We start from the raw sequence: 115,343 nt of genomic DNA, 5'->3' as shown, positions 1-115,343 counted from the left end.
TTCCTTAGTTCGACCGCATAAAGAGGGTACCGGTGGACCGGGGGTCAGCGCGATCCAGAGATCGTCTACAGTGATGTGCTACAGGCGCCTTCCGTCCGGTAACCTGTCTCTCCGCACACGGAGTGATGACGCTTGCCGGAAGATCTCACCAAGCCCCGGAAGCACCTGTGAGCGTCGCGGCACTGGCCCTCGTAGCCCAATTGGCAGAGGCAACGGATTCAAAACCCGTCCAGTGTGGGTTCGAGTCCCACCGAGGGCACCAGGTCTGCCGCGAGTCACGCATTCGCAATCAACAATATCGATCTTGTACTGACCTGGGCGTACACCTTAGGCGAACAGAGTTTTTCTGTGATACTTGTCACATAATTTGCTCCGGCGGCACCTGCGCCACATCCGGCGTGATGCGACGGACGCCGCAGTCACGGGTATTCGAGGCCGATATTGTGGAGGGATGACCACCGATCCCGACCGTAAGAACCTGAGGGCCTCTGATGCCGATCGGGAATCAGTCGCTGCGCTACTGCATCAGGCGTCGGGCGAGGGCCGGATTTCGTTTGCGGAACTCGACGACCGCCTGGCAAAGGTGTACGCAGCAACGACCTACGGAGAACTCGAGCCCCTGATTGATGATCTTCCCATGGGTCTCCCAACGCTGGGACGCCAGGAGCCGGACACAGTACGCCTGACGGCGACCGTCAACGATGTGCGCCGTGAGGGCCGCTGGAAGGTGCCTCGCCACATCATCGCGAAGACGGAGATGGGCAACATCCACCTGGATTTCACAGAGGCCGTCCTGCCCGTCGGCGAGGTTTTGGTAGAAGTTGAATCTAAGTCGGGCGGCGTTGTCGTGATCGTGCCTGACGGTGTTCCGGTCAACGCTGAGGGAGTAGGACAGGACACCGGAGCCGTGACGAACGATGTTGCGGATGACACATTAGGGCTGTCCCGAATCCGCGTCATCGGCCATTCAGGAATGGGCGATGTCACCATCCGCCGCCCCCGGCGACGCTGGCGCCTGTTTGGGCGCCGCTGACGCTTGCCGCGCGTCGGCTAGTTCCCGAGTCAGCTCGCCGATGAGGTTTTTGAGTTCACCAATACGGGCGTCAACATGATCCACCTGCGCGCGGGTTGCGTTCTCGTTGGCTTCGTCTTCTTCGCTCACGCGTTTGACGATTGTCGACGCGAGCAGTCCGGTAATGACACCGATCAGACTGATACCGCCGAACATCAGCAGCACGGCGATCAGGCGGCCCCCTGCTGTCACAGGGACTGTGTCGCCGTACCCCACCGTCGTTACGGTCACGATCGACCACCACACGGCGTCCCCGTAAGACGTAATTTCGGCATCGGCCGCCCCGCGTTCGGCGTCAAGAACTGCCAGCGACGCCATGAAGATCAGCAGTGTCGCGGAGGCCACTGCGTACGCGGCTAGCCGCCCGTGCAATGTGCGCCCAACTGATGCTTGGAGGCGGTGGAAGATAATCAAGAGCCGCAGCAGTCTGAGCGGCCGCAACATAGGCAGCAGCACGATAGCGAGCTCAGGTAAGTTGCGCACGAACCACCGGCCGCGCCGCTCGGCACCTGCCAGTCGCATCAGATAGTCGACGACGAAAACCACCCACACCGCGATCATCGTCAACTGTGCTGGTAGATGTAGGGCGCTGTCGGGCATCAGCACAATCAGCGCGTAGGCGCCGATATATACGAACGCTGACGCGATCAGCACCCATTCAGACGCGTGGATGCGCTCCGCGGAGTTGGGCGCGGAAGAACTAGTCTGACTCACAGGGAAATGGTGTCATGGCCGCGAGCCTGCGCCAGTGCCGGTTTCCCACTGCTTCGTGCCAGATCCAGATGTCTAAACTCGGCGGTCACACGTCTGACAGCTTGAGCACCACCTTGCTCGACACCGACGCGTCTGCGGCAATGTCCAACGCCACGCCCGCTTCAGCCAGCTCATAGGTGTGCGTGACAACCGGGTCGAGCACACTCGTTGCGGCAAGCAGCGCGATGGACTCGTCGAGCTCTGTGCTGAAGCGAAAAGCACCCAGGAGATCAATTTCTTTCGCAATGAGTGCTGAGAGTTCCATCGGGCGCGGTCCCGGCGCAAACATGCCCAGTTGCACGACGACACCTCGTCGGCGGACCGCAGCAAGAGCGGGCCCGATCGCAGACGGCGCGCCCGATGCCTCGATTGCGACGTCGAAGTACTGATCCGGCAAGGTATCCGAGCCGATTCGCACCGTGTGGTCGACACCGACCGCCCTTGCAATCTGCAATGGGTGATCAAGGAGATCCGTCGTCCACACCTCAGCCGCCCCCGCAGCCTTCGCCGCGCCCGCTGCGAGAATGCCGATAGGGCCCGAGCCTCCGATGAGCACCTTCTTGCCTGCGACACCGCCAGCGCGATTGAGCGCGTGCAGTCCCACCGCCAGCGGCTCCGCCAGCACTGCGCGTTCCAGCGGGAGTTCCTCTGGAAGCACACGCAATTGGTCTAGTCGGACGACCATATACTCCGAGAACCCGCCCTGCGTATGCGGAAACGTGGCGGCAGAGCCGAGGTACCGGCCATTACGGCACACGTTCGGCACTTTTGTGCCGCACTCCGCACACTGACCGCACGGCGACGCCGGATGAATTGCAACATTCGTGCCAGCTGGAATTGTTTTCGACGGATCGTCGGCGACCTTCCCAACAACCTCATGCCCCAGAACTAGTGGCTCCCGCAATGCGAATGCACCAACTGCCCCATGCCGGTAGTAATGGATATCTGACCCACAAATGCCGCCATGGGTGTTGCGAACGAGGACACTGTCAGCTGGAGGAGATTCGAGTTCGATATCGTCGAGCCGAAGATCTCCGGCCCCGTGGGCCACAAGTGCTTTCACTATTCTGCCTTTTCGCTCTCGTCATTTACCCGGAGATTCGCTCGTCATAGCACCGAAAGCATGCCGCCATCGACGTAGATGACCTGGCCGTTGACGAACTCTGACGCGTCCGAGGACAGATAGATCAGGGTGCCTACCAAGTCCTCGACCTTGCCCCACCGCCCGGCGGGAGTGCGGCCACGCACCCAGGCGGAGAACTTTTCGTCGTCGACGAGTGCACGCGTTAGTTCGGTTTCGAAATAACCCGGACCGATAGCGTTCACACAAATCCCGGACCCCGCAAGGTCCGCGCACAAGCCACGAGTGAGCATCTTTATTGCACCCTTCGTTGCTGTATACGGCGCAATCCCCGGTCGTGCTAGCTCAGACTGCACAGACGCGATATTGATGATCTTCCCTCGCCCGCGCGGCACCATTTTTATGGCGACCGCGCGGCTGACAAAGAAAGCGCTCGTCACATTAGCCGAAAGGAGGGCGTGCCAATCTTCATCGGTGAATTCGGTGATTGGAGCACGCCGTTGCATACCAGCGTTGTTAACACAGATATCCAGCGGCCCGATCGTCTCTTCAATATGCTCCACACCTGCGGAGACCGCGGCGGAGTCCGTGACATCAAATGCCACGGCATGGACATCTGCGCCGTACTTCTGCCTGATCTCTTCCGCGGCGCCTTCCAGTGCAGCCCCGTTGCGAGAATTCAGCACAACCGTCACACCGGCCTGAGCGAGCCCCTCAGCCAGAGCTCGTCCAATGCCACGCGAGGAGCCCGTGATCAGAGCCCGTCGCCCCGAGATATCGAATAGTGAGTTGATCATTTGTATGCCTTTCCGCGAATCACGGGCGCACTCACGCGATGGCGAACATCGCAGCCGCGATCCCAAAGCCCATCAGCGAAATCAGTGTTTGCAGAACGGTCCAGGTCTTGAGCGTTGTCTTCACGTCCATCCCCAGGAATCGTCCGACAAGCCAGAAACCTGAGTCATTGACGTGGCTCGCGAAAACGGATCCGGCAGCAAGCGCGAGGACAATCGCAGCAAGCTCAACCGCGTTGAAGTCCGCAAGCATCACCGCTGGCTGCACCAAACCGGCAGCAGTAATCAGCGCCACCGTTGCGGAGCCCTGAGCGACGCGCAACGCCGTGGAAATGAGATACGCCGCGACGATCACCGGGAGTCCCAGGTCGCCGAGCGCGTCCGAGAGGGCGTCACCGATACCGCTCGCACGCAGAACTCCACCGAACATGCCACCAGCGCCGGTGATCAGGATGATCGCACAGACCGGCCCCAGTGCGGAGTCGATCAGTTTTTCGACAACGTCCGGGCCGCGTCCACGACGCACCCCGAGTACATAGATCGCCACGAAAACTGTGATCAAGAGTGCAACAGGAGTCGAACCAATGGCGCGCGCGAACGCAAACCACTCTGCCTCACCGTCGACCCAGCCCGCTGCACGAGCAGTGTCAAGACCGGTATTCATGAAGATCAGGACGAGCGGCAGGAGGAGCAGCAGAATAACTGTCCGCGCGGCGGGCGGGTTTTCGTCATGCTCAGCCTGGGGCCCGCCTGCCAGGATGTCACGGACCGGCAGAACAATCTTCTTACCTACCCAGATACCGAACAAGTAGCTGGTGACGTACCACGTGGGGATCGCGATAACCAGACCGAGCAGCACAACGAGGCCGACGTCGGCGCCTAGCAGTTCCGTTGCGGCGACAGGACCAGGATGCGGCGGCACGAAGATGTGCATCACCGAGAACGCACCGGCGACGGGGAGGCCGTAGCGCAGGATGCCGCCGCCTAGCCGCCGCGCCACGGTGAAGAGGATCGGAAGCATCACGACGAAGCCCGCATCGAAGAAGATCGGGAAACCGAAGATCAATGACGCAACGCCCAGCGCAAACGGAGCGCGATGCTCACCGAACTTTCGGATCAAAGCGTCAGTGAGCGCCTGTGCGCCGCCACTGACCTCAACGAGGCGACCGAGCATTGCGCCCAGACCGACGAGCAGCGCCACTGCGCCGAGCGTACTGCCGAAACCTTCTGTGAGCGTCGGGATTACGTGAGCCGATGGAATTCCTGTCGCAAAGGCTGTCAGCAGGCTGACAAGAACAAGCGCAAGGAATGCATGGACACGCAGCTTGATGATCAAGAACAGCAGGACAGCGACAGCACCTGCAGCTATCGCGAGCAACGAACCAGCACTGAGCGTCTGCACCCAGTCGTTCATGACTGCCCTCCTGAGTGAGGTGTAGATGTAGGCACGGAATTTAACCCCTCTGCGAAAAGGTACTATCTTTGGTTGTGAAAGATATCACCTTATAGCGGGGGTTGTGAAGACGCCCTCACGCGCGGGTTCGTTCCGTCCGCGGCGACACGCCACGGGACATGCTCAGGGATGGGTGATGTCGTGATCCGCAAGCCGCGGCGGTGCGGGTGGCCGTTCGGCCGCCGCTAACCGGCTCATGTCGTGGAACCACAACTCAGTTTCGTAGTCAGACAACTTGCGCGCGACGCACGCGCCAGTAGCGATCCACCAGAACGGAATGTGCTGACCGGTCAAATCTGACCGGTCAGCGAGGCGCTTGACCACGTCACGCAGGAGCCCCAGCGCTCCCACGTAATCATCAATCCGAATTAAGGCCTCAACTTCGCAGACGTAATCCGTGAAGTGCATTCCATCGAGGTATTCGGCCGTATATCCGGCCGTCCATCGATCATCGAATGAATTCCACGCATCCATTACCTGTGGGCGGACCGGTTGATTTCGCTCCGAAGCTAGGTGTCCGCTTGACCTCCTGAACACAGTTTCGCGGAAGAATCCTCGCGCCGTGGCGGAATTGCGCCGCTTGCTTGGTGCAAGCTTTAGTTACCAGGACAGAATTGTCTTTACTCGACAACTCCTGCGCACGTATCGGCGTGCCATAATCCGCGGTCGCTGGCCGCAGACTCGTGTTGCGCTTGGGTGAAGAGGTCGCGGTATCGGTAGGGCGCACTGTAGGTATATTCGTGGCCAAAACCGTCCCGGATCATTTCGTAATTCAGCATCCGGTCGCCGTCGAACCACACGTACGCGAGTTCTCGCCCAAATCTGTCCTGGCGCCCCTGTGAGGGATCGTATTCGAGATAGACATCTTTTCCGCCGACGAGATCACGGGCGTGTTGTGTGGCTTCATACCCGAAGCACTGAACAGGCAACCGGGGATGATTAGTTTCGGGCGCATCGATCCCGATGAGCCGCACGCGGGCTGACTCTCCGTCCACGACGACGCGCACAGTGTCGCCGTCGACTACCCGGTCCACGGCGTAGGGCCCTTCTGCCGTCGCAGGGCGGGTCAGTCCTGGCCCGTCGACCGTACGCACTGAACCCGGCTGGCTGCCGGGGTTGCCCGCACCGCATGACGCGATCATCAGCACGGCGAGCACTATCCCGGCGGCAGCCCCAAAATGTTTAAGCACTAGCAGCGGCTTTTTAGTGGTCGTCTTCGCCAATCCGGTGCACGTGGATCAGGTTGGTGGAGCCGCTAGTTCCCGGCGGCGCTCCAGCGACGATCACCACACGGCCGCCACGACTGTAGCCACCGATATTGAGAAGAGCCTCATCGACTTGCCGGATCATCGCATCGGTAGTTTCCACATAATCGACGGTGAACGTTTCGGTGCCCCACGTCAGGGCCAGTTGGCTCCGCACGTCAGCCACCGGCGTCAGTGCGACCAGTGGGAGGTGAGTGTGGAGGCGGGCGAGCCTGCGCACTGTGTCACCCGACTGTGTGAACGCGACAAGGGCTTTAGCCTCGAGCCGCTCCCCAATCTCACGCGCTGCGTAGGAAATCACACCCCGCTTGGTGCGCGGTACGTGAGTCAGTGGCGGCGCTTCCGTGGACTCAGCCTCCACAGCGACGACAATCCGTGACATCGTCCGCACCGCTTCCAATACGTATTGGCCCACAGATGTCTCGCCGGACAACATCACCGCATCCGCACCGTCGAGGATCGCGTTCGCGACATCCGACGCTTCAGCGCGGGTAGGGCGCGCATTGGTGATCATCGAGTCGAGCATCTGGGTCGCGACGATGACTGGTTTCGCGTTTTCACGGGCCACCTGGATGGCACGCTTTTGCACCAGCGGCACCTGCTCGAGGGGCATCTCGACGCCGAGATCACCACGGGCAACCATGATCGCATCGAATGCGAGGACAATCGCCTCGAGGTTTTCGATAGCTTCCGGTTTTTCCAGTTTCGCGATCACCGGCACGCGGCGACCGACACGGTCCATCACGTCATGGACAAGTTCGATATCGGACGGGGAACGAACAAAGGAAAGCGCAATAAGGTCTACGCCCAGTTTCAGGGCAAATTCAAGATCTTCGACATCCTTGTCCGACAACGCCGGGACAGAGACGTTCATACCGGGCAGTGACAGGCCCTTGTTGTTGCTGACAGGACCGCCCTCGACGACCCGGCACACAACGTCCGGCCCTTCGACCGCGGTGACAACAAGACCAACCTTCCCGTCGTCTACGAGCAGCCTGTCGCCTGCACGAGCGTCAGCAGCGAGCCCCTTGTACGTGGTGGAGACACGTTCATGTGTGCCTTCGCAGTCGTCCACACTAATGCGGATCTCCTCACCACTTGCCCAGGTAGTACCACCTTCGGTGAACCTGCCCAGGCGGATCTTAGGGCCCTGGAGGTCGGCAAGAATACCGATATTGTGACCGGTTTGTTCGGCTGCCGCACGAACCATTTTGTAGTTGGCTTCATGGGTGGCGTGGTCGCCGTGGCTCATATTGAGCCGAGCAACATTCATGCCGCTTTCGACAAGTTGACGGACCTTTTCCGGGGTTCCCGTTGCGGGTCCGAGGGTACAGACAATTTTTGCACGACGTTTCACCCCCCAAACCTTAGTCCGGGAGAGACCGACGTTCTACGTGTATCCACAGTATGGACAGTGAACACCCGTCGCATACTCGTCAAGGCGCGGTTACAGGGCGAGTGGGAGTGCTGTGGGATGGACAGGGGCCGGCAAATCTGAGTGCCCGGTCAGGTACGCATCTACCGCGTGTGCCACCGACCGGCCTTCCGCGATCGCCCAGACAACAAGAGAAGCGCCCCGGTGTGCATCGCCGCAAACGAAGACGCCGGGCGTGCGTGTCTGCCAGCCCGGGCCACAAGATAGGGTGCCGCGCCGGTTGAGTTCCAGCCCAAGACCGCTCACCACAGGCAAATCACCAACACCCTCGAACCCGATCGCAAGCAGTGCCAAATCGCAGGGAATGGTGAAGGGGTCAGAAACCGGTGTGATGCTGCGGTTCCCGTCACGGTCCTTGTGGGCGCGTACCTTCACCAATTCCATCGCGGTGATGCTACCGCTCGCGTCACCGGCGAATCGATGCGCCGCCACCGCAAAACGGCGCTCCCCGCCTTCTTCATGCACGGGATAATTCCGCAGCAACAACGGCCACATCGGCCATGGCGTTCGCTCACTGTCACGTCGTGGCGGTGGTTCTGGATACCGGTCAAGTTGCGTCACCGAGGCCGCGCCCTGCCGCAGTGCTGTGCCGTAACAGTCCGCTGCGGTGTCACCACCGCCGATGATGACGACATGTTTTCCGGCCGCACTGATGGGCGCGGGACCGTCCCCGGCGCACTCACGATTCGCGGCCACCAGGTGTTCCATCGCGAGATGTACCCCGTTGAGGTGTCGGCCCGGCACGTCGGCATCCCGGCTCTGCAGCGCTCCAACCGCGAGCACGATCGCGTCGTATTGCTGCTGGAGTTGACGCGCAGGCAACTGGACACCCACATCGCACTCCGTGATGAAGCGCGTACCTTCCGCTCGCATCTGCATGAGCCGCTGGTCGAGCACACACTTTTCGAGCTTGTATTCGGGGATTCCGTACCTCAACAATCCACCGACGCGATCGTCCCGTTCATACACTGTGACGTCGTGGCCCGCCCGGGTCAGCTGTTGTGCTGCCGCGAGCCCCGCGGGACCAGAACCAACGACCGCTACGGAACGCCCACTGGAAACCGTCGGCGGCTGTGGCACCACACTGCCGGTCGCCCAGGCGGTGTCGATGATCGCGAGTTCAACCCGTTTAATCGTGACAGCGCCGCCCGTGTGATCTTCCGCGATCGACAACACACACGCGGGTTCGCACGGCGCGGGACACAAATGCCCAGTGAACTCGGGAAAATTATTGGTCGCGTGCAGACGTTCCGCCGCCGCATCCCACCGGCCGCGGCGGACAAGGTCGTTCCACTCGGGTATCAGGTTGCCAAGCGGGCAGCCAGCCGAACCGGAGTGGCAGAATGGGATGCCACAGTCCATACAACGGCGGGCCTGCTGCGCCACATCGTCATGCCAGGTTTCCCATGGCTGCTCAGCATAGACGTCACGCCAGTCCCCTATTCGTTCGCTGGTTGCGCGTTTCGGGGCGTCCGCACGCGCAACGTTCAGAAAACCTCGCGGATCAGCCACCGGCCGCCTCCATAACAGCCGCATCAATGTCGCGGCCCTCCGCCTGTGCCCGGCGGGTCGCTTCAAGCACGCGTTCGTAATCGCGTGGCATAACTTTCGTGAAGCGGTCACCCGCGCTCGGCCAGTTGTCGAGCAGCGCGGCGGCGACCGGGGAGAAGGTCCACGTGTGGTGCGCGCGCAGCGCCTCGTGCAGCGTGTCGATATCTGTGGCTTCCGGCTCCTGCAGTGTCACCATCCCAAGGTTCACGCGGGCTTCGTCGAGATCCAGGACGTACGCGACCCCGCCAGACATGCCCGCCGCGAAATTGCGGCCGGTGCGGCCCAGCACGATGACAAGTCCACCGGTCATGTACTCACAGCCGTGGTCACCGACAGCCTCCACTATCGCGGTTGCGCCTGAATTGCGCACGGCGAAACGCTCGCCGACACAGCCGCGGAAGTACGCTTCCCCGGAGGTTGCCCCATAGAGCAGCGTGTTCCCTGCAATCACGTGCTCTTCCGCGCGGAACTTCGCCGCAGGTGACGGGCGGACGATGAGCCGGCCACCACACATGCCCTTGCCCGCATAGTCGTTTGCGTCACCTACCAAGTCCAGCGTCACCCCGGGGACAAGAAAAGCACCCACCGATTGCCCCGCGCTTCCGGTGAGCGTTACGTGGATCGTGTCGTCCGGCAAACCCTCCGCGCCATAGCGGCGTGTCACTTCCGACGAGAGCAATGTGCCGACAGTCCGGTTGACGTTGCGGATCGGCACGTCGAGGCGTACCGGGTGCGCGTCCTCCAGCGCCCCTTCCGCCAGCTGGATGAGCGTGTGGTCAAGCGCACGTTCCAGTCCGTGATCCTGCGCTCGTGTACGGCGGCGCTGCCGGGGCACATCCAGCGCCGGCGTACAGCTCGCGGGTTTCAGAATCGGGGACAGGTCCAGTCCAGCCGCTTTCCAATGGTCGATGCCCTCGTCAAAGTTGAGCATCTCGGTGTGGCCGATGGCCTCGTCTACGCTGCGCATGCCCATCTCAGCAAGGTATTCCCGCACTTCCTCCGCGATGAAGAGAAAGAAGTTCTCGATGAACTCAGGCTTGCCGGTGTAGCGCTTGCGAAGCTCCGGATTCTGGGTAGCAATTCCGACTGGGCACGTATCGAGGTGACAGACCCGCATCATAATGCAACCAGCCACGACCAGCGGGGCCGTGGAGAAACCAAACTCTTCCGCACCGAGCAGCGCAGCCACGACAACGTCCCGCCCGGTGCGCATACCACCGTCCACTTGCACCGTAATCCGGTCTCGCAGCCCATTGAGCACCAGCGTCTGCTGTGTCTCGGCAAGCCCAATCTCCCACGGCGTGCCCGCGTGTTTGAGTGAAGTGAGCGGCGCAGCGCCGGTTCCGCCGTCGTGCCCCGATATCAGAACAACATCGGCGTGCGCTTTCGACACCCCCGCCGCGACGGTGCCCACCCCAACCGAGCTGACAAGCTTGACGTTAATGCGCGCGAGCGGGTTGGCGTTCTTCAGGTCGTGGATGAGCTGGGCGAGATCCTCGATCGAGTAGATGTCGTGGTGTGGCGGCGGCGAAATGAGCGCGACGCCCGGCGTGGAATGGCGCGTCCGGGCGATCGCCGGATAGACCTTAAACCCTGGCAGTTGCCCGCCTTCCCCCGGCTTCGCGCCTTGCGCAATCTTGATCTGAATATCGGTCGCATTCACCAGGTAGTCACTGGTCACACCAAACCGTCCGGATGCGACTTGCTTGACAGCACTCCGACGCTGCGGATCATACAGCCGGGCGCGGTCTTCCCCACCTTCTCCCGAGTTTGAACGGCCACCGAGGCTATTCATTGCGATCGCGAGAGTTTCGTGAGCTTCTGCGGAAATCGATCCGTAACTCATGGCGCCCGTATTGAACCTCTTTACAATGCTTTCCGCAGCTTCGACTTCCTCGATCGGTACGGCTGGGCGCAGCCCAGTTCGGAGCGAGAACAGGCCACGCAGGGTGCCACCTTCAGCCGCGAGCCGGTTCACTTCCGCGGTGTACTTGCGGAAATATTCGAACTGGCCGCTGCGAGTCGCGTGCTGCAGCAAAAAGACTGATTCGGGTGTGTAAAGGTGCAGTTCGCCCTCGCGCCGATATAGGTAATCGCCGCCGACATCGAGCCTGCGATGCACTCGGTCTGTCGGGTTGTCGGGATAGGCGCGCCGATGCCGCAGCCGAACATCGTGCGCGAGAACATCGAGCCCGGCACCGCCGATAGTGGACGAGGTTCCGGTGAAGTATTCGTCAACAAGCGCCCGGTCCAGTCCGACGGCCTCGAAAACCTGCGCCGCGGTGTAGGACCCCACGGTCGATATCCCCATCTTGGACATGACTTTGAGGACACCTTTGCTGAGCGCCTGAAGATAGTTGCGAACGGCTGTCCGCCGGTCGATTTCCGTGATCTCCCGTTCTCGCACCAGGTCGGCGACGGTCTCCATCGCGATATATGGGTTCACGGCGGCGGCACCGAAACCGATCAGCAGCGCGACATGGTGGACTTCGCGAGCGTCACCTGACTCGACCACGAGTGCCACCCTGGTGCGTTCTTTTTGCCGGATCAGGTGGTGATGAACCGCGGACACTGCGAGCAGGGACGGGATCGGCGCGCGCTGATGATCAGAATCCCGGTCCGAGATCACGATGATGCTCGCACCCTTCGCCACCGCACGGCTGGCCCGCATGCGGAGGTCTGCGAGCGCATCGGCGAGACCTTCGCCGCTTCGTTCAACGTCGAATAGCGCCTTCAGGACACGCGTCGTGAACTGCGGGCGGTACTCATCAATGCGGACCAGTGTGTCGAGTTCGTCGTTGTCCAGCACCGGCGCGCTCAGGCACATCTGCTGACACGAGTGCGGGCCTGGTTCAAGCAGGTTTCCTTCGGGACCCATCACGCGATTCAGCGAGGTGACGATCTCCTCGCGGATCGCGTCCAGCGGCGGGTTGGTGACCTGGGCGAACAGTTGCGCGAAATAGTCGTAAAGCATTCTCGGCCGCGTCGACAACACTGCTACTGGCGTGTCGGTTCCCATCGAGCCAAGTGGTTCTGCGCCCGTGCGAGCCATCGGTGTGAGAATCACCCGCAGGTCTTCTTCTGTGTACCCGAAGGCTATTTGCCGACCCACAACCGCTGGATGGTCGTCAAGTTTTCGGCGCATCTTCGGGAGCTCATCGAGTTCCGTGAGTCCCTCATCGAGCCACTTCTTGTAGGGGTGCTCAGCGGCGAGCTCTGCCTTCAATTCCGCGTCTGGCACTATTCGTCCCGCAGCGGTGTCGACGACAAACACCGTTCCTGGCTCAAGCCGGCCTTTTGCAGCGATGTCAGCATCATCAATCGGGAGAACACCTGATTCGCTCGCCAGAATGATTCGTCCACTGAATGTGCGCCACCAGCGGCCGGGACGCAGGCCGTTGCGGTCGAGGCATGCGGCGACAACCGAGCCGTCGGTCGCCACGACACACGCCGGGCCGTCCCATGGCTCAGTCAGAGAAGCGTGAAACCGATAGAAGGCACGCACCGCGGGATCCATCGTCTCGTCGTTCTCCCACGCCTGCGGAATCATCATCAGCAGCACATGGGGGATGGGACGGCCAGCGAGGTGAAGCAACTCCAGCACCTCGTCCAGTGACGCCGAATCAGACGCGCCGGGCGTGCAAATCGGGTACGCGCGTGAAAGGTCGCCGGGAATCAGCGGGCTAGCGAGCATGGATTCTCGTGCGCGCATGCGGTTCCGGTTCCCTCGAATCGTGTTGATCTCACCGTTGTGCGCGGTAAACCGGAACGGCTGGGCGAGCGGCCAGCTGGGAAAAGTATTCGTCGAGAACCTGCTGTGTACCACGGCGAGCGCACTGCGACACCGAATATCAGCGAGATCGGGATAGAAAACAGGTAGCTGGCTGGTGAGTAGCATGCCTTTGAATACGATGGTGCGGGCGGACAGCGATGCGAAGTACACGCCCGAGTCACGCTCCGCACGCTTGCGCAGGCAGTACACCGCCCGATCCAGTTCGAGGCCGCACCGCCGGACGTTCTGCCCCTCAGGATCAGCGACGAAGAGGTACGACATATGGGGCATACAGCTGCTGGCTGCGGCACCCAGGTCCGACCCCTCCGCATTCACCCGCACGTCGCGCCAGCCGAGAACACGCAGCCCTTCGTCCGCGGTGATGGTTTCGATCAGTCCGCGGGCGTACTGCCGCGAGTTCGGATCAGCCGGCAGAAAGCAAATGCCCGCAGCATACGAACCTGATTCCGGAAGATCTACCTCGTCGGGGACTGATCGGAATAGCTCATCAGGTATCTGCAATAAGATGCCCGCGCCGTCCCCCGTGTTAGGTTCCGCACCACGCGCGCCACGGTGATCAAGGTCGGCGAGCGCCTGCAGCGCATCCCGTACGACGGCGTGGGATCGGCGGCCAGCGATGTCCGCGATCATGGCTACCCCGCACGAGTCCGATTCGTGCGCAGGGTCGTACAACTGGTGGCGTTCGGGCGTGAGCGAGAAGTGCAACGCCTCACCTCCACAGGATTGCTGCGGGGTGTCCGTGCGGCAGGGTGCGCGGGCAATTCACCGCGACGGGCACGTACTGGAGCCAGCTCGCAGGCCAGCTGCTTTTCGGTTCTATCCACGCGGACTTCGCTGGCCCGTGAACGCCATTTCAGCCGTCCCGCGACAGTCACACAGGATCCGGCACTCCGGACTCGCGCCCAGATTGGACAATTTTAGCAAGTGACCCGTATACGTCAGCTGCTCGTTGCTGAGACTAGCCCAAGAATCGGCGGGCTGCAGTGCGCGCCGAACGATGTCATGACCCCGTCAGCTCGGCGTGAGCGGAAAACCTGGCAGGTTGCGCACCACTCCCCACGCGAGCGCCGCTACGAACAGGAGCACGCCCGCGCGGACCGGCACCCCCGGACGCTGTCCGCGACGGTATTGCCACCAGAACCAGCCGCCCCAGATTGCCACGACCGGAGTGAGAACGAGCAGAAACACATTGTCGTGCGCAGCCGCGAGAAGGTCACCGCGCAGCAGGTCATGACCCATGCGCAGTGCCCCGCAGCCTGGACAATCGAAGCCTGTCAGCAACTTCGTCGGGCACGGCGGATAAACAGACGCGGGATCATGGGGACTGAACGCCCACAGATAAAGGCAGGCGGCTCCAAGCAGGCCAGCTAGCGCGAGACTGACGACTGCGCGCTGCCGGTGTGCACGGCGGACGCCCGCTTGGTGGCGGGGCTCGCGAACTGACTCAGCACACACCGTGGCGCTTCCGGCTAGTTCTTGTCGCTGCCAGGGTTCGCGTGGGAACGGTCCGTCCCGTCTCCGGGGGCAGCGGGCGGTTCCTCGGCATTCGCGGCGCCAGCGGCGACGTCGGCCTTCTGTGACTCGCTGGGCGCTGTCTCCGCCTGCGCCGCGGCTCTGGCTTCTTTTGACAGAAGCTGTTCCGGTTCTTCACGACCCCTGCGCGCCAGCAGGATGTACACCACCGCACCGACGAAGACGATCGCGGACGTGTAGGAGTTGATCCGGATACCTGCGAGTTCATTCGCCGGGTCCGCACGCAGCAATTCGATCCAGAATCGGCCGAAGCAGTACCCCGCCACGTACAGCGCGAACAGTCGGCCATGACCGATTCGGAACCGGCGGTCAATAGCCACGAGGACGAGAACGAAGAACACATTCCACAGCAGCTCATAAAGGAACGTTGGGTGCACGACGTCGACGAGCTGACCTGTGGACACGCCGTTGAGATTGTCGATACGGCCCTCAGCATCGAGGCGAGTGTAGATCTCCAGCCCCCACGGCACGTCCGTCGAGCGGCCGTAAAGCTCCTGGTTGAAGTAGTTTCCCAGGCGGCCAATGCCCTGCGCGAGCAGAATTCCGGGTGCGATGGCGTCACCAAAAGCCGGGAGCGGAATGCCTCGCAGCCGACAGCCAATCCACGCGCCGAGCGCACCGAACGCCACCGCGCCCCAGATGCCGAGGCCCCCTTGCCAGACCTTCAAAGCATCAGCAGGATTTGCGCCTTCACCGAAATACTTCTGCCAGTCGGTTGCGACGTGGTAGAGCCGGCCGCCAATAAAGCCGAAGGGAATCGCCCAAATGGCGATATCGAGGACAGTGCCTTTTTCACCGCCGCGCGCCTGCCAGCGACGGTCGCCCCAGATGATCGCAACAATGATGCCGACGATGATGAACAAGGCATACGCACGGATCGCGAGCGGTCCTACCTGCCACACACCCTGCGGCGGACTTGGAATTTGCGCGAGCAGATCGACCGCATCCGCGGCCAGATAGCCCTGGGTCACTACACTCCCCCTGATCCTTCACCGGTACATTGGTGCAAAGCCGCCTGCGGAAGGCGCTTTCACACGGTAGCTGACTGCGCTGCGCCGCGTACTCCGGCGGCAAGTTCGCGCGTCAGTTCCGCCATCGCGGCGGGACCGTTCTGTGCCGCGGCAACTAGTGCCGACCCGACAATAACGCCGTCCGCGTACCGTGCGATTTCCGCTGCCTGGGCGCCACTGCGCACACCGAGCCCAATACCGATCGGAATGTCACTGTGTGCCCGGACACGCGCAACGAGGTCCGGCGCTGAGGTCGACACAGCGTCACGCGCTCCGGTAACCCCCATGGTGGACGCCGCATACAGAAAACCACGGCTCACATCTGCGGTCAGCGCGATCCGCTCCTCCGTCGACGAGGGCGCAACCAGGAAAATGCGATCCAGATCGTGCGTGCGCGACGCCTCGATCCATTCGCCGGCTTCCTCGGGGATCAGATCCGGAGTAATCAAGCCCAAACCGCCCGCTGAAGCGAGATCGCGGGCGAACGCGTCGACACCATATTTGAGAACGGGGTTCCAGTACGTCATCACCACGGCGCTGCCACCTGAGTTGCTGATGTGCTCGACCGTGCCGAGTACATCGCGGACCCGGAAACCAGCCTTAAGTGCCGCATCGGCGGCCGCCTGGATCGTAGGGCCATCCATCACCGGATCCGAGTAAGGGATCCCGACCTCGATGATGTCGCAACCGCCTTCTACGAGCGCTGCGAAAAGCTCCTTCGAACCGTCTTTGTCGGGATATCCGGAAGGGAGGTATCCAACCAGGGCTGCTCGTGCCTCCGCGTGACACGTGTCGAACACTGGTTGCAGTCGGGCCTGTTCCCGCTGCGGACTCGGTGAATGAACCGTCACGACCCGTCTCCTTCCCCATCGCTGTGGCCACCAGTTTCTCCGGAGACGCCGAACCACTTCGCCGCAGTTTCGACGTCTTTGTCCCCGCGCCCGGAAAGGTTGACGAGAACGATCGAACCCGCGCCTAGATCCTTGCCGACCCGCAGCGCTCCGGCGACCGCGTGCGCGGACTCGATGGCTGGAATGATTCCTTCAGTCCGGCAGAGCAGCGCAAATGCGTCCATCGCTTCGGCGTCCGTCACCGCCTGATACTCAGCCCTTCCGGCGTCACTGAGATACGAGTGCTCCGGGCCGACACCTGGGTAGTCGAGTCCGGCCGAAATCGAGTGCGACTCGATGGTTTGTCCATCGTCGTCCTGCAGCAGATACGAAAAGGCACCGTGCAGCGCACCGGGTGAACCGCCTGAGATGGTAGCGGCGTGGCGGCCGGTGTCGACACCTTCACCACCAGCTTCGAACCCGACGAGCCGTACGCCGGGATCACCGATGAACGCATGGAAAATACCAATAGCGTTGGAGCCGCCGCCGACACAGGCAGCAACGACATCGGGCAGCCGCCCCGTCACCGCACGAATCTGAGTCCGCGCCTCCAAGCCGATGATGCGCTGGAAATCTCGCACCATCAGCGGGAATGGGTGCGGTCCCGCGACCGTCCCGAAACAGTAGTACGTGTTGTGAGCGTTGGTGACCCAATCACGCAGCGCCTCGTTGATCGCGTCCTTGAGCGTCTTCGATCCGGTCTCCACCGCCACGACCTCGGCGCCGAGCAGACGCATCCGCGCCACGTTGAGCGCCTGCCGATCGGTATCAACTTTGCCCATGTACACGACACAATCGAGTCCGAGCAGGGCACATGCGGTGGCCGTCGCCACACCATGCTGACCGGCGCCAGTTTCTGCAATAACGCGTGTCTTGCCCATGCGCTTCGCCAGCAGAGCCTGGCCCAGCACATTATTGATCTTGTGGGACCCCGTGTGGTTCAGATCTTCGCGCTTAAGGAAGATCCGGGCACCGCCCGCATGCTCGCTCAGCCGCGCTGCCTCATACAGCGGGGACGGACGTCCCGAGTAGTCCCGCTGCAAGCGGTCCAGTTCACCCAAAAAGGAGTCGTCTGACCGAGCCTTCTCGTACTCGGCCGTAACCTCTTCGATGACGGCCATGAGCGCCTCGGGCACAAAGCGGCCACCGTAATCCCCGAAATGGCCGCGCCGATCGGGATCTGTAGAGCTACGTTCCGTTAGTCCGGCACTTGCCCGCGGCATATGCTCACCGCCAGGCTGGGCTGCCGCCTTGTAATCCACCGATGTCACTCTGCCAGTCTGCCCTACATTGCCCGTGCGGTGCGTGCCGGACCCCGCTGCACCCGGTGCGGTCACGCGTTTCGCGCCGGCTTCGGGCAGGAGGGGTGCGCTCCGGCCGTCACCAGATCGGCCACCGCGTTGCGCGGGTCACCGCTGGTCACAAGTCCCTCACCCACAAGCACAGCGTCAGCGCCGGCACCCGCATATGCGAGCAGATCTGCCGGCCCCCGGATCCCGGACTCGGCGATCTTGACGACATCGCTGGGAAGCCCCGGAGCGATCCGCGCGAAGCAATTGCGGTCAACCTCGAGTGTCTTCAGATTGCGCGCGTTCACCCCGATAACTCGCGCCCCCGCCTCGAGCGCGCGGTCCGCTTCCTCTTCCGTGTGCACTTCGACCAAAGCGGTCATACCCAGCGACTCTGTGCGGTCGAGCAGGGACACAAGCACGTCCTGTTCGAGCGCCGCGACGATCAGCAGGATAACGTCCGCGCCGTGTGCCCGGGCTTCATGGATCTGGTACGGACCGACAATAAAGTCCTTGCGCAGAACCGGGATTCGCACCGCGGCGCGCACTGCGTCAAGGTCCGCGAGCGATCCGTGAAAGCGCCGTTCCTCAGTGAGAACACTGATGACGCGTGCACCACCGAGTTCATATTCACGAGCGAGTTCGGCCGGGTCAGCGATATTGGCCAGCTCACCGCGTGACGGGCTCGCGCGCTTCACCTCCGCGATGACCGCGATGCCGGGCTCGCGCAAAGCGGCGTACGCGTCGATCGGATCTGAGGCCCGCTGGGCCAGCTTCTTCACTTCTCCGATATCGAGGCGCGCTTGTCTGGCAGCGACATCCGCCCGCACACCGTCGAGTATGGAGTCGAGAACCGTCATGCTGCCCCCACGCGTCCTTTCCCGCCAACTGACACCCACGGCGGTAACCTCTAGCCTAGACCTCACCGGCTGCCCGGTTTCTCCGGACCCTCATCTGCGCTTGCAGTGGGATCTTCACCCGCGTCTAACGCGTCCCACAGCAACCGTTCATCCAATGGTATGCCCGCAGCGGCTCCACCCGAAATCGCCCCTTCGCGACCGTCGCTGCGCAGCACTGCACGCGCGTCGTCACGCCGGGCCGAGGGCGTCTGGTACCGGCCCGACGCCGCCTTGCCCTGCAACGGCACTACGACAGCCAGCACCGCGCCCGCGAGGGCGGCCAGCGCACCTGCTAATGCGAGTGCGGGCGCCCACCACACCACGGCCAGTTCAGCTATCTCCGCGCGTGCTGGCAGAGCTTCGAGCTGGCGAACCCGGTCCATCTCCACACCGGCCACCAGTGACCGCGTGGCCGCAACTCCCACCGCCAATGCCAGCGCACCAATAACGACACCCACCAACCGGTAGAAGCTGCCCCGCACAACCAGCAGAGCGACAACCGCGGCACCCATCGCCAGCGCAATGGGTGCGAGCTCAGCAGCCCACGTCGCACCAATCACTGATTCCGGGCGCGGCGGCTGCAGACCATCCGCCACCTGCATCGTGATCCAGCCTGCGCGTGACGACGCCCAGGTCAGCCCAGCACCAAGCAGCACGAGCGCGATGGCGAGCAGTCGCGTCCGCGGCCCGCGCCCACTACCCGCCGACTGATCAGCTGGCCCGGTCATCGGCCCCTCTCTGCCTGGTTCACCGGGGTCATCGGTTCGATCGTCTCCGCTGCCGCCACAGCTTTGAGCACTGCCATTGCCTTGTTGCGGGCTTCGATGTCTTCGTATTCGGGTAACGAATCAGCGACAACACCAGCACCAGCCTGCACGAATGCGACTCCGTCTTTCAGCAGCGCGGTGCGGATCGCGATTGCGGTATCCGCGTTCCCCGTGAAGTCGAGGTACCCGACGATTCCCCCGTACAGGCCCCGCCGTGTCGACTCGAGTTCATCGATGATCTCCATCGCACGCACCTTCGGCGCTCCGGACAGCGTGCCTGCCGGGAAACACGCCGTCACCGCGTCCAATGCAGATTTTCCTTCGCGCAGCCTGCCGGACACGGTCGAAACAAGGTGCATGACGTGGCTGTACCGTTCGACGTGACGATAGTCGGTCACTTTCACTGTGCCCGGCTCGCACACCCGGCCCAGGTCGTTGCGCCCGAGGTCGACCAGCATGAGATGCTCGGCGTTTTCCTTCTCGTCTGCAAGCAGGTCCTTCTCCAGCAGCAAATCGTCTTCTTCCGACTCCCCGCGCCAGCGTGTTCCGGCAATCGGGTGGGTCAGCGCCATGCCGTCCTTTACCGTGACGAGAGCTTCCGGGCTCGAACCGACAATGGTGAAGGCCGTTTCACCAGCGTCGTTCGGAACCCGAAGGTGATACATGTACGGGCTCGGATTGGAAGCTCGCAGCATCCGGTACACGTCAAGGCCGTCGGCCGACGTCGCCATCTCGAATCGTTGCGACAGCACGACCTGGAAAGCCTCACCAGCCTCTATCTCGTGCACAACGCGAGTTACCGCCTTTTCGAACTCCTCGCTCGTGCGCTGCCGCACATACTCCGGCTCGGGACGACTGAAGACGGACACTGTCGATGCAGCCGGGGCGCCGAGCGCCCGTGCCATATCGTCAAGACGCTGCACCGCGGCGTCATAGGCTTCGTTTGCACGCTCGGCCGTACCGTCCCAGTTCACTGCATTCGCTATCAGCGTGATGCTGCCTTCATGGTGGTCGAACGCGGCGAAATCGGTGGCAAGCAGCATCACCATTTCGGGGATGCGGAGATCGTCGACCGTGTGCTCGGGCAGCCGCTCGATCCGTCGCACCATGTCGTAGCCCATGTAGCCGACTAGTCCGCCCGTCAGCGGCGGCATCCCGTCAATATGCTCGCTGTGCAGCAGCGACAGCGTATCCCGCAGCGCCGCAAGGGGATCACCCCCGGAGGGAGCACCTGCCGGGGCCGAGCCAATCCATGCCGCTTCCCCGTCGCGCACTGTCAGTGCGCACGGGCTGCCGGCTCCAATAAACGACCATCGCGACCATGAACGCCCGTTCTCCGCAGATTCAAGGAGGAACGTTCCCGGGCGGTTGCCTGCCAGTTTCCGGTAGGCCGAAAGCGGTGTTTCAGAGTCCGCGAGCACCTTGCGCGTCACCGGCACGACGCGATGCATCGCGGCTAAGTGGTGGAATTGTTCCCGCGTGGTCGTCGAATCGAGCATGCCGACCATCCTTGCAGGTTCAGCCCGCTGCCGTCACATCCCTGCACGGCGCACGGCCTCGATGATCTCTGGGCCGTAGTTGAGGATCGCGTCGTTGTGGTCCGCGTCCGCCACCTCAATGAGAGTCGTACCGGCAGCGTCCGCGACCTGCTGACTCTGCTCCAGCGGAACAATCGAGTCACGCGTCCCTGCGATCACAGTCACCGGAACGCCGTCCAGTGCTTCGACGTCGCTGACTATCGGGTATCGGTCTTTCAGCAGCAGCCGCACCGGCAAGAACGGGTAGTGCCGCGCTCCGACATCAGCGAGGCTGGTGAACGGCGAGCGCAGGACCATGGCCGCCGGTGGGTGGCGCTGGGCGAGAGACGTCGCCACACCCGCCCCGATGCTCTCCCCGAAATACACCAAGCGATCAGGGCCGATTTCTTCTTCGTCAGTCAGGAAACGGTACGCCGCGTCAGCATCGAGGGCGAGGCCTTCCTCAGACGGCGATCCTGGATTGCCGCCGTAGCCGCGGTACTCGAGCAGGAGAACGCCCAGCCCAGCATCGGCGAATCCACGCGCGAGCGGCACGCGGTAGTACCGGGTACCCGCATTTCCAGGTGTCACCAATACGACCGGAGCATCATTGGCTGGCGGCGGCACGTACCAGGCGGACAGCGCGAGGTCATCGGCGGTGCGCAGCGTGACGTCAGTGGCATCATCGAGCGCCTCAGCCGCGGGCGGCACATCGCCGCCCATCGGCAAGTAGATCAGCTGCCGCTGAAAAAGCCATGCCGCACCGACGAACAGTGCAGCGACCGCGATGAGCACCCCCGCGACGGTGATCAACCGCCGGGGGATGCTGCGTCGCGATTTACGCTCCTGGCGGCCGATAAGAAACGTCCTTCGCAACCGCCGCGTCGAGTTGCTCCGCGGTGAGAAGCGGAACTGTCCTGGACGTCGCACCGCCGGATGCTGCCGTTCGCACACTCAGCGCAGCCGCAGCGACTTCGTCGGGGACGTCGCCGATCACATACAGATCGTCCGTACCGAAGGCGAAGTAGAAGGCTTCAACGGTGCCGCCGACGCTTTCAACCATTTCGGTGATCGCGGCTTTGCGGGTGCTTCCGCCCTGTTCGAGTAATCCCTGCGCCCCGGCAGGCGAATAGTTTACTTGCCATAGGTATTTCGGCATTTTCGGTTAGCCTCCTCCATGGATGGATGACGTCTCCGCCGTAACCGACCCTACGCGTTACGGGATCACCGAGGAGGCTGAACCAGAAGAAGAAATCCGGCTCGGGCTGCCGGTGTCGGTCTCACCCGAGCGGTGTGCCGCCCACTCCCCATTGCTCGCGCGGTACCTCGTTGATCACCACCCACACGGCACTCTGATTCTTGCCTGTCGCTTCGCAGTACGCTCTGGTAACGGCTTCGATGGTGGCACGTTTCTGATCGGCGGAGAGGCCTGGAGTCTGGGAAATCTGAATCAATGGCATGCACTCAGTGTGCCGTGGCGGCGCTGAGACGTTCGATGAAGGGCCGCATAGCACGCCAGTCGGCACGGACACGCTCAACTGCATGGTGCGACTCGAGCCAGTCCGGCGACACGTAGGCACGGCTGGCGGTAAGCGATTTGTGCCGCATCAGCCCGAGCCGGGGGTGGTCCTCCGCGATGCCGCGGGGCCGGGTCTTCAGCTTCTCGCCGCCGATCTCATAGCCGCTGTTCGCCATCTTCTGGACGGCTCTACCGAGTGCCGGTCCGCGCTCGTCATGGTCGATTGTTGCCCGCAGCGCGGCTATTTGAGCGGGTGTGCCACCATAGAATCCGCCGGCCACGAACAGTCCCGATGCATCGATCTGCACATACCAGCCCACGCTTAGTGACGCGGCAACGTAGGCGCCCTGGTGTGTTTTGTACGGTGACTTGTCCTTAGCGAACCTGACGTCGCGATAGGGGCGGAACACCTTTGCGGTGCCGAATTCCGCCTCGAGTTCGGCGAGCATCGCAATCATGGGCGCCCGCACGCACGTCTCATACGTCGCCTTGTGTTCGTTCCAGAACTGTTTGGAGTTGTCGGCCTCAAGATCTTCATAGAAGTCGAGCGCCGCAACCGGAAAGCCGCTGAACTTCGCCTTCTCGCCGGTCACTGCACCTCCGTGTGGTTCGCTATTACTCTGCGCGCAGGAGTAACCGGTCATCAGTGTCGAAACACGTGTGCGTACCGGTATGGCAGGCTGCGCCGGTCTGGTCAACGCTGAGCAGCACGGTGTCGCCGTCGCAGTCGATGCGGACCTCGTGCACATACTGGTAGTGACCTGATGTTTCGCCTTTGACCCAGTACTGCTTGCGGCTGCGTGAGTAGTACGTTGCCTTGCGCGTCGCAAGTGTTTGAGCGAGCGCATGATCATCCATCCAGGCGACCATGAGTACATCGCCAGTGCCACGTTCCTGCACGACGGCGGAGAACAACCCGTCGGGATTGCGCTTCAAGCGGGCCGCGACGCCCTCGGGGAGATCGGAATCGCTCAACGTACCTCGACTCCCTCAGCGCTCATCGCCGCTTTGACCTCAGGAATGGTGAGTTCTTTGAAGTGGAAGACACTGGCTGCCAATACCGCGTCAGCTCCGGCTTTGATGGCGGGTGCGAAGTGGTCGGCTGCGCCCGCACCCCCGCTTGCAATCACAGGGATGCCTACAGCGGCCCGCACTGCGCGAATCATTGGTAAGTCAAAGCCAGCTTTGGTGCCGTCGGCGTCCATTGAGTTAAGCAGAATTTCGCCTACGCCGAGTTCAGCACCACGGATCGCCCATTCGACCGCATCGATTCCGGTGCCTCGTTTACCGCCGTGCGTCGTCACCTCCCAGCCCGACGGGGTGTCAGGCTGGCCATCAGGAACCGTTCGGGCGTCGACGGACAAGACGATGCATTGTGAACCGAATCGGGTGGAGAGTTCACGCAGCAGATCCGGCCGCGCGATCGCTGCGGTGTTGACGCTCACCTTGTCGGCTCCGGCCCTGAGCAGCCGGTCTACGTCCTCCACCGACCGCACGCCACCGCCGACGGTCAGCGGGATGAAGACCTGTTCAGCGGTCCGCCGAACGACATCGATCATGGTTGCCCGGTCACCGGTCGATGCGGTGACGTCGAGGAAAGTCAGTTCGTCGGCGCCCTGTTCGTCGTAGAGCGCGGCGAGTTCGACTGGGTCGCCGGCGTCGCGGAGATTCTCGAAGTTGACGCCCTTGACGACGCGGCCTGCGTCAACGTCCAGACACGGGATAACACGCACCGCGAGTGTCACTCATTACTCCCCTCGTAACCTGACGCCGCGTTGACCTTCTGAAAAATCCCCAGCAACTGTTCGTGGACGCCAGGTGACGCAGCCAGCAAGGACGGCGACCCCGCTTGCCAGTCGTTGCCGTGCAGATCGGTCACGATACCCCCTGCGGCACGCACCAGCGCGGCGCCCGCTGCATGATCCCAGACGTGGTGGCCGAAACTAATCGCGGCACCGAGAGCGCCAGCCGCGGTGTAAGCGAGGTCGGCGCCCGTCGAGCCCTGCAACCGCAGCCGTGAACTGACACGGCTGATCTCTCCGATCACCTGTTGCCGGTACTCACCGGGATAGTGGCCGGTGCTATCCAGGTTGAATGAACCGAACGCAACGATCGCCTCACGAAGGTCAGCTCGCGCCAACGGTTGCTGAGGCTCTCCGTTGCGGAGCAACGGACCGCCAGTAACCGCGCTGAATCTTTCACCGAGCATCGGGAGCCACGTCAGGCCAGCAACCGGTTCGCTGTCGTGCAGCAGTCCGAGCAGAATACCCGCCATGGGAAGCCCCGCGGAGTAGTTCATCGTGCCATCGATGGGATCAAGTACCCACAGCAACTCGGGCCTGTCGCCGCCACTGGGCGCGTCAGCGCGACCGAACTCTTCACCCAAGACGGGGATGCCAGTCTGCTCGCGCAGCGCTCCGCCGATGGTCTCCTCGAGTTCGAGGTCAAGGGCGGTCGCAAAATCCCGGCGGCCCTTACTGACCGCGCTCGGTGCACCGAGGCCCTCCCGGAACCGTGCCGAGGCGTCGTCAAGGATGCCGCCGGCGATGCGGATCAGTTCGCCGAGCTGCGACAGCGATGGTGTCGATTCCGTGGGGCGCACGGCGCCTACTTCGAAACCGCGCGAAGCGCTTCCGGCAGGGTGAACCGGCCCGCATACAGTGCCTTGCCCACGATTGCGCCTTCCACTCCCTCACCGGTGAGCGTCGCGATCGCTTCCAGGTCCTGCAGTGCCGATACACCGCCCGACGCGATCACCGGCGCGTCAGTCGCAGCACAAACCTGGCGCAGTAGATCGAGGTTAGGACCGGTCAGCGTGCCGTCTTTTGTCACGTCGGTGACCACGTAGCGCGTGCACCCATCGCGGTTGAGGCGTTCAAGTACGTCCCACAGGTCACCACCGTCACTCACCCAGCCCCGGCCGCGGAGGCGGTGCTGGCCGTCGATGATGCGTACGTCAAGTCCCACCGCAACTTGGTCGCCGTACTCAGCGACCACTTTCCGGCACCAGTCCGGGTCCTCGAGCGCGGCCGTCCCCAGATTCACCCGTGCACAGCCAGTGGCCAGTGCTGCCGCGAGCGAATCGTCGTCGCGGATTCCGCCGGATAGCTCGACCTTCACGTCAAGCTCACCGACCACCTCAGCGAGGAGGTCACGATTCGAGCCGCGGCCGAATGCAGCGTCGAGATCGACGAGGTGGATCCACTCCGCTCCGTCGTTCTGCCATTGGAGTGCCGCCTCACGTGGCGACCCATAGCTTGTTTCGCTGCCCGCTTCCCCTTGTACGAGGCGTACAGCCTGACCATCCGCAACGTCAACGGCGGGCAATAGAACGAGACTCACGTGCGCTAACCCTAGTCGTTTCCTTCGCGTTCCCGCGAACTGGTAGTTTCCATTTCTTGTACGGCGCGCCGTGTCATCCGGGTCGACACCACGCCCATCGCCGCAACAGCCCCGGCGAGCCCTGCAAGTGCAATAACGAGCCCCAGTACCGGTTCCGGCTGCAGCGCAAGGATGATCAGCGTAGTTAGCAAGATCATCAACGTGCCTGCGCCGAGTGAGAACAGCGCCAGACGGCCGTAGGAAATCGGCCTGGCTTCGCGCCGGCGGTTCACAGCGAAGTCACCCAGTTCTCAAGCAACTGAGCGCCCGTATCACCAGACTTTTCCGGGTGGAACTGGGTGGCGGAAAGCGGCCCGTTTTCCACGGCTGCCAGGAACTTTCCACCGTAGTCAGCCCACGTCAACTTCGGAGGCGCAATGATATCGGACGCTTCCATTTCCCACTTCTGCGCAGCGTAGGTGTGCACGAAGTAGAACCGGGACCCCGGGGCGATACCCCGGAACAAGGCGCTGTCCTCAGGCGGTTCCAGTGTGTTCCACCCCATATGCGGCAGGACGCTGGCCTGCAGACGTTCGACCGTACCCGGCCATTCTCCGCAACCCTGCGCCTCGACACCGAACTCGACACCGCGATCAAAAAGGATTTGCATGCCCACGCAGATGCCGAGCACAGGCCGACCCCCGGCGAGGCGGCGGCCGATGATCCAGTCACCCTTCACCGCGCGCAATCCCTCCATGCACGCGGCGAACGCTCCCACTCCAGGCACCACGAGGCCGTCCGCGTCGAGCGCAACCTGCGGATCAGATGTCACGACGGTATCGGCACCGACGCGGTCCACTGCACGCTGCGCGGACCGCAAATTTCCCGATCCGTAATCGAGAATCGCGACCTTCGGCGTCTTCATCGTCACACAACCTCCATCAGCCGCAGCACTGCCCCAGTTGCGGACAACACTGCGAGCGCGGCAAGTACTCCCGACAGGAACCGATTGATGCGCCACAGCGCATAGGCCCCACCGGCCAAGAATCCCGCTGCCATAAACAGCAGGTACATCACCGCCGAACTCACAGAGCACCCTTCGTCGAGGGAATTCCACCGACGCGCGGGTCCGGCTCCACCGCGGCGCGCAGTGCGCGCGCCACTGCTTTGAATTCGGCTTCAGTGATGTGGTGCGGATCCCGCCCGTACAGCACCCGCACGTGCAGGGCGATCCGGGCGTTCATGGCGAAGGACTCGAAAACATGCTTGTTGATCACGGTCGCGTAGGGCGTCCCCGGGTATCCCCCAATGATCGTGGTGAGCATGTGTTCAGGTTCGCCAGAATGCACGCAGTAGGGCCGGCCGGAAACGTCAACGATTGCGTGCGCGAGCGTCTCATCCATCGGAATATACGCATCCGCGAACCGGCGGATGCCCTTTTTGTCCCCGAGCGCCTCGCCGAAAGCCTGCCCCAGCACGATCGCGGTGTCCTCGACCGTGTGGTGCGCCTCGATCTCGATATCGCCCTGCGCCTGAACGTTCAGGTCGAAGCTCCCATGGACCCCCAGCGCCGTGAGCATGTGGTCGAAGAACGGGACACCCGTCGAAATTTCGACCTGCCCTGTCCCGTCCAGATTGATTTCAACGGCAATGCTGGACTCACGTGTCGTTCGTTCGGCACGCGCGATCCGCGGAGTCATTTCTCTCCCTCCAGTTCCGACACAGCGAGCCGCTCGCTCACGTCGAGGAACACCTCATTTTCAGCCGCCAGCCCGATGGTTGCACGCAAAAAACTCGGGATGCCAACATCGCGAATCAACACACCATGATCGAGATACCGTTGCCACGTCGCGGCTTGATCCACGAAACGACCGAACAACACAAAGTTCGCATCGCTGGGAATCACTGTAAACCCGAACTCTGACAGTTTCTGCTCAACCCGATCACGCTGACGCGCTAACTCGGCCACACTTTCGAGCGTCTCATCGGCGTGCCGAAGCGCGGCACGCGCAGCCGCCTGCGTGACGACCGACAGGTGGTACGGAAGCCGCACCAGGAGCATCGCATCGACCACGGCCGGTGCGGCAACCAGATAACCGAGCCGCCCGCCAGCGAACGCGAACGCTTTGCTCATCGTCCGGCTCACGATGAGCTTGGCTGGATATTCGGCGATCAGGCGGACCGCGCTCGGCGCCGCCGAGAACTCCCCGTACGCCTCATCAACAACGACGATGCCCGGCGCGGCGGCGAGCAGCACCCGAAGGTCGTCAATCGGAATGCTGTGCCCCGTTGGATTGTTCGGACTGGTCACAAAGGTGACATCAGGGCGGTGCGCCTTAATCTCCGCAACGGCGGCCTCCACATCGAGTGAAAAGTCGGCGCGGCGCGGCGATTCCACCCACATTGTTTGAGTTCCGGTGGAGATGATCGGATGCATCGAGTATGAGGGCGTGAACCCTATCGCCTGTCGTCCCGGGCCTCCGAAGGCCTGGAGCACCTGCTGCAGAATCTCGTTCGAGCCGTTCGCCGCCCACACGTTCTCCACCGTCACGTGCGTGCCGGTCTGACGCGAAACGTACGCCGCCAGGTCCGTGCGCAGCCCCACCGCGTCACGATCCGGATACCGGTGCAGCGAGGCGGCCGCCGCACGCACCGCCTCAGCAACATCCGCGACGAGCGCCGCCGAAGGCGGATGCGGGTTCTCATTCGTATTGAGTTGCACAGGTACCGTCAGCTGCGGAGCACCATACGGCTTCTTTCCCCGAAGGTTCTCCCGCAGCGGCAGGGCATCGAGCCCGATGTGAGCACCGGGCGATTCCGTTGTCGTCACCGTTTCTCTCTCAGTCTTCGTTCCGGACGAGCGAATCACGCGTCAGCGAACCGCAACCGCACCGCTTCGCCGTGCGCCGGGAGATCTTCCGCATCGGCGAGCGCGACCACGTGCGGCGCGACCTCGCGCAGTGCATCCTCTTCGTATTCGATCACGTGTACGCCCTTCAGGAACGTCTGGACCGAGAGGCCTGACGAATGCCGCGCACACCCAGCAGTCGGCAGCACGTGGTTCGAGCCAGCACAGTAGTCGCCTAAGCTCACTGGAGAATACGGGCCCACGAAAATCGCACCCGCAGACCGCACCCTGCGCGCAACAGCGGCAGCCTCCCGGGTCTGAATTTCGAGGTGCTCTGCGGCGTATGCGTTCACCACGCGCAGTCCGTCTTCGAGGCTCGAGACCAGGACAATGCCGGACTGCGAGCCGCTCAGCGCAGTCGCGACACGTTCCTGATGCTTGGTGGCTGCCACCTGCGAGGCAACCGCGTCTTGCACTGCGTCTGCCAGGTCTGCACTGGTGGTGACGAGGACGCTCGCAGCGAGAACATCGTGTTCAGCCTGGCTGATCAGATCAGCAGCGATGTGCTTCGGGTCAGCTGTCTCATCAGCGAGGATCGCGATCTCGGTGGGACCGGCTTCCGCGTCGATACCGACGAGGCTGCGGCAGAGCCGCTTCGCGGCGGTCACGTAGATGTTTCCGGGGCCGGTGATCATATCGACCGGCTCCAGTTCAGCACCGTCAAGATCCGAACCACCGTAGGTGAGCAGCGCGACCGCTTGCGCACCGCCGACAGCCCACACCTCTTCCACACCGAGCATCGCGGCAGCCGCGAGGATCGTCGGGTGCGGTGCGCCATCGAATTCAGCCTGCGGCGGCGAGGTGACGACGAGCGATCCGACACCAGCCTCCTGCGCCGGCACAACGTTCATCACAACGCTGGACGGATAGACGGCGTTGCCGCCCGGCACGTAAAGCCCCACCCGCTCGACCGGTATCCACCGTTCGGTGACCGTCCCCCCCGGGACGACCTCCGTTGCGGTATCGGCGCGGCGCTGGTCCCGGTGCACCTTGCGGGCCCGCGCGATGGCGACCTCGAGCGCTGCGCGCACCTTAGGCTCAAGATCTGCCAATGCCTTCTGGAGCTCATCGCCGCTCACGCGCACCCGTGCGGGGCGGACGCGGTCGAACTTCTCCCCGTATTCGAGCGCGGCTGCCACGCCACGGTCCCGAACTGCCTCGACGACGGGACGCACATGGTGCAGCACCGAATCCACGTCGACACCGCCGCGCGGCAACGAAGCGCGCAGCTCGGCAGTTGACGGTGTCCGGCCGCGCAAATCAAGGCGACCGAGATCGGCACGGGGAGACATGCAGGTCCTTCCTCACGGAAACGTTCACCCCTAAGGATACGGGGTCGCGAGGCCACCCTCGCACCGCGCTAGCTGGGGCTCTGCAGGCTTCCTGTACCGCCGCCGCCTGAATCGTCGCGTCGCAAAGTCGTACGCATCAGCATCACGTTGTACTCGGACCACAGTGACACGGTGAAGTAGAGCTGATCGCCGGAGGACCATGGGTGAATGTAAGGAGCGTAAAGCCCGCCGGGCCAGGCGATGGCCGTCATGATTGCCTGCGCGCTGCTCCACGGTCCCTGCGGCTGGTCCGCGGTGCGCAAAACCACACTGCCGAGGCTGTTGGTGTACATCGCGATGTACTTGCCGAGGAAGTCATTCCACTGCACGGACATTTCGCTTACGGGCGCGCTGATGACGTTGCGCGCTGCACCTGGGTTGCCCGTCACCCACGACGAGCCGTTCCAGTATTCGTACTCCGACAAGCTCAAAATATCGTCCTCCAGAACCCGTGCGACCCGAGCCGCACCGCTGCGGCCTGAAGGAGTTCCGAAGGTGTAGACGTATCCCCCGCGCTTAACGTAGGCCGTCATCTGGAAGTTATCGTTGCCCGCGATGAAAGTCGCGCCGGAGATTCCGCTGTTCTGGTTGTAGCGAATCGTCCCTGGATCGACCTCCCAGTTCTCGCCGTTGTCCTCCGACACGGCAATCGCCGAGAAGTTCGTGGTCCACTGCCCCGGCGCACCCCATTGCCGGACGGACATGAAGTTGATGTACTGCGTCGTCCCGACCGCGATACCCGCTGTGGGGATCACCGTAATTTCTGTGGGAGCCAGGTGGAGGCTGTCAATGATTTGTTTCGAGAAGTTCGGCCGGTCCACCGAAACGGGTGATCCGCCGTACAGATAGTCCGGTTCCGCCTCAGTGCGAGGATCGGGGATCGACAGTCCGTTAGACAGGGACGTGTCCGACGATCGCATCAGGGTGTTGAATCGCCACTCCTGTCCCGGGAGGAGGCAGTTCCCGAATGTGTCGCCGTACGCAATCAGCACTTGCTGTTCGTCACCGGTTTCGCCGTTGTCCCACATGATGCCCAGGTCGGTGCCCGACATTCCAAACCGCTGATAGGTGTCATTGCTGCTGCGCGGACCCGTCAGCCAGTCGACAAGTGATGCGGCTGAGGCTGATTGCGCACCGAACATGTTCTGTTGCGGCTCAACGCCGACGGGGCCGTCCGCCGTAATTGGCTTGCGCCCGTGCGGTGTTCCTTCGACCTCCATCTGCGGGTCGGTCTCGGTGACAGACGGACTGAAAATTGAGCATGGGGCAGCTGCTGCTGTCATTGGCAGGACCGTCGGTGTGACGAGGCCAACCGCCATTGCGATGCCCAGAGACGGGCCGAGAGATCTTCTGGCTGGTGATCGCATGCGCACTCCTGGGTCGATGTTGCGGCTCGTCAGCAGGTTCCGAAACTGCCGGTCGGACGACAGGGTTCAGGTTCAGGGTCGGGCGGTGGCGGGTTAACCGGGCCTGGTGTGACGTGCGGATGCACGAGATACCCGTAGTAGTTGGTGCCTGGCGAGTTTCTGGGATCGCCGGTGAAGCCGTAGCTCGCGGGCTGCGCCGCAGCATGCTCACGCATTTTCTGGATAATCTGCGCCGGTGTAAGGCCCGTGCACGCGCCGTTCTGGCCGCCCGCGCCGAGACAGAGTGCGACCGCACCGGTCACATGCGGCGCTGCCATCGAAGTTCCGGAGAGCACGGCGGTACCTCCGCCAATTTTCGCGGACCGAATGCACATCCCCGGCGCCGCGATCGTGTGGGCGATGGCGGCTGCGTTTCGGGCATAGTTCGAGAAAGTCACTGCGGCGTCGTCCTTCTCACCCACTCTGCAGGATGGTGCGCCGCCGCCTCCGCCAGGCTGGCCGTCACTGTCTGCCATCGCGGTAACCGTGAGAACCTCTGGGTAGGCCGCCGGGATCGCACCGGCAATTGACACGGCGTCATTCCCGGCCGAGGCGACGTAGGTTATGCCGCGTTCAGTCGATCGGCAGATGGCGAGATGCAATGCGTCGCTATTGGACCTGCCACAGTTGTTGTCGTTGCTGCCCGTGGTTCCGAGACTGATGTTGGCCACCTTGATTCCCAGTGCTTCAGCATTCGCCGTCATCCAATCGATCCCGCAGATGAGCTGCGAGAGTGTTCCGAAACCCTGGCTGTCGAGAACCTTGACGGAGTACATGCGTGTGCCTGGCGCCACGCCCACGGTATCCGTGCCGCTGTTACGTGCACCGATGATGCCAGCGACGTGGGTGCCATGACCGTTGACATCTTGCGTGGTGCCGCCCTGCGTCGTGCAGTCCGTTCCCGCTACCGCGTTCAGGTCTGGATTTTGCAGATCGACACCCGAATCAATCACTGCCACAGCCACATCGCTTGGGTGGCTCACTGCAGTAGACGACGCGGCCTGTATTCGCTCAACGCCGGTGGGAACCAACTCGCCGGTGGCGAGCGGAGGCCCGTCGACGTGCGCGGTGACAGACCGGTCGGGCGTGACGAACAGAACGTCCGGATCGTTGAGGAGTCTGGCACGGACAGCTTCTGGTACCCGTGCCGAGAAGCCGCGTATCGCGTGCGTGAAGTTTCTGGAACTGCTGATGCCGTACTGCCGTTCGACGGCAACGGTTTTGGCGTGCGCGTTCACCTGGTCACGGAAGACGACGATATACGCATCATTGGGTTCCGCGCCCGCGGCCGAAACTCCCGCCAGCACCCCTCCGCTCGCAATCATTGTCGCTGCAACGACTCCCAGCAGAGTTCGGCGCATGTGAGAACCCCTTCATCGACGCACGGCGATGCGCGCGCCGGCTTTTCCGGCTGGGCACGCGAGAAGCAGCCTATGGATGCGTGCGCCAGCGCGAGGGGCGAACTCCGCGGCATGGAGATAGTTGTAACCGTTCTGCCTACGGAGTTTGACCGCGGCGTGACTCAATCTGAAGCGAAGCCTGCGCGATGCCCTTCAGCGCCGAAAACGACAATTCGGCGATATCTAGACGCTCACGCCACAGGGTGATCCGGCCGTCGACGACTTCGAACGTGCCCCATGTCCAGAATTCGATGGGCACCGGGCCCACGTCGAAGGAATGCGTGCGCTCGGTGAGTACGACGTGCCCATTCGATGCAATGTTGTGCGTACCAATCGAGATGTTTTTCACGAGCAGCGCAATGAGCGCCAGCTGACGGGCGACTGCCGGTTTTCCGCGCATCTGGGGCAAGGGATATGGGTGGAAGACGACATCGTCATGCACGAGATCCAGTGCGGCTTCGACGTCAGCGCGTTGCAGCGCAGTGATCAGGGCACGAACCACGTCCGCTTCCCCACGGGTCGCCAGCTGCGCCACCGCACACCTCTCCTTCGTTGCCAGCGTAGTTAAACGGGGATATCGAGCCCGAGATCGAGAACCGAAACGGAATGCGTGAGCGCACCTACCGCAAGGTAGTCGACTCCCGTCGCCGCGTAGTCGTGTGCCACATCGAGAGTGAGCCCTCCGGACGACTCGAGCTTCGTCGCGGGCGAGACCCGATCCCGTCGCTGGACCGCAATCTGGGTCTGCCAGACCGGAAAGTTATCGAGCAGAATGAGTTCCGCACCAGCGGAAAGCACATCATCGAGTTGGTCGAGTGAGTCCACTTCGACCTCGCACGGCAGGCCAGGGAACTGGGCGCGCACCGCCTCGAGCGCGGCGAGCACTGACCCCGCTGCGGCGACATGATTGTCCTTGATGAGAGCCGCATCGCCGAGTGCCATACGATGGTTCACGCCACCCCCAACGCGGACCGCGTACTTTTGCAGCGCGCGCAGACCGGGGAGGGTCTTTCGGGTGTCGCGAATCTGCGCTGATGTGCCCGCCACCGCTTCGGTCCAGCGAGCGGCCTCCGTCGCAATGCCCGACAGATGGCACATCACGTTGAGCAGTGTGCGCTCCGCGGTGAGCAGGCCTCTTGCTGGCGCTTTCACGGAGAGCACGCTGTCGCCCGCTTTCACGCGTGCGCCATCACCAACCGCCGAGAAGATCTCATACCCGCCGGTGCCGATGACCTCATCTAGCACAAGCCGCGCGATATCGACGCCGGCGATGACACCGTCAGCTCGCGTCACCACCTGCGCCGCGGTCGTCGCATCCGCGGGCACCGTCGCAACGGTAGTGACGTCGGGGCCACATCGGAGGTCTTCATCCAGTGCGGTGCGCACGACGCGCAGCGCTTCGCTCTGCTCCGCTTCGGTCAGGGCTTTAGACACGAGCTGTGGCCTCCAGAGTGTCAAGAACGATCGCGCCATCGCGCAGCGTAACGTGGGCGCTCCGTGCATACGCGGGATCTAGGCATGTGAAATCACGGCGAGTGTGGCTGCCGCGCGTTTCGCGCCGCCACCTGGCAGCGGCCATGATCGCTGATGCAGCGAGATACATATTCTGCTGCTCGACGTTCGTGCTCAGCTGCGCACCCCGCCCGAGCACTTCGGCAGCGGCAGCAAGCCCGTCCTCGTCACGGACGACGCCCGCGTGCTGACTCATCGTTGTCTGCAACAGATCTCGATCGAGTGCAGCCCCGACGGCAGGCGCGTTCCATTCTGTCTCGGTACGGGGCCGCGACAGCAACCGGTCCGCGACCGCTGCTGCGGCTCGCTCACCCATCACCACACCTTCGAGCAGGCTGTTGGAAGCGAGCCGGTTCGCACCATGCAGACCCGTTCGCGCGGTTTCACCCACGGCGAAGAGGCCTTGCACGCTGGTCCGCCCATCGATGTCGGTAACTACACCACCGCAGTGATAATGCGCTCCCGGCGCGACGGGAATCAGGTCGTGCTGCGGGTCGATTCCTTCGCCCCGGCAGGCAGCCGCAATTGTGGGGAAACGCTTCGCGAACCGATCGATGTGCCGGGCATCGAGGTAAACATGGGCGGTTCCGGTTTCGCGCATGCGGGCCGCGATGGCCCGGGCAACCACATCGCGGGGCGCGAGATCACCGCGCGGATCACCGCCAGTAACGGGGCTGCCGTCGGCGTCAACGAGTCTTCCCCCTTCACCGCGCACTGCTTCGCTCACAAGGGGGCGACGGCCGAACGCGGACGCAGAGTACAGCATCGTTGGATGGAACTGGATGAACTCCATGTCTGCGACGGCTGCACCGGCACGCAGTGCAAGCGCGATGCCGTCCGCCGTCGCGGTCTCCGGGTTGGTGGTGACCGAGTAGAGCTGCCCGATCCCGCCTGTCGCCAGCACGACAGCAGGCGCATGGATGATTGCGCGCGAACCGCTCTCGTCGACGACGGACACGCCAGTGACCTGGCCGTTCGCGACGCCGATACCAACGACCGTATGAGACGCGAGCGTCGGTATGCCTCCAGCTCGGCGATCGAGAGCGCGTTGTATTTCCGCACCGGTCGCGTCCCCGCCAGCGTGGATGATACGCCGTTCCGAATGTCCGCCTTCCCGGGTTCGCAACAGCCCGTGCGGGCCGTGGTCGAACCGTGCGCCGCGGTCCTGCAAGCACCGGATAGCGTCAGCGCCCTCGGTAAGAATGACCGTAGCTGCACGACCATCGACCAGCCCGCCGCCAGCCGCAACCGTGTCACCGAAGTGCTGAGGGACGCTGTCTGTCGAGACACCGCCGTCAACGACGGCCACCCCGCCTTGAGCGAGGGCGGTGGCGGTGTCACCAGCTCGTGTTTTCCGGATGACGACGACGCGCAACCCGCGGGCCTGCGCGCTGAGCGCGGTGGTAAGCCCAGCGATGCCGCCGCCGACAACCACCACATCGGCGTGGCGCTCCCACTCCCTGTATTCACCCCCAGGCAGGGGGGCCATCACTCACCGCCGCCAGGTGTGCCGATTTCGATCATGCGCTGCACTGACTGGCGGGCTTTCGCCGCCGTCTCGCGGTCTACGTGCACTTCGTCCCGGTTTTCGACGAGGCTGCGGAGCAGCGCGGCCGGGGTGATCATTTTCATGTACTTACAGGACGCGCGATCGTTCACTGCCTGGAAGTCGACGCCCGGGGCTGCGCGGCGCAACTGGTGCAGCATCCCCACCTCGGTGGCGACGAGCACCTGCCGCGCTCCCGTCGCGCGCGCGGCGTCGAGCATGCCACCGGTCGACAGGATCTTGACGCGCTCTTCGGGGACTGCCCCTTCACCGGCGAGGTACAGCGCAGAGGTGGCGCAGCCGCACTCGGGGTGCACGAAAAGGTCCGCGTCCGGGTGTGACCGTGCCTGCTCAGCGAGTTCATCGCCGTTGATGCCAGCGTGCACGTGGCACTCGCCCGCCCAGATGTGCAGATTCTTCCGTCCGGTAACGCGCTTGACGTGCGCACCGAGGAACTGATCAGGAAGGAAGAGAATCTCGCGATCCGGGTCGATCGAGGCGACGACGTCCACAGCGTTTGATGAGGTGCAGCAGATGTCGGTCAGCGCTTTGACGTCAGCGGTGGTATTGACGTAGGACACCACAACCGCGCCTGGGTGCTCAGCTTTCCATTCGCGCAGCTCGGCAGCGGTAATGGAGTCCGCAAGTGAACAGCCTGCACGCTGATCTGGGATCAGCACCGTCTTCTCTGGCGAGAGGATCTTTGCCGTCTCAGCCATGAAGTGAACACCGCAGAAGACGATCGTGCTTTCCGGTGCTTCAGCAGCGATCCTCGACAGCGCGAGCGAGTCACCCACGTGGTCAGCCACATCTTGAATCTCAGGCAGCTGATAGTTGTGGGCGAGGATCGTAGCGTTGCGCTCACGAGCAAGCCTGCGCACCTCCTGGGCCCACTCAGGGCCTGCGGCCACGCCGCCGAAGCCGCCCGGGCCCTCGTGAAGCTGGCCGAGCAGCTCAAGAGTCTTCTCCGTCAGAAACGGCGCTACTGTCGTTGCGGTCGTCATGACCGGTGTCTCCTCACATCAGACATCACCGGTGGGTCCCGGTACTTGCCGCGGGCCTGGCCGGTGTGGTGATTCGACCAGTCCCTGGTTTTCGTCTTAGAATCGAAAACGTGATTGCCCATGGTAGCACCCTTCATGAAGTCCTGGTAGCCGTGTTCCAAGTCCGACGGCCCACGCTGCCCTGTCTTCACGAGGACGAGCCTCACCAAGACGGCAACGCTAGCGGCAGCCGTTCTCTTCCCGAGTTGTGCGTCCTCCTGTGGCAGCGCGCCATGGAACCCATGGCGGGCCACTGGTCGCTGCCCGGCGGCAAGCTGGAACCCGACGAAGACCTGCCGACGTCAGCACGGCGTCAGCTCGCCGAAAAAGTCGACGTTCGTGAACTCAGCCACCTCGAGCAACTCTCCGTGTTCAGCGATCCGCGCCGCGTGCCCGGCACCCGGACAATCGCGTCGACGTTTATCGGACTCGTCCCCTCCCCCGCGGAACCTGAACTGCCGGAGGACACGAGCTGGCACCCCGTCGCACGTCTGCCCACCATGGCGTTCGACCACCGGACCGTCGTCGATTACGCACGCAACAGGCTCGCCGCGAAACTGTCTTACACCAACATCGGCTTCGCGCTCGCACCGAGCGAATTCACGATCTCCACACTCAGATCGATTTACAGTGCTGCGCTGGGGTACCCGGTCGATGCGACAAATCTGCAGCGCGTCCTGGGCCGCCGCGGCGTCATCACGCCGACGGGAACAACCGCGCCGTCAGGACGAGCCGGCGGGCGACCCGCCGCGCTCTACCGGTTCACCGACGCCCGCTACCGAGTCACCGACGAATTCGCCGCCCTCCGGCCGCCCACCTGACTCCGGCCTGCCAGTACCCAGGTCGGCATCGGGGCTGATTCCCGCCGCGAAGAAATACACGAGCGCAGCCACCAAAGGCTGGAAGATCAAGGCCTGCCATACCGTCATCTCGGCTGGTATTGCGACGATCATGGCGGCGCCGTCATGCGTTGGATCAGGCACGCGCCACTCCGCTATCAGCCCGCCGCCAATCGCGGCGAGAGCTGATCCCAACCCTGATGCACCAACAAGCATGACGACCGTCAGCGGGCCGCGCCGGCTGCGCATCGACCACACCAGCGCGCCGCACACCAGCCCTGCGATCGAGGTGATGCCGATGAAGATCGCTAGCGAATCGAACAGGTGCAGGTTAGCGCCGGGCAGCAAGGCCTGCCCCTCCTGGGTGACCACATATCGCGCCGACGGCGCGAGAAAACCCCAGGTGACGGCCCCGGTCAAACCGGCGACGACGCAAACCGCGAGTATCACTAGCACAGCCTCACGGTACGTGAAGCCGCGCACGATGCGGCAATCAGGGAAACCGCCGTGCGCCCGCTCCCTCCTGACCGAGGACATCATTCGGATTCGACACCGGGCACGACGTCAGCGAGAGACACCCGCAGCCAATGCAGTTCGAGAAGCGGTCACGCAGTGCTGTGAGTTCATCGATACGAGCGGTCAGGTCGTCCCGCCATCGCCGTGATATCCGCGCCCAGTCGCGTTTATTCGGGACGCGATTGTCGGGCAACTCCTCGAGTGCAGCCTTAATGCGTTCCAGGGACACCCCAACATGCTGGGCGGCCCGGATGAACGCGATGATCCGCAGCGTGTCACGCCGGTACTCTCGCCGGTTCCCACTCGTGCGGCGGCTGTGAATCAACCCGAGGCTCTCGTAGTAGTGCAGCGCGGAGACTGCCACGCCAGCGCGTTCGGCGATCTGGCCTGGCTTGAGCCACACATGATTCCGTTCGAGCTGCGGCATCCCACGCCTCCGAGGATCTGCCTTGACATCAAGTGCACTTGATGAAGTGAACTTTACGTCAGTCACTGCAGCGAGCCAAGGGAGCAGCCATGACAGAACGAATCATTGTGTGGGCCGACATCAAGTGCCCGTGGTGCTGGATCAGCCACCGGCGGCTTGGCGCCGCTTTGGCGGCATCAGCCCGCACCATCACTGCGGAGTACCGAAGTTACTTGCTCGAACCAGGCGGGCCGCTGCATACCGGGCTCACGGTGCGGCAAGCCGCACTCACCGTGTGGGGCATGAGCAACACTGAGTGGGCCCAGAAGCGAGAGCGGATCGAATGCGCCGCACAGCGCCAGAAGCTTCCGATCCAGATCGATACGGCCCTGGTCATCGACTCGCAACCCGCGCATCGACTCCTGAAACTCGCCGTCGAACATGGCGCCGACGCTTACACCGTCTGGGACCTCGCGTACCGCGCGCACTTCGCGGACAACGCCAACCTGGAAGATCCAGCGGACCTGCACCACTTGGGGCAGCGACTGGGCCTGGCTGCAGACGCAGTCCAGCGCATGCTCGAGGACAACGAGTACGCCAGCGCGGTTGTCACCGACCACCGCGCGGCACGTGCGCTCGGCATTCGCAGCGTTCCGGCCGTTGCTCACGGTACGGACATTCTTGACGGTGCCGGGGTGCTGGGCAAGATCGGAATACAGGCCGGGACGGGCGGGCCAGGAGTGGCCGCGTGACCGCGACCATCACCGCTTCCGATCGGCTGTGGATTCCCGAACGCCGCCCCATCATCGCAGGCGTGCTCGGGCTGATCACATTCGTGGCGTTCGAGTCATTCGCGATTACAACTGCGCTCCCCGTAGTCGCGCGCAGCCTCGCCGCTGAGGAATGGTATTCGTTCGCGTTCGCCGGGACGGTGGTCACGGGCCTCATCGGCATGACTGTCGGCGGAAGCTGGGCTGACGCCCGCGGGCCCGTGGTGCCGCTCAAGGTGGGTGGCGCCCTATTGCTCACTGGCATCGCACTCTGTGCTGCCGCTCCCGGAATGCCGACGTTCATCGCGGGGCGACTGCTGCAAGGCTTGGGGGCCGGCATCACGTCAGTGGTGTTGTACGTCGTGGTGGCCGTGCTGATTCCAGAACATCTGCGCGCCCGCATGTTTGGCCTTTTCACGACTGCGTGGTTGCTGCCCTCGCTCGCGGGCCCACTGCTGACCGGGGTGATCGTCGAAACCATCCACTGGCGGGCCGTATTCGTGCTTGCTTTTGTCGGATCACTGGTTGCCTTGGCGTCACTGCTGGTACTCGTCGCACACAGGATCCCCGCCAATCGCGGCGGCGGGAGGATCGTGTCCCAGCGCCTGCTGTGGGCCGCGCTTGCTGCCGCTGCCGTCTTCACACTGCACATTGGAGGCCAGCAGCCGGCGCTGTCACGGACCATCCTCTCCAGCTGTGGAACCGCGCTTGTTCTTTTGGCAGTGACGCGCTTGCTACCACCTGGGACCCTGATTGGCCGGACCGGAATCCCCCGGTTCGTCGCGCTGCGCGGCCTGCTCGGCGGCGCTGCAGCCGCAACAGACATCTACCTGACGCTTTACCTGCAGAACCGGCTCGGCTATTCACCGATCGCAGCGGGAGCAGTGATCGCACTCGGTGCACTGGGATGGGCAGCGGGCGCCTGGATCCAGGGCCGTTCCACGGATAAGGGGCGCACCGCGTCACTCATCCGAATCGCCTGTGCCCTAGTGCTGTTGGGCCCGGTTACGGCACTCGCTGTCGTAACCGGCGTCTTACCTGTCGGTGTTGCTGTGGCCGGCTGCATCATCAGCGGAATCGGGATGGGCATCGCGTTTCCGCAGCTCACCAGTACCGTGCTCGCACGTACGCCAACGCGCCACCAGGGCGAGAACAGTGCGGCGCTTCAACTGTCCGAATCCCTCGGGATCTCGGTGTTGCTTGCATTGACTGGCGGAATCCTGGCTGCCGCGGCGATCGGCGGTTTCAGCGCGGTCTACATCGCTGTCAGCGCCGCGGCAGCACTCGCCTTGGCGTTAGCGCTCGCGCCGGTGCGATAGCCCGTCGTGTCCCTGCCTCCGACACGACGAAATGGTCGGTACCGTCACCGGTGTCACCGATCACTGTTGATCTGGAGGTTTCCGCGTGAATCTGGGCACCCTGCTGACGCTGGCGGCGTCAGTTCGGCGGAACATGGCCGTTGCTGTCGGCGCGGCACCGGACGTCGCGCGCGCGGCGGTAGCGTCGTTCCGCATCACATCGAAGCAGGAAACCGCGCACGTACCCGTCGCGCTCTCCGGCGAGTACGCGCACACGTACACGGAGTCAGCCTCCATCGCGGCGGCTTTGGACGATGTGCTGACACTGATGTTCGACTTCAGCCGCTATCCCGAGTGGTTTTCGGTACACGCCGGGTGGCCGGATGGACCGCCCGCCTCACCGGCCACGGGTGATCGGTTCACCCAGAATGCGCGCGTGATGGGAACGCCCGTCCGGGTGACGTGGATCGTCACCGCCCGCACGCGAAACGGCATGGTCCTCGAAGGGTCCGGCCCGCTGGGAACCCGCGCCGGGCTCGCATTTTCTGCCGTTGAGCGCGCGGGCAGCACCGATCTCGGTGTCGTGGGCGGTTTCGAAAGCGATGCCCTGAAAGGCCCGATGGGTGCCATGGTCGCGCGCGCACTGCACGCGGCCACAGCCGAGTCACTGCAGCGCCTCGCCGCACTCGTCGCCGGCGCGACGCCGGCGGCGGCGGAAAGCGCACCGGATCGCGATGACGCACCGCCTCGCCCCAAGCCCGGCCCTGTCCCACATCCGGTGACGGGTGAACTGCTCGACCCGTGGGCACCGGTGATCGTCGGTGTGGGCCAGAGCGTCCACCACCCCACCGCTTCGGGCACTGTCGATCCAATAACTCTTGCTGCACAAGCAGTTACGGCTGCCATCAGGGATATGGACGCAGCACTGCCGGCGTCCGGGGCGCTTGGTCTTTTTGCAGTGCCGACGACGTCGTGGGCATACGGCGATACTCAGGCTGCCATCCTCGCTGACGTACTCGGTGTCGAACCAGTCGAGCTCACGCAGTCAGCACCGCTGGGCGGCGATGGACCGCTGCGGTTGCTCAACGATGCCGCCGCCCGGATCGCTGCCGGCAGGCTCGATGTGGCGGTGCTTGCCGGCGCAGAAGCGTTCGCCTCGCTCGCTACTCTCGATGGGGCGCCCGACTGGGAGCGAGTTCCGCGGCAGAAGGCGCGGCCGCGCGCCGTCGGGTCAGATAAACCTGGCACCAATGCGGCCGAAGAGGCCGTTGGCCTGCTCACCCCACCGGTGATGTACGCGCTGATGGAAACCGCGATGCGCGGTCGGCTCGCACGCGATCCTGGCGATCATGTCACAGCGATTTCGCAGCTGTGGTCACGGTTCGCGGCTGCCGCCAAGGACAACCCCTACGCCTGGGTGCGCAAGGGCTACACCGCACCGGAGATCGCACAGCCTTCCGACACGAATCGGCCGATCGCCGCGCCGTACACAAAGCTCATGTCCGCGAACCTGACGGTTGATCAAGGCGCTGCCGTCGTCCTGTGCAGCGCCGCCGCAGCGGTGGAAGCGGGCATTACACCGGAAAAGTGGGTGTTCCTCCATGCTGGTGCGCACGCAGATGAGGAATGGTACGTTTCCGAGCGGCACGACCTGGCTGCGGTACCGGCGATCGGCGCAGTCGGCGACGCGTTGCTCACCCACGCCGGTGTCACGGTCAATGACATCGAACATGTTGACCTGTACTCGTGTTTCCCGTTCGCGGTGCAGGCTGCAGCACTGGAACTGGGGCTGCCGCTCGACGATCCGGCGCGTCCCCTCACCTGCACGGGCGGGCTGACCTTCGCGGGCGGACCGTTGAACAACTACAGCACGCATGGGGTCGCGGCCCTTGTGCAGTCGCTGCGGGCCGCGCCGGGTTCGATGGGACTTGTGACCGCACTCGGCTGGTTCGCAACGAAACACGCTGGCACCGTGCTGTCGACTGCTCCCCCGCAACGGCCATTCCGGGATATCGATGCTGGAATCCGGCTGCACCGCACGCCCTCCCGCACGGTCACCACCGAGTACGTCGGCCCATGTGTAGTTGAAAGCTACACGATGCCTTTCACGGCAAGTGGTCAGCCCGAGGCAGTGATCCTTAGCTTGCTCACGGCCGATGGCACGCGGTTCCTGCACCGCTCAGTCGCTCCCGGCGTGCTCGCCGCAGCTCGCGAGCGCGACCTTCTCGGTGTCAGCGCGGAGGTACGAGGAGCAGACATCACACTCGCGCCGGGAGGTCCAGATGCGGCTCGCGTACGCACACTGATCGCGCACACACAGAGAGCGCCACGGCTGCATATCGAGTGGGAAGGCCCGCTGTGCGTCATCACACTGAACCGCCCGGAGGTGCGCAACGCCATAGACCTGACCATGGCCCTCGACATCGAACGCGCCCTCGACGCGTTCGACGCTGACCCGGAAGCACGCGTGGCCGTCCTGACCGGCTCCGGCGGCGAGTTCTGCACGGGCATGGACCTCAAAGCTGCCGCTCGCGGTGAGTTCCCGGTGGCACCGCAGCGCGGACTACTGGGGATGACGCGCAAGCCTCCAGCCAAACCGATAATTGCGGCCGTTGAGGGGCACGCTCTTGCTGGCGGTTTCGAATTGGCGCTCGCGTGTGATCTGATCGTGGCTGCCCGTGATGCGGTGTTTGGATTACCCGAACCCAGGCGCGGTCTCGTCGCGGCAGCTGGCGGCGTCCTGCGGCTGGCGCGGCAACTGCCACGCCCGATGGCGCTCGAAATCGCCCTGACCGGTAATCCGGTGCCCGCAAGCCGCTTGTACGAGCTTGGCTTGATCAACTTCCTGAGCGAGCCCGGCGAGGCGCTGTCGCGTGCGAGTGAACTCGCTGCGGCGATTGCCGCGAACGCGCCCCTCTCTGTCGCTGTCAGCAAGCAAATCGTCGATGCAACGCCAGACTGGCCCGTTGCGGATGCGTTCGACCGGCAGAGTGAACTGGCTTCTCCAGTGACATTCACGGACGACGCTGCCGAGGGCATCCGGGCATTCGAAGAGAAACGCGCCCCGCAGTGGCGCGGCCGCTAGTCGCGGCGCGCGAACCCGTACAGCAGATGATCGACGATGCGTTCCACGAGGCCATCGGTGTGCAGGTCAGGGTAGTTTTGATAGACGATTATGGTGAGTAGTGGGCTGACGAACATCGCGACCGCGAGATCGAGGTCGATGTCGCCGCGCAGTTCCCCCCGCTCAACGCCGAGCCAAAAGACTTCCCGCACGACGGCGCGCCGGCGTTCGATGAAGCGGTCGTGGTGACGCTTGAAGTCCGGGTTCGACGAGGACTCGAGGACCATGGATTTCAGGACTCTGCGTTCCTTCTCCGTAAATCCGCTGCGTATGTTCCGCCCGAGGCGAATCAGGTCCTCACGGACCGATGTATGCGAAAGCTCCACCTCCGGAGTTGATTTGATGCTGTCGACGGCGGTCGCGACGAGTTCTTCCTTGGAGGACCAGCGCCGGTAGATCGTCGCCTTCGATACGCCGGAAAGCTCAGCCACCGCGTCGACGCTCACATCGCCGAGAGAGCCACGTTCAGCGATCAGGTCGAGCACCGCGCTGAGAATGGCCTGGCTCGCGGCTTCACTGCGCGGGCGCCCGCGCGCTGCAGGACTCGAACAGTCCGGGGATAACCCCGCGGTTTCGCCGGTTTCTTGCGTCACCAACCCATCTTCCCTCAGGTCCGCGACATCGCGGGTGCGGGTTCGGCCTGAGGTTGCCGCACCTCGCTCATCTGCCGCTTTGTTGGGAAGAAGAATGACACGACGACAAGGCCTGCGATCGCGGCGCCGACCGCGCTAAAAGCGGTGGAATGCATGGCGCCGATGAAGGCTTCGCTGGCGGAATCCATGACGGCTGCAGGCGCGCCGCCACGCTCGACAAGCCCGAACGTGGCAGCGATTGATTCCCGTGCTGATTCGGGAAGGGTCGGAGCGGTTTCACCGATTCGCGAACGGTATCCCTGGGCCATGATCGTGCCAAGTACAGCTACACCGAACGAGCCACCAACTTGGCGGAGGGTGTTGCCAAGGGCAGAGCCCACACCTGCTTTTTCCCGCGGAACCGACGACATGAGCGTGTTCATCGCAGGTGGCATGAGGTGCGCCATCCCGACGCCTTGCACGAAGAACAGTGCGACGAGCACTCCGATCGGAGTGTTCGCGTCGAGCGTCGTGACGACGAGGAACGACGCAATAATCAGCAGTAGCGCAGCGGCCCCGACCGCGCGGGGCCCGAATCGGACGACCACCGCGTTGGAGAGAGGCGAGAAGATCAGCATGGCGACACCCGTGGGGAGGAAGAGAAGCCCGGCTTGCAGGGGCGTGAAACCCTTCACGATCTGCAGGTAGAAGGTCATGAAGAAGAACAGACCCATCATGCCGAAGAAGACGAGCGCGATGATCGCTGCTGACGCAGAGAAGCGCGGGTTCTTGAACAGCGACATATCCAGCGACGCATGCGGAATACGGCGCTCCCACAGAACGAACGCTACAAGTACGAGGACGCCCACGACGATCGGGCCGATGACCGCGGGGCCCGACCAGGATCCGGAATTGCCAGCGCTGATGATGCCGTAGGTGAGGGCGACGAGACCAACGACAGAGAGTCCCATGCCAATGAGATCTGGCTTTCCTTGCGTTCCCCTGGATTCGGGGGCGATGAGGAGAATCATCACGAAGCCCGCTACGACGATCGGTACGTTGATGAGGAAGACTGAGCCCCACCAGAATCGCTCGAGCAAGGCCCCTCCGACGATCGGTCCGAGGGCGCTGCCGATTCCCACCGCGCCGGTCCAAATACCGAGTGCCTTCGGAAACTCCTTGTGGGAGAACACCGCGCGCACGAGGGAGAGCGTGGCGGGCATCATCGCGGCTGCGCCGACCCCTTTGATCGCACGATAGATCAGCAGTTGCTCGGGTGACACTGCATACGCGGACAGCAATGAGGAGATACCGAAGATCACGAGTCCGATCAGCAGCATGCGTTTGCGGCCGATGCGGTCACCGATGACACCGAATGCGAAGAGCAGTCCCGCGAAAACAAGGGTGTACGAGTTGATCAGCCAGGCGAGCTGACTCTGTGTTGCGCCGATGCCGGCATTCGGGTCGGCCAGCGTCTTCATTGCGACGTTGAGCACGGTGTTGTCGAGCACGACGACGATCAGGCTGAGAACCAGTACACCCAGTATCAGCCAGCGCCGAGGGTGTCCCGTATCGGATTCGTCGCAGTTGTCCGTGCTGTGCGCGGGTGTCGGGAGGGTGGTAGCCACGCGGTCCGCCTTTGCTTGTAGCAGAGGTATGGTTCCCGGCTATCATACTCCTTTACGAAACGAAACGGTATCGTATCTTTTCGAACACTCAATCTGGCCAGGCTCACGCCTCCTTAACATCCGACCCGTGGCGCGTGAGCGGCAGGATCTCGATGTCCATGTACGGAAATAGCGGCAGATTCCAGAGGATCTCGTGCAGCTCATCGGCGGACTCCACGTCGAAGATGCTGATGTTGCTGTACCGGCCGACGATCCGCCAGATGTGCGGCCACTTCCCTGAGCGCTGGAGTTTTTGACTGTAGTCCTTTTCGCGCGCAAGTGTCTCCGCGCGTAACGCGGGGTCTAGGTCGTTTGGAATCCGCACGTCCATGCGTACGTGAAACAGCGCCATCTTCTTCCTTAGTTTCGGGTCCACGTTTTGACGGCATCCATGTTCAGTTCGACACCGAGCCCTGGGCCCTGCGGTAAGGCAACCTTGCCGTCGCCATAGCGCAAGGGTTCGGCGAGCAGTTCCTCGGCGAAGAGGAGGGGACCGAAGAGCTCCGAGCCGAAGTTGATACCAGGCTGCGAACAAGCGAAGTGGATCGATGCCGCTGTTCCGATCGGGCCTTCGATGGACGTCGCGCCGTGGCATGCCACACCTGCCGCCCGGGCGATGGCGACCACATCTCGGCTGCGCTGGAGGCCCCCACATTTTGTGGTTTTCACGGCGATCACCGCTGCGGCCTGCTGGCGCACCACCTCAAGCGCATCATGGGGCGTCAGCACGCTTTCGTCGGCCATGATCGGCACCGGCAAAATACGGCTGAGTTCGGCGAGCACCTCGATTTGATCGCCGGGTGTTGGCTGCTCGATGAGTTCAACACCGCCGTCAGCAAGCTGGGGCAGGTAGCGAAGCGCGGTGAAGCGGTCCCAGCGTGCATTGATGTCTACGCGCACACCGGCTTTACCCTCTAGAGCTGCAACCACCGCGAGCACCCGCTGGGTGTCCGCCGCGGGATGCAGGGCACCCATCTTGAGCTTGAAGCTGAAGTTCATTCGCTGCTCGAGTTTCGCAAGCGCTTCGTCAATGATCTCCGCAATCGGCGCTGAGCCGAGCGCCCAGGTAACGTCCACACTGTCGCGGTACGCGCCGCCGAGCAGCGTGTGTACCGGGACACCCAGACTGCGTGCCCACGCGTCGTGCAGCGCCACTTCGACACCCGCTTTGGCGAATGTCGCTTTCGCAACCACACGCTCGATATCGAGCATGATCCCCGTGATGTCCTCAGCGCTGCGACCTAAAACCACCGGCGCCATGTGGCCATCAATGAGCGCCTTCATGGTTTCGACGGATTCGCCGCCCCACCATGGGCCGCCCGGGACGACCGCTTCGCCGAAGCCTATTACACCGCCGGACGTTCTCACCTCGACGAGCAACAGTGGCTGCTTGTCCATCACCGTTGTCGCGAACTTATGCGGGCGCACCAACGGCACGTCCAGGATGGTGGTCTGGATCGAATCGATAGTCAGTTCAGACACTGCTGCAAGCTTCCTCGTCAGGCGGGGCGAATATTCAGGACGCGGGGTCGAGATCGAAGTTGTAGGTAACGCGCTCGATACCGTCGGCGTCAGCCTCGGGACGCAGGATAAGCTCCGGTTTCACCGCCGAAGCCACGTCGTTGCTCACCCACTCGCCGCCGTCGAAATACAGCTGCGTCGTAATTGGCCGCTTGCCAGGTGCCTTCACCATGAGGTGCAAGTGCGCTGGACGCCATGGGTGCCAGCCAGCCTTCTCGATGAACCAGCCAGTCGGACCGTCGGTGGGGATCTGATATGGCGCCGGCCTTACCGTGGTGATGTCAAAGCGCCCGTCATCATCGACCTCAACGGTGCCGCGAAGGATGCCATCTGGCGTGTTGGTGGCGAAATGTGAGTAATAGCCCTGACTGTCGGCGTGCCAGATCTCCACGGTGGCGCCCCGGAGCGGTTTGCCCTCGAGGTCACGGACTTGGCCGCTGAAGACCAGCCTGGTGCCTTCTTCGTCCGCACGCATCGGCAGAGTGCACGTGGCGGGAAGCCGCTTGGTATCCGCCACGTAGTAGGGGCCTTCGATGGTGCCCTTACTTCCCCGATGGCCGCGGTATGCCACTTCTTCGACGTTGTGCTCAACGAAGACGTCGAGCCAGAGGGGCCATTCACCGTACTCGCCGACGTCGATGAGCCACTGCTTCAGTACGCGGTACTCGGGATAAGTGACGCCGTGCTTTTCGATGATTTTTGCGAATGCGCCCAAAACGTCGGTTGCTATGGCCGCCAGGCGTTCGGGCGAGGTGTCTGCGCTGACGCGGTTACTCGTGAACTTGGCAGTGGCCGCATTGCCGGAGCTTGCAGCGGTGGGTGCAATATCGGCACTGACTGAGTTGGTCTCGACTGTAGTCATTTGAAATCTCCTGAGGGGCTGAAGGAGGTGTCACGCGGAGAGAATCCGTGTACGCTGTGCGTACATAGTCGCCGCACTGCGTACATGCCATAGTGTGCGCGCTGTCACAAACATTTGTCAACGCAAATATTTCCGGGGATTGCCTAGTCCCCACCTAGAGAGGCCAACTCGCATGGACATCAGCGAGCGCGATTACATTCAGAGCATCGAACGCGGCTTCGCCGTGCTCCGCGCGTTCAGCGAGACGCTGACCAGCCCGACACTTGCTGAGGTGGCAACCGCGACGGGGCTCTCCCGGCCCGCGGTTCGCCGCATCCTCCTCACGCTGCAACACCTCGGATATGTCACCGGAAACGGGGGACGATGGTCACTCACTGCGCGCGTTCTGACCCTCGGTGAGCACTATTCCGCCGCTAACACGCTCGTTAATCTCGCCATGCCTCATCTTGAACGCATCGCGGAACGCACCCGGGAGTCTGCGTCCCTCGGAGTCCTCGACGGGCCGGACGTCATTTACGCAGCACGCGTGCCCGTGCGGCGCATCATGAGTATCAACGTCGCCGTTGGCACACGGGTACCGGCTTTCGCCACATCCATGGGCCGTGCCCTCCTCGCGTGGGAGGACAGCGAAACCGTCGCCGCAGTCCTCGATGCAACCACGTTTACGCCATACACCGCCCGGACGCTGACCTCCCGCGACGCACTGATCGGCGAACTTGAACATGTTCGTGCGCAGGGTTATTCGCATACGTACGGAGAACTCGAAGACGGGTTGATCTCGCTCGCGGCACCGGTTCGCAACTCGTCTGGCGCGGTCGCTGGCGTGCTCGCATCGTCCACCTCAGCGGGACGCTCGACGCCACAGCGCTTCCGCACCGAAGTCGCCCCTATTCTCGTCGCCCACGCCGAACGACTCAGCGCGGAACTGGGGTACACGTAGGCAAATTTCGCATGCCCTGGCCAGCACTAGGGTTTACCCCAGTGTGACCCGAGACACAAGCTGTCAGAGTGGATTTCTGTCGGACCCAGCCCGTCCGAGAGACGTTGGAGGATCTACATGACAGAAATACTGCGAGCCAAACTGAACAGCGCCCTCGTCGAAGACCCGACGACCGGCCGCTACCAAGTTCGCCGCGACGTGTTTACGGACGAAGAGCTCTTCGAACTCGAGATGAAGGTGATTTTTGAGGGCAACTGGATTTACCTTGCCCACGAGTCGCAGCTACCGAATGTTGGCGATTACTTCACGACCTACATGGGCAGACAGCCCGTCGTCATCTCGCGTGACAAGCACGGCGAACTGAACGCACTGATCAACGCCTGCAGTCACCGGGGTGCGATGCTCTGCCGCCGTAAGACAGATAACCGCACCACGTTCACCTGTCCGTTCCACGGCTGGACTTTCAGCAACAACGGCAAACTGCTGAAGGTTAAAGATCCGCGCGACGCTGGCTATCCCGAGCAGTTCAACACGAACGGTTCCCACGATCTCACCAAGGTCGCGCGCTTCGAGAACTACCGCGGCTTCCTGTTCGGCAGCCTCAACCCAGACGTGCCGCCGCTGACCGAACACCTCGGTGACACCACGAAGATCATCGACATGATCGTGGATCAGTCGCCCGAGGGTCTCGAAGTGCTGCGCGGCTCATCCACTTACACCTACGACGGCAACTGGAAGCTGCAGGCCGAGAACGGTGCCGACGGCTATCACGTCTCCGCTACGCACTGGAATTACGCGGCGACGACCGCACGCCGGCAAACCGGTGAGTCAACGAACGCTACCAAGGCGATGGATGCCGGTAAATGGTCGAAGCAGAAGGGCGGCTATTACTCGTTTGATAACGGCCATCTCCTGCTGTGGACGAAGTGGGCCGACCCTGCCAACCGCCCGCTGTTCGAGCAGCGCGACCGGCTGGTTAGCGAGTTCGGAGAAGACCAGGCCGACTGGATGATCGGGGTCTCACGCAACCTTTGTCTGTACCCGAACGTGTACCTCATGGACCAGTTCGGCTCGCAGATCCGCCACTTCCGCCCGGTCTCCGTCGACAAAACCGAGGTCACCATCTACTGCATCGCGCCGAAGGGCGAAAGCCCGGCGGCACGTGCCCACCGAATCCGTCAGTACGAGGACTTCTTCAATGCCACTGGCATGGCCACTCCCGACGATCTCGAGGAGTTCCGCTCGTGCCAAAAGACCTATCTCGCCACGAGAGCCCCGTGGAACGACCTCAGCCGCGGCGTCACCCACCAGATCCCCGGGCCCGACGAAGACGCGAAGAAGATCGGCATCGAACCGCTATCGAGCGGCGTCAAGGTCGAAGACGAGGGCCTGTACCCCATTCAGCACGGCTATTGGGCGGAAGCGCTGCTCAATGGTCTCAAGAACGGAGCACACGCATGACTGCTGTCCTCGAGAATCAGATAACCCGGGAAGCTGTCGAAGCCTTCCTTTACTTGGAGGCGCGGTATCTCGACGATCGGGACTTCGACAGGTGGGTCGAGTTGTACCACCCAGACGCCGAATTCTGGATGCCCGCCTGGGCGGACGATGGCGAGCTCACACGTGATCCGATGACCGAGATTTCGCTCATCTACTACGCCAACCGAGGTGGAATCGAAGACCGGGTGTTCCGGATCAAGACTGACCGTTCGAGCGCAACCAGCTTGCCGGAGCCACGCACCGGCCACAACATCACCAACATCGAGGTCACCGCGCAGCGTGGCCAAGAAGTCGATGTGCGGTTCAACTGGTTCACGCTGTACTTCCGCTACAACACCCTCGACACGTACTTCGGCTACTCGGAGTACACCATCGACTTCTCCGGCGGAACTCCGCAGATCCTGAAGAAGAAGGTGGTCCTGAAGAACGACTACATCCACCACGTGGTGGACATCTACCACGTCTGACCGCCACGCGAGCGAAAGAGATTCATTTCCATGAGCTTTCAGGTTGCACTGGCATTTGAGGACGGCGTCACTCGCTTCATCAAATGCGGCCCTTACGAAACGGTTGCTGACGCGTCTTACAAGGCGCGCATCAACATCCCGCTCGACTGCCGTGACGGTGCTTGCGGAACATGCAAGTCGTTATGCGAGTCGGGATCCTATGACGGGGGTGACTACATCGACGAGGCCCTCACCGACGAGGAGGCCGAAGCAGGTTACTGCCTGCCGTGCCAGATGACACCCGAGAGTGACCTAGTGCTGCAAATCCCCACGACGTCCGATGTCGCAAAGACCGCAGCCGCAACATATTCCGGCACGATCACCGCCATCGCGCGTTTCTCAGAGAACACGATCGGGTTCACGCTAGAGATCCCGAACCGGAACGAGCTGGTTTTCCTGCCCGGACAGTACGTCAACATTCAGGTGCCGGGAACGACGCAGACCCGGTCGTACTCCTTCAGCACCGGCCCGTACACGCGTGAGCTCTCCTTCCTCGTAAAAATCACCGCGGGCGGTCTTATGTCGGAATACCTGCGCGGGCGTGCTGCAGTTGGGGACACACTCGAGTTCACGGGGCCATTCGGGAGTTTCTTCCTTCGGGAGCGCAAACGTCCCGCGGTGTTGCTCGCTGGGGGAACCGGCCTCGCGCCGCTGCTGTCGATTCTCGCGAAGATGGAAACTGAGGACAGCGACCTTCCCGTTCACCTCATCTATGGTGTCACTTTCGATCATGACCTCGTCGAACTCGACAAGCTCGCGGCTTTCCGCGACTCGCTGCAGAACTTTTCCTACCAGTACTGCGTTTCCGACGCCGCATCGAATGCGCCGAACAAGGGGTACGTGATGAGTTTGTTCACACCCGAAATGTTTAACGGCGGTGACGTCGATATTTATCTGTGCGGCCCGCCGCCAATGGTGGAAGCTGTTCGGCAGCAGTTCCTTTCAGATGGCCTTGAGCCGACCAATTTCTTCTTCGAGAAGTTCAGCAGCGCAGCCGCTGGCGCCGCTAGCGGGGCGGCGGCGTGACCATCATGATCAGCCCTGATCGCTTCGCTGGCCGCAGCGTCGCTATTACTGGAGCCGCACAGGGAATCGGGCTGGCGGTCGCAACCAGGATCGCCGCGGAAGGCGGATCAATGGTGCTGGTCGATCGGGCTGAACTCGTTCACGACGTCGCGAAGGAACTCCGCGAGCAGGGTGCGGTGGCACATTCTGTAACCGCGGACCTCGAGTCGTTCGACGGCGCGCGCGAGGCGATCGAGGAGGCGCGCCAGCAGCACGGACGGCTCGATGTGCTCATCAACAACGTTGGCGGCACCATTTGGGCGAAACCCTACGAGCAGTACACGCCCGACCAGATCACAGCAGAAGTGCAGCGTTCGCTCTACCCCACCCTCTGGACGTGCCGCGCCGTTCTGCCCTACATGATCGAGCAACGCTCTGGCACCATCGTCAATGTCTCTTCGGTCGCCACCCGCGGCATCAACCGTATCCCGTACTCGGCAGCGAAGGGTGGCGTCAACGCGATCACGGCATCGCTTGCGATGGAGGTCGCGCGGTACGGAATTCGTGTGGTCGCAACGGCTCCCGGTGGTACGGAAGCACCACCGCGGCGCATCGCCCGCGGGCCGGGCGCCCGAAACCAGCAAGAGTCCCGCTGGTATCAGCAGATCGTCGACCAGACCGTCGAATCGTCGCTGCTGAAACGCTACGGAACACTGGCAGAGCAGACCGCACCCATCGCGTTCCTCGCTTCCGACGAAGCCTCCTACATCACCGGCAACGTCGTCCCCATTGCCGGTGGCGACCTCGGCTGATCCCTCCCCATCCTTCCGTCCAGGAGTGACTCATGAACAGTTCCAGCACCACATGGCAGAGCACCAAACACCGGGCAACGGTGTTGTGGGTAGTTGCCATATCGGCTACCGCACTGCTCTTCGACGGCTACGACCTCGTCGTCTACGGCACCGTCCTGCCTGTTCTTATGAACGAGCCGAGCCACCTCGGCGAGATCTCCGCGGCGCAAGCGGGTGCCCTCGGCTCATACGCACTGATCGGCGTGCTCGTTGGCGCGTTGCTGTGCGGAGCTATTGGTGACATCATCGGCCGCCGCCGCATCATGCTGATCAATATTGTGTGGTTCTCGGTGGGCATGGGGTTAACCGCGATGACCACGTCGATCGCCATGTTCGGCTTTCTCCGATTCATCACCGGCATCGGGGTCGGCGCACTTGTCGCCACAGCTGGTGCCGTTGTTGCCGAATTTGCACCGCCCGGGAAACGTAACCTGTTCAACGCGATCGTCTACAGCGGCGTTCCCGCGGGCGGTGTGATGGCGTCGCTGCTTGCGATCCTCCTGCGTGACACGATCGGCTGGCGCGGAATGTTCTGGATCGGCGCGCTGCCTCTCGTGATTCTGCTGCCCCTTGCGATTGCGAAGCTCCCGGAATCACCGAAATGGCTTGCGACACGGGGCCGCGCCGATGAAGCCCTCGCGATAACTCAGAAGTTCGATCTGCCTGCACCAGCCGTTGCCGCACCGGTCGTGACGGAAGGCCCCCGCGCCAAAGTCGGGTATGCCGCACTCGTGTCCCGGCGGTACGCAGTCGCGACGCTGCTACTCGGTTCTATGAGTTTCGCCGGCCTGCTCCTCACATACGGACTGAACACGTGGCTGCCGGTGATCATGGAGGACGCCGGCTTTAACGCCCGCAACTCGCTCGCCTTCCTGCTAGTGCTCAACGGCGGTGCCATCGCAGGAGGCGTGATCGCTTCACGTTTCGCCGACCGCAAAGGGCCGCAGCGAGTCGTCGCAACCACATTCACACTGGCGACCTTCTCGCTCATTCTGCTGACCTTCGGGCTTCCCCTGCCTCTTCTCTTCGCCCTGGTTGCGGCTGCTGGCACCGGAACAATCGGCACACAGGTGCTCATCTACGGGTTCGTATCAAACTACTATGAAACGTCGGCTCGCGCGGCCGGGGTAGCGTGGTGCGCAGGGTTCGGCCGCCTCGGCGGCATCGGCGGCCCGCTCGCAGGAGGGTTCCTCATCAGCATGGGTGTGAGCCCGGCAGCCGCATTCTACGTCTTCGCGGCGATCGCGCTCGCAGGAGCGGCAGCCACAATGGTCGTTCCGAAGAAGCCCGTCGACGAATCGATGGTTATCACCCAGCCGGAAACAGACACCGTGAAGGCGTGACGCCGGGTGACTGAAACTGCGCCACCACGGCCACTCCCGACGCTGGGCCGCGTCGTGCGCGAAACCAGCCTCCGCAGCGCGTCGAACGGATTGATCGGCGTTGTCTTTTCCAGTACCGGCCCCGTTGCCGTCATTCTTGCGGCCGGCGCCCAGGGCGGGCTGACCGCGGCTGAACTCGCGTCCTGGATCTTCGGGGTGTTTTTCCTGAATGGCATCCTGACGATCCTGGCGTCGTGGGTGTACCAGCGTCCACTCGGGTTCTTTTGGACGATTCCGGGCACTGTCCTCGTGGGCAATTCGCTGACCCACATGCCGTTCAGCCAGGTGGTGGGCGTTTACTTTGTCACAGGCGCACTGATCCTGGTGCTCGGTGCGACGGGACTCGTCAGCCGAGTGATGTCCGCACTGCCAACTCCGATCGTGATGGCGATGGTTGCGGGGGTGTTCCTGCAGTTCGGCGTGGGGCTGGTCGAATCCGTGTCGGTGAGTGCTGCGATCGCCTTTCCGATGATCGTCGTGTTTGTGTTGCTGTCATACTCGCGGCGTGCCGGAACAGTACTTCCGCCCGTGCTGGGCGCATTGCTCACTGGGGTGATCGCGGTCGCTGCAACCGGCCAGTACAGTCCGGCCGACGAGACGCCCGGGCTCGTCGCTGTTCCGGTTTTCACGGTGCCGGAGTTCGCCTGGCCCGCGATCGTCGAACTTGTTGTTCCACTGGCCATCACCGTACTGGTAGTTCAGAACGGTCAGGGCGTCGCGGTGCTGAGGATGGCAGGACATCCCGTACCTGTCACTCCGATGACGCTCGCCTGCGGTCTCTGGTCTCTGTTGTCGGCGTGCGTGGGCGCTGTCTCGTCGTGTTTGACTGGCCCCACCAACGCGATCCTGACGTCTTCTGGAGCACGGGAGCGCCAATACACAGCAGCGATAATCTGCGGACTCTTGGCGATGCTGATTGGCCTGTTCGCCCCGCTTTTCGTCGCGCTGATGCTCGGTATGCCTGCAGCCTTCATCGCCGCACTGGCAGGCCTGGCGATGCTCGCTGCGCTTAAAGGCTCGTTCGTTTCTTCGTTTACTCAGGCACACACGCACGGGGCGCTCGCCGCCTTCCTAGTCACAGTGGCTGGCATCGACTTCTTGGGCGTGAGTGCCGCATTCTGGGGACTGGTCACCGGCGTTGTGGTCTCGCGGTTCATGGACCGCGCTACCGTTGAGAAATGACGCAGCTGCGTGGCCGTGCGCACGAGTTCTCTGAACTCGATCGCTTTCTGGCCGCCGCCCGGGGTGGAAACATTGTCAGGGTTGCACTCGAAGGAGCTCGCGGTCAGGGGAAATCTGAGCTTCTGAACGCGTTTCTGGCTCGCCACCGTACACTTCCCGCGCTGCGCGCGGCAGCTGCGAAATGGGAGCGCGCCACGGCGTTTGCGCTGGTAAATCAGCTCGGAGTCGCTGGTGCGGATCACGAGTCTGTTGTCCGGGCGCTACTCAGCGTCCTCTCGGACGCAGCTGTCTCCGGGGGTCCGGTCGTCGTCGCCATCGACGATGCGCATTGGGCAGATGTTCCGTCACTGCAGGCGCTGGCATCCGCTGCACAGCGGGCGACGGAAGGCCTTCTGCTGATCCTCACCGTGGATCCGGTTTCTGCTGCGTCGGAGCCGGCCGCAGTGTTCGATCTCCTCGAGCAGTACCGGCGCCACGTGATCACCCTGCATCCACTAGGCCCTTCGGACGTGAACGCGCTCGCCGAAGACATAATCGGAACGCCGCTGTCCGCGCCGATCGCGCGCCGACTCGCAGACCACACTGCTGGCAACCCCAGCTTCATCGTGCGCATACTGCGTGAAGCGGACCCGGCAACATGGGCTCGGTGGTCAGCGCAGTTGCCCGTTCCGAATGCCGAGCGAGCCCACGTCACAGCCATTCTTGGAGAGACGGACGCGGACGCGCGAGAGCTCATCGAGGCAGCCGCGATTCTGGGGGACGTGAGTCCCCTCGGAGCGGCCGCGAGTCTCGCTGGAACCACCAACCCGCTCACCGCGCTCGACTTGGCGTGTGCGACGAAGCTGGTGACGACAGATGTCACTCGTCCCGCAATGGTTGTGCAGTTCGCATCGCCGCTGACCAGAACGTCGGTCCTCGCCACTATCTCGCCATTGCGCTGGCATGAACTACACACCAAGGCAGCTGCTTTGGCGACTAGCGAGGGCGAGCGCCTCAACCATCTCGCAGCTGCGCAACCGACCACCGATGCTGCGCTGTCCGATCGCCTCGACGAATACGCCAAGACGCGGGCGGCGAATGGTGAGTGGGCCGCGTGTGCTGACGCGCTGATCAAAGCGAGTCACCTGTCACCGTCGACCACGCTGCGTCAGGATCGCCTTATTCGCGGCGTTGATGCCCTCGTCGGTGCTGGTGCGATTCCGCACGCGGAGATGCTCGTCCCGGAGATCGAGAGCTTTGACGACTCTGCGTTGCGGGACGCCGTGCTTGGGTATCTAGCGATGATGCGGGGCCGTCCCGCCGAAGCTGAGTTGCTTCTGAGACGGGCCTGGCAGAACGCGGACACAGGTAGTTCGGTCGCCGCGTCGGTTGGACAACGGTATGTCCTCGACTCCCTCGCACGGTGGGATGGCCGCCGGTTGCTTGAATGGTCCGATCGCGTCGCACAGATCACCACGCCGACCGCGCCCGAAGCGATCGAGGCTGCGGCGATCAATGGGCTCGGTTTGGCCATCACTGGCGAGCTTGCTGCGGCGATGCGCATGTACTCGAACGAGGTGGCCGAGACGATCGTGGGCGCCCAGTCGCAGCGGTTCCGAATGGGTAAGGGATGGCTAGCGTCAGCGCTCGATCACTATGACGATGCGCGTCTGCTGCTCGAGTCGGCCGTCCCGACGGAGTACCGCTTCGGGTCGATCAGGATTTCGCTGTGGGCTCAGGGCTGGCTGGCGCGCGTACAGTTCGCGCTCGGCGAGTGGGACGACGCGCTGCGGACTGTTGAATCCGCGGCCGCCGACGCATCAGATTCCGGTATCGATTTGATTCGGCCGCTCATCCATTGGACTGGGGCGCAGATCAATGTCCTCCGCGGGGACGACGCGGCAGCCCAGCGCCACCTGCGGCTTGCGCGGACAACCACGCACGGTTACCTAGCCATGTACATTCCTTCGTGTCTGGCTCAGGCACATTACGCCGAGGCCCACGCCGACTATGATGGCGTGCTGCGTGCACTTTCTCCTCTGACGCGGGTCGCGCCGTCCAGTGATTTCGCGGGTTTCTGGCCGTGGGCGGATATCTATGCCAATGCGCTCGTGATGTCGGGGCGCGTGGAGGAGGCTGCTCGCTTCCTTACTCCTTACGAGAACGCCGCGCACCGAATCAGTCACAAATCGAGTCTCGCGAGGTTCGGTTCCGTGCGGGGACGCATTCTCGGCGCGACGGCGGGCATCGACGAGGCGCGCGGTGAGTTCGAGCGAGCGCTGCGGGCGATCGGCGAGCTCCCGCAACCCTACGGCCGCGCACGTGTCGCTTTCGCTTACGGGCAGACTTTGCGGCGTGCGGGCAAACGCCGGGACGCCGACACAATCATGCGTGCAGCCCGGGATACGTTCGCGGGCCTCCGTGCCACGGCATATACCGAACGATGCGACCGGGAGCTCAAAGCCGCGGGCGTCAACATCAAGCGTAGCCGGGACTCGATTTCTGACCTTACCGAGCAGGAACGCGCGGTCGTCGCCCTCGTCGCTGCGGGCAAAACGAACAAACAAGCCGCCGATGAGCTGTTCCTGTCGGTCAAGACGATTCAGTACCACTTGACGCGAATCTACGCGAAGCTGCAACTCCGCTCCCGCACTGAGCTGGTTGCTTATGTGCGGGATAGCCGATGACTGGTGTGAAACTCTGGGTGCGCGCGTCATGGCGCGCTGGGCTGAGCGGCTTGCGCCCGAGCGGGTTTGGGGCGCTTTCGCGTGTCGCGGATCCTGAGCTGGGCGGGCGCGCGGCATCTCTGGTGGTATGTGTTGCGCCGTGGACGTCGCTCCGGATCGAGCCATGCAGGCGGGATGACGTCGGGAAGTCCGTCATCACCCATGCGGATCGACCAGTCGCTGTGGTGGATGAGCCGGTGATGGTAACTGCACAATAGGCACAGGTTTGCGATGTCGGTGGGGCCGGACTGCGCACACCATTCTTTGATGTGGTGGACCTGTGTCCACTCTGGAGGGCGGTCGCATCCAGGAAACACGCATCCTCTGTCGCGCAAATACAGTGCACACCGCTGGCCGATACTCGCGCTGCGGACAGCGCGGCCGAGGTCGAGTACCTCGCTTGGGCCGCCGAGGACTGCGGGGATGATTTTCGCGTCACAGGCGATCAGCCTGGCTTCGGCCGCGCTGATGGCTCGACCGTTGTTCAGGCTCGCTGGCGGATCGGCGCTGTCGTCGTGTCCGAGCAATTGGGCGAGCGTCATCGTGACAGTGCAGTGGGGTGGTTCGCCACCCTGGCTGGGCAGTTTTACTGAACGCTCCGCGTACTCCAGAAGCTCCGCGAGCCCGTCACCGTTGCGCTCGCTCACGTTGCGGAGATCACGGCTGCCATCCTCCGAGGGCCGTGGCTTCACCAGTGGCGCGAGGAGCGATTCGAGCCGTACGCCCGACTCTTTGTCGACATAGCCGGACAAACGTAAACGGTCACCCTTGGCACTCCAGCCTAGGTGCAGCTCTCGCCGAGGGTGGGTGAGTTTGGCCTCGTCTGGTTCCTTGCCGTCCGTGTCTACCCGGTCAAGGATTTCTCGCCCGGCCTTGCGCACGACCGTGGGACAGTTGGTTCGGGCCAAGTCGGTGAGGATCCTCTCACCTTCGTCCCGGAGCGCCTGCTCAATCGCGGGCGGAAACGAGCTGAGCACCTGGTCGATCACGTCTACGTGCGCAGCTGAAACGTCCCCATCGTTCAATGCAGCCCCAGCGAGCGGCAGCGTCGCAGGAACCGCGGCGCCGTCAATTCCCGCGCTCTCGCAGATTACTGTGGCGCGCCGGGCGCGCTTGCGCGCCTCGCCCGCGTCAAGGTTCAGGACGTCCCGCAGCAGACCGGCGACGTCTGCGTAGCCGTAAGTTCCCATGACACCGCGGGCAGTCACTTCGGCCGTCAGCCTCGCCTGCGCTGCCTGCGCACGACGCTGAGTTACCTCCGTCTCACGCAGCTGCGCAACCAGTTCCGCATCAGTCAGGCGGAACAGATCTTCCCCCATGTCTCCCCCGAGCACACCCCATTATCGAACACCCGTTCGACTCGTGTCAAGGGGTGCGCAGACGACAGGCGCTGTCCAGCCAGTCCGCCTGAACAGCGCCCGTCTTTGGGTGGCCGTCAACGGCCGAGTCGTGCGGCAAGCAGTTGCTTGCCCTGCTCCGCGCCCTTCTTGCTCTCTTGCTGTGCCCGGCGGAAAAAGTCCGCGAGTTCGTCGTCCCCCGCGCGTTCTGCGTCGTTGACGTACTCTTCCAGCCGCAGCGCATTGCTCAGGCAGGCTTCGGTGAACCAAATGATGTTGTAGTCCTTATCCGCCGTGCCACTGACACCGCCGGTCTCGGTATTTCGAACGGCTTCAGTCATAGTGGATGCGCTCCTTTCCTTGCGTACGATCCTCGTACCGTCATTGCCTTCCACTCAGCGGAGGGGGTTAAACACGTTCCTCTCCGCCGTTTTTTGCGAGTCACCGCGGTGTCCGCAACGGAACGCTGCCGAGGATGACCATGCCTAACCCGAGACCCAGGTGCAGCCAGTTGGCGGCCCAATTGACGGGGAGGAAATTCGCGTCGCTCGCATGGTCAATCGCCAGCCCATAAAAGGTGAGCGCGATGTACCCGAGTCCGCCTGCAAGCAGGTAGATACGCGCCGCGGCTGCACGCATGGCCATTACGATGCCGAGCACACCGAAGCCCGCGTGCACGATGTTGTGCAGGATCGATACCGCGAACACCCCGAACAGATACGTCTCGGTGTGGGGTCCCGCCCAGGTCAACTCGTCGGTTCCCGTAGTGACACCAGGAATAAAGCCAAGGATGCCCACCGCAAGAAAGGCCAGGCCGATTGATAGCGCGAAGAGTCTGCGCATGCGCTGCGCCGACAAGTCGGATTGGTACTGCTTGCGTGCATTCATGACGTTCAACTCACGAGTTCTCGCGCGCACGGCGCGACTTACGATCGTTCGCCTTCTCGATCGCATCGACGAGTTCTGACTTCCGCATCTTCGAGCGGCCAGAAATGTCGAGTTTGCGAGCGACGTCGAGCAGTTCGTCCTTCGTCGCATTTGCATTGACGCCACCGCGGGTTTTCGCGCTGGAGTCGCTGCTATCCTCAGCCCGCTTGTCGGACGGGCCTTTCTTGTTCTTGGCCTCCCAGTGATCCCCGACCTTCTCATACGAGTGCTTTAAAGCGGAGTACGCGACGCGGTGCGCCCGCTCCTCACTGCCGTACTCATCGATAGCGGAGTCGTATGCCTTCGAGAACGTCCGCTGGGCTTTCGCTGGCGAGCGCTGCAAAGTCTCGGGCAGTTCGCTTTTCTTAGCGTCGCCACTCTTTTTCGTTTTCGGCATCGGTGCCAGCCTCCTTTGAGAGAGCAAACGGTGCGACTCATCCCGGTAGCGTCTCGCCGCCGATCGGCGCGAGGACCTCCCCGGAGTAGTACGACGACATCTGATTCGCCGCAAAAAAGACAAAGGATGGCGCGATTTCGTCTGGCTGGGCAGCACGCTCGTAGGGTGCCTGCTCGCCGAACGATTCGACCGCATCTTTGGGGAAAGTAGCGGGAATCAGCGGGGTCCATACCGGCCCCGGCGCTACACAGTTGACGCGTATCCCCCGGTCCATCAGGGACTGCGCGAGCGAGTAGGTTAGCGCGAGAATCGCCCCTTTAGTCGCCGAATAGTCGATCAGCTGCTTGTTTCCGCGTAACCCGTTGATTGAAGAGGTGTTTATGATCGCGCCGCCCTTAGGAATGTGCTGCAACGCCGCCTTGGTGACGTAGAAAAACGAGTCGATATTCAGCGCGAAGGTATGGCGCCACTGCTCATCGGTGATTTCCTCGAACTGCTGCACCGGTGCTTGGTACGCAGCATTGTTGACGAGCAAGGTGATGCCGCCGAGGTCCTTCGCGGCATCGGCCACGAGCTTTCGGCACGCATCCGCTTGCGAGAGATCCGAAGCATACCGATAGGCCTGACGCCCCTCTTTCTCGATCAACTCGACGGTGCGGGCCGCGTCGTCGTGCTCCGAGAGGTAACCGATCGCTACGTCCGCGCCCTCTTTCGCGAAGGCGACAGCGACTGCCCGGCCGATACCAGAGTCTCCGCCCGTGATCAGTGCCTTCTGGCCCTGCAGCAGATCACGGCCGACGTAGTTGCGCATTTCATCTTGCGGACGCTCGGGCATTTCCGAGGTGCGTCCGGGGTATTCGATCATCGATTCTTCCATGAAGCCCCCTACTCGTAAGCCGGCTGCGCAGCGGTCACGTTATGCGCGGTCGTCGAGACCGCTGTGGCCCGCTCTTCGGGCGCAGTGGGCACAGCAATACATTTCTCCGTCACTCTCGACACCGTGGCCGATGATGCGACAACCGCAGTGCAGGCATGACGGTGCCATGGCCTGAATGGCGCATTCGAAGCTGTCGAACGCCGCGGAGCGGTCCTCGCGCGTGACGATAAGAGGTTTGTCGTACTCGTTCCCACACGTTTCACAGGTCTGCATCACTGCCTCCTCATCAGGTGGTCACTGCGTTGGTGTTCCCCTGCTCCGGCGCGGCAAACCTACCGTTTATCGGCCTTGTGGCCGGGTATGCGCAGACGGGACTACTTGGAGGGAGGCGCGATGGAGCGGCGCGACGACAAAGATGGCAGAGACGCCAAGGACCGCAGCCTCGACGCGGCACGCGTGAGCGAGGACAACGGGTGGCTGACCACCCAACAAGGCGTGCGTGTGGAGCACACTGACGACTCGCTGAGGGCAGGCTCGCGCGGACCGACACTGCTCGACGATTTTCACGCACGGGAAAAGCTCACCCACTTCGACCACGAGCGGATCCCAGAACGCGTGGTTCATGCCCGCGGTGCAGGCGCGTACGGGTATTTCAAGGCGTATGACACCCGGTTGCGGGACTACACCGCCGCGGAGTTTCTCACCGAGCCAAAACTGACTACGCCAGTCTTCGTCCGGTTCTCGACAGTCGCAGGTTCGCGGGGTTCCGCGGACACCGTCCGAGACGTGCGCGGCTTCGCGACGAAATTCTATACACGCCAAGGCAACTACGACCTTGTCGCGAACAACATGCCAGTCTTCTTCATCCAGGACGGCATCAAATTCCCCGATTTCGTTCACGCCGTCAAACCTGAACCCGCAAGCGAAATTCCGCAGGCACAGTCCGCGCACGACACGTTCTGGGACTTCGTATGGATGCACCCAGAATCTCTGCACATGGTCATGTGGCTAATGTCTGACCGTGCCCTGCCGCGCAGCTACCGCATGATGCAGGGCTTCGGTGTGCACACATTCCGCCTCGTCGACCTGGAGGGTAATGGGACATTCGTCAAGTTCCATTGGCGACCGATACTCGGTTCGCATTCTCTGGAGTGGGACGAATGTCAGCGCATCGCAGGGGCTGATCCGGATTTCAATCGGCGGGACCTGTGGGACGCAATCGAGGCTGGGCAGTTCCCGGAGTTTGAACTCGGTGTGCAGTTAGTCAGCGAACTCCGGGAGCACGACTTCGATTTCGATCTGCTCGATCCAACGAAAATTATCCCCGAAGAGCAAGTTCCGGTGCAGCCTGTCGGGCGCATGGTGCTGAACCGGAATCCCCAGAACTTTTTCGCTGAAACCGAGCAGGTTGCGTTCCATACTGCGAACGTGGTGCCTGGTATCGACTTCACCAACGATCCACTCCTGCAGGCGCGCAATTTCAGTTATCTCGATACTCAACTGATTCGGCTGGGCGGTCCCAACTTCTCCCAACTGCCTGTCAACCGGCCAATCACCGGTGTGCACACAAATCAGCGGGATGGCTACGGTCAGCAGACGATTCACACCCATCCCACCAGCTACACCAAGAACAGCCTGGGCAACGGCTGCCCAATGACAATGTCACAGCAAGAGCCGCCACTAGACGTGTATCGCCACTACACCCGCAGGGTCGAAGGAGACGTTGTCAGACGGCGCTCCGAAAGCTTTAACGACCATTACAGTCAGGCACGGCTCTTCTGGAACAGCATGAAGGATGTTGAACAGAAGCACATCCAGGAGGCGTTTAGTTTCGAGCTATCGAAGGTGAAGTCGAAGTATATTCGCGAACGTGTCGTCGAACAGCTGGTGAAAGTCGACCCCGGCCTTTCTGCTTCCATTGCCAAAGAGATGGGTCTTTCCGCCCCTGCCCCGAGCGACAGCGAACTGCACGACATCTCGTCAGCTGCGTTGAGCCAGATTTACCCGACCGCAGGGTTCGACGACCCCCCGGCCTCGATCGCCACGCGTAGAATCGCCGCGCTCGTGTGCGATGGTGCCGACGACACTGGCCTGCGGACGATCGCGAGCGCCATTGCGAGTGAAGGCGCCATGCTAGACCTCATCGGGCCTGCTGAGGGCACTATCGAAGGCCAAAGCGGGCACGCGGTCGACGTGACGACTGCGCTCTCCGCTACGGACTCGGTGCTGTATGACGCGGTGATCGTCCCTGGCGGAGACATTGGCGCCTTCTTCCGCACAAACGGGGAAGCGAAGCATTTCCTGCTCGAAGCGTATAAGCACCACAAGCCAATCGGTGCATTCGGGACAGGCGCGGAACTCCTCCGTGCTGAAGGGCTGACAAACGCCGAAACCAATCCTGTGCAGGTCACTGACGAGGAAGGAGTGGTTGTCACTGGGCACAGCGGGCACGACCTGCCCGACGAATTCATTCGCAGTTTCATCGACGCAGTCGCACAACACCGCGCGTGGGACCGCGAAACCAGCCACATTTCCGCATGACTAGGGAAAGGAGTGCTCACATATGGGCACCGTAACGAAATCCGTCGACGTCAACGTTCCCGTTACCACCGCATACAACCAGTGGACCCAGTTCGAGGAATACCCACAGTTTATGAACCATGTGGAGCGCATCGAGCAGGTTGACGAGACGCATCTGCGCTGGCACGTGAAGTTCGGACCGGTCGAGCGCGAATTCTCCGCGGTGATCGACGAACAGCACCCTGACGAGCGAGTCGCGTGGCATTCCACTGAGGGGCCGAACCACGCTGGTGTGATCACGTTCCACCGACTTGACAACGATCAGACACGCGTCACCGCACAGATCGATATCGATCCGGAAGGTGTCGCCGAAAGCGTCGGTGACGCCCTCAACATCATCGACACCCAAGTAAAGGGCGACATGGATCGATTCAAGAAGTTCATCGAAGAGCGCGGTGCCGAAACGGGTGCGTGGCGCGGCAACGTCGAACCGCCCAAGCCCTAATCAGAGGTTGTAAAGGCGGTGAGCCTCAGCCCCCGGCTGGGGCTCACCGCATCAGGGCAGCGATTGGACTGTTTTCCAAGTCCGCACTGAGTTCGCCGACGCTCTCATAGACAGCCACCGCTCCCGCCGCTTCGAGTTCGGCGCGACTTATCCCTCCGGTGAGCACCGCTATGCAGTCGACGTTCGCGCGTCGGCAGGCTTCGATGTCCCACACGGTGTCACCAACGAAGATGGCCTCGTTCGGGCGCACCCCGGCACGCTCAAGTGCGATGTTGATGATGTGTGGCTCCGGCTTGGCCGTTTCCACGTCCTCCCCCGACGTAATCGCAGAGACGACATCGTCCCGCTTCAGCGTCCGTCGCAGAAGAGCGAGTTCGTCCTCCGGAGCGGAGGTGGCAAGGACAACAGAAAGCCCTCGCCGCTCGATCTTCTCGAGAATGTCACGCGCACCCGGGAATGGGAGCAGCATGTCACCACATTCTTTGTAGTAATCCGCATGCAAACTTTTTGCGGTTTTTGCGGCTGCGTCATCAGAATGGCCGGTCAGCGACGCTACAAGCGAGGCGCCATCCATCCCAATGGATCTGTGAATACGCCACGCATCGACTTTGACCCCGGCTTGCAGAAAGGCCCGGTACCACGCGTGTGCGTGAAGATAATTGGAATCCACCAGCGTTCCGTCAATATCGAACAAGACTGCGGCCATACCCGACCCCATACCCAAATGCTTCCGAATCAAACAGGTAATTCGCTCACGTGTGTGGGTAGAGCTAATTAGACAATCTTCGCGAACAGGAGGGTGGTGGCTATGAATGCCCAGCGTGACGGTCGCATTATGGACCCGGGCCGCCTGCTGGAAAGTTTCTTTCCTCGCAAACTGCACGACGTTGCACTGACCCATTCCGACGCGGTATTGCGCCTGAATATCACTGGGTACGGCTCGTGGGGTGTCACCATTTCTGACGGGTCAGCAGCAGTTACACGCGAGGCGCCACGCAAGCCTACGAGCACGCTCACTATGGGTGCCAATACGTTGGAGGATGTGCTCTTGGGACGCCGCAGTGGAGTGGAGGCTTTCCTCGAAGGTGATCTTGCTACGCGGGGCAGTTTGGCCACCGTACTTCAAGTGGGTGGTTCGCTAGCCCCGCAAGCGGAGCTGCCCACGCGGCCGAAAGCGTGGGAGGTCCAGGCGTCCGGCGCCCGCACCGCGTACCTCGAAGCGGGCCCCGAGAATGCACCCCCTGTCGTGCTGCTGCACGGGCTGGGAGGGACCAACGCGACGATGCTTCCCGCGCTCGCCGCGCTCGCCCGCGAGTACCGCGTGCTTGCGCCCGACATTCCGGGTTTTGGCGCGTCCGAAGCACCGCTGTGGAACTACACCGCAGCGCGCTTGTACCGCTGGCTCGATGGTTTTCTCAGGGTGACAGGCACCCGCGGCGCGACGGTGGTTGGCAACTCGATGGGCGGCAGGCTGGCGCTCGAACTCGCCATGCACGATCCGGTCGCGGCGCGGGCTTTGGTACTGCTGTGCCCGGCACCCGCGTTTCGCCGGTTCCGGCAGCTCGTTCCCCTTGTGAGGTATCTTCCGGTATCGCTCGGCGCAGCCGCGCGGCTGAGTGTGCCGCGCTCGCTTATCGTGCGTTCAGCGAAGATGATGGTCGCTCACCCCGAGCGTATGCCCGAGAGTTGGTTCGAGGCTGCCGCGGACGAGTTTGCGCTCACCATGACGCACTGGCGCCACCGGCGCGCTGCCCTGTCTGCACTCGCGAATATCTACATCGAAGAGGCCTTCGGGGCAGACGGCTTTTGGGACCGGTTGCGCAATGTCGCGACGCCCGCGCTTTTTGTCTGGGGCCAGGATGATCGACTCGTGCCCGCGAAATTCGCCCGGCACGTGGAGCAGGCCCTCCCGCGCTCAGAATCCGTCGTACTCAGCGACTGCGGACACGCCCCACAGTTAGAGCTGCCGGGCAAGTCGATGGCAATTACTAGGGATTTTCTTGCGTCCACGGCGGGGCTCTCGGCGCGACGCTGTGCGGTTTGCTAAGTCTGCACTGCGGGTAGCCACGCCTGCATGGCGATAACCAATGCGTCCTTATCCGCAGCGCGTTTCGGGTTCCGGGCCGCGACGCGTATCCGTGGCGGCCCGGACAAACGAATATTTCACCCCCGCGGCGAGGGCTTCACTGGCAGGGCCACGCTCTTCGCACCTGCCAGGCTGCACCGCGCGGGTGAGGCGAACGAGTTTCGATGCATCGCAAGGCTTTCTCGAGCTGTTGGACTTCCCGATGGCATTCCCGACGCGCTGGGCCTGGCCATTCGAATTGCTTCGGGCCGGGACGTCTGGCGCGCCTAGCGATTCGTCCAGCTGCCTCGTGGACGAGTTGCTTGTACAGCTCTCTCATGCCATATCGCACTGGCGGAGGGCTGGAGTGGGTGTTTGCCCGCGCTGCCGGCGGCAGAACGGTCCGCTGCCGTGACGGGGCTGCAACCGCAGCAGTAGCTGCAGCGCCGTTGCGGATCCAGATTTTCTCGTCACGGCGACCGGAAACGGTCGGCGTTCTCCGGGGCGAGATCACGCTGGACACGCCTAGCCATAGCTCGTGGTCATTCGACCCCGGCCTGAACCAGCCTCATGCGTTCCAGTTGGCACCTAAGTGGCTTGCCCGGTTGCGAACCGCTGCGTACGAGGGCAGCCGGGAAAACCGCGATGGTCCTTACGCTACGCCGCCGACTCGCCGGGCTTGAGCAGAATCTTCACCGCGCCGTCCCGCTTCTCCTGGAAGATTCGGTAGGCATGCGGCGCGTCATCGATGGGTAGCGTGTGAGTCGCGAACCCCTCGACGCCGAGGACATCGTCGTCACGCAACAACGGGAGAATTTCGGGCGCCCAGCGTTTCACGTTGGCCTGCCCCATCCGCAGCTGGATTTGCTTGTCAAACAAGGTGAACATCGGTATCGGGTCCATCGCGCCACCGTAGACCCCGGCGAGTGAAATTGTTCCGCCCCGACGCACTGCGTCGATGGCGTCGTACAGTGCCGCGAGCCGGTCTATGCCGGTGCGCAAGAGGGCCTGCTTAGCAACCGGTTTCGGAAGCATGCCCATCGCTCGGTGCATTTGCGTGACGACCGGCGAGCCATGTGCCTCCATGCCGACCGCATCGATCACCGCGTCGGCTCCACGTCCGGTGGTCAGCTCGCGGACCGCGTCGCCAACGTCGTCAACGCGTGCGGAATCGATCGTCTCTGCCCCGCGGTCCTTCGTGCGCTGCAATCGTTCGGGCACCCTGTCGATCCCGATAACGCGCAGGCCCCGATGCATCGCTATACGTGCTGCCATATCACCGATAGGCCCGAGACCAAGTATCGCGACCGTACTCCCCGGCTCGGGACCGGCATACTCCACGGCCTGCCACGCGGTCGGCAGCACATCCGACAAGTAGAGGTACCGCTGGTCATCAGGACCGTCGTCTATCTTGATCGTGGTGCCGTCGGCGTGCGGCACTCGCAGGTATTGAGCCTGGCCGCCGGGTACCCTGCCGTAGAGTTCGGAGTATCCGAAAAGTGCTGCACCCGTGCCATATTCACGGACCTGGGTGGTTTCGCACTGGGTCTGCCAGCCATGTTCACACATGAAGCAGCGCCCGCACGAGATTTGGAATGGTACGACAACCCTGTCGCCCACCGCGAGCGTCGTCACTCCCGAGCCTACGTCGACCACCTTGCCCATTGGCTCGTGCCCGAGTATGTCGCCGGCGTGCATAAACGGTACGAGCACCTCGTAAAGATGCAGATCAGAACCGCATATCGCGGTGGTGGTCACTTCGATTATCGCGTCGGTGCTTTCTTCGATTACCGGATCGGGCACCGTTTCCACGGTCACGTTGCGGCGCCCTTGCCATGTCACTGCTTTCATTCTTCGCTCCTTCCCGCCCCTGGAACGGATTCTTGTTGATCATTCGTTGCGCCCTTCGGCGATTAGCGCGAGCCGGCGGAGGCATTCCTTGTTGCGAGGTGCTGCGAGCTTTTCCTGCAGCCGCTTCGGTATGGCCTTGAACGGCGCGGTTACCACGCATTCCTCCAGGGTTATCTCGCAGCCTTCAGGTATTTTCGTTAGCGTTAGTCGCACCCGCGCCTTGCCCATCGGCCAGGTGTGCGCCTCCAGTTCGAGCATGCGGCCAGGATCCGCGGTCACCACTTCGGTGAAATCGTCATTGAGAAATGGCCATAGGCCAACGGAATGATGAAAGCGGCTGCCTTCGCTAGGCCAATGCTCATCCACCGCTCTAATCCGCGACGATCCTACGACCCAGCCGGCGAAAAGCCAGCCATCGCACAGTATGTGCCACACCGCATCTGGAGACGCATGCGTGCGAAATTGTGATGCCATTGTGTATCACCTCACGTTATTCCCCCTCCCGGTTCTGCTACCCATTCCCGCGTACGCCAAACGACGAGGACTAAGAGGTTTATCGCCGATGCCCGATGCGTAGTCCTATGTGAGATGCCGCAAAATGCGCATCTTTGACAGTTCTGATCAGGAGGCATCCCAAATGACACAACGTAGCGGTACACGAAACTCATTGACCTCCACACCGGTGCAAATCGGCGCACTGGTTGTCGGTGTTGTGTTCCTGCTCGCCGGCATCATGGGGTTCATCCCTGGGATCACGACGAACTACGATGCGATGACCTTCGCGGGTCACGAGTCTGAGGCTATGCTCCTCGGCATCTTCCAGGTCTCCGTGCTCCACAACATTGTTCACTTGCTCTTCGGTGTCGCAGGTGTCGCCATGGCACGGCTTGCAAGCAGCGCAAGACTTTTCCTGATCGGCGGCGGGATCATCTACCTGGTGCTGTGGATCTACGGGCTCGCAATCGATCACCAGTCGGAGGCGAACTTCATTCCCGTGAACACGGCCGCTGACTGGCTGCACTTCTGGCTCGGCATCGGGATGGTCGCACTGGGCATCCTGCTTCCTATGCTGAATCGCGGGCGCGCAGGCACCCGTCCGACGCACCAGTTCGAATGACACGCCGACACACAAGCACGAGGCGCCTTTCGAGAGAAAGGCGCCTCGTGTGGTACTCGACCGGTTCCGCGGGCTAGGTGAATGCCCCAGCGAGCGCACTGCTCGACAGCGCCGCATACGCGAAGAAGAGCGCGAGCAAGAACCACCCTGCACCCTGCCAGAGCGGCCATGTACCCCCACGGCGCCATACCCGGTAGGTCTGCACAAAGGCGCCTATTCCGCCTAGGAGCAACACCCCAGCGGGAACGAACGTGAGTATGGCCGCATCGGCGCCGCCGTCCTCTGGCGACGTCCACACTGCGAGTGCACCCATGGTGATCAATGCAACTGCAGTCACCGTAAGGGCGTACGCGGCTGCGCCGCGGAACGTCTGCGGGTCCCAGAATCGTTTCTCGACGTCTCGTGTCATCGCGGATCACCTACCATGCCCCGAATAGACTGCCTCCAAGGTAAACGGCGACAACGAGAAATGCGATTGCGATCACCGCGGCGATCACGACTACCGCACCCCCAGCAGCCTTCGGTTGCGGGCCAGTATCGGGGTCGTGCTCCTCATGCACGAGATGCGTCTGATCCTCAGCCGGTGGTGTCGGTTCAGGTGTACGGTTCGTCGGTTGGTCTCCCTTGTTTTCCATTTTCATACCACTCCAATCATTGTCGACTGCGCGCGTCAGGGCAGTGCTGCCGTCGCGCAGTCCTTCAGCCGTGCAGCTCGCCGTTGTCAACAGGCTGAGCACGGCTTTGGGACCCGAACTCCCGGCCGTTCGCTGCAGTTGCGACCCGGTTCCGCGCCGCTTCACGCCGCTGAGCAACGTACGAACGTTGTAATAGTCCCCGGCTTCACACAGCGCGTCGGTCGTCTTCTCGAGCAGGATGGCCAGCATCGCGGTCGCAGGGAGCTGTTCGCGACGCACGGGGTCGATCAGCGGACCGTTGAGCCCAAAGCGGGCCGCCGCCCACACGGCAGCGTCAGCCCACTGCTGGTCAATGTCGGGCGGCGCCATCCCGCTTTCCGCATCGCGCAGCGCGCTTAACACGATCGCCCGGCTGAGCACGGCCTGCAGTGCTGAATCATCCGCTGTCAGCCCGACGTCTGAGGCCCGAATCTCGATCGTGGGGTATTTGTCCGACAAACGAGCGAGCCAGAAGCAGGTGTGCTGGTCCTCAAGAGCGCCCGCCTCTACGAGCCCTGTGACCGTGGCATCGTATTCAGCGGCGCTGCGCAGCAGCGGCGGCAAACCCGCGAGCGGATACCTGCGCTGCATCGCGATCCGCCAGCTCGAAAAATGCGTGTCGGTGTCCAGGCAGTAGGGTGAGTTGCCCCCAATCGCGACGAGAAGCGGCAGCCAGGGCCGAATGTGACCGAGAACCGCCACAGCCACATCGCGATCCGGAACTTCAACGTGTACGTGCGTCCCGCAGCCTTGATAGTGCTGAGCTGCAGCGCCGTAGCGTTCGAACATTTTGCGGTACCGCGGGTCGTCGACCGGCGTGTGCAGCGGGGACGCGCCCGGCGGCAAACCTGCGGGCACCACGGCCAAATCCAACTCGTGCGAAGCCGCGGTGAGCCGCTTCCGGTTCTGCAGCAAGCCACTCGTGATCGATTTCAGCGAGCGAGACGGTTCGGTCGCCACCTCGACCTGAGTGCTCTGCAGCTCGGAACGCGCGCTGGAGCCTGAACGCTCAAGCATTTCAATGAGCGCTGGTGCTCGTGCAGCCAGCTCACCGGTACGTACGTCGTAGAGAAGGAACTCCTCTTCGACTCCGACCCGTAGCGCGTTTTTTGCCGTGTCGCCGGGATCTTCGAGAGGGTCCACCTTCAGCACGTTCTTTCCACCTGCCCTCCGCCCTCAAAGGGTGTGCGCAGCGGGCTTTTCCCGGGAGCGCGTGGGTTGGCGATACCCCTCCGGACCGGTGCCGAAACCCCGGAAGCCGTTACCGCAGACAACGAAAGAGCGAGGTGCGCACACCTCGCTCTTGCTGTTTCGATGAGTCAGCTCGCTTGCAGCGTGCGCACGCGCCGTTGTTCCTGGATTGGCTCCGCTGGCAGCCCAGCATCATCGAGCGTGACGACATTCGGTGCGGGCTCGTACAGCTGCAGGCATTTCGCCACCACGCGCGGGGCGAAAATCGAGAGCGAAATTGATCTTTTATTCGCGAGTGCTGCACATTCGGCGATTGCCTCAATACATGCCACGCTACAGAATCGGACTTGCGAAAGGTCGAGCACCGATGGTGTGCGCAATTCCAGCAGCGCGAGCAGTTCTTGCTTGAACTCACCGCACCGGGCAGCATCTAACTCGCCTTGGATGACAAGTGAGACACGCCGGCCACTCGCCGGTGTTCGCGTTTCGGTGACAGTCATCATCCACGTGGGGTCGGACTGATGGACGTTGGTCATTCCAGCTCCTCGCATAGCAGTCCGGAAGACTGGAGACACCGGAGGAGGGCTGGGCACACCCGAGCCGCTCCTGAAGGTGCACCGTCCAGGCTTACCGCTTGTGTCGGCTGCTGGCTCAACCTCCTTAAGCATCCCTCGCAAACGGGCCCTAACGCAAGCAAATCGCGAAGTCTTTTTCGGTATTTTACTAGCGCATTACCATAATCGTTGAGCCTTCAGTTAAAAGCGAGTAACTGACAGTCTGATGCCATTGCGCCCGCAAGCGGGTGTAAAAGCTCCAAATTGGGGTAGCGCATTGAGCATGGAATTACTGGTCATTCTCGCACTCGTGATCTTCGTCGCGGTCTGGGCACTACGCAGGCGCGGGCGAAGTTCGTCCGCAGACACGCAGCCACCGCACGGCAACCCACCATCGTGAGGAACGTATGCGCGAACACGGCGAATCTGTCATCAGCATCACTGAGCTGCCACCGCGTGATTCCACTGGCTACGTCGATTTACGTTCCTACGCTGCCGTCGGTGACGGCCGCACGGTGGCACTGATTGCGCATGACGGCTCGGTGGACTGGTACCCGCTCCCGAACATCGATTCACCGCCGGTCTTCGCCCGGCTCCTCGACAGCGCGAACGGCGGAGCGTTTGAGCTGCGGCCTGAGGGCGAATACGACGTCACACGCAGCTACCTTCCTGGAACGAACGTCCTCCGTACCACGTACACCACACCCACGGGCAAAGCGACAGTCACCGACTCGCTGAACACTGGCAAAAGCGGCCGGCTGCCATGGGGGGAGTTCGCTCGCCGCATTGACGGCGTCGAGGGCGAAGTTACGTTTACCTGGCGGGTAGCACCCGGCACCAGACTCAACCGCGTGTCGCCCTGGGCTGACCTAGCGCCACAATGCCCTTTGTTGCGAGTAGGCGATGTCACGCTCGGCGTCATCGGGTGCGCGGACGACGAAGTCACCACCGACACTCGTTCGGTCAGCGGCCGTCTCACCGTCGAACCTAACGAGCACCGGCTTGTTGCCCTCGTCTCTACCCGTCACGAGCCTCTCCCCTGCCCCGACCCGAAATACATCACGGATGGCATTGAGCGCACCATAAAGTACTGGGAATCGTGGTCGCAGGAGCTGCACTACGACGGCCCCTGGTCTGGTGAGGTGCTGCGGAGCGCGTTGGCCCTCAAGTTCCTGACCCACAGTCACGCGGGTTCCATCGCCGCCGCGGCGACAACGTCACTGCCCGAAAACCCCCAGGGCGGAAAGAACTGGGACTACCGCTACGCGTGGGTCCGCGACGCCGCCTACACGCTCCACGCCCTCATCCGCTTCGGCGAGCGCGAAGAGGTCCACAACGCGGTGAGCTGGCTACTCCGAGTGATCCGTAAGCAGGGACCGAATCCCGAGGTGTTTTCGACCCTCGAGGGCGACACACCGACGGATGAGAAAGAGGTCGACGCTCCCGGATGGCGGAATATCGGGCCGGTCGTTGAAGGCAACCGCGTCGGCGGTCAATTGCAACTCGGTGTCTACGGCGATCTCTTCGAGATGGTCGAACTCTATCTCGAAGGCGGAAACGTCATCGATGAACCCACCGCCCGGTTGCTTGGCGATGTTGCCGACCGCACGTGCGATGTGTGGCATCGGCGCGACGCGGGCATCTGGGAACTCACGGAAGACCGCCACTACACCAGTTCGAAGATGGGGTGCTGGCATGCGCTCGACTGTGCGGTCAACCTTGCTGAAGCGGGGCAACTCGAGGGGCAGGTAAAGCGCTGGCGCAGTGAACGGGACGAAATCAAAAAGTGGGTCAATAAGCACTGCTGGTCGGACGACCGGCAGAGTTACGTATGGTACGCGGGTTCTGACGAACTCGACGCATCTGTTCTGCTCCACGCAATGACAGGTTTCGACACGGGCGACCGGATGTCGCGCACCATCGATGCGGTACGGGAAGACCTCGGCGATGGCCCCCTTCTTTACCGCTACGCCGGAATGGACAAGGAGGAAGGCGCGTTCGTCGCGTGCAGTTACTGGCTGGTCGCGGCGCTCGCCGAAGTGGGCCGCAAAGATGAAGCAGAACGGCTGATGGCGCAACTCGTCCCACTGGCTAACGACGTGGGGCTGTACGCCGAGATGATTCAGCCCGGCGACCTCGCTTTTCTCGGAAATCTCCCGCAGGGCCTCAGCCATCTCGCACTGATGACAGCGGCGCTCACACTCGTCGAACGGTACTGAAGGGAGAAGCTTTGAGCCTCATAGGATTCCACGCATCCCACGAACAGATCAGCCCTCAGCAGCTTCTCGAGGATACGCAGCGCGCCGAAGCGGCAGGCTTCGAAGCGGCAATGTGCTCGGATCATATCGAGCCATGGTCGCACGCTCAGGGACATTCGGGGTTCGCCTGGTCATGGCTCGGCGCCGCGCTCGCGACCACGGGTCTCTCGTTCGGCACCGTAACCGCGCCCGGATACCGCTATCACCCAGTTGTGGTCGCCCACGCTGCCGCGACACTGGGTGTGATGTTCCCCGGGAGGTTCTGGTTCGCGCCCGGCAGCGGTGAGCACCTCAACGAACGTGTCTCTGGACATCCCTGGCCTCCCAAGGAAGTTCGCCAAGTCATTCTCGAAGAATCGATCGACGTAATTCAGCGCATGCATCGCGGAGAAACAGTGACGCATCATCGTCATATCTCAACGGACTCCGCGCGGATCTGGGACGTCCCCGAAACACCCGTACCGATCATCGTTCCAGCGCTCACTCCCAAAACGGTTCAGCGTTTCGCTGCGCGCGTGGACGGGTTCATCACGGTGAACCAGCCGCTCGATGACCTCAAGCGGATGCTGGGCGAGTTTCAAGAGCGCAATCCGTCCGGGCGCTCAGTGCTCCAAGTCCATCTGAGCTGGGCGGAGACGGAGGATATCGCGTGGCAACTTGCTAGCGAACAATGGCGCACGAATGTCCTGGAGCCGCCGCAAATGGCCGAGCTTTCCACACCCGCTGAGTTCGAGGCACTGTCGCGCGAGGTGGACGACGACACTCTTGCGACCGGAGTGAATATTACTGCCGACCTGGGACGGCACGCGGAACTCATCAACGAATACGCCGCCCTCGGCTTCGATGAAATCTATCTCCACCACGTCGGACAGGACCAAACGCCATTCATCGACGCATTCGGTGAACATGTCCTGCCGCAGCTAGGAAGCTGAGGTTCACAAGCACAGCTGATCACTGCGGCCCGCACGAGCCTCAAGTTCTGCGATGGCTCGAGTCCGTGACCAGCCGGTCGCGGCGAGAATATCCACCACAGCTGACCTGATCTGCATGACCAGTACGGTGCGTGTGTGCGAGGCGCTGCGATGCCGTTTGCTGGTGTCGTCTCTGGTAGCGGACACGTCTTCTGCGACGTCCAGCACGGCAGCACGCAACCGTGCCACGTCGGCGGTACCTGCCGCCCACTCGGGTACCCGGGATGCCGTCCGCGCCACCCGCTGCAGCGCTTCGGCAAGCCTGCGGTCAGCTCCCCCATGCGGGTGCCGCACCAGGTTGCCTGCTGCACGGCAGAGCGCGCGCGCTGTCGCGGTCATCAGTTCGGCTGATTCCGACAGCGCGGTTGCGCGAGAGAGCGCGGTGCGGGCGCGCACCCGCTCTTTCCGCGGCAGGAGGAGCATTCCGCTGCTCATGCGCTCCCGCGCGTTCGAGAGAGCCTCGGAAAGACCTCCTGCGGACCGCTGGAGTTGTGGCACTCGTTCAAGCGCCTCGTTCGATGCGGCAATCGACTCGGTTTCGACCGCGTCAGCGACCTGATTCAGAATCGCGGCGTAATCGTCAACGAATCGGCGCGCCGAGGTCGCGAGGATTCGGTCCGGATGACCCGGATACAACGACGTCAGCGTAAGGGCCACCGCGCCGCCAATGACAGCGTCCGCTAACCGGATCCATGACGGCACCTCCAGGATGGGGCCGACCGCCATCACGACAACCGCGGCGACTGCCGCTTGGTTCACCAGCAGTGTGCTTGGGCGTATGGACGCCGCGATCACCACCGCACCGAACACCGCGCAAGCGAGTTGCCACACCCCTGGCCCGGCGAGCCAGACGAGGACTTGCGCGACAGCACCACCCAGGAAGACTCCAAGCGCGATCTCGATAGCCCGACGCCGCCGCTGGCCGACTGTCAGTCCTGTACAGATGACGGCCGCGATCGGCGCGAAGAACGCGCCTTCAGGCCCGAACGCGACGCTCGCGACTCCGTATGCCAGCCCGGCAGAAAGCGCGGCGAGCACTAGCAAAACAGCATGCTCGCGCACGTTGCGCGCCGCGGTGCGAATCATCCAAGCGGTAACCCCGAGTCGACGGACAGCGCCAGCGCCGTCTGCCTGGTATCAAGGCGCTTGACCTGAACCACAATAGGTGCGCCACACGTGACGATCATGGCGTATGGAGCGTCGAGCGGCACTGCTTCCGGTTCGATGAGATCGTTGACCCGAACATGCCGGACCCGCTTAGCGGGCACGGCGATGTGATAGGGGCCAACCGGCTCGCGATCCTCGTGGTAAACCGTCACCGCAGCGCACACGTCGGTGCCGCCCGCGTTCAAGATGCACAGTTCATCCCGGCTGGTGAATTCAGGTTCTGGCCCGGTCGCTTGCGGAGGTATGTTTCCGGCCGTGAACACCCAGCGGCGGTGACCTATCGGTGGGCATGTCATGCGCCGCTCCTCAGTCCAAGCAGTTCGGCGAGATAGTCGTTCAAGAAGACTCCGGCTGGGTCACATTCCTGCCGGAGTCTGAGAAAGTCATCCCACTCGGGGTACATTTCACGCAGGTCGGCGGCGCTGCGGTAATGCTTCTTCCCCCAGTGTGGTCTCCCGCCCCCGGCAAGGAATATCGGTTCGACATCGCGGAAGTACTCTTCATACTCCAGGCTCGCGTTTTGCAGCAGCGCAATCGTCATAGTGGGCTGGGGCGCGTTCGTCAGCATCGCTGAGTCTTGCGCGATGGTACGTACGAGGACACGCCAACCTACGCGATGCCTGTGCCGCGCTTTGACGCGCTCCCGGACTGCCCGAAATACGTCGAGACCCTCCTCCAGAGGGACCATGTACTCCATCTCGTCGAACTTGAGATCGCGGAAGTTAGGGATGATCTGGTAGGACGGGCCCGACTCGTCCTTCTTCAGGGTCCCGGGCGGCACCACATCCGGCTCTTCCCCCGGGGGCGTCAAGATGCGCACCTGCGCGAGATCACTTCGCGGATACCAGTAAAAATCGACGTGGCGGCATGCACGAGACAGTTCACTGAAATGGTCGAGCACCCAGTCGATGTGGGTCATCCAATTCTGTCTGTGCAGATGGAAGGCGGACCGTACTCTCAACCGTAGCGCGGTGAGGATGCCCAATGACCCAAGTGCCAGCTGCGCGGCCCGCAACACGTCGCCGTTCCCGTCGATAGCATCTCCCTCACCGAATTCGACAACACGTCCGGTACCGGTGACGAGACGTCCGCCGACGAGGGTCGACGACAAGTTACCCAGGTTGCGACCGGTGCCGTGCGTTCCGGTGCCAATCGCTCCGGCGATCGTCTGATAGTCGACATCGCCCAGGTTTTCCATCGCCAAATCATGCCCGGCCAAGGCGGAGCCCAGATCCGACAGACCTGTGCCGGGCAGGACGGTAGCCGTTCCGGCCCCGGCATCAGCGGCCTCCAGTCCGGACATGGCGTCGAGAGACACTAACGTGTCAGGCGTTTCGGCAAGTGGGGTCGACGAGTGACCAGAACCCACCGGACGGAGTTTGCCACCGCGCTCGGCTGTTTCCCGCACGAGCGCGGCGACCCCGTCCTCCGAACTTGGCTGACGCAGCTGCGCTGCGTCGAACCTCACACTTCCGGACCAGTTCACGAACCTTTCCATTACCGAACAGCGAACTCGATCCCGAAATTGTTGTACGTTTCGGGGAGATCCTCGTTCGGGGTGAGCACCGGCTTCGACGTTAGTTCGAAATCGGCGCTGAGTATGAGCTGCGCCAACAGCGTGCTCGTGACGAGCAGCACCACGTTTTGTCCCGGGCATTCACCTGGCCCGGCGCTGAACGGAACCAGTGCGGGTTCCCGCTGCGCGCGGCCGTCGAGCCAGATTTCGGGTTCGAACCGGTCGGCATATGTGAGACGCTCAGCATCGCGGTGAAACGCTGCAGCCAAGATGAGCACGGCTGTCCCTGCAGGGATGGTGACTTCTTTGCCACCGTCATGCTGCCAGTGAGTGTCCTCAGTGCTGTCCCTGATGATCACTGGCGTTGTTGGCCATAGCCGCACGGATTCTTGCACGCACGCACGCAGGTACGGCAGCACCTGCGGCAATCCCCCGCTAAGTGCTTCGGCATCACCGCGCGCTGCCGCCATTTTTTCTGGATGGGTTGCGAGCAGCGCCAGGGCCCGTATGCTCGCCATCCCAGCGGCGTCGAAGGCGAAGAGCCAGTGCGGAATCTGCCCGATCTCCTCTTCGCGATCGCCTACACCTGGCAGCGACCCTGCGAGCGAATCGGGGGGAGCGTTCTCGACATACTTGTGCAGGCGCTCGGTGAACTCGTCTCGCAGGCGCTTCCGGCCTGGCCGGAAATACGCCCAGTTGCCGGTGGCGCGCAGGTGCCACAGCATATCGGTGAGTTCGGAATCATCTCGGGCCGCGGGTCCGAGGACGACCGTGCGCACAATCCGCCACCACGCCCGTGTGAATTCATCCGCATCCAGCGTGCCTACGACGCGGGCGTGCTCGCACAGGTTTTGCGCTTCCTGCACGACCCGGTACACGATGCCCTCCGCGGCCGCGTGGATCTCATCGGTGAAGCCCAGCGCGCGTTCGTTCGTCTCACGACGGACTTCGCGCTCTTCCCCTTCTGAGATCAGCGACCCGTGCGGCTGGAACACGCCGAGCGCGGCCTTTTTCTCCTGGTTTGCGGGGTGGAATGGCTCCGGGGCGCCACTGAGCACCGCGCCGACGTCAGCGTGATCGAGGATGATCGCGAAGTTGCGTCCAAGCAGCGAAATTTCCAACGGCTCCGCGCCATGCTCCGCACGGAGCTTTCGCACTTTTTCGACGCCCGGCGCATCGGCCTGTACCTTCTCGAGGAAGGACATCACCAGCCGACGCCGGGCGATGACGCCCGACGCCAGCGAGGGGGCGCCGAGCTGCGCCATGAGCGCAGCTCCTTTCACCCCACCGATTCGGTGCTCGTCGTTTCGCTTATCGACCTCCTGATCGCCACTGGAAGATGGTTTCAGCGAGGTCATATTCACATGCCCCCGGTGTCTGCGTCACGGATTTCGGTGTCTGCTTCGGCTGGGTCTCCACAGACCTCCAGCAGCCTCATCGTTGTCTCTTCGACCTCAGGATCAGTGGACTCGAAGGTCCGGTCCTGCTCTTCCTCCAGGTAGCTCGCGACTGTGTCGAACTGGTCGGCCTCATCCTGTTCGATGAAGTCCCCGCAACGCGTGTCACCACCAGTGGCGAAGAAATCCTCGACCTCCTGCTGGGTGTCGTCCCAGGTATCACCGAGGTCGTCACCAATGCCATTGCCGTTGGTGTCGTTCACACCCGGCTGGTCTGGCTGCTCAGGTGGCTGGTCTTCGGTCCCTACGTCGTTGCAGCCGACCGCCAGAGCGAGAGGCAGCGTGCATGCTGCTGCGAGTAGTCCTTTTTTCGTCGTCGTCCGTCGCATGTCAGCCTTTCTGGTCTGCGCCATGTGGCCGTCAGTTACCGGTGATGGCGTCTTTCGCTTTGTGTGCCGCGTCTGCGGCCTTATCCTTGGCCTGCTTGGCCTTACCGGCGATCTTGTCGCCGGTACCTTCGTCCTTTAACTCGTCGTCACCGCTGGCTTCGCCCGCCGCTTTTTTGGTGCGGCCCTTAAGTTCCTCGCCCTTGTGCTTCATTTCGTCTGCAAAGTCAGACACCAGTTGCCTCCTGTGTTGTTGCGACTTACTGTTCTTCGGTTGTGTTGATTGCTCACCAGGCCCCGGTAAGGGCCCCAATGGCGATTGCGATGACCACGATGGCAGCCACGACAAGTAGTGCCACCCAGATGTAGCGCCGATTAACCGGCGGTGTCTTCGTGAGGACGGGCTTTTTCTCGCGTACGACTCGGCTGCCCGGAATATCTGCCCCGGGAGCCTCCTCACCGCGGGGATCGTGCCGGTTCGGGTCTCCGGCTTCGAAGTCGATCTCTTCGTTCACTCGGCCCGAAACATCCGCCTCTTCGGCAGGCGGCAGCCTGATTCCTTCGGCCGGACCGCGGACTTCGCCGCGGTCACCGCGGTTTTTCTCGGTCGGCATAGCTGTCATCCTTTCGGCAGAGTCGATTCGATGACATGTGCTGCATACCCATGATCACGTCGCCCAAACCGGCAAACAGGAGAAATTCCCTAGGACGTACTCTGCGTCAGCACACGCGACGGCGCCGGTACGACGTGCAGGTAATCCCGTTCCGTCTCCATTGCCACTTGGTCCCACGAGTACCGCGCGACTGCGCGGTCGCGGCCAGCGACACCCCATCCTTCGGCAACTGAGGGATGCGCGAATATTTCGCGCAGGCTGTTCAGCAGCAGTCTGGGGCGCTGCGGCGGAACCAGCAAGCCGGTCACACCATCCACGATGGTGTCGAGGAATCCGCCGACAGCGTGCGCTACGACAGGTACGCCGCAGGCCATCGCTTCCAGAGGAACAATTCCAAACGGCTCATACCAGGGTGTACACAGTACGACATCGGCGGACCGGAGCAGGCCCGGCATATCCTCGCGCGGGACCTGCCCGATGAGGTGGACGCGATCACTGATGCCGAAAGTGGCAGCGAGCCCCTCAAGGCGCTGCGCCTCCGGATCATCCTTGACCTTCCCCTCCGCGGGTCCTCCCGCAATGATCAATTCAGTGTCGGGAAGTGCGGACACTGTCCGAATCGCAGTCTCAAATCCCTTTCGCGGTACGAGCCGTCCGACGCACACGATCCTCTTGCGGGTACCTTCAGTGCGGCGGCCCTCCGCGGGGGTGAACATCTCTAGGTCGACGCCGCACGGCACGACCGAGATGTGGTTGCGCGGCGTACCCATACGGGCGAGTTCAAACGCTTCTTCAGAGCTTGTCGCGACGACGCGCGACGCAGACTTCGCAACCACACGCTCAGTGCGGATGCGGTCGTCTGGGCTGGTGTCCGCGTTTCCCTGGAATTTTCGCTTGACGATGCCGAGGGCGTGAAATGTCTGCAGCGTCGGTATGCCAAGTGCCCGCGCAGCGAGCTGGGTCGCGATCCCCGACATCCAGAAATGCGCATGCGCGGCGTCAGGACGGACTACCTCCCAGTCACGACGCAAGAAGCGTGCGAAATCTGTCATATGCGGCAGGATGTCATCTTTCGCAATTATCTCTGGCGGCCCGGCCGGCACGTGGACGACAGTGTAGCCGTCGTCGCTTGTCACGCGTTCCGGCAGCTCCGGGTCATCTCTCCTCGTGTAGACAGTAACGTCGTGGCCGCGCCGCACGAGAGCTGCGGACAGCGCCGCGACATGGACATTCTGCCCTCCCGAGTCAACAGTGCCCGGAGTCGCTAGCGGACTCGCGTGCTCCGATACCATTGCGATGCGCATCTCATACCTTTCTTGCAGGGGCCTCACTGTCTGGCCACGACTTCCGCGAATACCACGTCCCAGTCGGCGAGGTAACGATCCAGACCGAACCGTGCCTGGGCATACTGCCGTGCGGTTTTCCCCGCCACACCGCTCATTTCACGGTCATGCATGAACCCTTCAGCGGCCGCCGTGAGAGTGCCGACGTCCGACGAGACACACCCCGCTTCCGGCGGAATGACACTCGCCGCCTCCGTGGCGGCGAACACAACAACGGGCATACCCATGTACATGGCTTCGACGAGCGACAGTCCCAGTGATGTCCAGCGCGCGGTATGGACATATACGCGCCTTCGCGCCACCGCCTGATGCAGCGCTGGCGGAGCCAGGTCACCCTTACCGGTAATCCCCCCACCGACCGCACCAGCGAACTCTTGGCTTCCCATTCCGAAGAGATCTACTGGCCCGACGGCACCGAAATCACGGAGCATGTCACTGCCCGTCACTCGAGCACGCCGGCCTGGTTCATTAATCATCGCGGCCATTCGCGGCAGATCTCCGCGGTAGCGAACACCCGGGTCCGCGATGCCATGTTCGACCACGAATGTCTGACACGGCCCGTTATCCCACATCACGCGGTTGAAGTGCGTGACATGCACGAGCGGTATATCCCGCGCATACTCAGATTGCGCCAATGGGTGCACCGCATCCGCGCTGCCGGGGCGTGGCGCATTGTGCTCGACGTACACGGCCGGGACGTCGAGACCGGGCCGTCTGCCGAGAAAGACCTCCGTTAACGCCAGTTCTTCGGGACGCTGCACAACGACGAGGTCAATCTGCTCGCTAGCTAGTGCAGCGGGACTGGACTCGATGGCCGTCGCGGGCCATGCACGCCCAGCGCGGCCGCGCAGCCATTGCCCGCCGCCCGGGCCCGCCGGAATCACGTACCGGTGCGATCCGCTCACGAATGCGGTCATCCACGAACCGTGCACGTGCCACACGAGTATCGAGAGTCCGCTGAACCCTTGAGCCATACGCTGACGCCTACCCCACTGCGAGCGCTGTGAAACCCCTATGTGTGATTCGGCAGTCCTGAGAAATAGGGACAATCCAAATCGCAAATAGAGGATTAGAGATCGCCTGGTGCGGTACCCCGCCGGTATGACGTCGCTCTGGCTTGAATCACGGACGGAGACTGAACCAGCGCCGCTGCACTCCGTCGACTTCAGCGCCAGCCCCGACGTAGTGATAGTCGGGGCTGGCCTCACTGGTTTGGTGTGCGGCCTGGAATGCGCACGTGCCGGTGTGAGTGTCACCCTGCTCGATGCCTTCGGCGTCGCTGAACTCACCACCGGGCTTACCACTGCGAAAGCATCGTGCCTCCAGGGAAAGAAGCTCACGGAGATAAGCAAAACGCATGATATGGACACGGTCCGCGAGTATGCCGCGGTGAACCAGTCCGCCCTGGCCTGGTTGCGCGAGTTCTGCGCCGAGAGTGGTGTAGACGTACAGACGCGCGCCGCATATTCGATCGCGCAGGACGCGTCGACACTCCCCGCGGTCGAGCAGGAGGCTGAAGTCGCGCGGGCAGCGGGACTCGCTGTGGAATCAGCGCGCGGGGCACCATTCGATTTCGCGCCGTTCCCGATCGCCGGTTTCGTGTCGCTGAACGAGCAAGCCCAGTTCGATCCGGTGAGTGTAGCGCTCGCGCTCGCGGAGGAGATCCGCGCGCGCGGCGGTCAGATTTACGAAGGCATTCGCGTATTGGGGGTGAGCACGTCCGGCTCCGCGGTCGTACACACCACAGGTGGTGATATCACGACTGATCGAGTGGTGCTCGCAACCGGGACACCAATCCTCGACAGAGGCGGGTTCTTCGCGAAGCTCGAACCCGAACGGTCCTACCTCACCGCGTACGCGGTGCCCAGCGAGGCACTGCAGCCGGAAGGCATGTACATCTCCATCGATGAACCCGATATCGCACCCACCCGGTCGCTGCGGTCCGCTCCGGGTCACTTGCTTGTCGGCGGCAACGGCCACGTCGTTGGGCGATCAAGCAATACCCGGGCCAACGTGCGCGACCTCATCACATGGACGGGCCACTACTTCCCCGAGGTCGCCCCGACCCACCAGTGGTCTGCCCAGGATTACAGCAGCGTTGATGGACTGCCCGTCGCGGGCGCCCTTACGCCGACAAACTCGACAGTGCTTTTCGCGAGCGGTTACGCCAAGTGGGGCATGACGAACGGGGTGGCGGCGGCCCGCATTCTCGCCGCGCGCCTGACCGGGCGCAGTGCGCCAGGCGAAGATCTCTTCGACAGTCAGCGTTCGATGGCGGTACGGCACTTCCCGAGCTTTGCGGCGCTCAACGCCAAAGTCGGCCTCAACGTGGGCAAGAGCTGGGCTAAGATTGCCCGCTCACTTCCCCAGCCGCCCGCTGAGGGGGACGGCGAGGTACATCATGACGGTCTCCGGCCCGTAGCCACAAGCACCGTAGATGGCCAGACACGAACAGTCTCCGCGGTATGCCCGCACCTTAAGGGCGTGTTGTGCTGGAACTCCGCGGAGCGCAGCTGGGACTGTCCGCTACATGGCTCACGGTTCGCCCCCGACGGAACTCTCCTCGAAGGGCCTGCCACTCAGGATCTCGCTCAGAGCTCAACGCCGAACTGGAAGGGAGCTGTTAATCGATGAATAACGCTGATCTGAAGAAGCGCCTCGACGCGACCCACGGCCCTTTTGTATCGATTTACATCGATGATTCCAACAACACAGAAGATGCGATCAAAAGCCGCGAGCTTCAGTGGCGAGCAGTACAGGACGCGCTGCGGGACCAGGGGACGCCCGACGAGCTGATCAGCAAAGTGCCGGAACTCGCCGCCCGGCGTGAACCACCGATCGGCCGGCGCGGGCGAGCGCTTATCTTCACCAAGGATGTCACCGTTGTCGATGAAGAACTACCGGTGGCACCCCCTCAACCCGACGTACGTTTCGCGATCATGCCGCACCTGCTCCCCCTGTTCGAGTTCGGCGCGCCGCAGCAACACATCCTCCTCGCGGAGGCCGACCGCAACGGTGTCGACGTCAGCTACATAGATGAGTACGGGCACGCCATCGATTTCGACAGCGAAGACCAGGACCGCCATCCGATCCACAAGGCCGCGGTCGGCGACCGCTTCAGCTGGGCGAAAGTACAGGAGCGCACCGAGGAGATGATCGAGCGCAACTACCGCGACACGGCGACATACCTGGCGGAAGTGGTCCGCGAAGTGAAACCGTCGATGCTCGTGCTCAGCGGCGAAGTGCAAGCCCGCACCGGGATCGAGCGTCACTTGCCGGAGGACGCGAAGAAACTCACACACTCCGTAACGGAGGGCGGCCGAGCGGAAGGCACCGACGATGCCCGCCTGGCAGACGCGATCACAGATCTCGTGCAACAACGTCGCGCTGAACGCGTCGCTGAGGCGCTCGAGCGGTTCCGCATCGAATCGGGACGCAGCTCCGGGTATGCGGTCGACGGAATGCGTATCGTCGCCGCGAATCTGCAGCAAGGCAACGTCGACACTCTCCTCGTGGCGAGGCCGTTGACGGAAACACAGCCATCACCTGCCCAAACTGACACACGCGAGGAGGACGCTGTCATTGCGGCGACCATCCACCAGGGTGGCGAAGTGGTGGTCTGTTCGCAAGACGATGTGAAGTTCAACAACGGCTTCGGTGCGATTCTGCGCGCCCCCGCCATGGCAGTAGGTGACGGTTAACGCCGCTACCCCACGTAACGGCGGGCCTTCGAACGCCGTTGACTCTCTTCGAGGAGCACGAGCCCGTTCTCCACGTCCGGCGGCACGACGGCGCGTTCGCGCCAGACCCACCCGGCGCCGCGCAATGCTTCGGCAAGCGCGGCGACGGTGGCGCGGTCACGAGGCGCGCTCGACAGAATCGCCGCGCTGCGCCGCAGGGCTGAGCGCACCGGGCGCCGCAGCCACAGCGTCCATAGCGTATTGCGAATCCCGAGTTGCCGGCGCCGCCGCGCGTCGCGGCTCCGTGACGGGTAGTGGCGAATGGTCACGTCCGGATTCCACACCATCCACCATCCGGCGCGCGCGAAGTCCAGCGCCAGGAGTTCCTCTTCACCGCCGAGCCAGAACCGCGGGTGAAACCCGCCCGCCCCGCGGAACGCCTCGACGCGAACCGCGGTGAGACCAGCCATGATCCCTAACAGCGCGGGGCCCGGAAGCCACGCGGGCGCTGGTACCGGGGAGTCACGCATCTCCGGGGTTATCGGGTCTTCCGTCGCGGCTTCGCCCACCAGGCAGCGCCCGGTAACCGAACTCAAACCCGGATATGCATCGAGCAGATCCGCCGCCCGGGTCAAAGAACCAGGATCCCAGCATGTGTCGTCATCGCAGAACGCGACGTACGGGGTGCGCACCTCGTTGACCGCGATGTTGCGGGCGACCGCACCACGATTGTCAGGAAGCGCTATCAATTGTGCCTCCGGGTATGCACGTGCCACGAACTCCGGGGTCCCGTCGCTTGAGCCGTTATCGACGACAAATATCGGCGCTTCACCCAGGCCTATCATGTGCCGCAGCGTCCGATCGAGCTCGTCCTTACGGTTGTGCGTCATGATCACGACGCTGATCCGCGGCCTAGCCATCCTCGGCGATCCTTTCCACCATCCTGATGCGCTGCTCAACGTGATGCGGTACGGGGCGCCGTCTCGCAATAGCACGCGGGAGACGCATGAGTGTGCCCCCGAGCGCGGGCGCGAGCCTCCGGTCACTGAACACAGCCTGGGTCAGCCGCGCTAGTGCTTTGCGTACTTGCCCGGCTGGCCGGCGCATGATGGCCGTCAGCACTTCGTTCCGCCGCTCCAGCACGATGCGGGCTTGCGGGTCCGCACGCGTTGGCGACGGATAATGATGCGCCACAATGTCCGGAACGTAGCACTGCTGCCACCCGCTAGCCGCTAGCTCATACGCGAGCAACCGCTCCTCCCCGACGAACTCGAGAACGTCGCTGAAGCCGCCGCACTGGCGCAACGCGAACGCGCGTGCCACACAGCCGCACGCAAGGAACCCGAGAACCTCTGGCCCCGGTGCATCAGGGGACCTCGGTAACGGGCTGTCTTCCAGAAGTGCGTTCACGGGGTCATCCAGTCCGCGGGGGCCGACAAGCACGCGTCCCGCGATGAGTCCGACGCGCGGGTGCTCCGCGAACATGTCTTCCGCACGGCGAAGCGCATCTGGCGCCCACCACGAATCATCGTCACAGAAGGCAACGTAGGTCGTTCGAGCTCGCCAGATTCCGAAGTTTCGCGCCACCGCGCCTTTGTTCCGGAGCAGGCGGATGTATGTGAGGTAGCCGGGCGGATAGTCCCCCACATGGTCTGCCACCACATTGGGCGTATCGTCCGCTGAGGCGTTGTCAACCACAATGACCGGACAGAGCGGAGTGAGCAGGGTGAGCTGCCGCAGTGTGCGCGCCAGCTCCGGCGCCCGGTTGTGTGTCGCGATCACCACCGTGGTGTCAGCCATGCTGACGCTCGAGGGTTCACTCACGCCAGGTCTCTACCCAACACGGCCCGCGCCCAAACTGTCCGATGTTTATACAGAAGGTGGCAGGGTATCAGCCGACCCATGCACCAATTGGACGTTCCTGTTGTGGTTGCGGGCGGAGCCGGTTTCATAGGTTCACATCTGTGCGAAGCTCTGCATGGGTCAGGCGCCGCTGTCGTGTGCATCGACAATATGGTCACCGGCTCTCCTGAGAACATTGCTCACCTTGTTGGTGATCCGCGCTTCGCGCTGATCGAACACGATATTTCGCAGCCTCTCCCGGCCACATTGCCAGCAGCAAGTGTCGTGTTTCACCTTGCGTCTCCGGCTTCTCCATTGGCGTACGGGGAACATCCCGTCGAGACGCTCGAAGCCGGTTCACTTGGCACGTTCAACCTCATGCGGTACGCGCAGGAGTGCGGCGCGCGCTTCGTCCTCGCGTCGACAAGCGAGGTATACGGCGACCCGCTCGAGCACCCGCAACGGGAAACCTACCGCGGCAATGTCAGCCCGGTTGGTCCCCGGTGCGCCTACGACGAAAGCAAACGGTTTTCGGAAGCGGTCGCGGCGACTTTCGCCCGCTATTTTGGTGCGGATGTGGGCATTGCCCGAATATTCAACACGTTCGGCTCCCGCATGCAACGAAACGACGGCCGGCTCGTTCCGGCAGCAATGTGCCAGGCTCTCACCGATGCACCCATTTCGGTGTACGGCAGTGGCGAACAAACGCGGTCGCTCTGCCATGTTTCGGATACTGTGGCTGGGCTGCTGGCCCTTGCACGGTCGGCCCAGTTCGGCCCGTTCAACATCGGAAATCCGGACGAGATGCCAGTCCTGGAGATCGCGCAGACGATCCGCGACCTCTGCGGTTCGTCCTCGCCGATCATCCACACCGATCCGGTTGACGACGATCCGCGTGTGAGGTGCCCCGATATCAGCCGCGCGACGGAGCAACTCGATTGGCAGCCGGAGGTTGCTACACGCGATGGCCTGCTCCGCACAATCCCGTACTTCCGCGCGGTTGTCACCGCGGCGGCGTGAGCAGGCTGCTGCTCTTCACATCAGGAGGTTTCCAAGGTGCGCGTCCTCGGTATCAACGCGGTTTTCCACGATCCCTCAGCGGCGCTCGTTGTCGACGGCCGAATCGTCGCTGCTGCGGAAGAGGAACGCTTCAGCCGCCGTAAACACGGTAAGCGGCCAGTTCCTTTCGCTGCGTGGGAGTTACCGGAGCAGGCCGCCGCATGGTGTCTGCAGCAAGCGGGACTTTCGATCACTGACATCGATGCTGTCGCCTACTCGTACGATCCGGCGCGCGCCGACGATGACGGCCCGGCGACCGACCCCGTGTGGGAACATTTGCGAACCCACTTTGCGCAGCGTGCCCCCTATTTTCTGCGCTCTGTTTTCCCGGACTTCGACGTCTCCGCTTTTCAGCATGTTCGGCACCACGTCGCACACGCGGCATCGGCCGGACTGGCTGCCCCATTCGGTGACTGCGCGGTACTCGTCACCGATGGGCGCGGAGAAAGCACCTCGGCGCTGGCTGGCGAGTATCGGGACGGCAAGCTCGATGTCCTCTCCGAGGTGGCGCTGCCGCACTCGCTGGGCTTGTTCTACGAAGACGCGACCGAGCACCTTGGCTTCACCCGGTCGAGCGACGAGTACAAGGTCATGGCCCTCGCGTCATACGGCAGCCCCCGCTTCGCTCCTGAACTTCGCCTCCGCGTCCAGTATCTCGCCGATGGCACGTTCCAGACAGAACATGTCGATTTCGGCCATTTCCTGCCACGCCGCGCACGCGGCGACGAGTTCACAGCGAAACACGCGGACTTCGCAGCAAGCGTGCAACTGGTGACCGAAGAAGTGTTGTTGCGCATGTGTAAGTGGCTGCACCACCGCACCGGTGCCCGCAATCTCGCAATGGCGGGCGGTGTAGCACTCAACTGTGTTGCCAATACCCGTGTGCTCGATGAAAGCCCGTTCGACAACATCTGGGTTCAGCCTGCGGCCGGGGACGCGGGCACTGCCCTCGGCGCTGCCCTCGCGGTCGCGGCTGAGGGAGGCGACGCGATAGAGCCGATGCGGACTGCCGCTCTTGGGCGCGGGTTTACTGACGCCGAGATAGAAGCGGTGCTGCAACGCGCGAAAATCAGGTACGAGCGGCCTGATGACCTCGCTCATGCCGTCGCTGAATGCCTCGCCGACAACGCGATCGTCGGCTGGTTCCAGGGGCAGGCCGAGTTTGGCCCTCGCGCGCTCGGGCAGCGCTCGCTGCTCGCACATCCCGGCTACTCCGACAACCTCGAGCGTCTCAATGACGTGAAGGGCCGCGAACAGTTCCGGCCTATCGCGCCGATGGTGCTGGCTGACCGTGCCAGCAGAATCTTCTCCCGCGGCCCACTGCCGAGCCCGTACATGCTGTTCGTTCACGACGTAGATCCAGATTGGCGCCATCGTATTCCCGCGGTGACACACGTCGATGGGACCGCCCGAATCCAGACGGTGTCCGCGGCTGAGCACCCGGTGCTTGCGCGCACGCTCGAACAGTTCGAAGCCCTTACTGGACTGCCCACGGTGGTGAACACGAGTTTCAACACGGCAGGCCGACCGATCGTTGACAGCCCGAGAGACGCACTCGAGTGCTTCGGCGCGTCGCCAATCGACGTACTCGCGATCGGCCCGTTCTTGGTGCGGCGCCCATGAGCGCGTCGTACAGCATCGTGATCCCCACGATCGGCCGTGAAAGCCTGCTCACGTTGCTGCGCAGCATCAACGGCGCGGCGGGGCCACGTCCTTCACGCATAGTGGTGGTGTTTGATCGCGCCGATCCTGCGATGGAGCAGTCGGCGGCGCGGTTCGGTTGTGAAATCCGGCGAAGCGGCGGCCGTGGACCCGCAGCGGCCCGGAATGTGGGCTGGCAGGCGGTGCGCGGTACCTGCGACTGGGTGGTCTTCCTCGATGACGATGTTTCGGTGTCGCCCGAATGGTGCTTACACCTGAGCAAAGATCTCGCGGCGGCTCCGGCTCACTGCGGCGGGATTCAGGCGCGGCTTACGGTTCCGTTCCCTGCAGATCGCAAACCCACCGACAACGAGCGCCGCACGCTGGGCCTAGAGAACGCCAGGTGGATCACCGCTGACATGGCCTACCGCAGTGCGGTGCTCGAAGCCGTCCGCGGCTTCGACGAGGCGTTCCCACGCGCTTATCGTGAAGACGCCGATCTCGCGCTGCGGGTGGTCAGCGCTGGCTACAGCATCATTCGCGGTGACCGGCTGAGCGTGCACCCGGTTGCGCAGGCGGGCTTTTTCGCAAGCGTGCGAGCGCAGCGCGGTAACCGTGACGATGCGCTCATGCGGACCAAATTCGGTGACGCCTGGCGCCGCCGGTCAGGGGAACGTCCCTCCAGATTGCCGTACTACACCGCAATCACTGGGGCGCTCGTCACCGCGGTCGGCGGCGCTCTCGCGGGCAGACGCCGCGCGTTGACCACAGCATCCGCGCTCTGGCTCGCGCTGACCGCGCGGTTCACCCTTGAACGTGTGACGGCGGGGCCCCGCACGCTCCGAGAGTGGTGGCAGATGGTCGTCACCAGCGGGCTAATCCCGCCGGTTGCATGCATGCAGCGGTTGCGCGGCGAATGGGATGTGCGCACTGGGCGGGTGCGTTCCAGTGCTCTCGCGCCGCGGCCGCTCATCCAGGCGATCCTGTTCGATCGGGATGACACGCTGATCCGCGACGTGCCCTATCTCAATGACCCGGACGGCGTGACCCCGATGCCGGCGGCGCTTGAAGCAGTCGAGCGCGCCCGCCAGGCGGGGTTACGGGTTGGTGTCGTCTCTAATCAGTCCGGCGTCGCGCGCGGCCTGATCACCATCAGGCAACTCCTGGCCGTCAACGAGCGCGTCAATGCCGAATTTGGCCGCTTCGATACCTGGCAGATATGTGTGCATGGCGAGGACGACGGTTGCGGGTGCCGTAAGCCGTGCCCTGCGATGATCCGGAACGCGGCACGCGAGCTCGGGGTGCCGGTGGAAAGCTGCGTCATGATCGGGGACACCGGGGCGGACGTCGACGCTGCGCTGCGGGCCGGTGCCAGAGCGATCCTCGTACCAACACGACGGACGTTGCAACCCGAGATCGAGGCCGCGCAAGAACAGGCGCTCGTGGCGGAAGACCTCGGAATGGCCGTGTCCATGGCGATCCAGAGTGGTGCGCGATGAGTGGGAAGACGCTGATCTGCCGCCTCGACAACATGGGTGATGTCCTCCTTACCGGCCCCGCCGTTCGTGCGGTGGCCGCGAAAACGGGCCCAGTGACGTTCCTCGCTGGTCCCCAGGGAGCTGGTGCAGCCCGGTTACTTCCCGGCGTTGATCAGGTGCTAACGTGGGATGCGCCCTGGGTTGGTTTCCACCCGCCGCCCGTAGCGGCCAGTGATATCACCGCGATTGTTGGTGAGCTTGCTGCCGGTGCGTTCAGCCGGGCGCTGATTTTCACGTCGTTTCATCAATCGTCACTGCCGCTGGCGCTGCTCTTGCGGATGGCGGCGGTGCCGTGGATCGGCGCGCACAGCGACGACTACCCCGGGTCGCTGCTCGATTTGCGTCACCACAGTCCGCCCGCGATTCCCGAAGTGCAGCGCGCACTTTCGCTGGCCGCCGCAGCGGGATTCACGCTGCCCAGCAGTGATGCGGGAGAGCTTCGGATAACGAGGCCCGCCAGTCAGCAGGCGTTCACCGAATCCGGCGACTATCTCGTCGTGCATCCGGGAGCATCGGTGTCTGCGCGACGGCCTTCCGCCCAGTGGTACCGCACCGTCCTCGCAGCGCTGCGGGAGAGCGGCTACTCCGTGGTAGTTACGGGCGGACCTGGGGAGGCGGAGTTCGCTGCCGACGCAATAGGCAGCACGTTGGGCGTCCGGAACCTTGCTGGTAAGACATCGCTCGAATCACTCGCCGCGGTGCTCAGCCGGGCAGCAGCGGTCATCGTCCCAAACACCGGGCCCGCGCATCTTGCAGCGGCGGTAGGAGCGCCCGTCATCAGCTTGTTTGCACCGGTAGTGCCGGCCAGCCAATGGGCGCCGCCGGCTCACAAACTGGTCATCCTCGGTGATCAGTCGGCACCTTGCCGAAACAGTCGCGCACGGGTCTGCCCCATTCCTGGGCATCCCTGTCTGGATTCCATCCCTCCGGAGGACGTCTTGTCGGCCGTTGCGCGGCTGTACCGCACGACTCAGATTGGAGAACTCGTGCCATGACCGCACTCCCGAACAGCGTGCACGCTCATTTCGCTGATTTACAGAAGGCCCTCGACGCTACCGCCGCCCATGCGGACACGGTGGCCCGCTGGGCGGCCGAACTCGCGGCCATGTACGCCGCGGGCGGACGCTTGCTGACGTGCGGTAATGGCGGCAGTGCGGCGGAAGCGCAGCATCTCAGCGGCGAACTTGTGGGCCGGTTTCATTCCGAACGCGCACCGCTGTCCGCTATAGCGCTGCACGCCGACACGTCCGCCGGCACGGCGATTGTCAACGACTACGGCGAAGAGCAACTGTTTTCCCGGCAAGTGCGAGCGCACGCCCGCGAGGGTGACACTCTGATCGCACTCTCCACGAGCGGTACGAGCCGCAACGTACTCGCCGCTGCTAAGACAGCGCAGGAGGCTGGCGTCAAAGTCTGGGCGCTGACGGGACCGGCGCCGAATCCGCTGGCCACCATGGCCGATGATGCGATTCCCGTTGACGCCACATCCGTAGCAACCATCCAGGAGGTGCACTTAGCGCTGGTACACGTGCTGTGTGCGGCGCTGGACGAGCAATTGGGAGTGCCCGGATGAGCCAAGCACCGCTTGTAGTGCTCGGCGACGTGTTGCTCGACCGTGACATCAACGGTGTGAGCACCCGGCGTTGCCCCGACTCACCCTCCGCGCCCGCCATCGACGTGACGCAGCGGTCGGAACGTCCCGGTGGCGCGGGCCTGGCCGCGCTGATCGCCGCGCGTGCGGAGCACCGCGTCATCTTGGTTACCGCGATGAGTGACGATGATGAGGCACAACGGCTCCAGCAGCTGCTCGCCCCGCATGTGACACTGTGCCCACTGCCAGCGACCGGACGTACGACTACGAAAACCCGGGTGCAGGTCGAAGGCCGAACCGTCGCGAGAATGGACGACGGTGACTGTCGCGCTGATATCGCAGCGCCGTTTGGTCGCACAGTACTAGACGCTCTTGCGGGCGCCAGCGCGATTCTGGTTGCAGACTATGGCCGCGACGTGACGCGGCATCCCGCCCTGCGTGATGCCCTCACTGCCCTCGCCAGCTCGATCCCGATCGTATGGGATCCCCATCCCCGCGGTGCAACACCAATCCCGGGCTGCGCACTTGTCACCCCGAACCTCGCGGAAGCACGCACGTTCAGCGGCAGTGCCAGTGGCGCTGCTGAACACGCCACGGTCCTGCGACGGACATGGTGCGCCGCTGCGGTTGCGGTCACCGCATCCGATGAGGGCGCTTACGTCAATGACGGGCACCGCACCACGCATGTCAAAGCACCCCGCTGCGCCACGTTTACGGAAGGACTCGACGTGTGCGGAGCGGGAGATTGTTTTTCTGCCACCGCTGCCGCCCATCTGGCAGCAGGCGCTGACAGCGCGGGAGCAGTGACCGAAGCGGTGCACGCGGCGACGCAGTATGTTCTCCGGGGCGGCGCAAGCCGACTATCGGTGGACGTCACCGCGCGCAACCGGCCTTCGCGGGCTGGCCTCGATAGCGACCCATACGCGATTGTCCAAACATTGCGGGCGAACGGACGGCGAATCGTCGCCACCGGGGGCTGCTTCGATCTCCTCCACCGCGGACATCTCAGTTTGCTGCGTGCAGCCCGTGCACTCGGCGACGCGCTCGTTGTGTGTCTGAATTCCGACGCGTCGGTCCGGCGGCTAAAAGGCGCCACCCGCCCCGTCCTCAGCGAGGCTGATCGGGCACAAACACTGCGCGAACTCGCAACTGTCGACGCTGTGGTGATCTTCGACGAGGACGATCCCCGCGAGGTTCTGCAACAGCTCCGCCCCGACGTCTGGGTGAAGGGCGGAGATTATGAACCCATTGATCTCCCGGAGGCTGATGTGATTCGCCGCTATGGCGGCGACATCGTCATCGTTCCCACTGTCGGGGGCTACTCGACGACGTCGCTGCTTCGCCGCCTGCAGGCGGACGGCGCGCGACATTCGTCCTGAACGCAACGGAAGGAAGCGGTTGTGACCGAATCCATTACTCAACAGGGTCCAGAAGCAACGCAAGAAACGCTAGGTAATGTGCTCATCACCGGTGGGGCATCCGGCCTTGGGGCTGCTGTTGCCGAAGCGGTACGCGCGGCTGGCGGTACTCCGCTGGTGATCGACCAGGTCGCGCCCCATCCGGACATAGTCCATTTCATTCAGGCAGATATTGGGGACAGCGAAGCCGCGGAGTCCGCTGTGGACGCGCTCGCCGAACGCGCGGGTGGTATCGATGCGGTGTTCACCGCAGCGGGGGTGGATTCGTGTGGGCCACTGCACAAGGTTCCCCGCAAAGAATGGGAGCGGGTGATCCACGTCAACCTGCTGGGGACTGTGTCGGTGGTACGGGCGGCACTTCCGTATCTGGAACGGAACGCCGGCCGGGTGGTTACGTGCGCGTCCACACTGGGCTTGCGTGCGGTGAGCGACGCGACCGCCTACTGCGCCTCGAAGTTCGCTGTCGTGGGATTCACCCGCGCGCTCGCTGCGGAAACCGCCGGGCGGGTCGGTGTGACCCTGCTGGTCCCCGGTGGCATGGAGACCGCTTTCTTCGACGGCCGGGACGAGCAGTACAAGCCGCCGCCGGACGCGATGCTGAACAAACCTGCCGATGTTGCGAAGGCGGTGCTTTTCGCACTGCGCCAGCCGCCCGGCTGCGAGGTTCGGGAACTGCTGGTATGTAGTTCCACTGAGGGCTCATGGCCGTGACCGGTACCGCCGGCATTGCGGATGCCCGGCCTGTCGTGCTGGTGCTGCGCGCCCTCGGCCTCGGTGACCTCCTCACCGCGGTTCCCGCGCTGCGCGCGCTGCGGCGACAATACCGTTCGCACAAGATCATTTTGGCCTGCCCCGCACCGCTGCGGCCGCTGGCGTTACGCACTGGCGCGGTGGACGCTGTTATGCCGACTCCTGGGCTTGGCGGTCTCCGCTGGGCTGCGGAGCCTGTCGACGTCGCCGTCAATCTCCACGGCTCCGGTCCAGAAAGCCACCGCGACCTGTTACTTGCGGCACCACGCAAGGTCATCACGCATCACCACCCGGCCTTCCCCGAACTAGGTGGCGTGCCGTGGTGTGCGGGCCAGCATGAGGTGGTCCGGTGGTGCGGACTGCTGGCCGGATACGGCATTGATACTGACCCGCAGGATTTGTGCCTGCGGGCCCCGGCTCAGCGTTCACCGGCAGCGGACTGCGTACTCATCCACCCTGGCGCGGCAGCGGAAGCTCGGCGGTGGCCGGCGGGCCGCTTCGCTGAGGTTGTCCGCTGGCTCCATGGGCGCGGTGAACACGTCATCCTGACTGGCTCCGTGGCGGAGCGGTCGCGCGCACTGACGGTTGCGCACGCGGCAGGATTGCCCGAGAGCCGGGTCCTCGCTGGACGGACGCAGATGACGGGGCTCTGCACACTCGTAGCGGGCGCACGACTAGTCGTCTGTGGAGACACCGGAGTCTCGCATCTGGCGACCGCCTTCACGACACCGTCAGTCACGCTTTTTGGCCCAACCTCGCCCGCAGAGTGGGGCCCGCCCCGATTGCCCCGCCACCGCGTCCTCTGGGCCGGACGCCGCGGCGATCCCCACGGCGCGACCACTGACCCTGGGCTGCTCGCGATCTCAGTGACCGCCGTGATCGAGGCCGTCGAGAACCAGCTCGGACAGCGCCACACGATTGCCCGAGGTTTGGATATCGCCCTGACTGGGAACCCTTAAGCAGTCCGACGTTGTGGAGGAAGACCATGAAGGAACCCGAATACGCCGGCCGTGAGGAAGCATTCCACACCTCGGTGGGCCGTGGCATGGCCCGCCTGGCCTATTTACTCATCGGCTTCGCAGTCGTGGCGCTGCCACTTGGGCTTATCGCCGCTGCATCCGGCGAAACGACGCTGGCTGTGATCGCTGGTGTTTGTGTCGTTGTTTTCCTCGTCGCTGGTGGCATTTTGTGGCGCTGGCAGGCGAATCGCAAGCTTGCCACACATCCAGAAAAGACAAGTGACCGCCAAGTCTCAGCTGAAGGCAAAGGCCCGCTGGACATCTGAGCCCGCTGATTAGGCGTGGAAGCCCCTTTCGCAGCGGGGCTTCCACCGGTTAAGGCTGGCTTGCTTCCGCGTTAATCGCCTGGATACCCGGCGCTTCGCAACAGGCGTGCGAGATGCACCGCATTTCGCGTCATGTTGCCCAGCGTCCCGGCGACAGACTCCGGAATGGAACTGAGTTCCAGATAATCCGTGCCGCCCCGAGCCTCACCCACCCAGTAGACGCCGCCATACGCGGGAGTCGTGAAACCAAGGTCGTTCATCCCCTGGAACAGGTCGGATATCACTTTGTGTGCCCCGTCCTCGTTACCCACTACTCCCGCCAGGCCAATCTTGTCCCACATGATTGGACGACCATCGGTTTGAGTCTCAGACAGGTCAGCGTTCAGGCGTTCCAATACCCGTTGCGCCAGGCTCGAGGGGTGGCCGAGCCAGATTGGGGTGCAGATGGCAACAATGTCGGACTCCAGCACCTCCGCGCGGATCTCGGGCCATTCATCGCTGTCGTTGACCCTGTGTTCCACGCCAGGCGGAATTGAACGATCCGCAACTCTGATGCACTGGCCTGCTACGTCGTGTTCCTCCAACGCTTGCAGAATCTGCTCCGCGAGCAGCTGACTGCTCGACTCAGCTGGGCTGGGCTTCAGGGTGCATACGAGCGCGACGGCTTTCAACTGTGACACTGCGGCGGACCTCCTGAATCGGCTCTGATGGGCCAGGTACCCTCATCAGCTCTGAGTAATCCCGGTACCGCGTTCGGTGTGCGCGTTAGTCAAGTTCGACGGCCGCGACACTGGAGGGCTGCGCAACATTACTGGCGACGAATTCCTCAGCGACCGCCGAAACCTGCGTGTTCGTCTCTTGCGACAGTTTCACGAGCAGATTAAACGCTTCCGTGGCACTGATCTTGTACCGCTCCATGAGGATGCCTTTGGCCTGGCCGATGACGTCACGCGTGGCAAGCGCACTGCGAAACTGTTTGTCTCGTCGGGCGGTCCCGAGCGCAATCGCCGCGTGCGTCGCCAGGATGAGCCCGATTTCCTCCGAGTCATCGCTGAATACATCTGGCTCGTCCGAGTGCACGTTGAGCGCGCCAAGCAGCTGATTCTGCGTGAACAGCTGAAAGCACAGGGACGAGCGAACGGGTGTCTCCCTCATGGCCGTAGCGGTGAATATAGGCCAGCGCTCCTCAACCGAATAGTCATCACAGCGAATCATGTGTTGCTTCCAGGCAGAAGACAGGCACGGGCCCTCGCCGTGGCGCCGCTGTATCGCATCGAGCAGACTAGCGTCGCCGTCGGTGGGGGCCATCGATTGGATTTCACGACGGCCGGTGATCAGGGTGATTCCGACGTGGTCTGCGCCCGGCACCAATCGCAGCGCAGCCTCCGTTGTTTGTGCGAGCACCGCATCCAAATCGGCGCTTGACCCCCCGTGCATATCGCGCGCCAGATCAGCAAGCCGCAAATGTATATCGCGCGAATCAGACATGTCCTGGTCCACGTCTCCACCATACCCGCCCCACTGCACGACAATATCGCGTCGCGAGCTTGCGGTGCTCAGTCTCCTGTCGGCCGACGCAGCTCCAGATACTGGGAGATGTTCTCCGGCGCGACAATCACTAGCTCGATCTCGCGGGCTCGTGCGTCGGCGGCAATGCTCGCGATCTCTTCGATCGCCGCCACTCCGCAGAAGTCCAGTGACGACAGGTCAAGAGTCATGGCCACACCGAAATCGAGTAAGCGGCGCAACTGCACACCCAGCTCTTGTCTGGACGCCGCATCGAGGTCGCCACGCAGCTCGATCACATACAGAGATGTGCCGCGCGCAGTCTTAGCGGGCTGCACCCCGTCCGTTGGGTAAATCGTCAAACTCCACGCTGAACCCCAGCGACGCGCGGGCGAGACCATGTCGAGCTCCTAAACAGCTAGCAGAGAAGCCCACGATGCGCACCGGAACCTGTCGCATACTGCTGTCAGGTTAGGTCTCTCCGCCGCGCGCTGGCGCTTCTACTCCATACGGGCTGCTGGCTCAACCCCCAGCAAGAAATTATGCCAGCGGCGCCCATCCTGGCAAACCGGCTGCTCGGCACGGTTTAATCTTGCGGCCAGCGGGGAATGTTCTCTCCCATGAATGACCGCACTGCCGCCCTGCGTGGCATCGTCGAGGATGGTGCTCCTGATCGATTCAACGTCGCCCCCGCGCGCCTGCCCAGGGCCCGCGGACCCGTGACCAGCGGTCTGCTCGACGTGTTCGCGCGCGGCAACATCCACCGCAGCGACAATGACTTGCGGTCGCTCGCTGACCAGGCAATGTCGTCCGACCCCTTCGGCGACGATGTACAGCTAGCGCTGACTATCTGCTACGAACTCCATTATCGCGGCTTCGCTGAGCTTGATCAGCGCTGGGAGTGGTATCCGGAACTGCTATGGCTCCGCGCCGCGCTCGAAGAGCGGTTCGTCACCTCACTGCGTACGCGCATCCCGCAGCGCGACCCCGTCGATACGCTTGAGGATCTGTGCACGACTCCTGACACCGACGCCGAAGGCGTGCCACAGCATCTGCGTGACCAGGGAACCTGGGACCAGCTGCGCGAGTTCTTCATCCACCGCTCGATTTACCACCTCAAGGAAGCGGACCCCCACGCCTTTGTGATTCCGCGACTGACCGGGCAAGTGAAGGCAGCGCTTGTCGCTGTCGAGTTCGACGAGTATGGCGGGGGCAGAGCCGCGCGTATGCACTCGCAGCTGTACCGTGACCTGATGGATGCAGCGGGGCTCAATCCCCGTTACCTCGCCTACCTCGACGCAGTACCTGCGGAGACGCTCGCCACCGTGAACCTTATGTCGCTGTGCGGCCTGCATCGAGCGCACCGCGGTGCCCTGGTGGGAATGTTCGCGGCAGCTGAGATCACTACCGGCCCGTCCGCGAAAGTGATGGTCGATGCGCTCTCTAGGCTAGAAGCCCCTGAGGCATGCGTTGAGTTTTATCGCGAGCACATCGAGGCTGACGCCGTGCACGAACAACTCATGCGCAAGGACGTCGTCGGCGCGCTGCTTCGTTTCGAGCCGGAACTCACCGAGGACGTGAGCTTCGGGATCCACGCCAGCGAATACCTCGAAGACCGCTTCGCATCCAGATTGCTGCAGCACTGGCACCGTGGCTCGTCGAGCCTGCTGTCGGTGGCCTCCTGACGAGGCGCACACCGCTCAGTCTGCGTTATCCGCGCTGTTGCTCCGCCTGGCCCGGGCTTTGCGCCGGTGGCTGGTGTCGCACAGCGGATAAATCCGGCTGCGTTTACAGAGACACAGCGCCACCAGTACGCGATCTGATTCCACGATCCGTCCGTCTGGGAGCTCGATTCGCACTGGCCCTGGCACGAGCAGCGGTCCATCGTCGGTGTAGCGAAGGTGGCATACGGCGTCAGAGTTTGTCGGCACGGATCACCACTAACTCTTCGAGGTCCTGGCCGGGCTCGATGTAACCGGCCGCGGCGAGTTGCTGCGCGCGGCTCCGCATGACCGGACCGAACGGGATGTGCTCTCGCGCAACGACACGCGGAGCGAAGCCGGACCCACTCAGCGCGAGGAGTGACTGTGCCGTGTCGCTGATGGCCGAATGCACCATGAGCAGTGATCCACCAGAGGCCACCAATCGCGGTGCCGCCGCGCACAACTCGTCGATCACTGCGCGCCCGTCTGCCCCCGCGTCCCATTTCGCGCACGGTCGCGACCCATCGCTGCCGAACCACGGCACGTAAGGCGGGTTCGCGAGCACGACGCTTGCCGGGCTGATGCCGTCCATGCGTGCGAAGTCTCCTCGCCGGACGCGCACGGGCGCCCGCAACATGCCAGCATTCACGCGAGCGGATACCACTGCACGCCAGGAGAGATCGACGGCAGTCACCGCATGCACCCCGCTGCGGGCGGCAATTAGCGATAGATACCCAGTCCCGCAGCATAATTCGAGGACGGATCCCCGACCTGCGAGACCACTGCGCAGGTACTCGCGGGCGAGCATCACACTGTCCTCCTGCGGCCGGTAAACACCCGGCAGCCGGAATACTCGCGGCCGCACCGGCAGGCCGGGCGGCTCCGGTACGGCAGCAGCGTTCTCACGCGCAATATCTAGGGTCACGCTGGCACCTCCGCATAGTCGCCCGAGCTGGGACGGTGGACTGTGCGCGGAGTACCCCTCGCGGTCTCGGGGAAACCCCCTACACAAGATCACGTGGAATTCGCGAATCCCAATTCTTCGAAAACACCCGCCGGTCACCCTGCGTGCTATCGAATTCCCAGGCGTCTAGCTGGGCCGTCAGCCAGAAGTCTGCTGCGGTCGATGTCATCACGGTCCGAGTGTTGACCTCGATTTTCCACGTGCCCCGGGAGATCCGCCGGACAGTTTGCGTCTCGCCCCGCACCGACTCCACGTCGTTGTGCGTGAAGCTGAACCACTCGGTAGTCGCGCGCCGAACCACGGTGTCAGTTTCATCGATGCGGAACTCGCCCTGATCGTTGACGATTTCGAGAGTAGATTGACCGGAGGCGAGGTCGCGGATGAGTTTCCAGTGATGCTCGGGGGGTTCGAGCCGTGTGATCTCAAGTTCCGGCGCTGCCGCCGGTGGCCCAAACTGGCGCAGCGTCTCATCACGCGGCGATGGCGGCCGTACTGGCAAAGTGAGTTCACTTGTCGCTGGCTCGATCGACAGCGTCGCGGACTCAGGTGATGGCCAGGCGAGCGGCCAATACGAACTCGAGATCGCCAGCCGAATCTTATGTCCGGCAGGAAAGGTCTGGGCCACACCATTCAACGGCACTTCGACGTGGTACAAGCGTCCCGGTTCCAGCGGCTGCGGGGCGGCACTACCGTCTCGGTGCGTGAGATTGAGCAGACCGTAGGTTACCCGCGTGGCCTCCCCACTCGGCGCCACATCCGACAAGCGCACCGCCACCATTGCGACGGGCTTGTCTGAGCACACGGAGAGGCGCAGCTTCGGCAGCCCGAGGATTTCCACCTGTTCTGTGAGCACTCCCGTTTCGTAGACCAGCGCTCCGCCGTCTTCCTCACGCTGGTCGGACGGCAAATCGGGGGGTGCCGAGTATGAGGCCCATTTGCCGGCGAACATACCCACGCTGAGCGGAGACTTCACGTGGTGGCGCGCAACATGGGCGCGGCGGCCAGCCGATTCGGTGCAGCCGTCCATACCGAGTAGTGCGCCGTCGCTCAGTTCGAACCGTGCCGTGGTGATGCGATCAGCGGGCCATGCGTCCTCAGCCACCCAGCGACCGGGGCGTTCCTCGTACGCGGAGCGCGGGGGAACAGCTTCTTGCATCCACACTCGCATCGCGGGCTCTTTGTCGAGGCCGTTGTCGATGCCTTTCAGCCAAAAATCCCACCAGCGGACGACCTCATCGAGAAAACCGATCGCCGGTCCGGGCACGCCCGTGTGGGGATACTTATGTCCCCACGGTCCGATCAGCGCCTTACAGGGCACCTCGAGGTGCTCCAGAAGACGAAAAATAGCGTTGGTGTATCCATCAGCCCAGCCACCAACCGCGAATACCGGACAGGTGATGGCACCGTAGTCTTCGTTGACGGACGCGCGGCGCCAGTAGTCGTCGCGGTGCTGATGGCGCAACCACGTGTCGATCCATAAACCGCTGTCTTCCAAACGTTCCCGCCACATGTCACGCCAACGGTCCCCAACTATCGCCGGGTCGGGGGGCAGGCTGTTGAACGCGAACATCACCGTCGCTTCGGACAGGTTGTCGGAAAGGAGGCAGCCGCCCATATAGTGCATGTTGTCGACGTACAGATCTTCCGTGGCGGATGCGCTGATGATGGCTTTCAGTTCGGGAGGCTGTTTCGACGCGACCTGAAGGCTGTTGAAACCGCCCCATGAGATGCCCATCATCCCCACATTGCCGTCGCACCAGGGCTGTTTCGCGATCCACGCGATCGCGTCGATCGCGTCGTTGTGCTCGGTCTCCAGGTACTCGTCCTGGAGAACACCGTCAGAGTCACCGCCGCCGCGCAAGTCAACCCGAACGCATGCGTACCCATGTCCAGCGATGTAAGGGTGATTCAGCGCGTCACGCGCGCGGGTCACATCGCGCTTACGGTACGGGATGTACTCGAGGACAGCGGGGACCGGGTTGTCCCCGGCGTCGATGGGTTTCCAGATCCGCGCCGCGAGATGCGCGCCATCGCGCACCGGAATGAACTCATTCTCCGTCGATTCGATCGCGTACGGGAAATTCGTGATGGTCTCCATCCGTCTTCTCCTCCGCGTCTGGGCGCTTGATTTCGAAGAGCAACTGTGACCGGCACGCCTCATAGACGCGTTTGAGTTGCTCCGGACCGTCCGCGGCGATGTTCAACTTCGCCAGCCTCGACCGATACGCATCCTGGTGGGCTATTGCGGACAATTCCTGGCCTTGCTCCACTTCCAGATCCACCGATGTCCCGGGAAGCGTCTCAGCGACCGCGTAGATCTCCCCGGACGTCGGAACTTTGGTGACAACTCCCTTCGCAGTCGTTGTCAGGTAGCAATGCGCCGCAACACCAAACTTGCCCTGCCTGTACGGGAACTCAGGGACACGGCCTTGCGCGACATCGAGAGCAACAAGGTGATTGGGCGCGCCATCAACGTTGATGAACATTTCGGTGTGCGACTGGGAAATGCGCGTGTTGAACTCGACAACGCGCAGCAAGTCACGCTCCTCATCCCAGATGAACTCCGCATTGAAGCAGCCGTCCATGTACTCGATGTGCAAAAGGAACTTCTTCGCGGCCGCGATGGCCCGTTCCTGTACGTCTCGAGGGATGCGGGTAGCGGGATAGATAAAGGAATCGATCGCATGCGAGTCCGCTTCGATCGTCATATCGATCACGCCGTGCACGCCGATTTCGCCTTGCACCGCCCATCCCTCGATCGCGAACTCGATGCCGGTGAGAAGCTCCTCAGCGATACACTTGCGCGCGGATGCCTCATGGATCGAATCTGGCAGCCTCACTTGGTCGAGAACCACCGCGAAAGCATCTCCGATGTCAGAGATGCTTTCCTTGACGGCTTCCAGCGCGGCACGCAATTCGTCACGATCGCCGACACGGAAGCCCATCTGAGAGGAATGCGACTTCACCGGCTTGAGCCAGAACGGGTAGCTAATCTGCGCCTTCTCCGCGGCTTCGGCATCGAAAGGATCGATGAGCTCAAATTCAGGGGCGCACGCGGGCACACTGTCGCGCTGCTGCGCGCGGCTCCAGTACTTGTGCTCGCACTTAAGGACACTCTCAAGAGTGGGCGCCCGCAAGTTCAGATCAGCCGCGAGGATCGGTGCGAGCACGCTCGTCGGAAAGTCCCAGTGCGGGATGATCGCGTCGATCCTGCCGTCAAATGCGGCAATCTCCTCGCGCGCGGCGTCGAGCAGCCGGCCGAAGTCTATCTCCTCGACCGCAACAAGCCGCTCGTAATCAAGCAATGGCCGAAACTGCACATCGCGCGTCTGCTCCACCTGCTGGAGCAGACGGTGCTGTTTCTCTGTCATTCCCGGTACCAGCACAGTAAAGGACATGTTGCGCCTCTCCGTGTCGCACGCGACTACCGGCATCCGGGATTCTGTGGCGTTCACCGGACTTACGCAGCCGCACAGTTACTGATGAGGCGTGACTACCCGGACGAGCCACCGGCAAACACTGAGTGCGCCCACCTGTGCACGACGCGGTCAGAGCTCTCCGTCGACCCGCCCGCGCAGCTGGGTGAGCGTTTTCGCGAGCAACCGAGAGACGTGCATTTGCGAAATATTGAGATGCTCAGCAATTTGCGCTTGCGTCTTGTTTCCGAAAAACCGCATGACAATGATGGTGCGTTCACGGGCGGGAAGGGAGTCAAGGGCGGCACGCAAAGCTTCGTGATTCTCGAACTGTTCAAACTGGATATCTGGTTCTCCCACGACATCCATGAGCGGCTGCGAATCTTCACCATGCCCGCGCGCCGCGTCGACAGACTGCGCACTGAACGCACTGCCCGCCAAACGGCCCTGATCGAGCTGAGCAACCGTTATGCCAAGCTCGGCGGCGAGTTCTTCGGACGTGGGTTCCCGCCCGAGGCGCTGGGTCAGATGCGCGGTGCTGTCGCCGATCGCGAGATGCACCTCTTGCAGCCTGCGCGGCACTCGGACAGCCCAGCGCGTGTCCCGAAAATGCCGCCGTACCTCGCCCATGATGGTAGGTACCGCGAACGCCAGAAAGTCGTCGCCCACTTCAGGGTTGAACCGGTCGATCGCGTGAATCAAGCCAACCATCGCGACTTGGCGAAGGTCGTCGAGTGACTCGCCGCGGCCAGCGAACCGCCGAGAGATGTGCTCGGAGAGCGGCATACATTGCTGAATAATCTGGTGCCGCAACTCTTCCGCCTCGTCACGGCTGTCACCGAGTTTTCGAAGCTTGGCAATGAGATGGGGTACTTCTTTGTAATTGGGCTCATCCACCGGTGGTGGTCGCCTTCCGCTTCGCGATGCGTACCACGGTCTTGTATGAGTGCGCCCCAGAATCGGCCGCGGGAACGACCGGAACCTCGTCCCAGCTCAAATCGTCCGCCAGCGTTTTGACGATATGCCAGCGGAAATTCGTCGATTTCGGCAGCTGTCCAACCGCGTCGTGCGCGCGTAGCTCAATATGGAGGTACTCACCGTTTTCGGTGAATTCGCACTCCACGTCAGCGCCTTTTTCCGATATTTCTATGAGCGTCGCGGCGATTTCATCAACCGCGAGACGCAAATCATCGGTCGCGTCGAAATCGAAGCCGGCCGCGGTCGACACCAACTCCGCTACCCCGCGAAAAATATGCAGGTACTCCAAGTCCGCCCGAACAGCGACTCGAACCGACGCTCCACGTTGAGCATCGTTACTATCTGCTGCAGTCACTATCTCCCCCAACCAGGGTTGTTTCGAGCATGCCCGCTATTGAGCCTACATTGCGCATTCAACTATACCCGCCGAGCGGGGCACGGCCCCGGCTCCGGCTTATCGACGATCTTGGTCGGGGTACCCCAGCGCGCCGCTGTTAACCCGGCCATGCCGAGAACATTGCGCCCACCAGCCGACAGGATCCACCTGCACCACCATGCGGCGCCCGCATTGGCCGCAGAACCTCGGCGGTTCGAGACCTAACTGGGCCGCGGTCGGCATTTCCGCACCTTCAGCGAGGAGCTTTCCCGTGTAGAGATTGTACGTTTGGGTCTCCCCCAGCGGGCCGCCGTCCCGCTGGGGGACTTCCCGCGAGCCGCGGGACCGGTCCGGTACCTTTGCGCTAACCACGCCCCCGCTCCTAGATGGTGGCGTTGAGCGCCTTGATCGGCATTTCCAGCTCGCCGAGCAAATCGATGTCCGACTCCGCTGGGCGCCCAAGGGTGGTCAGGTAGTTGCCCACGATAACGGCGTTGATGCCGCCGAGCATGCCCTGCTTAGCTCCAAGATCCCCCAGTGTAATTTCCCGCCCGCCGGCGAAACGCAGGATCGTGCGCGGCAGCGCCAAGCGGAAAGCGGCGATGGACTTCAGCGCCTCAGTCGGCGAAAGTACCTCGAGGTCACTGAATGGCGTACCCGGCCGCGGGTTGAGGAAGTTCAGGGGAACCTCGTCGGGCTCCAGCACCGCGAGCTGGGCGGCGAACTCAGCGCGCTGTTCGAGGCTCTCTCCCATGCCCAGGATTCCGCCACAGCAGACCTCCATGCCCGCCTCGCGAACCATCCGAAGGGTGTCCCATCGCTCCTCCCAGCTGTGCGTCGTCACGACGTTCGGGAAATGCGACTTGGCGGTCTCGAGGTTGTGGTTGTAACGATGTACACCCATGTCCGCGAGTTCGTCAACTTGTTCCTGCGTGAGCATGCCGAGCGAACACGCAATGTGGATTTCGACCTCGTTGCGGATCGCCTCGATGCCCGCTTTGACCTGCGACATGAGCCGCGCATCCGGACCGCGCACAGCAGCGACGATGCAGAATTCCGTCGCGCCGGTTTTCGCGGTCTGCTTGGCGGCCTCAACCAGGCTGGGAATGTCGATCCACGCGGACCGCACTGGTGACTGGAATAGGCCGGACTGGGAGCAGAAGTGACAATCCTCCGGACAGCCGCCTGTTTTCAGGCTGATGATGCCCTCGACCTCGACCTCGGGTCCGCACCACCTCATCCGCACGTCGTGTGCGAGCTGCAGTAGTTCTTCAAGCCGCTCTTCCGGCAGCTGCAGCACTTCAAGTACCTGAGCTTCACCGAGCGGTTCGCCACGCTCAAGCACCTGCTCACGGGCAACGGCGAGAATGTCAGTTGTACTGATCTGAGCAGACTGTACGGGTGCTTGAGTCACTAAGATCTCTCCTCGTATTTCTTGCGCAACGCTAGTCAGTGTGCCTTACCGGCAGTCTTCATTGTGAACTGGGCTCCCGATTCAATAACGGAAGCCGCTCTGCGAATCCGGGCGTGAACCATGACCGGGCTTGGGCCGCGAACGAGGTATGCGTCAACTGCCCGCAGCCCTGAGGCAGGACGCCCACCAATGGGCTCCTGGCTACGCGGGGAAGGTCATCGAGATTGCACCGCATCGCGAGGTCAGGTTCGGATGGGTAGGCACCGACCACAATTCCAGTGCAGCGCACGCCGCTGCGTTCCAGTGCCTCGACAGTGAGTGCTGTGTGGTTCAGTGTACCGAGAGCGGCCGCGACGACAACTAGTACGCCCGCATCGACGGCCGCCGCGACGTCCCGCAGCGTAAAACCATCGGCGCCGAGTTCAACAAGCACGCCTCCGGCGCCTTCGATGATCACCAGATCGCAGGCAGCATCGAGCCTGCGTATCTCCGTGACCACGCTGTCGATCGTCAACAACGGCTGTTCGCTGCGCCGCGCCGCTGTCAGCGGCGCGAGCGGCTCGGGATAACGAGCGAGTTCACTGACTTCAACTGGCCCCGCCAGTCGCCGCACATCGGCCAGGTCACCTGGTTCTCCAGCGCCGATACCGGTCTGTGCGGGCTTGCACACCGCCACTCGCAAGCCCGCGGACTGGGCGAGCACCACCAGCGCGGCAGTGACGACGGTCTTACCAACACCGGTGGAGGTGCCTGTTACCGCGAGAACAGCCATTTACGCCTCCCCTGCTACACGGCGCAGCACATCTGACACGAACTCCAGTTCCTGTGCGGTGAGATCAGCTCGCGCGGTCAGCCGCAGGCGCGACGTCCCGGGCGGGACAGAGGGTGGCCGGAAGCAGCCTACGCGCACCCCCGCCGCTAAACACCGCTGAGCCGCCGCGACCGCGGTCTCCGCGGCACCGAGAACGACGGACACGACAGCTGACTCCGGCACCTCAGCGACATCCGCAGCCTGCGCAAGGACCGCGGCATGGGTGAGCACCGCCTTGGCCCGCTCAGGCTCACTGCGCAGCACCTGCAGCGCTGCCCGGGCGGCACCGACCGCTGCCGGGCTGAGACCGGTGTCGAAAATGAAGGTACGAGCGCTGTTTATCAGATGCTCCCGAATCCGGTCATCCGCGATAACGGCCCCGCCCTGACTGGCCAGCGCCTTCGACAGCGTCATCGTCACGACGATGTCAGGTTCCCCGGCGAGGCCCACCTCATGCACGAGACCGCGTCCGCCCGCACCCCGAACACCAATACCGTGCGCCTCGTCAACCACGAGCACCGCATCGTTTTCCCGGCACACCGCGTGCAGTCCGCGCAACGGAGCGAGATCGCCATCCGCACTGAAGACGGAATCCGTCACTACCAGAGCGTGCTCTTCGTCGCGTTCTTCGAGCGCTGAGCGCACCGACGTCACGTCACAATGCTGCGCAATGACAACGCGACCCCGGGCAAGTCTGCACGCATCGACCAGCGATGCATGACTCGCCGCATCCGACACGATCAAGGTGTCTGAGTCACTGAGGGCAGTGACCGCGGCGATGTTCGCCATGTATCCGGAAGAGAACACAAGCGCACTCGGGAATGCTGTGAAGTCCGCCAGCTCGCTTTCAAGCTGTCCATGTTCTTCCGTGGTTCCCGTAACCAGCCGCGAGCCCGTCGCGCCTGCCCCCCATCGGCGCAGCGCTGACTCAGCACCAGTGATTACGTCAGGGTGCCGGGACAAGCCAAGGTAATCGTTCGATGCCAGGTCGACGTAGGTGTCCCCCGTGCGCCGCACAAAAAGGTCCCGGTGCAGTCCAGCGGACCTGCGCCGCTCGGCCGCACCATCGAGCCACGCGAATGGATCAGGTCCCGTCAACGCGTCACCCCCGGCACCGATACCTCAGCGACTGCGACCATCGCATCCGCGATGTGGGCGGCATCAGCACGTGAGCAGATGAACGGCGGCATCGCGTAGATGAGGTTACGGAACGGCCGCAGCCACACGCCGTGGCTCACAGCAGTGTCTGTGGCACGCTGCATCGGCACGGGTGCTGCTAACTCAATGACCCCAATCGCGCCCTTAACCCGCACCTCACGCACTCCTGGGAGCGCCTCGGCGGGAGCGAGGCGCTCCCGCAGCACCGCCTCAATACCGGAGACTTCGGCGCGCCAGTCACGCGACACCAGCAGTTCGATTGATGCCTCAGCGATCGCGCAGGCAAGCGGATTCGCCATGAACGTCGGTCCGTGCATCAGTCCACCCGCCTCACCAGCGGTGATTGTCTCCGCGACCCCCTCGGTGCAGAGCACCGCAGCGAGGGTGAGATATCCACCGGTGAGAGCTTTGCCGAGACACAACACGTCCGGACTCACACCGGCGTGATCAGCGGCAAACATCTCGCCAGTGCGGCCGAAGCCCGTGGCAATCTCGTCAAAGATCAGCAACACGTCGTTCTCGTCGCACAGTCGGCGAAGCTCAGCCAGATACCGCGCGTCATGAAAGCGCATCCCGCCAGCCCCCTGAACAATGGGTTCGACGATCACCGCTGCGAGTTCATCGGCGTGTTCCCTCATGAGACCCGCAAGTGTCTCGACGTACGCCGGGTCATACGCCGCGGGCGGCTTGGGCGCGAAGACTTGTTGCGCGAGGATGTCCGTCCACAGGGTGTGCATGCCACCGTCCGGGTCGCACACACTCATCGGCGTAAACGTGTCACCGTGATAGCCGCCGCGCCACGTCAGCAACCGGTGCTTTTCCCGGCGCCCCCGGCTGCGCCAATACTGCAGGCACATCTTCACCGCGACTTCCACGGAGACAGACCCGGAGTCAGCGAAGAACACCTTCTGCAGAGGGTCCGGAGTCATCTGGACGAGGGTGCGCGCTAGCCGCACAGCCGGCTCGTGAGTAAGCCCGCCGAACATCACATGAGACATTCGCGCGAGCTGCTGCTTCGCTGCTCCGTCGAGCACGGGGTGCCGGTAGCCGTGGATAGCCGCCCACCAGGAACTCATCCCATCGACGAGCTCGATGCCGCCGCTCAAGCGCAGCCTGACGCCCGACGCGCTCTCGACTACCAGCGGCGCGGTGGAGGGCGGGAACGCTCCGTACGGGTGCCACACATGCTTCGCATCCAGCGCAGCAATGTCTGGCTCGTTCAGTTCTTGCGACACCACGACAACCGACACTATCCGGTGCCCGCACCAGACTACGAATGCGGTCCCGGATCTGCGTTCGTCGACCGGCCGGGGTTAGAACCGACAGTGTCAGGCGCGTGATCGCAACTCGGCAAGCTCGTGAACCGAAAGTGTGTGAGACAGCCCAAACGCCCGGAACAACTCGAGGTCGAAGAAGACAGCCGCGTGCCGGATTCCCTGCGCACTGACGTCGAGAACCTGCAGCTGGAACGCTTCCCACAGTCCGCCCCCGCTCCAGATGTACACGCCAAAGCCAGGCTGGCCGTTGCCCGAAATCGGCACAACCGCTAGCTCCCCAGGCCCTGCCGGGCACTGCGTGTCGATTAGCGCGCCAATATCCGCTGGCCCCCGATACCAGCCGATGAACGGTGGCATTTCCCACACAGCATCGCTGGTGAACAACTGGACGATCTCCGGAATGTTTTTGCTTTCAAGCGCACTGGCGAACCTGTCGAGCAACACCCGCTTGTCCGATTCCGCAGGCTCCGTGATGTCGTCCTCGCGTGGCGAGATCTTGTCGAGCTGCGCCCGCGCCCGCTGCAAGCTGCTGTTGACCGAGGCGGTGCTCGCACCGAGCGCGTCAGCGATCTCGCTGGACTGCCACTGCAGTACCTCTTTCATCAGAAGGGCTGCGCGCTGCCGGGGCGGCAGGTGCTGCAGCGCGGCGATCAGCGCAAGCCGAACGCTTGACCTGCCTGTGGTTACCGCCGCCGGGTCGTCGTCGCGCGGCATCCATGCGTCGGGAATCGGTTCGAGCCAGGGGATCTCGTGGCGTTGTTCGAGTGTGCCTCGTGGATCACTCGGTTCCTGCCCGAGCCCTGACGGCATGGCCCGGCGGCCGCGTACCTCGATAGCGGTGAGACACACGTTCGTCGCGATGCGGTATAGCCAAGTCCGCACCGAAGAGCGGCCCTCGAAATCGCTGAAGGCGCGCCACGCGCGAAGATACGTCTCTTGAACGGCATCATCCGCGTCGTGCGCCGACCCCAGCATGCGATAGCAGTGCGCCATGATCTCCGGGCGCAGCGGTGCAAACAGAGTGCCGAAGTCGTCTTCCGACGGCTGGCGAACACCATGCGAAGCCCGATCCGGTATGACGTTGGTCATGTTCTGACCCTACGCCCAGCAACGCCGACACGCGCGGCAGAGCAGCGAAAACCGAAGGTTGCGCGCGACATTAACGAAACGATCACATACCCTTTATCGGTACGACGGAAATTTTGATGATTCCTTTACTTCACGACAAGCGGCTATAGTCCCCAATTCGTATGGCGAATAAGAGCTCGAGTCCCGATTCACACCTGGAATCGGCGGAAATTCCGGAAAGCGCGCCGCCCCGCAGCGCAGCGCGCCGACCGCCCCGCGCGCCGTACCGCTACGACCTTGACGGCCTGCGCGGGCTCGCGATCGCGCTCGTTGTCATCTATCACGTATGGGCGCTCGGCATTTCCGGGGGCGTTGACGTCTTCCTCACGCTGTCCGGGTTCTTTTTCGTCGGTATGCTGCTGCGTAACGCGCGCTACGGGTCCGATCTCTCGCCATGGCCCATGCTCAAGCGCCTCGCACGGCGGCTCCTCCCCGCGCTCGTCACCATTCTCACTGGTGTCGGAATTGCCGGTTTCTTCCTGCTGCCCACCACCCAGTGGGCCACGGTCACCGGACAAATCGTCGCCAGCCTTTTCTATTTCCAGAACTGGCAACTCGCACGTACCGCGGGCGACTACCTTGCCGCCGACCCCACGACGAGTCCGCTACAGCATCTGTGGTCAATGTCGGTACAAGGCCAGTTCTTTATCGCGACGCTGGCCCTTGTGTACGTCACGGCATGGCTGACGCGCCGCACACTAGGGAAACGGCCCGACGCCGGCACCTGGGCGGCGCGAGCTGCGATTACGGTGCTCGTCGCATGTGCGGCGGCTTCGTTCGTGTACGCCGCCATCGCAATTCAGAACGATCCTGCCACTGCCTACTACGACTCGTTCGCCCGTGGATGGGAACTTCTGGCCGGCGGGCTCGCGGCGGCGTTCCTGCCGCTGCTGCGCATCCCGGCAGCCCTTCGTCCACTGCTCGCAGTAACAGGACTGGGCGCAATCCTGCTGTGCGGCATCCTCGTCGACGGACGTCTTTTCCCGGGTCCGTGGGCGCTCGTTCCTGTGCTCGCCACACTCGCTGTCATCTTCGCTGGCGCGCCTGGGCCCACCAGTGGGGACGCGAACCCAACAATGGTGCTGCGCTTTCTGGCGCTGCCGCCGCTGGTTTGGCTTGGCTCCCTCGCGTACTCCTTTTACCTCTGGCACTGGCCGGTCCTTATCTTCTATCTGGCGGCCACCGGGTCGCCCACCGTTTCGATCGTCGAAGGCATTGGCGTTGTCGCTGCATCGCTGCTATTCGCGTGGCTGACGCTGAAGTTCGTCGAGATTCCCCTGCGCTATTCACACAAGAATCCTGCCCCGGCGGCGTCCCGAGCGCGGTGGCGGCACCGTTCAACGTACCCTGCACTGGCACTGGCGCTTGCGGCGCTGAGCCTCCTTGTCGCGGCCGCAGGCTGGCGCATTTACCTCAACGACCGGACCGACCGACTCGGAGAGGCGCTGGATCCTGCCGCATATCCCGGCGCCACGGAACTCACTGAGGGAGCGCGTGCCGTGCCACGACCGGTCCGTCCAGCACCACTGGACGCCTGGCACGACCATCCGCCGACTGCTTTCGATGGCTGCATCGCCGACAACGACACAACTGATCTGCTCAGTTGTGAATACGGTGATGTAACCGCCGATCGCACCATCGTCCTCGCTGGCGGTTCCCACGCAGAGCAATGGATCACGGCGCTGCACGAAATCGGGCTGGCCGAAGGATTCAGGGTCGTCACCTACCTGAAAATGGCGTGCCCGCTGTCGAGCAATCCAGAGCCCACCCACTTTGACGGCTTCCCCTACCCGCAATGCTGGGAGTGGAACCAGCAAGTGCTCGCTGCGGTTATTGACGCACAGCCGGACTACCTTATGACAACAAGCACTCGCCCATTACACGGCTCCCCCGGCGATTTTCTGCCAGACCATTACCGGGAGGCTTTCGAGCACCTGTCGGACAACGGAATCAGTGTGCTCGGTTTGCGCGACTCACCGTGGCTGCCTCACTTCCCAGAGCCCGCGGACTGCCTCGCATCCGGTGGCAGCCCCGAAGACTGCGGCATCACCCGTTCTGAAGTACTCAGCCCGACCAATCCTGCTGACACTCTCGAGGACGAGATCCCAGGGTTTCGCTCCCTGGACCTCAGCGATGCAATTTGCGATGTCGATACGTGCCGGGCCGCCCAGGGAAACATCCTGGTCTACCGAGATTTCAATCACCTCAGCGCAACGTACGTGCGGACGACGGTGCCTGAGTTGCGCCGACAGCTCGGCGCAGCCACCGGCTGGTGGGGTGAGTGACCCGCTACGGATGACCGCCGTTCACCGGTTCCGCCGGCGAACGGCGCTAGACCCGAATACAGTGAGGACATGCCGGGTCGCGTGCGCATGCTCCCCCTGCTCGTACTCCTCGTCGTCGCACTAAGTGTTCCACCGGCGGCGTCCGCTGCGACGCTGCCGGGCTCCCTGATCTCTGTCTCGCCGTTGCCTGCACAGTTGTGGCTACCTGGAACCGCGCGCGCCCACCACGTGCACTATTGGTCCACCGGTCTGCGTGATGAACCTGTTCCGGTCACGGGAGCGATCTTCGTTCCCGAAGGAAACCCGCCACCCGGCGGATGGCCGATCCTCTCCTGGGCGCACGGCACAGTCGGACTGGGAGATGACTGCGCGCCGTCGACTGCGGGGCGCTCCGCCCGTGACATCGAATATCTGGCGCATTGGCTCAGTCAAGGCTACGTAATCGTCGCCAGTGATTATCTGGGCCTGGGAGCGCCCGGCCTCCACCCCTACCTCATAGGGGAGCCGACCGCGTACAGCGTTATCGACATGGTGCGCGCCGCCGTCGCTGCAGATCCCGCGCTGTCACGAAAGTGGGCCGTGATCGGCCAGTCCCAGGGCGGACACGCGACCCTCTTCACGACCCGGCTTGCGCCCAGTTACGCTCCGGATCTCGATTTTCGGGGTGGAGTCGGCACGGGCGTTCCGTCCCATCTGGAGTACCTCATCTCGGCCACAGGCCCTTGGCTGCCGGATATCGGTCAGCCCGGCCTGACAGTCTTCGTCTCGTACATCATCGCGAGCTTGCGTGCCGCATATCCCGAAGCGCACATCGACTCGTACTTGTCGCCGCTGGGCCGCAGCGTAATCGCGGATGCCGAGCACCTCTGTTATTGGGAACAGCACGCTAGAGTGCGCGGGATCGGTATCGGATCACTGTTCTCGCGCCAGCTCACCGATGCACCGTTCTTCACAGCAATCCGAGACGCGATGGAAGTCCCGGTATCCGGATACGAAAGACCTTTCTTCATCGCACAGGGAGGGGTGGACGTGGTGGTCTGGGCGCCGTTAACGGAACTGCTGGCTGCACAACTGCGCGCGACAGGCCAGCCCGCGGCCGTCCGTTACTACCCCAATGACAAT

114 protein-coding genes, 1 tRNA gene and 1 pseudogene (1 of these 116 running past the window's edge) are annotated in these 115,343 nt (G+C 63.0%); 35 read left to right on the top strand and 81 right to left on the bottom strand.

The genetic code is table 11. The features are described from left to right. Positions 1-185: 185 nt before the first annotated feature. Together ONR57_RS20045 and ONR57_RS20040 are read left to right on the top strand one after the other, a co-directional pair. Positions 186-262, top strand: a tRNA-Leu gene (locus ONR57_RS20045). A gap of 189 nt (positions 263-451) precedes the next feature. Continuing rightward, the gene (locus ONR57_RS20040; RefSeq protein ID WP_265125443.1) at positions 452-1,033 is read left to right on the top strand and encodes a DUF1707 domain-containing protein; all 582 of its coding nucleotides are present in this window, start codon (positions 452-454) and stop codon (positions 1,031-1,033) included. On the opposite strand, the gene ONR57_RS20035 is transcribed toward ONR57_RS20040, so the two are convergent. The 36 genes from ONR57_RS20035 to nadA form a co-directional block, all read right to left on the bottom strand. Then, a complete protein-coding gene (locus ONR57_RS20035; protein WP_265125442.1) occupies positions 968-1,786 on the bottom strand; it encodes a potassium channel family protein in 819 nt (272 codons plus the stop codon). The genes ONR57_RS20040 and ONR57_RS20035 overlap by 66 nt on opposite strands. Positions 1,787-1,871: 85 nt before the next feature. Then, complete coding sequence (locus tag ONR57_RS23420; protein ID WP_265125441.1) at positions 1,872-2,888, bottom strand: L-idonate 5-dehydrogenase; 1,017 nt, start codon at positions 2,886-2,888, stop codon at positions 1,872-1,874. A gap of 44 nt (positions 2,889-2,932) precedes the next feature. Beyond that, positions 2,933-3,703, bottom strand: coding sequence for an SDR family oxidoreductase (locus tag ONR57_RS20025; protein WP_265125440.1), 771 nt, complete (start codon positions 3,701-3,703; stop codon positions 2,933-2,935). Positions 3,704-3,734: 31 nt separating this feature from the next. Further along, positions 3,735-5,114, bottom strand: a complete 1,380-nt coding sequence (locus ONR57_RS20020; protein ID WP_265125439.1) for a GntP family permease — start codon at positions 5,112-5,114, stop codon at positions 3,735-3,737. Between the two features lie 162 nt (positions 5,115-5,276). Then, positions 5,277-5,627 (bottom strand): hypothetical protein, encoded by a 351-nt coding sequence (locus tag ONR57_RS20015; RefSeq protein WP_265125438.1) that lies wholly within the window; start codon positions 5,625-5,627, stop codon positions 5,277-5,279. A 146-nt stretch (positions 5,628-5,773) separates the two neighbouring features. After that, positions 5,774-6,343, bottom strand: coding sequence for a thermonuclease family protein (locus ONR57_RS20010; protein WP_265125437.1), 570 nt, complete (start codon positions 6,341-6,343; stop codon positions 5,774-5,776). A gap of 13 nt (positions 6,344-6,356) precedes the next feature. After that, a complete protein-coding gene (pyk, locus tag ONR57_RS20005) occupies positions 6,357-7,775 on the bottom strand; it encodes a pyruvate kinase (protein WP_265125436.1) in 1,419 nt (472 codons plus the stop codon). A 90-nt stretch (positions 7,776-7,865) separates the two neighbouring features. Further along, positions 7,866-9,365, bottom strand: a complete 1,500-nt coding sequence (locus ONR57_RS20000; RefSeq protein ID WP_265125435.1) for a glutamate synthase subunit beta — start codon at positions 9,363-9,365, stop codon at positions 7,866-7,868. Then, complete coding sequence (gene gltB / locus ONR57_RS19995) at positions 9,358-13,902, bottom strand: glutamate synthase large subunit (protein WP_265125434.1); 4,545 nt, start codon at positions 13,900-13,902, stop codon at positions 9,358-9,360. The genes ONR57_RS20000 and gltB overlap by 8 nt, the downstream gene beginning before the upstream one ends. A 306-nt stretch (positions 13,903-14,208) precedes the next feature. Then, positions 14,209-14,652: a DUF2752 domain-containing protein gene (locus ONR57_RS19990; protein ID WP_265125433.1), complete on the bottom strand. Its 444-nt coding sequence runs from the start codon at positions 14,650-14,652 to the stop codon at positions 14,209-14,211. Between the two features lie 14 nt (positions 14,653-14,666). After that, positions 14,667-15,701 carry a prolipoprotein diacylglyceryl transferase gene (lgt, locus tag ONR57_RS19985; protein WP_265125432.1) on the bottom strand — a complete coding sequence of 345 codons (1,035 nt, stop codon included), beginning with the start codon at positions 15,699-15,701 and terminating at the stop codon, positions 14,667-14,669. A 59-nt stretch (positions 15,702-15,760) separates the two neighbouring features. Then, positions 15,761-16,591 (bottom strand): tryptophan synthase subunit alpha, encoded by an 831-nt coding sequence (trpA, locus tag ONR57_RS19980; protein ID WP_265125431.1) that lies wholly within the window; start codon positions 16,589-16,591, stop codon positions 15,761-15,763. Beyond that, on the bottom strand, positions 16,588-17,853 hold the full coding sequence (trpB, locus tag ONR57_RS19975) for a tryptophan synthase subunit beta (RefSeq protein ID WP_265125521.1): 1,266 nt from the start codon (positions 17,851-17,853) through the stop codon (positions 16,588-16,590). Before trpB ends, trpA begins: the two co-directional genes overlap by 4 nt. Before the next feature lie 110 nt (positions 17,854-17,963). Then, positions 17,964-18,779 carry an indole-3-glycerol phosphate synthase TrpC gene (trpC, locus tag ONR57_RS19970; protein WP_265125430.1) on the bottom strand — a complete coding sequence of 272 codons (816 nt, stop codon included), beginning with the start codon at positions 18,777-18,779 and terminating at the stop codon, positions 17,964-17,966. A 62-nt stretch (positions 18,780-18,841) separates the two neighbouring features. After that, complete coding sequence (locus ONR57_RS19965; RefSeq protein WP_265125429.1) at positions 18,842-19,546, bottom strand: TIGR02234 family membrane protein; 705 nt, start codon at positions 19,544-19,546, stop codon at positions 18,842-18,844. Continuing rightward, positions 19,543-21,093 (bottom strand): anthranilate synthase component I, encoded by a 1,551-nt coding sequence (locus ONR57_RS19960; protein WP_265125428.1) that lies wholly within the window; start codon positions 21,091-21,093, stop codon positions 19,543-19,545. Before ONR57_RS19960 ends, ONR57_RS19965 begins: the two co-directional genes overlap by 4 nt. Before the next feature lie 24 nt (positions 21,094-21,117). After that, positions 21,118-21,915 carry an alpha/beta hydrolase gene (locus ONR57_RS19955; RefSeq protein ID WP_265125427.1) on the bottom strand — a complete coding sequence of 266 codons (798 nt, stop codon included), beginning with the start codon at positions 21,913-21,915 and terminating at the stop codon, positions 21,118-21,120. A 25-nt stretch (positions 21,916-21,940) separates the two neighbouring features. Beyond that, a complete protein-coding gene (locus tag ONR57_RS19950; RefSeq protein WP_265125426.1) occupies positions 21,941-22,261 on the bottom strand; it encodes a GYD domain-containing protein in 321 nt (106 codons plus the stop codon). A 121-nt stretch (positions 22,262-22,382) separates the two neighbouring features. After that, positions 22,383-22,562: a 4-oxalocrotonate tautomerase family protein gene (locus ONR57_RS19945; protein WP_265125425.1), complete on the bottom strand. Its 180-nt coding sequence runs from the start codon at positions 22,560-22,562 to the stop codon at positions 22,383-22,385. 4 nt (positions 22,563-22,566) lie between these two features. Beyond that, complete coding sequence (locus tag ONR57_RS19940; protein ID WP_265125424.1) at positions 22,567-23,214, bottom strand: DUF2461 domain-containing protein; 648 nt, start codon at positions 23,212-23,214, stop codon at positions 22,567-22,569. A 22-nt stretch (positions 23,215-23,236) separates the two neighbouring features. Beyond that, a complete protein-coding gene (hisI, locus tag ONR57_RS19935) occupies positions 23,237-23,596 on the bottom strand; it encodes a phosphoribosyl-AMP cyclohydrolase (RefSeq protein ID WP_265125423.1) in 360 nt (119 codons plus the stop codon). After that, on the bottom strand, positions 23,593-24,366 hold the full coding sequence (hisF, locus tag ONR57_RS19930) for an imidazole glycerol phosphate synthase subunit HisF (protein ID WP_265125422.1): 774 nt from the start codon (positions 24,364-24,366) through the stop codon (positions 23,593-23,595). Before hisF ends, hisI begins: the two co-directional genes overlap by 4 nt. Further along, a complete protein-coding gene (locus ONR57_RS19925; protein WP_265125421.1) occupies positions 24,363-25,223 on the bottom strand; it encodes an inositol monophosphatase family protein in 861 nt (286 codons plus the stop codon). Before ONR57_RS19925 ends, hisF begins: the two co-directional genes overlap by 4 nt. A gap of 5 nt (positions 25,224-25,228) precedes the next feature. Continuing rightward, the gene (gene priA / locus ONR57_RS19920) at positions 25,229-25,963 is read right to left on the bottom strand and encodes a bifunctional 1-(5-phosphoribosyl)-5-((5-phosphoribosylamino)methylideneamino)imidazole-4-carboxamide isomerase/phosphoribosylanthranilate isomerase PriA (RefSeq protein ID WP_265125420.1); all 735 of its coding nucleotides are present in this window, start codon (positions 25,961-25,963) and stop codon (positions 25,229-25,231) included. A gap of 11 nt (positions 25,964-25,974) precedes the next feature. After that, complete coding sequence (locus tag ONR57_RS19915; protein WP_265125419.1) at positions 25,975-26,235, bottom strand: hypothetical protein; 261 nt, start codon at positions 26,233-26,235, stop codon at positions 25,975-25,977. Continuing rightward, a complete protein-coding gene (gene hisH, locus ONR57_RS19910; RefSeq protein ID WP_265125520.1) occupies positions 26,232-26,867 on the bottom strand; it encodes an imidazole glycerol phosphate synthase subunit HisH in 636 nt (211 codons plus the stop codon). Before hisH ends, ONR57_RS19915 begins: the two co-directional genes overlap by 4 nt. 2 nt (positions 26,868-26,869) lie before the next feature. Then, positions 26,870-27,031, bottom strand: a complete 162-nt coding sequence (locus ONR57_RS19905) for a hypothetical protein (RefSeq protein WP_265125418.1) — start codon at positions 27,029-27,031, stop codon at positions 26,870-26,872. Then, positions 27,028-27,642: an imidazoleglycerol-phosphate dehydratase HisB gene (gene hisB, locus ONR57_RS19900; protein WP_265125417.1), complete on the bottom strand. Its 615-nt coding sequence runs from the start codon at positions 27,640-27,642 to the stop codon at positions 27,028-27,030. The genes ONR57_RS19905 and hisB overlap by 4 nt, the downstream gene beginning before the upstream one ends. Then, positions 27,639-28,772 (bottom strand): histidinol-phosphate transaminase, encoded by a 1,134-nt coding sequence (locus tag ONR57_RS19895; RefSeq protein ID WP_265125416.1) that lies wholly within the window; start codon positions 28,770-28,772, stop codon positions 27,639-27,641. The genes hisB and ONR57_RS19895 overlap by 4 nt, the downstream gene beginning before the upstream one ends. Positions 28,773-28,807: 35 nt before the next feature. Further along, positions 28,808-30,142, bottom strand: coding sequence for a histidinol dehydrogenase (gene hisD, locus ONR57_RS19890; RefSeq protein WP_265125415.1), 1,335 nt, complete (start codon positions 30,140-30,142; stop codon positions 28,808-28,810). Positions 30,143-30,210: 68 nt separating this feature from the next. Beyond that, positions 30,211-31,548 carry a DUF4185 domain-containing protein gene (locus tag ONR57_RS19885; RefSeq protein WP_265125414.1) on the bottom strand — a complete coding sequence of 446 codons (1,338 nt, stop codon included), beginning with the start codon at positions 31,546-31,548 and terminating at the stop codon, positions 30,211-30,213. 29 nt (positions 31,549-31,577) lie between these two features. Then, complete coding sequence (locus tag ONR57_RS19880) at positions 31,578-32,948, bottom strand: S8 family serine peptidase (protein ID WP_265125413.1); 1,371 nt, start codon at positions 32,946-32,948, stop codon at positions 31,578-31,580. A 136-nt stretch (positions 32,949-33,084) separates the two neighbouring features. After that, on the bottom strand, positions 33,085-33,522 hold the full coding sequence (locus ONR57_RS19875) for a limonene-1,2-epoxide hydrolase family protein (RefSeq protein ID WP_265125412.1): 438 nt from the start codon (positions 33,520-33,522) through the stop codon (positions 33,085-33,087). Between the two features lie 29 nt (positions 33,523-33,551). After that, the gene (gene nadC / locus ONR57_RS19870) at positions 33,552-34,421 is read right to left on the bottom strand and encodes a carboxylating nicotinate-nucleotide diphosphorylase (RefSeq protein ID WP_265125411.1); all 870 of its coding nucleotides are present in this window, start codon (positions 34,419-34,421) and stop codon (positions 33,552-33,554) included. Then, positions 34,414-35,988, bottom strand: coding sequence for an L-aspartate oxidase (gene nadB, locus ONR57_RS19865; protein ID WP_265125410.1), 1,575 nt, complete (start codon positions 35,986-35,988; stop codon positions 34,414-34,416). Before nadB ends, nadC begins: the two co-directional genes overlap by 8 nt. Next, on the bottom strand, positions 35,988-37,049 hold the full coding sequence (nadA, locus tag ONR57_RS19860) for a quinolinate synthase NadA (protein ID WP_265125409.1): 1,062 nt from the start codon (positions 37,047-37,049) through the stop codon (positions 35,988-35,990). The genes nadB and nadA overlap by 1 nt, the downstream gene beginning before the upstream one ends. A 113-nt stretch (positions 37,050-37,162) precedes the next feature. Here nadA and ONR57_RS19855 point away from each other — a divergent pair, with 113 nt between their 5' ends. After that, positions 37,163-37,909 (top strand): NUDIX hydrolase, encoded by a 747-nt coding sequence (locus tag ONR57_RS19855; protein ID WP_265125519.1) that lies wholly within the window; start codon positions 37,163-37,165, stop codon positions 37,907-37,909. Here ONR57_RS19855 and ONR57_RS19850 read toward each other — a convergent pair. After that, entirely contained in the window at positions 37,811-38,383 is a 573-nt protein-coding gene (locus tag ONR57_RS19850) for a DUF2567 domain-containing protein (protein ID WP_265125408.1), read from the bottom strand. The genes ONR57_RS19855 and ONR57_RS19850 overlap by 99 nt on opposite strands. Positions 38,384-38,420: 37 nt before the next feature. After that, on the bottom strand, positions 38,421-38,870 hold the full coding sequence (gene soxR / locus ONR57_RS19845) for a redox-sensitive transcriptional activator SoxR (protein WP_265125407.1): 450 nt from the start codon (positions 38,868-38,870) through the stop codon (positions 38,421-38,423). A gap of 89 nt (positions 38,871-38,959) precedes the next feature. On the opposite strand from soxR, the gene ONR57_RS19840 reads away from it, so the two are divergent. The 3 genes from ONR57_RS19840 (at position 38,960) to ONR57_RS19830 (ending at position 44,002) form a co-directional block, all read left to right on the top strand. Further along, positions 38,960-39,601: a DsbA family protein gene (locus ONR57_RS19840; RefSeq protein ID WP_265125406.1), complete on the top strand. Its 642-nt coding sequence runs from the start codon at positions 38,960-38,962 to the stop codon at positions 39,599-39,601. Next, entirely contained in the window at positions 39,598-40,938 is a 1,341-nt protein-coding gene (locus ONR57_RS19835) for an MFS transporter (protein ID WP_265125405.1), read from the top strand. Before ONR57_RS19840 ends, ONR57_RS19835 begins: the two co-directional genes overlap by 4 nt. Positions 40,939-41,023: 85 nt before the next feature. Beyond that, positions 41,024-44,002 (top strand): crotonase/enoyl-CoA hydratase family protein, encoded by a 2,979-nt coding sequence (locus ONR57_RS19830; protein WP_265125404.1) that lies wholly within the window; start codon positions 41,024-41,026, stop codon positions 44,000-44,002. Here the strand turns inward: ONR57_RS19830 and ONR57_RS19825 are convergent. From ONR57_RS19825 to catA, 5 genes are all read right to left on the bottom strand, one after another. Next, the gene (locus ONR57_RS19825) at positions 43,999-44,634 is read right to left on the bottom strand and encodes a TetR/AcrR family transcriptional regulator (RefSeq protein WP_265125403.1); all 636 of its coding nucleotides are present in this window, start codon (positions 44,632-44,634) and stop codon (positions 43,999-44,001) included. The genes ONR57_RS19830 and ONR57_RS19825 overlap by 4 nt on opposite strands. A 14-nt stretch (positions 44,635-44,648) precedes the next feature. Then, complete coding sequence (locus ONR57_RS19820; RefSeq protein WP_265125402.1) at positions 44,649-46,241, bottom strand: MFS transporter; 1,593 nt, start codon at positions 46,239-46,241, stop codon at positions 44,649-44,651. A 103-nt stretch (positions 46,242-46,344) separates the two neighbouring features. Continuing rightward, on the bottom strand, positions 46,345-46,632 hold the full coding sequence (gene catC, locus ONR57_RS19815) for a muconolactone Delta-isomerase (protein WP_265125401.1): 288 nt from the start codon (positions 46,630-46,632) through the stop codon (positions 46,345-46,347). An 8-nt stretch (positions 46,633-46,640) separates the two neighbouring features. Continuing rightward, on the bottom strand, positions 46,641-47,762 hold the full coding sequence (locus tag ONR57_RS19810) for a muconate/chloromuconate family cycloisomerase (protein WP_265125400.1): 1,122 nt from the start codon (positions 47,760-47,762) through the stop codon (positions 46,641-46,643). 34 nt (positions 47,763-47,796) lie between these two features. Continuing rightward, the gene (catA, locus tag ONR57_RS19805) at positions 47,797-48,663 is read right to left on the bottom strand and encodes a catechol 1,2-dioxygenase (RefSeq protein WP_265125399.1); all 867 of its coding nucleotides are present in this window, start codon (positions 48,661-48,663) and stop codon (positions 47,797-47,799) included. 172 nt (positions 48,664-48,835) lie between these two features. On the opposite strand from catA, the gene ONR57_RS19800 reads away from it, so the two are divergent. From ONR57_RS19800 to ONR57_RS19765, 8 genes and pseudogenes are all read left to right on the top strand, one after another. After that, positions 48,836-49,603 (top strand): IclR family transcriptional regulator C-terminal domain-containing protein, encoded by a 768-nt coding sequence (locus ONR57_RS19800; protein WP_265125398.1) that lies wholly within the window; start codon positions 48,836-48,838, stop codon positions 49,601-49,603. 117 nt (positions 49,604-49,720) lie between these two features. Then, positions 49,721-51,064: a benzoate 1,2-dioxygenase large subunit gene (benA, locus tag ONR57_RS19795; RefSeq protein ID WP_265125396.1), complete on the top strand. Its 1,344-nt coding sequence runs from the start codon at positions 49,721-49,723 to the stop codon at positions 51,062-51,064. Next, positions 51,061-51,570 (top strand): benzoate 1,2-dioxygenase small subunit, encoded by a 510-nt coding sequence (gene benB, locus ONR57_RS19790; protein ID WP_265125394.1) that lies wholly within the window; start codon positions 51,061-51,063, stop codon positions 51,568-51,570. Before benA ends, benB begins: the two co-directional genes overlap by 4 nt. 30 nt (positions 51,571-51,600) lie before the next feature. Then, positions 51,601-52,632, top strand: a pseudogene (gene benC / locus ONR57_RS19785) (benzoate 1,2-dioxygenase electron transfer component BenC); the annotation flags it as partial. 8 nt (positions 52,633-52,640) lie between these two features. Then, complete coding sequence (gene benD, locus ONR57_RS19780) at positions 52,641-53,426, top strand: benzoate diol dehydrogenase BenD (RefSeq protein ID WP_265125518.1); 786 nt, start codon at positions 52,641-52,643, stop codon at positions 53,424-53,426. 32 nt (positions 53,427-53,458) lie between these two features. Then, positions 53,459-54,808: an aromatic acid/H+ symport family MFS transporter gene (locus ONR57_RS19775; RefSeq protein ID WP_265125393.1), complete on the top strand. Its 1,350-nt coding sequence runs from the start codon at positions 53,459-53,461 to the stop codon at positions 54,806-54,808. Positions 54,809-54,814: 6 nt separating this feature from the next. Next, a complete protein-coding gene (locus ONR57_RS19770; RefSeq protein WP_374116493.1) occupies positions 54,815-56,029 on the top strand; it encodes a benzoate/H(+) symporter BenE family transporter in 1,215 nt (404 codons plus the stop codon). Beyond that, entirely contained in the window at positions 56,026-58,695 is a 2,670-nt protein-coding gene (locus ONR57_RS19765) for a helix-turn-helix transcriptional regulator (RefSeq protein WP_265125392.1), read from the top strand. Before ONR57_RS19770 ends, ONR57_RS19765 begins: the two co-directional genes overlap by 4 nt. A 26-nt stretch (positions 58,696-58,721) precedes the next feature. Here ONR57_RS19765 and ONR57_RS19760 read toward each other — a convergent pair whose 3' ends face one another. From ONR57_RS19760 to ONR57_RS19735, 6 genes are all read right to left on the bottom strand, one after another. Next, positions 58,722-60,053, bottom strand: coding sequence for an HNH endonuclease signature motif containing protein (locus ONR57_RS19760; protein ID WP_265125391.1), 1,332 nt, complete (start codon positions 60,051-60,053; stop codon positions 58,722-58,724). Positions 60,054-60,169: 116 nt separating this feature from the next. Then, positions 60,170-60,412, bottom strand: a complete 243-nt coding sequence (locus tag ONR57_RS19755) for a hypothetical protein (RefSeq protein WP_265125390.1) — start codon at positions 60,410-60,412, stop codon at positions 60,170-60,172. 100 nt (positions 60,413-60,512) lie between these two features. Further along, positions 60,513-60,959, bottom strand: a complete 447-nt coding sequence (locus ONR57_RS19750) for a DUF4383 domain-containing protein (protein ID WP_265125389.1) — start codon at positions 60,957-60,959, stop codon at positions 60,513-60,515. 10 nt (positions 60,960-60,969) lie between these two features. Further along, the gene (locus ONR57_RS19745; RefSeq protein WP_265125388.1) at positions 60,970-61,395 is read right to left on the bottom strand and encodes a ChaB family protein; all 426 of its coding nucleotides are present in this window, start codon (positions 61,393-61,395) and stop codon (positions 60,970-60,972) included. A 37-nt stretch (positions 61,396-61,432) separates the two neighbouring features. Then, positions 61,433-62,272 carry an SDR family oxidoreductase gene (locus ONR57_RS19740; protein ID WP_265125387.1) on the bottom strand — a complete coding sequence of 280 codons (840 nt, stop codon included), beginning with the start codon at positions 62,270-62,272 and terminating at the stop codon, positions 61,433-61,435. Between the two features lie 39 nt (positions 62,273-62,311). Beyond that, positions 62,312-62,545, bottom strand: a complete 234-nt coding sequence (locus ONR57_RS19735; protein ID WP_265125386.1) for a hypothetical protein — start codon at positions 62,543-62,545, stop codon at positions 62,312-62,314. A gap of 120 nt (positions 62,546-62,665) precedes the next feature. On the opposite strand from ONR57_RS19735, the gene ONR57_RS19730 reads away from it, so the two are divergent. Further along, positions 62,666-64,813: a catalase gene (locus ONR57_RS19730; protein ID WP_265125385.1), complete on the top strand. Its 2,148-nt coding sequence runs from the start codon at positions 62,666-62,668 to the stop codon at positions 64,811-64,813. Between the two features lie 22 nt (positions 64,814-64,835). Next, the gene (locus tag ONR57_RS19725) at positions 64,836-65,297 is read left to right on the top strand and encodes an SRPBCC family protein (RefSeq protein ID WP_265125384.1); all 462 of its coding nucleotides are present in this window, start codon (positions 64,836-64,838) and stop codon (positions 65,295-65,297) included. A 43-nt stretch (positions 65,298-65,340) separates the two neighbouring features. On the opposite strand, the gene ONR57_RS19720 is transcribed toward ONR57_RS19725, so the two are convergent. Beyond that, positions 65,341-66,003 carry an HAD family hydrolase gene (locus ONR57_RS19720; RefSeq protein WP_265125383.1) on the bottom strand — a complete coding sequence of 221 codons (663 nt, stop codon included), beginning with the start codon at positions 66,001-66,003 and terminating at the stop codon, positions 65,341-65,343. Between the two features lie 102 nt (positions 66,004-66,105). Here ONR57_RS19720 and ONR57_RS19715 point away from each other — a divergent pair, with 102 nt between their 5' ends. Next, positions 66,106-67,344, top strand: a complete 1,239-nt coding sequence (locus tag ONR57_RS19715; protein ID WP_265125516.1) for an alpha/beta fold hydrolase — start codon at positions 66,106-66,108, stop codon at positions 67,342-67,344. A gap of 27 nt (positions 67,345-67,371) precedes the next feature. After that, the gene (locus ONR57_RS19710; protein ID WP_265125381.1) at positions 67,372-67,653 is read left to right on the top strand and encodes a hypothetical protein; all 282 of its coding nucleotides are present in this window, start codon (positions 67,372-67,374) and stop codon (positions 67,651-67,653) included. Between the two features lie 366 nt (positions 67,654-68,019). On the opposite strand, the gene ONR57_RS19705 is transcribed toward ONR57_RS19710, so the two are convergent. Further along, on the bottom strand, positions 68,020-69,213 hold the full coding sequence (locus tag ONR57_RS19705; RefSeq protein WP_265125378.1) for a zinc-dependent alcohol dehydrogenase: 1,194 nt from the start codon (positions 69,211-69,213) through the stop codon (positions 68,020-68,022). 39 nt (positions 69,214-69,252) lie between these two features. Continuing rightward, a complete protein-coding gene (locus ONR57_RS19700) occupies positions 69,253-69,687 on the bottom strand; it encodes an SRPBCC family protein (RefSeq protein WP_265125376.1) in 435 nt (144 codons plus the stop codon). Between the two features lie 163 nt (positions 69,688-69,850). On the opposite strand from ONR57_RS19700, the gene ONR57_RS19695 reads away from it, so the two are divergent. Further along, positions 69,851-70,330 (top strand): DUF4383 domain-containing protein, encoded by a 480-nt coding sequence (locus ONR57_RS19695; RefSeq protein ID WP_265125374.1) that lies wholly within the window; start codon positions 69,851-69,853, stop codon positions 70,328-70,330. A gap of 73 nt (positions 70,331-70,403) precedes the next feature. Here ONR57_RS19695 and ONR57_RS19690 read toward each other — a convergent pair whose 3' ends face one another. From ONR57_RS19690 to ONR57_RS19680, 3 genes are all read right to left on the bottom strand, one after another. After that, the gene (locus ONR57_RS19690) at positions 70,404-70,739 is read right to left on the bottom strand and encodes a hypothetical protein (protein WP_265125373.1); all 336 of its coding nucleotides are present in this window, start codon (positions 70,737-70,739) and stop codon (positions 70,404-70,406) included. A gap of 10 nt (positions 70,740-70,749) precedes the next feature. Beyond that, a complete protein-coding gene (locus tag ONR57_RS19685) occupies positions 70,750-72,156 on the bottom strand; it encodes a YbdK family carboxylate-amine ligase (RefSeq protein ID WP_265125371.1) in 1,407 nt (468 codons plus the stop codon). A gap of 167 nt (positions 72,157-72,323) precedes the next feature. After that, positions 72,324-72,731 carry an STAS domain-containing protein gene (locus ONR57_RS19680; RefSeq protein WP_265125369.1) on the bottom strand — a complete coding sequence of 136 codons (408 nt, stop codon included), beginning with the start codon at positions 72,729-72,731 and terminating at the stop codon, positions 72,324-72,326. A gap of 425 nt (positions 72,732-73,156) precedes the next feature. Between ONR57_RS19680 and ONR57_RS19675 the strand changes: the two genes are divergently transcribed. Further along, positions 73,157-74,968, top strand: a complete 1,812-nt coding sequence (locus ONR57_RS19675) for a glycoside hydrolase family 15 protein (RefSeq protein WP_265125367.1) — start codon at positions 73,157-73,159, stop codon at positions 74,966-74,968. 11 nt (positions 74,969-74,979) lie between these two features. Further along, positions 74,980-75,939 (top strand): TIGR03885 family FMN-dependent LLM class oxidoreductase, encoded by a 960-nt coding sequence (locus ONR57_RS19670; RefSeq protein WP_265125365.1) that lies wholly within the window; start codon positions 74,980-74,982, stop codon positions 75,937-75,939. Between the two features lie 3 nt (positions 75,940-75,942). Here the strand turns inward: ONR57_RS19670 and ONR57_RS19665 are convergent, their stop codons facing one another. From ONR57_RS19665 to ONR57_RS19625, 9 genes are all read right to left on the bottom strand, one after another. Next, a complete protein-coding gene (locus tag ONR57_RS19665) occupies positions 75,943-77,064 on the bottom strand; it encodes an aromatic acid exporter family protein (RefSeq protein WP_265125363.1) in 1,122 nt (373 codons plus the stop codon). Continuing rightward, the gene (locus tag ONR57_RS19660; RefSeq protein ID WP_265125361.1) at positions 77,061-77,441 is read right to left on the bottom strand and encodes a sensory rhodopsin transducer; all 381 of its coding nucleotides are present in this window, start codon (positions 77,439-77,441) and stop codon (positions 77,061-77,063) included. The genes ONR57_RS19665 and ONR57_RS19660 overlap by 4 nt, the downstream gene beginning before the upstream one ends. Then, positions 77,438-78,631 (bottom strand): D-arabinono-1,4-lactone oxidase, encoded by a 1,194-nt coding sequence (locus tag ONR57_RS19655; protein WP_265125359.1) that lies wholly within the window; start codon positions 78,629-78,631, stop codon positions 77,438-77,440. The genes ONR57_RS19660 and ONR57_RS19655 overlap by 4 nt, the downstream gene beginning before the upstream one ends. 11 nt (positions 78,632-78,642) lie before the next feature. After that, positions 78,643-79,926: a cytochrome P450 gene (locus ONR57_RS19650; protein WP_265125357.1), complete on the bottom strand. Its 1,284-nt coding sequence runs from the start codon at positions 79,924-79,926 to the stop codon at positions 78,643-78,645. A gap of 95 nt (positions 79,927-80,021) precedes the next feature. Then, complete coding sequence (locus ONR57_RS19645) at positions 80,022-80,471, bottom strand: hypothetical protein (RefSeq protein WP_265125355.1); 450 nt, start codon at positions 80,469-80,471, stop codon at positions 80,022-80,024. 7 nt (positions 80,472-80,478) lie between these two features. Continuing rightward, complete coding sequence (locus tag ONR57_RS19640; RefSeq protein WP_265125353.1) at positions 80,479-80,679, bottom strand: CsbD family protein; 201 nt, start codon at positions 80,677-80,679, stop codon at positions 80,479-80,481. A gap of 52 nt (positions 80,680-80,731) precedes the next feature. Next, complete coding sequence (locus tag ONR57_RS19635; protein WP_265125351.1) at positions 80,732-81,058, bottom strand: hypothetical protein; 327 nt, start codon at positions 81,056-81,058, stop codon at positions 80,732-80,734. Positions 81,059-81,147: 89 nt separating this feature from the next. Next, on the bottom strand, positions 81,148-82,362 hold the full coding sequence (locus tag ONR57_RS19630; protein WP_265125348.1) for a glycosyltransferase: 1,215 nt from the start codon (positions 82,360-82,362) through the stop codon (positions 81,148-81,150). A 23-nt stretch (positions 82,363-82,385) separates the two neighbouring features. Then, positions 82,386-83,318: a glycosyltransferase gene (locus tag ONR57_RS19625; protein WP_265125346.1), complete on the bottom strand. Its 933-nt coding sequence runs from the start codon at positions 83,316-83,318 to the stop codon at positions 82,386-82,388. A 184-nt stretch (positions 83,319-83,502) separates the two neighbouring features. Between ONR57_RS19625 and ONR57_RS19620 the strand changes: the two genes are divergently transcribed. After that, positions 83,503-85,035 carry an FAD-dependent oxidoreductase gene (locus ONR57_RS19620; protein WP_265125344.1) on the top strand — a complete coding sequence of 511 codons (1,533 nt, stop codon included), beginning with the start codon at positions 83,503-83,505 and terminating at the stop codon, positions 85,033-85,035. Further along, positions 85,032-86,102 carry a hypothetical protein gene (locus ONR57_RS19615; protein ID WP_265125342.1) on the top strand — a complete coding sequence of 357 codons (1,071 nt, stop codon included), beginning with the start codon at positions 85,032-85,034 and terminating at the stop codon, positions 86,100-86,102. Before ONR57_RS19620 ends, ONR57_RS19615 begins: the two co-directional genes overlap by 4 nt. A 5-nt stretch (positions 86,103-86,107) precedes the next feature. Here the strand turns inward: ONR57_RS19615 and ONR57_RS19610 are convergent, their stop codons facing one another. Then, on the bottom strand, positions 86,108-87,001 hold the full coding sequence (locus tag ONR57_RS19610) for a glycosyltransferase family 2 protein (RefSeq protein WP_265125341.1): 894 nt from the start codon (positions 86,999-87,001) through the stop codon (positions 86,108-86,110). Further along, entirely contained in the window at positions 86,994-87,905 is a 912-nt protein-coding gene (locus ONR57_RS19605; protein ID WP_265125338.1) for a glycosyltransferase family 2 protein, read from the bottom strand. Before ONR57_RS19605 ends, ONR57_RS19610 begins: the two co-directional genes overlap by 8 nt. A 78-nt stretch (positions 87,906-87,983) precedes the next feature. On the opposite strand from ONR57_RS19605, the gene ONR57_RS19600 reads away from it, so the two are divergent. The 9 genes from ONR57_RS19600 to ONR57_RS19560 are packed head-to-tail and all read left to right on the top strand — an operon-like array spanning position 87,984 to position 97,205. Further along, positions 87,984-88,943 carry an NAD-dependent epimerase/dehydratase family protein gene (locus tag ONR57_RS19600; RefSeq protein ID WP_265125336.1) on the top strand — a complete coding sequence of 320 codons (960 nt, stop codon included), beginning with the start codon at positions 87,984-87,986 and terminating at the stop codon, positions 88,941-88,943. 36 nt (positions 88,944-88,979) lie between these two features. Further along, positions 88,980-90,605 (top strand): carbamoyltransferase C-terminal domain-containing protein, encoded by a 1,626-nt coding sequence (locus tag ONR57_RS19595; RefSeq protein ID WP_265125334.1) that lies wholly within the window; start codon positions 88,980-88,982, stop codon positions 90,603-90,605. Then, positions 90,602-92,122, top strand: a complete 1,521-nt coding sequence (locus ONR57_RS19590; RefSeq protein WP_265125332.1) for an HAD-IIIA family hydrolase — start codon at positions 90,602-90,604, stop codon at positions 92,120-92,122. The genes ONR57_RS19595 and ONR57_RS19590 overlap by 4 nt, the downstream gene beginning before the upstream one ends. After that, entirely contained in the window at positions 92,119-93,156 is a 1,038-nt protein-coding gene (locus ONR57_RS19585) for a glycosyltransferase family 9 protein (RefSeq protein WP_265125330.1), read from the top strand. Before ONR57_RS19590 ends, ONR57_RS19585 begins: the two co-directional genes overlap by 4 nt. Next, positions 93,153-93,734 (top strand): SIS domain-containing protein, encoded by a 582-nt coding sequence (locus tag ONR57_RS19580; RefSeq protein ID WP_265125328.1) that lies wholly within the window; start codon positions 93,153-93,155, stop codon positions 93,732-93,734. Before ONR57_RS19585 ends, ONR57_RS19580 begins: the two co-directional genes overlap by 4 nt. Further along, positions 93,731-95,131, top strand: a complete 1,401-nt coding sequence (rfaE2, locus tag ONR57_RS19575; protein WP_265125326.1) for a D-glycero-beta-D-manno-heptose 1-phosphate adenylyltransferase — start codon at positions 93,731-93,733, stop codon at positions 95,129-95,131. Before ONR57_RS19580 ends, rfaE2 begins: the two co-directional genes overlap by 4 nt. Before the next feature lie 21 nt (positions 95,132-95,152). Continuing rightward, positions 95,153-95,881 carry an SDR family oxidoreductase gene (locus ONR57_RS19570; RefSeq protein WP_265125324.1) on the top strand — a complete coding sequence of 243 codons (729 nt, stop codon included), beginning with the start codon at positions 95,153-95,155 and terminating at the stop codon, positions 95,879-95,881. Next, entirely contained in the window at positions 95,872-96,879 is a 1,008-nt protein-coding gene (locus ONR57_RS19565) for a glycosyltransferase family 9 protein (protein ID WP_265125322.1), read from the top strand. The genes ONR57_RS19570 and ONR57_RS19565 overlap by 10 nt, the downstream gene beginning before the upstream one ends. Before the next feature lie 26 nt (positions 96,880-96,905). Next, positions 96,906-97,205, top strand: a complete 300-nt coding sequence (locus ONR57_RS19560; protein ID WP_265125320.1) for a hypothetical protein — start codon at positions 96,906-96,908, stop codon at positions 97,203-97,205. Positions 97,206-97,276: 71 nt separating this feature from the next. On the opposite strand, the gene ONR57_RS19555 is transcribed toward ONR57_RS19560, so the two are convergent. The 3 genes from ONR57_RS19555 to ONR57_RS19545 all read right to left on the bottom strand — a co-directional run bounded on the left by ONR57_RS19555 (position 97,277) and on the right by ONR57_RS19545 (position 99,112). After that, the gene (locus tag ONR57_RS19555; RefSeq protein ID WP_265125318.1) at positions 97,277-97,885 is read right to left on the bottom strand and encodes an NAD(P)H-dependent oxidoreductase; all 609 of its coding nucleotides are present in this window, start codon (positions 97,883-97,885) and stop codon (positions 97,277-97,279) included. An 85-nt stretch (positions 97,886-97,970) separates the two neighbouring features. Beyond that, the gene (locus tag ONR57_RS19550; RefSeq protein WP_265125316.1) at positions 97,971-98,693 is read right to left on the bottom strand and encodes a GAF and ANTAR domain-containing protein; all 723 of its coding nucleotides are present in this window, start codon (positions 98,691-98,693) and stop codon (positions 97,971-97,973) included. A gap of 68 nt (positions 98,694-98,761) precedes the next feature. Continuing rightward, the gene (locus ONR57_RS19545) at positions 98,762-99,112 is read right to left on the bottom strand and encodes an STAS domain-containing protein (protein ID WP_265125314.1); all 351 of its coding nucleotides are present in this window, start codon (positions 99,110-99,112) and stop codon (positions 98,762-98,764) included. 219 nt (positions 99,113-99,331) lie between these two features. Here ONR57_RS19545 and ONR57_RS19540 point away from each other — a divergent pair, with 219 nt between their 5' ends. Then, a complete protein-coding gene (locus tag ONR57_RS19540) occupies positions 99,332-100,396 on the top strand; it encodes an iron-containing redox enzyme family protein (protein ID WP_265125312.1) in 1,065 nt (354 codons plus the stop codon). A gap of 15 nt (positions 100,397-100,411) precedes the next feature. Here ONR57_RS19540 and ONR57_RS23540 read toward each other — a convergent pair whose 3' ends face one another. From ONR57_RS23540 to ONR57_RS19480, 12 genes are all read right to left on the bottom strand, one after another. Continuing rightward, positions 100,412-100,540, bottom strand: a complete 129-nt coding sequence (locus ONR57_RS23540) for a CDGSH iron-sulfur domain-containing protein (protein WP_374116500.1) — start codon at positions 100,538-100,540, stop codon at positions 100,412-100,414. 85 nt (positions 100,541-100,625) lie between these two features. Continuing rightward, positions 100,626-101,339, bottom strand: coding sequence for a methyltransferase (locus tag ONR57_RS19530; protein WP_265125307.1), 714 nt, complete (start codon positions 101,337-101,339; stop codon positions 100,626-100,628). Between the two features lie 79 nt (positions 101,340-101,418). After that, positions 101,419-103,476, bottom strand: a complete 2,058-nt coding sequence (locus tag ONR57_RS19525; protein WP_265125305.1) for a CocE/NonD family hydrolase — start codon at positions 103,474-103,476, stop codon at positions 101,419-101,421. Then, complete coding sequence (locus ONR57_RS19520; RefSeq protein ID WP_265125303.1) at positions 103,427-104,776, bottom strand: acetyl-CoA carboxylase biotin carboxylase subunit family protein; 1,350 nt, start codon at positions 104,774-104,776, stop codon at positions 103,427-103,429. The genes ONR57_RS19525 and ONR57_RS19520 overlap by 50 nt, the downstream gene beginning before the upstream one ends. A gap of 150 nt (positions 104,777-104,926) precedes the next feature. Beyond that, a complete protein-coding gene (locus tag ONR57_RS19515; protein WP_265125301.1) occupies positions 104,927-105,691 on the bottom strand; it encodes a SigB/SigF/SigG family RNA polymerase sigma factor in 765 nt (254 codons plus the stop codon). After that, positions 105,684-106,127, bottom strand: a complete 444-nt coding sequence (locus tag ONR57_RS19510; RefSeq protein ID WP_265125299.1) for an ATP-binding protein — start codon at positions 106,125-106,127, stop codon at positions 105,684-105,686. Before ONR57_RS19510 ends, ONR57_RS19515 begins: the two co-directional genes overlap by 8 nt. A 99-nt stretch (positions 106,128-106,226) precedes the next feature. Further along, a complete protein-coding gene (locus ONR57_RS19505; protein WP_265125515.1) occupies positions 106,227-106,451 on the bottom strand; it encodes a hypothetical protein in 225 nt (74 codons plus the stop codon). Between the two features lie 79 nt (positions 106,452-106,530). Beyond that, a complete protein-coding gene (bioB, locus tag ONR57_RS19500) occupies positions 106,531-107,562 on the bottom strand; it encodes a biotin synthase BioB (RefSeq protein ID WP_265125297.1) in 1,032 nt (343 codons plus the stop codon). A gap of 58 nt (positions 107,563-107,620) precedes the next feature. Then, a complete protein-coding gene (bioD, locus tag ONR57_RS19495) occupies positions 107,621-108,334 on the bottom strand; it encodes a dethiobiotin synthase (protein ID WP_265125295.1) in 714 nt (237 codons plus the stop codon). Beyond that, a complete protein-coding gene (locus ONR57_RS19490) occupies positions 108,335-109,471 on the bottom strand; it encodes an 8-amino-7-oxononanoate synthase (protein WP_265125293.1) in 1,137 nt (378 codons plus the stop codon). After that, positions 109,468-110,769 (bottom strand): adenosylmethionine--8-amino-7-oxononanoate transaminase, encoded by a 1,302-nt coding sequence (locus ONR57_RS19485; RefSeq protein ID WP_265125291.1) that lies wholly within the window; start codon positions 110,767-110,769, stop codon positions 109,468-109,470. The genes ONR57_RS19490 and ONR57_RS19485 overlap by 4 nt, the downstream gene beginning before the upstream one ends. Positions 110,770-110,859: 90 nt before the next feature. Beyond that, complete coding sequence (locus ONR57_RS19480; protein WP_265125289.1) at positions 110,860-111,897, bottom strand: sigma-70 family RNA polymerase sigma factor; 1,038 nt, start codon at positions 111,895-111,897, stop codon at positions 110,860-110,862. 161 nt (positions 111,898-112,058) lie between these two features. On the opposite strand from ONR57_RS19480, the gene ONR57_RS19475 reads away from it, so the two are divergent. Further along, positions 112,059-114,221, top strand: a complete 2,163-nt coding sequence (locus tag ONR57_RS19475; RefSeq protein WP_265125287.1) for an acyltransferase family protein — start codon at positions 112,059-112,061, stop codon at positions 114,219-114,221. A gap of 69 nt (positions 114,222-114,290) precedes the next feature. Next, on the top strand, positions 114,291-115,343 hold the 5' portion of the coding sequence (locus ONR57_RS19470; protein WP_265125285.1) for a lipase family protein. It continues 66 nt past the right edge of the window; 1,053 of the gene's 1,119 nt are visible here — the first part of the coding sequence; it begins with the start codon at positions 114,291-114,293; its stop codon lies beyond the right edge, outside the window.

It is taken from the genome of Hoyosella sp. YIM 151337 (genome assembly GCF_026041215.1).
Lineage (GTDB): Bacteria > Actinomycetota > Actinomycetes > Mycobacteriales > Mycobacteriaceae > Hoyosella.
The sequence above is the reverse complement of the archived record's forward strand: the minus strand, read 5'-3'. Positions and strand labels throughout refer to the sequence as shown.

What these genes read in the sequence shown, in the direction of transcription:
- ONR57_RS19620 (WP_265125344.1), top strand. Translation starts at nt 83,503, where the DNA reads ATGACGTCGCTCTGGCTTGAATCACGGACGGAGACTGAACCAGCGCCG.
- ONR57_RS19740 (WP_265125387.1), bottom strand. Translation starts at nt 62,272, where the DNA reads ATGGAAGAATCGATGATCGAATACCCCGGACGCACCTCGGAAATGCCC.
- ONR57_RS20025 (WP_265125440.1), bottom strand. Translation starts at nt 3,703, where the DNA reads ATGATCAACTCACTATTCGATATCTCGGGGCGACGGGCTCTGATCACG.
- ONR57_RS19965 (WP_265125429.1), bottom strand. Translation starts at nt 19,546, where the DNA reads ATGACCGGGCCAGCTGATCAGTCGGCGGGTAGTGGGCGCGGGCCGCGG.
- ONR57_RS19760 (WP_265125391.1), bottom strand. Translation starts at nt 60,053, where the DNA reads ATGGGGGAAGATCTGTTCCGCCTGACTGATGCGGAACTGGTTGCGCAG.
- ONR57_RS19775 (WP_265125393.1), top strand. Translation starts at nt 53,459, where the DNA reads ATGAACAGTTCCAGCACCACATGGCAGAGCACCAAACACCGGGCAACG.
- nadA (WP_265125409.1), bottom strand. Translation starts at nt 37,049, where the DNA reads ATGACGACCGCAACGACAGTAGCGCCGTTTCTGACGGAGAAGACTCTT.
- ONR57_RS19715 (WP_265125516.1), top strand. Translation starts at nt 66,106, where the DNA reads ATGAATGCCCAGCGTGACGGTCGCATTATGGACCCGGGCCGCCTGCTG.
- hisH (WP_265125520.1), bottom strand. Translation starts at nt 26,867, where the DNA reads ATGAAGACGCCGAAGGTCGCGATTCTCGATTACGGATCGGGAAATTTG.
- ONR57_RS19765 (WP_265125392.1), top strand. Translation starts at nt 56,026, where the DNA reads ATGACGCAGCTGCGTGGCCGTGCGCACGAGTTCTCTGAACTCGATCGC.
- rfaE2 (WP_265125326.1), top strand. Translation starts at nt 93,731, where the DNA reads ATGAGCCAAGCACCGCTTGTAGTGCTCGGCGACGTGTTGCTCGACCGT.
- ONR57_RS19735 (WP_265125386.1), bottom strand. Translation starts at nt 62,545, where the DNA reads ATGCAGACCTGTGAAACGTGTGGGAACGAGTACGACAAACCTCTTATC.
- ONR57_RS19610 (WP_265125341.1), bottom strand. Translation starts at nt 87,001, where the DNA reads ATGGCTAGGCCGCGGATCAGCGTCGTGATCATGACGCACAACCGTAAG.
- ONR57_RS19615 (WP_265125342.1), top strand. Translation starts at nt 85,032, where the DNA reads ATGAATAACGCTGATCTGAAGAAGCGCCTCGACGCGACCCACGGCCCT.
- nadB (WP_265125410.1), bottom strand. Translation starts at nt 35,988, where the DNA reads ATGGCCCCCCTGCCTGGGGGTGAATACAGGGAGTGGGAGCGCCACGCC.
- ONR57_RS19625 (WP_265125346.1), bottom strand. Translation starts at nt 83,318, where the DNA reads ATGACCGCATTCGTGAGCGGATCGCACCGGTACGTGATTCCGGCGGGC.
- ONR57_RS19885 (WP_265125414.1), bottom strand. Translation starts at nt 31,548, where the DNA reads ATGCGATCACCAGCCAGAAGATCTCTCGGCCCGTCTCTGGGCATCGCA.
- ONR57_RS19560 (WP_265125320.1), top strand. Translation starts at nt 96,906, where the DNA reads ATGAAGGAACCCGAATACGCCGGCCGTGAGGAAGCATTCCACACCTCG.
- benD (WP_265125518.1), top strand. Translation starts at nt 52,641, where the DNA reads ATGATCAGCCCTGATCGCTTCGCTGGCCGCAGCGTCGCTATTACTGGA.
- ONR57_RS19945 (WP_265125425.1), bottom strand. Translation starts at nt 22,562, where the DNA reads ATGCCATTGATTCAGATTTCCCAGACTCCAGGCCTCTCCGCCGATCAG.
- ONR57_RS19690 (WP_265125373.1), bottom strand. Translation starts at nt 70,739, where the DNA reads ATGACACGAGACGTCGAGAAACGATTCTGGGACCCGCAGACGTTCCGC.
- ONR57_RS19755 (WP_265125390.1), bottom strand. Translation starts at nt 60,412, where the DNA reads ATGACTGAAGCCGTTCGAAATACCGAGACCGGCGGTGTCAGTGGCACG.
- ONR57_RS19700 (WP_265125376.1), bottom strand. Translation starts at nt 69,687, where the DNA reads ATGGCATCACAATTTCGCACGCATGCGTCTCCAGATGCGGTGTGGCAC.
- ONR57_RS19730 (WP_265125385.1), top strand. Translation starts at nt 62,666, where the DNA reads ATGGAGCGGCGCGACGACAAAGATGGCAGAGACGCCAAGGACCGCAGC.
- soxR (WP_265125407.1), bottom strand. Translation starts at nt 38,870, where the DNA reads ATGCCGCAGCTCGAACGGAATCATGTGTGGCTCAAGCCAGGCCAGATC.
- ONR57_RS19950 (WP_265125426.1), bottom strand. Translation starts at nt 22,261, where the DNA reads ATGCCGAAATACCTATGGCAAGTAAACTATTCGCCTGCCGGGGCGCAG.
- benB (WP_265125394.1), top strand. Translation starts at nt 51,061, where the DNA reads ATGACTGCTGTCCTCGAGAATCAGATAACCCGGGAAGCTGTCGAAGCC.
- ONR57_RS19600 (WP_265125336.1), top strand. Translation starts at nt 87,984, where the DNA reads ATGCACCAATTGGACGTTCCTGTTGTGGTTGCGGGCGGAGCCGGTTTC.
- bioD (WP_265125295.1), bottom strand. Translation starts at nt 108,334, where the DNA reads ATGGCTGTTCTCGCGGTAACAGGCACCTCCACCGGTGTTGGTAAGACC.
- hisD (WP_265125415.1), bottom strand. Translation starts at nt 30,142, where the DNA reads ATGTCTCCCCGTGCCGATCTCGGTCGCCTTGATTTGCGCGGCCGGACA.
- ONR57_RS19880 (WP_265125413.1), bottom strand. Translation starts at nt 32,948, where the DNA reads ATGCGCCGAACTCTGCTGGGAGTCGTTGCAGCGACAATGATTGCGAGC.
- ONR57_RS19585 (WP_265125330.1), top strand. Translation starts at nt 92,119, where the DNA reads ATGAGTGGGAAGACGCTGATCTGCCGCCTCGACAACATGGGTGATGTC.
- ONR57_RS19720 (WP_265125383.1), bottom strand. Translation starts at nt 66,003, where the DNA reads ATGGCCGCAGTCTTGTTCGATATTGACGGAACGCTGGTGGATTCCAAT.
- ONR57_RS19475 (WP_265125287.1), top strand. Translation starts at nt 112,059, where the DNA reads ATGGCGAATAAGAGCTCGAGTCCCGATTCACACCTGGAATCGGCGGAA.
- hisB (WP_265125417.1), bottom strand. Translation starts at nt 27,642, where the DNA reads ATGACTCCGCGGATCGCGCGTGCCGAACGAACGACACGTGAGTCCAGC.
- ONR57_RS19590 (WP_265125332.1), top strand. Translation starts at nt 90,602, where the DNA reads ATGAGCGCGTCGTACAGCATCGTGATCCCCACGATCGGCCGTGAAAGC.
- ONR57_RS19580 (WP_265125328.1), top strand. Translation starts at nt 93,153, where the DNA reads ATGACCGCACTCCCGAACAGCGTGCACGCTCATTTCGCTGATTTACAG.
- ONR57_RS19565 (WP_265125322.1), top strand. Translation starts at nt 95,872, where the DNA reads ATGGCCGTGACCGGTACCGCCGGCATTGCGGATGCCCGGCCTGTCGTG.
- ONR57_RS19665 (WP_265125363.1), bottom strand. Translation starts at nt 77,064, where the DNA reads ATGATTCGCACCGCGGCGCGCAACGTGCGCGAGCATGCTGTTTTGCTA.
- ONR57_RS19660 (WP_265125361.1), bottom strand. Translation starts at nt 77,441, where the DNA reads ATGACATGCCCACCGATAGGTCACCGCCGCTGGGTGTTCACGGCCGGA.
- ONR57_RS19725 (WP_265125384.1), top strand. Translation starts at nt 64,836, where the DNA reads ATGGGCACCGTAACGAAATCCGTCGACGTCAACGTTCCCGTTACCACC.
- ONR57_RS20040 (WP_265125443.1), top strand. Translation starts at nt 452, where the DNA reads ATGACCACCGATCCCGACCGTAAGAACCTGAGGGCCTCTGATGCCGAT.
- catA (WP_265125399.1), bottom strand. Translation starts at nt 48,663, where the DNA reads ATGACTACAGTCGAGACCAACTCAGTCAGTGCCGATATTGCACCCACC.
- ONR57_RS19550 (WP_265125316.1), bottom strand. Translation starts at nt 98,693, where the DNA reads ATGTCTGATTCGCGCGATATACATTTGCGGCTTGCTGATCTGGCGCGC.
- ONR57_RS19635 (WP_265125351.1), bottom strand. Translation starts at nt 81,058, where the DNA reads ATGCCGACCGAGAAAAACCGCGGTGACCGCGGCGAAGTCCGCGGTCCG.
- benA (WP_265125396.1), top strand. Translation starts at nt 49,721, where the DNA reads ATGACAGAAATACTGCGAGCCAAACTGAACAGCGCCCTCGTCGAAGAC.
- ONR57_RS19745 (WP_265125388.1), bottom strand. Translation starts at nt 61,395, where the DNA reads ATGCCGAAAACGAAAAAGAGTGGCGACGCTAAGAAAAGCGAACTGCCC.
- ONR57_RS19540 (WP_265125312.1), top strand. Translation starts at nt 99,332, where the DNA reads ATGAATGACCGCACTGCCGCCCTGCGTGGCATCGTCGAGGATGGTGCT.
- ONR57_RS19705 (WP_265125378.1), bottom strand. Translation starts at nt 69,213, where the DNA reads ATGAAAGCAGTGACATGGCAAGGGCGCCGCAACGTGACCGTGGAAACG.
- ONR57_RS19960 (WP_265125428.1), bottom strand. Translation starts at nt 21,093, where the DNA reads ATGGTCGGCATGCTCGATTCGACGACCACGCGGGAACAATTCCACCAC.
- ONR57_RS19645 (WP_265125355.1), bottom strand. Translation starts at nt 80,471, where the DNA reads ATGGCGCAGACCAGAAAGGCTGACATGCGACGGACGACGACGAAAAAA.
- ONR57_RS19545 (WP_265125314.1), bottom strand. Translation starts at nt 99,112, where the DNA reads ATGGTCTCGCCCGCGCGTCGCTGGGGTTCAGCGTGGAGTTTGACGATT.
- ONR57_RS19675 (WP_265125367.1), top strand. Translation starts at nt 73,157, where the DNA reads ATGCGCGAACACGGCGAATCTGTCATCAGCATCACTGAGCTGCCACCG.
- ONR57_RS19650 (WP_265125357.1), bottom strand. Translation starts at nt 79,926, where the DNA reads ATGGCGCAGCTCGGCGCCCCCTCGCTGGCGTCGGGCGTCATCGCCCGG.
- ONR57_RS19480 (WP_265125289.1), bottom strand. Translation starts at nt 111,897, where the DNA reads ATGACCAACGTCATACCGGATCGGGCTTCGCATGGTGTTCGCCAGCCG.
- ONR57_RS19695 (WP_265125374.1), top strand. Translation starts at nt 69,851, where the DNA reads ATGACACAACGTAGCGGTACACGAAACTCATTGACCTCCACACCGGTG.
- trpC (WP_265125430.1), bottom strand. Translation starts at nt 18,779, where the DNA reads ATGACGGTTCTCGACTCCATACTCGACGGTGTGCGGGCGGATGTCGCT.
- ONR57_RS20015 (WP_265125438.1), bottom strand. Translation starts at nt 5,627, where the DNA reads ATGGATGCGTGGAATTCATTCGATGATCGATGGACGGCCGGATATACG.
- ONR57_RS19680 (WP_265125369.1), bottom strand. Translation starts at nt 72,731, where the DNA reads ATGACCAACGTCCATCAGTCCGACCCCACGTGGATGATGACTGTCACC.
- trpB (WP_265125521.1), bottom strand. Translation starts at nt 17,853, where the DNA reads ATGCCGCGGGCAAGTGCCGGACTAACGGAACGTAGCTCTACAGATCCC.
- catC (WP_265125401.1), bottom strand. Translation starts at nt 46,632, where the DNA reads ATGGCGCTGTTTCACGTACGCATGGACGTGCGGATTCCAAACGACCTA.
- ONR57_RS19840 (WP_265125406.1), top strand. Translation starts at nt 38,960, where the DNA reads ATGACAGAACGAATCATTGTGTGGGCCGACATCAAGTGCCCGTGGTGC.
- ONR57_RS19800 (WP_265125398.1), top strand. Translation starts at nt 48,836, where the DNA reads ATGGACATCAGCGAGCGCGATTACATTCAGAGCATCGAACGCGGCTTC.
- ONR57_RS19710 (WP_265125381.1), top strand. Translation starts at nt 67,372, where the DNA reads ATGGCGATAACCAATGCGTCCTTATCCGCAGCGCGTTTCGGGTTCCGG.
- ONR57_RS19520 (WP_265125303.1), bottom strand. Translation starts at nt 104,776, where the DNA reads ATGTCCTTTACTGTGCTGGTACCGGGAATGACAGAGAAACAGCACCGT.
- ONR57_RS20020 (WP_265125439.1), bottom strand. Translation starts at nt 5,114, where the DNA reads ATGAACGACTGGGTGCAGACGCTCAGTGCTGGTTCGTTGCTCGCGATA.
- ONR57_RS19750 (WP_265125389.1), bottom strand. Translation starts at nt 60,959, where the DNA reads ATGAATGCACGCAAGCAGTACCAATCCGACTTGTCGGCGCAGCGCATG.
- ONR57_RS19630 (WP_265125348.1), bottom strand. Translation starts at nt 82,362, where the DNA reads ATGCGCATCGCAATGGTATCGGAGCACGCGAGTCCGCTAGCGACTCCG.
- ONR57_RS19525 (WP_265125305.1), bottom strand. Translation starts at nt 103,476, where the DNA reads ATGGAGACCATCACGAATTTCCCGTACGCGATCGAATCGACGGAGAAT.